Genomic DNA, 115,343 nt, shown 5'->3' with positions numbered 1-115,343 from the left:
GAGTTATGGCGATGCCCCCCTCGATGAGGCCGAAGTCGTGGTCTGTCTGGGGGGGGACGGCTTTCTGCTCGAGGTGCTGCACAAGGTCGCCGAACACGGGATACCGGCTTACGGGCTCAATTGCGGCTCTGTCGGCTTTCTTCTCAACACGGTGTCAGATGAAGATCTGGTCGCCAGGCTCACACGCGCTCAGGCGTCGGAACTGCATCCGCTACGCATGAAGGCCGTGGGGCGCGACGGCACACGCCATGAAGGTATCGCCTTCAATGACGTGTTCCTGTTCCGCCAGACGCGTCAGGCGGTCAAGATCCGCATTGAGGTCGATCAGCGCGTGCGCCTGCCGGAACTGATCTGTGACGGGGTCATCGTCGCAACGCCGGCTGGATCGACTGCCTATAACCTGTCAGCCCACGGGCCAATTGTCCCTCTGACAGCCAACCTCCTGCCTCTGACCCCCATTTCGGCCTTCCGGCCACGACGCTGGCGCGGCGCCCTTCTGCCTTCCAACGCCATTGTGCGATTCACCCTGCTCGAGCAGGAAAAACGCCCCTGCGCCGCCGTGGCTGATTTCCTCGAAGTACGCGACATTGCAGAGGTCATCGTCAGCGAAGACCGCTCGATTACGGCAACGATCCTGTTCGACCCCGACCACGGGCTTTCAGAAAGAATCATAGCGGAGCAATTCGCGGAATAAACCCGACAGCAAAGCCACACCTCCCAACAAGAAGAAGGCGCAGCCAATGAGCAGTCCAACGATACGCCCGACCCACACCCCCTATCGTGACACGCTGGTCAGTGCGGCCATGCGCCTTGCAAATGGAGAAATCACCAGCCGGGCTCTCGTCGAGCACTGCCTCGAAAAGATTGAGGCCTGTGAAAACGCCCGTGCCGCCTATACAGGCGACTTCTCAGCCGACAGGGCCAGACAATATGCCGATGCGGCCGATCGCATACGCGCCAAGGGCTATGAAGCCTCGCCCTGGACCGGATTGCCCATCTCGGTAAAGGATCTTTTCGACATACAGGGTCAGGTCACACGCGCCGGCTCGACCATTCTGTCTGATCGCCCTGCCGCTCTCAGCGATGCCGATGCCATCATCCCGCTGCGCGCAGCCGGGTTCATTCTGCTCGGCCGTACGCAGATGACCGAATTCGCCTATTCGGGTCTGGGTCTCAACCCGCATTACCCGCAGCCCTGGAACACCCTTGTGGAAGAAGGCCGCGCCATACCGGGCGGGTCGAGTTCCGGGGGCGCCGTTTCCGTCGCGACCGGCGCCGCCCTCGCCTCGATCGGTTCCGATACGGGGGGGTCATGTCGCATACCTGCCGCCATGAACGCCCTGACCGGTTTCAAACCCACGGCAGGCCATATCAGCCGCAAAGGCATGATTCCGCTCTCACCCAGCTTCGACAGTGTGGGCAGTATCGCGCAGACCGTCGATGACTGCGCCTTGCTCGATCATATCATGGCAAGACGTACCGAAAACTGGGCACCCGTCGAGGCAGCAGAAGGCCCGATCCGCCTTCTGCTGCCGACATCGTTCGTTCGCAACGATGGCGATTCCCAGGTTCTCGCGGTTTTTGAAACCGTGATGAAGCATCTCGAGGCAGGCGGTATCGAGATCGTGCGTCAGCCACTACCCATTCTTCAGGACATAGCGGACCTGAACCTGCAAGGTCAGATTGTCGCCGCAGAGGCCTATCATTATTTTCACGACGACCTGATCCATCACCCCGAAAGCTTCGACCCGCGTGTCAGCGAGCGCATCGCGACGGGAGAGAACACAACCGTCCAGACGCTACGGCAGCTCTATATCGAACGACAGAAGCTCTGCGCGCGCTTCAATGCAGATATGAGCGAGTTCGATGCCCTGATCTGTCCGACCTCTCCCATTCTCCCACCCCTGATCGATTCCTGCAGCGATGCAGCGGCTTACGGACGGCTCAACCGCCTCATCCTTCGCAACCCCTCACTGGCCAATCTGCTCGATGGCTGCTCGTTCAGTCTTCCGTTTTACTGGAAGGGTCTGGCTGCCGGGCTCATGCTGACCGCCTGCCACGGTCAAGATGCCGCCCTTGCCCGTATCGCACGTCGCTGTGAAAGACGCCTCAAGGCCTGACACCAAGGTTCCCTGCATTACCCACCCGGGGTTGAGGTCGGGACGATGCCACAGGTTCGTCACCGCAGCGTTATTTGAGCCCGCCGCTCCCCGAGGGTAGCGTGCCGGGCTCTTTCTCTCTTGCTGGTGAAGCCTGTCCGCGCACGGCATATCGGGTGGAATTTCATGACCGAGACGAACCGGGCTTTCAGCCATCTGCCCTTTCTGACTGCGGCGCTTGTTCTGTCCTACATGGCTGTCGCCATGCCGCTTGCGGTCATTCCCCCCTTCGTCACTTCCTGGCCGGGTTATGGCAACGGCATTGCGGGCATAGCTGTTGGCTGCGCCTTCGTCTCGACCATTCTTACCCGAACGCTCGCTGGCGGATTTGCCGATCGCAAGGGTGGGCGCAGCGCCATGCGTCTGGGTCTCGTTCTCTATATGGCGGCCAGTGCAATCTGCCTCACCTCGGCTCTCGATCTGCTACCGAGAGGAGCCTCTCTGGCCCTGCTGATCGCGGGGCGCCTTCTGCTCGGTGTTGGAGAGAGCTATACGCTTGTCGGCATGCATGGATGGGGCATCGGCCTGACCGGACCCAGCGGGGCTGGCAAGGTGCTCACCTGGACGGGAGCTGCGATGTATGGGGCTTTTGCCTTTGGCGGTCCGCTGGGGCTGGAAATCTACCATCTTGCAGGTTTTTCCGCACTGATGGCGGTCTGCGTCGCGCTTCCCCTGATCGGTCTGGGTATAGTCCAGCGTGTTCCTGCGGCACCGATCCTTGCAGGAGAGCGTGAATCCTTCTGGCCGGTTCTGGGCATTATCCGCCCCTACGGCACGGTCGTCGCGTTACAGGGTGTCGGGTTTGCCGTACTTGGTGCGTTTCTCTCGGTCTATTTTCTTGCCGAACACTGGCGCTATGGCAGTCTGGGCCTGACCTGTTTCGGCCTTGCCTTCGTGGCAGGACGCGTGTTCTGCGGTCATCTGCCCGAGCGTCTGGGCGGAATACACGTTGCGATGCTTTCTCTGAGCATCGAGGCGGTCGGGCAGGCCTGCATTGCTCTCGCCCCCTTTCCCGTTCTGGCGCTCGCGGGCGCGGTGCTGACAGGCGCCGGATGCTCGCTAATCTACCCCTCAATGGGCGTTGAGGTCGTCAAGCGCGTGCCAGCCTCCATACGCGCCACGGCACTTGGCGGTTTCGCGGCCTTTCAGGATCTTTCTTATGCCGTCAGCGGCCCTATAGCAGGCACCCTCTCCGACTATCTGGGCTATAAATCGATCTTCATCATGGGCACCGCCTGCGCCCTGATCGGGCTTGGCCTGGTCGTCTCAATGCGCCGCCAGCCATCGAACCTGCCCGCAAAATGACGCAGCCCCTTTGTCAGAACGCGTGCTGACGCAAGCTTGAGTGCCTAGACGCCGTGTCTGAGATGGAAAAGGGCCATGTCCATCTGCGGTGGATAGGTCAGCTCGGGGGCGCTTACCCTTGCAGGCGCCGGGGACTCTTTGACAGTCTCCGACCCCACCACCGTCATTTCGACTGCCACGGGCTCGGGAACAGTCTCGGGCACCGTCACAGAGAGGTCTACAGGAGGCAAGAAGTCCAGAAGGACGCTGAAATCCGGTTCGCTCAGCATTGAGGGTTTTTCGCCCTTCGCACGCTGCACGATCCAGCCAGCCAATGCCTTGCCCAAGGCTTCCAGAGCAGCCTCACGGGAAACGCCGGACTGACTGCGTACCAGCTCATTGAGATATGAAATATCGTTGTCGTTGATACGACGTGGCTTGGGGTCGTCGCTGGCTTTGATGATCCACCCGCCAACATGTGGCGCAACATTGAGATCCAGTGCCATCAAACCCTCCATCACGTTGAGGCAGATCGCCACTCACGCGGCTCGCCTCGCTTACCCGCCAGACATCGGAACTTCCCGTTCAGCTCCGTTTTCACGAAACGCCAGACATCCCAACCTTGCCGGGCTTACTATCCTCAAAAGACGCGGCTGCAAACCGCGGACAAGCTGATCAAATCATACGATACAATCACATCGCGACCTGCACCGGCATTCTTCATTCTACACAGGTCTTTTACGACGGATGAACGGCCCATCACCGAACGCGGAATTCACGGCTTCTTCGTGAAAAGAAGGGGAAATTCATTGTCCTTGTAACGAGGATATGAGAACTGCTCTCAGGCAGGGCCGTGCCCTCTCGCCTTTTCACAGCTGGATCATGATATTGGCATACGCACTGACAACCCCGCGCAGGTCGGTCAAACGGATCTGGCTTCTCTCCACCGTTTCCGCCCTGTGTGCAGCGCCAGCATTTTCTGCGCGAGCTACCGATGACCCGGCCAAAACTCGCAAAGCCGAGCATATTGTCGTTCGTGCCACAGAACCCGAAAAGCGCGAGGCCGAGCGTGGTGGAGGGCTCATCAAGCCTCAGCATGAAATCCGGTCAGTGAGCAGCGTCGACAGCGCCTTCATTGCCAGACAGGCACCGATTTCGACCGCCTATCAGCTTGTTTCGCTGCTTCCCGGCGCCAATGTCGCCGCCTCTGATGCGATGGGCCTCTCCCCGCAGACCACGATTTCGGTACGCGGCCTGAATACGGATTCCATAGGCTACGTGCTCGAGGGAATGCCGCTCAATGATCTCGCCTTCTATTCGGGCTATCCCAGCCAGTTCGCCGATGGTGAAAACTACCGTCAGGTTGCCCTGAGCCAAGGCGCAGCCGATCTCGACAGCCCTGTTCTCAATGCAGCGGGCGGGCTGATGAGCCTGAGTTTTCGCGACCCGGCCCGCAAGGCCGGAGGAACGGTTTCTGCGTCCTACGGCTCCTATAACAGCAATCGTGAGTTCATCAGGCTCGATACCGGACTGATCGACCAGACCGGATTGCGCGGGTTCGTCTCCTACTCGCATACCAGCGCAGAAAACTGGCGCGGCCCCGGCCATGACATGCGCCACCATATCGATTTCAAACTTGTACGCGACATTGGCGAGCGTTCCCATGCCGGGCTGGTTGGCAGCTTCAACAGCACCGTCACGAGCTATTATCCGCAGGTCTCGAAAGACCAGTTCAGGCAATATGGCGTGTCATCTGGCAATGCGCTTGCAAGCGGGTACGACCCGCAGAACCCGGATGAAGCGCAGCTCTATCAACGCCTCTGGCGCGCGCCCGAGCGCACGCTCTATATGGGCGCACCTGTCAGCCTTTCCCTGACAGATCACCTGACCTTGCGGGCCACGCCCTATGCCCAGGGGGCCTATGGCAATGTTCCGAGTGGCTCCACCCTACCTTTGAGTGGCCTCTATACAGGCACGCAGGCCCTTGCAGACACGCTCGTTCTGCCCAGCTCGCAGGACGGTCAGGCAATCGTGCGCGCCAATTACACCCAGCGCAGCACGCGCTCGGGCTTCACCTCCGAGCTGGCATGGAAGAAGGGCTGGAACGAACTGGTCTTCGGTTACTGGTTCGATTACGGCGATGATCACGAAGTGCAATCGTTCTCGCCCGTCAGTGAAAGCGGGGCTTCTGCCAATATCTGGGGTAATGGCACGGGCAATTTCGTGAGACTTGCCAATGGCAAGGTGTATCTTGCAGGCGATAATCACACGATCAGCATGACCAATGCACTGTTCATTGGCGACCGAATGAATTTTCTTGCCGATCGTCTGCTGGTCGAGCTCGGCTTCAAGGAAGTCATGGTCAGCCGCACTGGCACAAATGCTGTTCCCGGGCCGCAATATCACGTGGGCAGCAACAGCGCCGTGCCGTTGCCGCGCCTTGGCATGCGCTTTCAGATCACGCCGCAGCATCAGGTCTTTTTCAACGCTACGACCAATTTCCGGGCGCCCTCATTTACAGCGCTCTACAACGTCTATGATCCAACCAGCGGTGAAGCCACCACCAACGGCGCCAGTACTCTGCGCAACGAATATTCGATCTCGGAAGAGCTGGGTTACCGCTATACTGGCCCTCTCGTGACGGGCAGCCTGACCTTCTTCAATTACAATTTCACCAATCGTCAGATCGCCACACAAATCCAGATCAACAACACGCCGATTTCCTCCACGATCAATGCCGGTGGCCAGACCTCTCGTGGCATTGATGTCGAACTCGGCCTGAAGCCATGGCATCATTTTGCGCCCTATCTCTCAGGCGAATATCTTCACGCGACCATCGATAACGACATCGCCAGCAATGGCGATCTGCTACCAACACGAGGCAAGACCGCCGTGCGCAGCCCCAGCCTGCAGGCCTCTGCCGGGCTGACTTATGATGATGGCCATGTCTTCGGCTTTGCCTCGGTTCATTATACCGGCAGGCAATATGCGACCTTCCTCAATGACGAGCGCATCAGCGACCACACGACGGGCGATATCGCCCTTGGCTATCGCTTTGCTGATATGGCGCGCTTCAAGGCGCCGTCCCTGCGGCTCAACCTCATCAATATTACCAATGAGCATTACCTTTCAGGCATCGCAGACCCAACCCTGAATGCCCGCGATGCGACGGGTCGCTATGGCACCACCATCGCCGGGTCGTCACCCGATTATTATATCGGCGGCGGATTTTCGGCGCTGGCTACGGCCACTGCCGGGTTCTGATGTCAGAAAGCACATCACCCGGGCAGTTTGGGCTCTGGGGTAAGGAGAGCAAACGCGACTGGCCGCTTATCACGCAGGATGAAGCCGCCCATGCTCTGGCGGCTTTCGCCCTGCACGATGTCACGCCAATCGAATGGCACAGTGCCCGCCCCTTTTCGGCTGTCTCCCGTTTGGGCGATAAGGCAGGCGGCGCCTGGTTTCTCAAACGACATCACAGCGCCTTGCGTAATCGCGAGGCTCTGGCTGAAGAGCACAGGCTGATTGCCCATCTTGCCGAACAGGGAATGACGGTTGTCCGTCCCCTCACAACGGAAAATGGAACCAGTGTCTTCACTCTCGGATGCTGGAACTACGAATGCTTTCCCGCCCTGGAAGGGAGAGATCTCTATCGCGATCGCCTCTCATGGGAGCCCTATCTGTCGCGCCATCAGGCATGGGAAGCCGGGTGTGGCCTCGCTGCGTTCCACCAGGCCGCACAAAGCTATAACGCTCCGGCCAGACCTGACCGCCCCCTCATCTCATCCCTGACGCCACTGCTCGACACGCAGGCCCCCGAAATCGGCCTTGAGCGCTGGATTGCCCGCAACATACCCCTGCGAGACGCGATTGAGGCGCTTGGCGGAATGGCCTCCATACTGGTGGCGCTTCGGCCCCATTTCGAGCGTGCCAAGCCTTTTCTGGAACGCCCTGCCCTGCAATGGGGGCATGGTGACTGGCACGGCTCGAACCTGACCTGGCATGGCAAGGCAGGGCACGAAAAAACTGGCGCGGTGTTCGATTTCAGTATGGCTGACAGGACCACGCGGGGCTTTGACATTGCTGTCGCTCTCGAACGCAGCATGATCGGCTGGATGAAACCGCAGCATGCGTCGAACGACGGCCCACCGGATTTCACCAGTGAGCCGGATCAGATTACCGCGTTTCTGGACGGGTATGACAGTGTACGATCTCTCTCCCCACAAGAGCGCGGAGAGATCGCGGCCTTCCTTCCCCTCGCCCATGTAACCTTCGCCTTTTCGGAAATCTGGTACTATCACTGCCTGCTTGAGAGGCCCGATCTCGCGAAAACGACACGTGGCACCTACCTCATCGACCATGCCACATGGTTTTCAGGTGCCCATGGGCAGGATGTGCTCAGGTTGATCGCCTCCGAAGCAAAGAAGCCCTGATGATGTCGCCCCTCGAAGCTCTTGCCGTGATCATCACAATGGCGGGCATCTGGCTGACGGCACGCAGGCGTGTCATCGGCTGGCCATGCTCCCTGCTCGCCTCGCTGCTTTATCTGGTGGTCTTTGCAAAAGCCCGGCTCTATGCCGATTCCGCCCTGCAGATCGTCTTCTGCCTCTTTCTCGCCAAGGGATGGTACGACTGGCATCGTTTCAGACAGGTAGCCCCGGAAATCGCCGTACAGGCAGCCCCGCCTCTGGTGCTGCTACGTGATCTGCTGATCGGCGTCGTATGCAGTGTCGCTCTCGGTACGGCCCTGCGGCTATGGACGGGCGATGCCGCGCCGATAACGGATGCCACGCTGAGTGTCCTGAGCATTATCGGGCAAATATGGACAGCAAGGCGCTTCCTCGCCTGCTGGCTGCTCTGGACCCTGGTTGACAGCGCCTATGTCGGGCTCTTCATCCTGCGCGATCTCTGGCTGAGCGCCGGGCTCTATGCGGGTCTTGTCGCCATTGCCTGGTTCGGCTGGATGAGCTGGAAAGAATCACTGAAAAACGTCGCGGCGCGTTGAGACAAAGACCTGCACGATCAAGGTCGCAAACGAACGCGTCTTGCATCGTGCAGATCATGGCCCTACCAGCGTGTCGCCAGATCTCCCACCCGCATGAAAGGCAGAGCTCCCAGTGCAGAAGAAACGGATTTTCTATCCGCGCGCCCCGAGACAGCTTATCGGCCAGTTCATGCGCTTTGGTATCATCGGAGCCATGGGACTGGTCTGGGATATCCTTATCGTCACCCTGCTACGCCCTGAACTCGGGCTGACAGCGGCGACGCTCATTTCCTATTTCGTCTGCGCCAGCATCAACTGGATGCTGAACCAGCTCTGGACCTTCCGGAACGTCGCCCATCGCGATCATCCCATTCTGCAATGGCTCCGCTTTCTTGCGGCCAACAGCTTCGGATTCCTGCTCAATAGAGGCACGGTCTACACGCTGTGTTTCACCATTCCGTTCTGCCTGCATCACGTCGCCGTTCCGCTCGCCGCCGGTGCGCTCATGGGGCTGCTGGCCAATTTCAACCTGTCACGCAAGCTTGTTTTCCGCGCCAAAGTGCCTGAGACACCGCTGGAACTGGCAGAGATGACGGTCGATCTGAATGTCGATACGTCCGATCGCGATCTGGAATCCTGAGAGCCCGCGCGCAAAACATTCCCTTTGCGGTCTCTTTGCTCTAGTGGAGATGCCATCTTCACGCCGCAATCGGGATTTTCTGCTCGCGCCATGACCACTTCGATCCATAACACCACAACAAATGAGCTGCGCAGCGCGTTTCTGAAGTATTTCGGAGACCATGGCCACAAGATCGTTCCCTCGGCCTCGCTGGTGCCGCAGAACGACCCGACCCTGCTCTTCACCAATGCTGGCATGGTGCCGTTCAAGAACGTGTTCACCGGGCAGGAAACCCGCCCGTATTCCCGCGCCACGACCGCCCAGAAGGTCGTCCGCGCAGGCGGCAAGCATAACGATCTGGACAATGTGGGTTATACCGCCCGCCACCTGACCTTTTTCGAAATGCTCGGCAATTTCTCCTTTGGCGACTATTTCAAGGCCGAAGCGATCGAGTTCGCCTGGAACCTACTGACCAAGGGCTATGGCCTCCCCAAGGAAAAGCTGCTGGCCACGGTCTATGCCGAGGATGAGGAAGCCGCAGGTCTTTGGCGCAAGATCGCCGGCCTGCCGGAAGAAAAGATCATCCGCATTCCGACAGCCGATAATTTCTGGCGCATGGGCGATACCGGCCCCTGCGGCCCCTGCTCGGAAATCTTCTTCGATCACGGACCCGATGTCTGGGGTGGCCCTCCGGGCTCGCCGGAAGAGGACGGTGATCGTTTCGTCGAGATCTGGAATCTCGTCTTCATGCAGTATCTCGAAGGGCCTCCAGGCACGCGCGCGCCTCTGCCGCGACCCTCGATCGATACGGGCATGGGTCTCGAACGCTTTGCCGCCGTCATGCAGGGCAAGCGCGATGTCTATGACACAGACGTATTGCGCAGCCTTGTCGAGGCGACCGCCAACGCGCTCAGCACCGATCCTGATGGGTCGCTGCGCGCCAGCCATCGCGTGGTGGCCGACCATCTGCGCTCGACAGCCTTCCTGATTGCCGATGGCGTCATGCCCTCCAAGGACGGTCGCGGCTATGTGCTGCGTCGCATCATGCGCCGCGCCATGCGCCATCTGCAGCGTCTGGGCGCCACCGAGCCGGTGTTCTATCGCCTTCTCCCCGCGCTGATCCGCCAGATGGGCTCTGCCTATCCGGAATTGGTGCAGCATCAGTCGCTCATCGCCGAGACCATGAAGGGTGAGGAAGAACGCTTTACCGCCCTGCTCGAGCGCGGCATGTCGCTGCTCGAAGACGAGACGGCGCGCGTCGCCGAAGGCGGCGCCCTGCCGGGCGATGTGGCCTTCAAGCTCTATGATACATTCGGCTTCCCGCTTGACCTCACGCAGGATGCACTGCGCGAACAGGGCCGCACGGTCGACGTCGCCGGGTTCGAAGCCGCCATGGCCGAACAGCGCGCCCGCGCCCGCGCCGCCTGGGTTGGCTCAGGCGATGCCGCCGCAGAGACCATCTGGTTCGACGCCCGCGAACGTTTCGGCGCCTCGGAATTCCTTGGTTACAGCTCGGAAAAGAGCGACGCCGAGGTTCTTCTGATTGCAAAATCTGGCATCGAAAGCGACAGTGCCGCTTCGGGTGACGAGGTTGCTGTCCTGCTCAACCAGACGCCTTTCTACGGCGAAAGCGGTGGTCAGGTTGGCGATCACGGTGTGCTGGTGGGCGAAGGCGTACGTGTCGAGATTACGGACACGATGAAGCGCAATGGCGACCTGCTGGTGCATTACGGCCGTGTGGTCGAGGGCACGCTGCGCCCGGGCATGTCGGTAACGGCAGAAATCGACCATACCCGTCGTCAGGCGGTCCGTGGTCATCACTCGGCCACCCATCTGCTGCATGAGGCGCTGCGTCGCCAGCTTGGCGATCATGTCGCCCAGAAGGGCAGCCTCAATGCGCCGGAGCGCCTGCGCTTCGACGTGTCGCAGCCCCGCCCCATCACGGCAGAAGAGCTGGCACTGGTCGAGCGCGAGGTGAATGCCCGCATTCGCGAGAACAGCGCCGTCGAGACACGCATCATGACGCCCGAAACCGCCGTGGCAGAAGGCGCCATGGCACTGTTTGGCGAGAAATATGGCGATGAGGTGCGCGTAGTCTCCATGGGGCTGGGCGACGAATCGCGTGGCGCCTATTCGATCGAGCTCTGTGGCGGCACCCATGTGGGTCGCACAGGCGAGATCGGCCCCTTCCGCATTGTTTCGGAGAGCGGCGTTTCGGCTGGTGTGCGCCGTATCGAGGCGGTCTGTGGCGTCGCTGCTGACCGTCTGGCGATCGAGGCAGACGAGCGGTTGCGTCGCATGGCTGACCTGCTCAAGGCGACTGTGGCCGAGGCACCCGACCGTCTGGCCGCGCTGGTTGAGGAACGCCGCGCGCTCGAGCGTCAGGTGTCGGAGCTACAGAAGCGCCTCGCCACTGGTCAGGCCGATTCGGCCAGCGAGACCATCAATGGCATCACCTTCGTGCCGCGTGACCTTGGCGATGTGGCCCCACGCGAGCTGAAGAACGTTGCTGAAGCCATCACCAAGCAGATCGGAAGCGGCGTCGTCGCGCTGATCTCGACGGCCGAGGGCAAAGGCAGCGTTGTCGTGGCCGTCACCAAGGATCTGAATGACCGTTTCAGCGCGGTAGATCTGGTGCGTCTGGCCTCGGCCGAGATGGGCGGCAAGGGCGGCGGCGGCCGTCCCGACATGGCGCAGGCCGGTGGGCCGCAGGCCAATAGCGAGGCAGTTTTCGATTCACTCAGAAAAACGCTTTCTGCCTGAGGCTTCATGACAAAGGGTGAACCATGCCGATCCGGCATGGACACCTCATCAAATCCACGGCATCGAAGCTATCTGAGTTCCAGGTGTGGCGTAAAACTCACAGCAAGCCACATCCCTTTTTCAGATGAGGTCTCGATGAAAAGCGAAATCGAAAACAGCTTGATCACCCTGCTCAAGGGCGTGCAGCATTTCGACGACGAGGTTTACGAAGAGCACCGTGAGCTCTTCGAGAGCCTTGCCGAAGGCCAGTCGCCTTCCACCCTGTTCATCACCTGCTCCGACAGCCGTATCAACCCGAGCATGATCACCCAGACTGCTCCGGGTGACCTGTTCATCGTGCGCAATGTCGGCAATATCGTCCCTCCGCATGGCGAAATGCTCGGGGCCGTATCCTCGGCCATCGAATATGCCGTGCTGGTGCTCAAGGTGAAGCATATCGTCGTTTGCGGTCACTCCAATTGCGGTGCGATGGGTGCCCTGTGCGACCTGAATAATCCGAAATTCGATGCCATGCCGACAGTGCAGCGCTGGCTGCGCAATGCCGAAGCCGCGCGCGCCGCACTCGGACCGTTCAAGGCAGAAGATGCCGGTCCGGAGACAGTGCGCGAACTCGCACAGCAGAACGTCCTGCTCCAGCTCGCCCATCTGCGCACCCATCCTGCCGTTGTCGGTGGTCTAGCTGCAGGCGAGCTCGCCCTTCAGGGCTGGTTCTATGACATCGGCACCGGCCAGGTTGTCGTGATCGATGAACAGTCGCGCAAGGAACGCACGGTACGCGATGTTCTCGGCGATCTCGGCATCACCGTCTAAGCTTCGTTACTGCCTGTTTTTCGCCGTATGGGCTCTGTCCCATGCGGCGGAAGCGGCCCCCGTCAAGATTGCCACATGGAATCTTGACTGGCTGACGCTTCTCCCCGCGTCCGCCCCTCAACTACCAGCCAATATTCCTCATCGTGGCACCCGTGACTGGGCCGCCCTTTCGGATATTGCCCATCGCCTGAACGCCGATATCGTGGCGGTTCAGGAAGTCAGTGACGAAGCCGCACTCAGGCGGCTCTTCCCCTCACCTGACGACACGCGGCTTCTCACCACGGCGCCAATTGCCCAGAATATCGGGCTCGTCCTGCATCCGCCCTGGCGAATGGTTGCCCACGAGGAACTGCGTGACTTCGACCGCTCTCCCTCGCATGGCGGCCATGCCCTGCGCCCTGGCCTCGATGTGACCATCACCAATGGGACACAAATCCTTCGTCTGCTGGTCGTGCATCTCAAATCGGGATGCTGGGACAGGACATGGAAGGAAAATGGACATGCCTGCCCGATCCTGCGTGAACAGATCGATCTGATCGCCAACTGGATGACCGAACGCGACGATGAAGGCGAGGCCTATGCCGTTCTCGGTGATTTCAATCGGCGCCTCACCGTGCATGATCCCTATTATCTGCACATGATACAGGGCATCGACCCGGTTCTGGTGACCAGCGGATTTGCCAATCCATGCGAGGGCGGCAATTACTTTATCGATCATATCCTTCTTGGCGGTCCGGCAAGGAAATGGCTCGTCAGGGATAGTCTGCGCGTTCTTACCTACCGACCGGAAGAATCCGGTCTGACCCTGTCCGATCACTGCCCTGTTTCTGTCCGGCTGGATCTGCCCTGAACCGGCTTTTCGATAGCCTTGACGCTGCGAGATTTTGCGTGCGGCCTCGCCTGATCTAGAGTTGGTTCGGAAATTGAGGAGGCTGATGTGCGCTATCGCTCTCTCGGGCAGTCTGGCCTGATCGTGTCGGAACTTGGCCTTGGCTGCAATAATCTGGGCGGTCGTATCGACAAGGCCCAGTCCTGCCATCTCGTAGATGCCGCGCTCGATCTGGGGGTAACATTTTTCGACGTCGCCGATGTGTATGGACGTCGCGATGCCCATGCCGGAGCGTCGGAAGAAGCGCTCGGCGCCGCGCTTGCAGGCAAACGCACCAACGCTGTCATTGCGACGAAATTCGGCATGAGCATGGTTTCGGGTCCCGATCCGTCTGGCCATGCCTCCGGGGCGTCACGCCGCTACATCATGCGGGCAGTCGAAGCGAGTCTGAAGCGGCTGCGGACCGACTGGATCGACCTTTACCAGCTGCACTGCCCCGATCCGCATACGCCGCTGGAAGAGACACTCCACGCGTTCGATGATCTGACTCGCGCAGGCAAGATACGGTATGCGGGCGTCTCGAACCTGCCTGCGTGGCAGGTGGTCGATGCCTGCCATATTGCCCGACGTGACAGGTTGGCGGGGATCATCTCCTGTCAGGATGAGCTATCCCTTCTCGACCGCAAGGCACAGACCGATCTCCTGCCTGCGCTCAGACAGTTCGGTCTCGGGCTGCTTCCCTATTTCCCGCTTGCCTCGGGTATGCTCACAGGGAAATACCGAAAAGATACGCCGCCGCCTTCAGGGTCGCGTCTGGCGGCCTGGACCTATCTTCAGGACCGCTATCAAGGCGCCCCGGTATGGGAGCTGCTCGATGCACTCGCGGCCCTCGCGCAGCGCCATGAAGTCAGTCTGGTCGATCTGGCTTTCGGATGGCTGCTCCGGCACGAGGCTGTGGGCAGCATCATCGCAGGCGCTACATCGGTGGCACAGATGCAGGACAACGCCCGCTCCTGCGCGGGCAAATTCTCCGACGATCTTTTTGCTGAACTCAACGCCCTGCTTGCCGCCCATGAAGGTCAGTCATGAACCCGATCACGCAAAACTGGACCCTGACCACCCTCTCATCCGATATCGCTGTCACCTGTCACGAGCCGCCGACAGTGAGCGATCGGGTACTGGAGCAAGGCATAGAAGCCATCTGGCAGGAGACGCGGCAGAAACACCCCGGGCTGTATAACGGACGTGTTTTCTGCCTTTCGGATCTGACTGAGAACACCCTATCAGGGTTCTGGTGCGAATATCGATGGGTTCTCGCCCAGATGCGGTCTCCCGAGCTTGCCGCACAGTTGCGCCTGCGCTCACTGGCCGTAACCGCCCTGCTGATTTGCCCTGAAGGTGTCGTTTTGGGTCGTCGGAACCCTAAATCGCTCTATCTGCCCGGCTACTGGCAGGGGGTGCCCGCCGGCAGTGTCGAGGCGCGGCCCGGTGACAAAACGATTGATCTGAAAGCGCAGCTTCTCGCGGAACTGGAAGAGGAAATCGGCCTTGGCGAGGCCGTAAGCATCAGCGGGCCTTTTCTCGCCTGCGAGCACGACACCACCCATATCGTCGATCTCGGATTTGCCATCCGGACCAGTCTGGGTTTCGCCGCCATACAGACCGCCTGGCGCGCCCGCGCCAATGACGAATATGACGCGCTCGAGTGCCACCCCTGGCACGAGATCGCCCCTCTCACATCGCGCGTACTTCCCACGACGCGCGCCCTGCTGGAGCGTCTTGCCCCATGAGCGCCTACCGCCCCCTCACCGCCTCGACACTGATCGACTACCTCTCTTCCCTTGCCCCCATACAAACCCGGCTCGGCGGCAATGCGGCCGACTGGACCGCTCGCGAGGTCAGTGATGGCAATCTGAACACGGTCTTCATTGTCTCCGGCCCGGCGGGAAGCGTCTGCTGCAAGCAATCGCTGCCCTATGTCCGCGTCGACCCGGCCTGGGCCATGCCGCTTGAGCGCACCCTGTTCGAGGCACGCTGGATGCAGGCACTCAGCCCTGCTGTGGGCCATCAGATCCCGGAGCTTTATCATCTCGATGAAGGACTCTTCCTTATCGTGATGGAGAACCTTTCCACCCATCATGTCCTGCGCAATGCGCTGATCGCCGGTGTGGCGCCTGCCGGGTTTGCCGCGCGTATCGGCGAATTTGTCGGCCATGCAAGCTATGCCACCTCATGGCGGGCTCTCGCCTTCGAGGACGTCTATGCGCTGCGCGATCTGTTTTCCCGCAATCTGGCGCTGACACGCATCACCGTCGATCTGGTTCTGACCGACCCCTATCGCACCGACTGCCCTCGCAATCGGTGGATCAGCCCCGAACTCGACGATCTGGTCGAGTCACTCCAGACAGACAGCGCGCTTCACGCAGCCGTCGAGCGAATGCAGGAGCGCTTTCTCTCAAGCAGCCAGGCCCTGCTTCATGGCGATCTGCATACCGGCTCAGTTATGATTTCGGGCGATGATGTGCGCGTGATCGACGGCGAATTTGCGCTTTACGGGCCTATAGGCTTCGATCTGGGAATGTTTCTTGCCAATCTGGCGATGAACGCCTACGCCCAGCCAGAGCATGATGACTGGATGCGCGATGAAATCGCGCTGCTCTGGTCGAGTTTCCGGCGCGCCTATCTGGAGCGCTGGGAGGCAGGCGCACAGCGCGGGGATATGGCCTCACTGACCAGACCCGCCTCCTGCGCCGCCGAACGGACACGCTTCTTCCAGCAGATCCTGCATGATTGCGCCGGTTTTGCAGGGCTCGAACTGATCAGACGCACGATCGGCTTTGCACAGATCGCCGATTACGAGGCCGGATCAGACCGTGAGAGCGAAATCGAGGCGCGTCGTCGTGCCCTGCTGACAGGGCGCTCTCTCATCCAGAAAGCCTTCCAGATCGACACAATCGAGGCACTTCTCGATCAGATCTGACAGGCTATGCGCCTGCCGTCGGATCAGGCCCGGCGATAGGCGCGGTCGAACCAGACCAGACCGGAAGCTTCCTCACGGGTGAATTCCGCGCAGAGCGGTTCGACAAAGAACACACTATGGGTGCCGATTTCCTGCGTGAGGCTGATGCGGCATTCAAGTGAGACAAGCGCCCCCTCAAGCAGCGGCATACCGATCTCGCCGGTGCGCCACCGTCCGGCAGCGAAACGCGTCTCCATGTCGTAGCGCGAGCTTCCGAACAGGGTGGAAAGCGATTCCTGATCGTGGGTCAGGATATTGATGGCCAGCAAGCCGTGGCGCACCAGATGCGCATGAGTCGATGCCGTACGATTGACGCAGACCAGAAGGGTCGCCGGATCATCCGAGACACTGCATACGGCCGAGGCGGTAAAACCGTGGCGTCCGTTTTCGCCATCCGTGGTGATGATCGTGACGGCGCTGGCAAGACGCGCCATGGCATCGCGAAAAATTTCTTTCGACAAGGGGGGACGTTCAGGCATCGTCTCGGCTCCACGCTGGGTTAACAGGTCCGGTATGCGGCAATTCTCCCCCGCCGCAAGAGGCGAAAGCGCAATTTCCTGAACAGGAGCGTGGATTAGCGCCTTGCTCCCGCCACGGTTTCCTGTGATATAAACACACGATCATCGTGGATAGTTTATAAACCACGCAGTGAAAAGCTCAAACAAGGCGGGAGCGATCATGAAACGGGCGATACGCATAGGCGCTGGCGAGGCACTCGTGCTGACGGCCAACAGACTGCTCGATGGGCTGATCGTCTGGCGCGATGCCAATGGCAGCTGGCAGCGCTCCATCGCCCATGCTGCCATTCTCTCGCCCGAGGAATACGAATCGGCACTCGATGCTGCCACAAAATCGGCCCAGAACGATGGTGTCGTGGGTGTGTATGAGGTTGTGGTAAGGCCCGGTGCAATAGCCGCACCGGTCAGTGTCAGGGAGCGGATCAGGGCTTTCGGCCCGACAGTTCATCCGCAATTTGCTACGGAGTTGAACGCATGAATGCGCCAGTCGGACTCTACCAGTATCAGACGGCAGATCGTGAGTTTCTCGCCTCGCGCATTGCCGAATTCGAGGGGCAGGTTCAGCGTCGCCTCAGCGGCGATCTGACAGAAGACGAATTCAAGCCCCTGCGGCTGATGAATGGTCTCTATCTTCAGCTTCACGCCTATATGCTGCGCGTCGCCATACCCTATGGTGTGCTCGACTCGCGCCAGATGCGCAAACTCGCCCATATCGCCCGGCGCTATGACCGCGATTACGGCCATTTCACCACCAGGCAGAACATCCAGTTCAACTGGATCAAGCTCGAGGAAACGCCCGAAATCCTGCGGCAGCTCGCTGATGTCGACATGCATGCCATCCAGACCAGCGGCAATTGCATACGCAACGTGACCTGCGACCAGTTTGCCGGCGCCGCCGCAGACGAGCTGATGGACCCGCGCGTCCATGCCGAGATCCTGCGCCAGTGGTCGACGCTGCATCCCGAATTCACGTTCCTGCCGCGCAAATTCAAGATCGCCATTTCCGGCAGCCCGCATGACCGTGTGGCCGCGCGCTTTCATGATATCGGCATTCTTGCGCGCCCGGGCGAAAACGGACCGCTCTTTCGCATCTTCGTCGGGGGTGGTCTGGGACGCACACCTCTGGTGGGACATGAGCTTTTCGACTCCGTGCCGGAAGCCGACCTGCTGATGACGCTCGAAGCGGCACTGCGCGTCTACAACGCCTATGGCCGCCGCGATAACATCTACAAGGCGCGCATCAAGATTCTCGTTCAGGCGCTCGGCATCGACGGCTATCGCAAGGCTGTCGAGCATGAATTGTCGCTGATGAACCCTGAGCATTATCGCCTCGACCCCGAGACGGTCGCCGCCATCAAGGCCCGTTTCGCAGCACCTGATCTGACGGCATCCCCCGATGCCGAATCACGCCTCAAGGCAGACCGTCAGAACGACATTGCCTTTGATCGCTGGGTGCGCAGCAATACCCATCCGCATTTCGCACCGGGTCGCATTGCGGTGACGGTATCGATCAAGCCAGCCGGCGGCATTCCTGGCGATGCGACCTCAGACCAGCTCGACCGCCTTGCCGATCTGGCAGACCAGTTTTCGTTTGGCGAGCTCCGGATCACCCATCTTCAGAATGTGGTTCTGGCCCATGTGGCGCAGGATCGCCTGCTGAAGCTGTGGCAGGCACTCAACGCCATCGGGCTCGGTGACGCAAATCATGAGCTGATTGGCGATATCGTCGCCTGCCCCGGCCTTGATTACTGCGCGCTGGCCAATGCCCGGTCGATCCCGATTGCGCAGAAACTGAGCGCGCGCTTTGGCGATAATGCGCTGCAGGAAGAAATTGGCAAGCTGCGCATCAATATCTCCGGCTGCATCAATGCCTGTGGACATCATCATGTCGGGCATATCGGCCTGCTTGGGGTCGACAAGCGCGGCGAGGAATTCTTCCAGATCACGCTGGGCGGGCGCGATGACGCACTCTCCCGCACCGGCGATATTCTAGGGGCGGCTCTGCCCGAAGACGACATGGTCGATGCCATCGCCCGCATCGTCGATCGTTATCTGAGTGTGCGTGAAAAGGGTGAGCAGTTTCTCGATACGCTGACACGTCTCGGCGACGCCCCCTTCAAGGAAGCAGCCTATGAAACAGTTTGATCTCGCTCCGGCCCGGCATCCGGCCCCGGCGAGTCTCGAGATTATACCGGTTGCCGAGATGACCGAGACGACACGCGCCATTCGCCTGACACCGGAATTCGATGTCGAGACGCTTGGTACGGCGCTCGATCATCTCGACCTGATTATCGTCAGCTTCCCGATCTTCCGTGACGGGCGCGGCTTTACCCAGGCGCGTGCGTTGCGCGAGTATTATGGCTTCGCCGGTGAGATACGCGCTGAAGGCCATCTGATCCCCGATCAGGCGCAATTCCTGCGCACATGCGGTGTCGATTGTGTCCTTCTCGAAGACGACGCCGACACGACGCCCTGGTTGAAGGCGCTGTCGCTCTTTCCCGTCACCTATCAGACCCGGCTCGGGCTGCGCTGATTTCCTCAGCGCAGATCTGAACGGTGTCGATCCGGCAATGTCATGGCAAGCAGCGACGAGCTGAGGCTCTTGCCATGAATGTCGAGATTCAGGGTACGCGTGACCCCACCCTCAAGCGCATCGTGCAGAACGAATTTCAGGGCAGCCAGCGCGGGTACCTCGAAGCGCTCCACGCGTCCCTTCACCATGCTTCCGAAATGGGCCCTCACCCGCTCTGACGTCACATAAAGACGCAGAAACTCGTAATCTTCGGGCTCATAGGCGATCACCGAGATGTCGGAAATATTGCCCTTGTCGCCCGCGCGGGCATGGGCGATGTCATGCAGGATCATGGCTCAACTCTCCAGATAATCGACGACGGTACGAACAAGCTCACGCGGTATCAGGACCGAGACGATAGCCAGCACCTCATTTGCGCTTCGCCTTGCGCCACCCCCGCCTGCGGGACCATTGAGCCAGAGCGCCTCGACCTCATGCCCGACGCGCCGGGCCATGCGCATGTCGGCCGTACGACAGGCCACGCGAATGAGAACCTCCTCCGGCTCGAAAACAGGGGCGATACGCACCCCACGGCGCACTGCGTTGACGCCGATCAGCTCAAAACGGTCTTCCGTCGCTTCGACACCGGCATCGATCAGACGCTGACGCACCATTTCAAGAGCCAGTTGCGCTCTTGCGAGAGCATTCGGGCCGCAATAGCCGATCTGCCCCTCGCCGATATAGCTGTCGACATAACCGACTGAAACCTTGAAGCATTCGGGCCTTGGATGACCCTGCGCCCCGGTAACGCGAACCCTGTCCGCAGCGATCTGTTCGAACTGCACCTGACTGAAATCAGCCACGCAATCGGCTGTTGGATAATGGGCCGGATCATGCACCTCGTAGAGCGTCTGCTCTTTCAGCGTCCGCGGCGTCACCATACCTCCGCTCCCCGGCAGCTTGGTCACGATGAAACTGCCATCGGCCTCGACTTCTGCAATTGGAAAGCCGATGCGGGCCGGGTCAGGCACGTCCTTGAAACCCGGATCGGCAAAATATCCGCCGGTTGCATGGGCACTGCATTCGAGCAGATGCCCCATATGGATACCCTTGCCGATCAGATCCCAGTCTTCCGGGTCCCAGTCGAATTCGTGAATCAGAGGCGCCAGAAAGAGCGACGGGTCGGCGATACGTCCGGTCACGATCACATCGGCCCCCATGCGCAGCGCTGCCACCACAGCCTCGGAGCCGGTATAGGCATTGGCCGAGACGATTGTCGCTCCCAGTGAAGAGAGCGTCGCACTGCGTTCCATCAGCGGGTAATCGACCGCTTTGCACGCGTCCAGAACATCATCACCTGTAACGACGGCGATCTTCAGACCGCGCAAACCCAGTCGCCGTGCGACCTCGGCGATCTTTGCTCCCGCCGCTTGCGGGTTTGCCGCCCCCATATTGGTGATGATGGTAATGCCGCGCCGATGGCAAGGCGCAAGACAGGCCAGCATCCTGTCTTCCAGCCACTCATTATAGCCAAGTTCGGGATGGCTCTGCTTTTCACGCTGGGCAAGCGCGATGGTGCGCTCGGCCAGACATTCGAAAACGAGATAATGGATGTCTGCGCGCTCTGCGAGATCCTGCGCCGGCAGGATGCGATCGGATGAAAACCCCGCTCCTGCCGCGATTTTTACAATCTTTTTCATGCACCTTCTTTCCGAGGCTTGGAAACCAGCCGTCTTGATAACGGCGTTTCCTGAGGTCAACGGTCAGGGAGGCCCTTTGGCGCATTCAAACTCTGGCGAGGTACCTTTCAGAAGCGATAATTCGCCCAGCCCGCCACAAAATCGGAGCTGGTATAGCCAGCACGCGTCAGTGCCGGGCCAGCCTGAAGATGCTCATATCGCCCGGTGAAGCTCAATCGCGGTGTCCAGGTCCAGACACCCTGCACACGGGTGGCCTGCGCGACACGACGCGCATGGGTCTTTTGCGTGCCGGAAAATGCCGTGCCATTGGCACGATAGACAGCATCTGTCAGGCTTGCCCGCCAAGCAAACTGGTGCTCGACGGTCAGACGCAGACTCTCGATGGGCGAGACCGTGATATTTGGCGCCAGGGCGATCAGATTGGTCGGCGTCAGAAAGAGCTGATAGCTGTAGTAGATATTGTTACCAAAGGGAGCGAGGGCGTTGCGCAACGTTCCCTTGCCGAACGCCCCGCCACCACTGGCGTAGTCGCCATGCAGGCCGATACGCGGTGCCGTGCGCGATGACCCTAGCCGATAGGTCTGGGCGAGAAACACCTGAAATGCCTCGATGCGCCGACCGTCATAATGGCCACCCTGGTAATTCGCGACCCAGTCGACAGTCAGACGATCGACATCGCCCCACAGACGCATGCCGTAATACAGACGGTCTTCCCTCGCAGGGCCACTCCCCCATACGGCACGCCGATTGCGAAGACGCCAGACAAATGGGTCCAGAAACAGTTTGGATTTGCCCATGAAGCTTGTGGGGATCACGATCCCTGCCGTACCTCCGGAGAAGCGTATCCCCCGATCGATCACATCGTCCCGCGCGCCCCCCCGCCCGAGCAGCGTATAGTGAAAATCGAAAAAATCACCACGAAGCTTCTTGCCCCGCAGCCAGAACCGCGTGCCGTTCAGGACGAAGCGCAGCGTATTATTGTCACGCTGCGAAGTCATGAGATTGGCGCCATCCGTAAATTCCTGACGACCGTACCGCACCCCTGCATTGAGATCAGGCAACGGCGCATCAGCTTCGGCGAAATATTGCTGAAGCAGCAGTTTGTTGCGCATGCTAGCCGCAGGAACACCGATATTCGGCCCCGAGACACCGCCATGCGCAAGCTCGCCGAATGCGCGGAAATAGCGTGTGATATGCAGATCAGCACCGCCGACAAGGCGCATGATATCCTGACGCTGGGCAGGCCCTTTCTTCAGATTGGGATTGCTCGTCTGGTTCAGGCGCAGGCGCATTTCACCTGAAAAGGTCAGATAGATATTCTGCTTCTTGTTGAGTGGGATGAACTTCAGACGATCCAGAAAATCACGACGGTTCTTTGCGTCGCGCATCTTCGTCCAGTCTTCGGCCCAGCGTGAGAGATTATAACCCGATGTCGTCAGTCCATCGCCCGCTGCGGGCGCAGGATAGGTACTGACGGCGGGTTCAGCAGGCGCGCGCGTCTGCGACGCAGGATCTGGCGCAGGGTTATGCCCTTGCTGCGCGAATGCAGAAGATAGCCCGCCCCACAGGCAAAGAGCGGTCGTCGCCGCTCCGAGAAGCCGGAGGCGCGTGAAAGGCGAATAATGATTTGCCATGGGCTCAGCCCCTGTTTCTCACTCGGGAATGACAGGTGGGGCCGCTAGGCCAGAGGCGTGACCGCCAAGAGCCTGGGCCAGTTGCTTGCGATTGAGTACGCCCTCCCATCGCGCCACGACAATCGCCGCCACGGCATTGCCGATGAAGTTTGTCAGGCTGCGGCATTCGCTCATGAAGCGATCGACACCCAGAATGAGCGCGATACCGGCAACCGGTATGGTCGGCAAAATCGAGAGCGTGGCAGCCAGAGTGATGAAACCTGCCCCCGTCACACCGGCTGCGCCCTTTGATGAAAGCATCGCCATGCCAAGCAGCAGGATCTGTTGCCCGAAGCTGAGATGAATGTCGTAAGCCTGCGCGATGAAAAGCGCCGCAAGGGTCATGTAGATATTCGTACCATCGAGATTGAACGAATAGCCCATCGGAACGACCAGTCCGACAATGCTCTTGGGGCAGCCAGCCTGTTCCATCTTGGCCATGAGGCTCGGCAGCGCGCTCTCGGAGGATGACGTGCCCAGAACCAGCAGCAGCTCGGCGCGGAGATAGGCGATCAGACGTAGGATGGAGAACCCGGCCAGACGACCGACAAGGCCCAGAATGACCACAACAAAGATGATGGCAGTCAGGTAGAAGGTGACGACCAGTGTGGCGAGATCGGCAAGGCTGCTTGCGCCATATTTGCCAACAGTAAACGCCATGGCACCGAAAGCGCCGATCGGGGCCGCCTTCATCAGAATGGCGACGATACGAAACGCAACCGCCGAAATTTCTTCAAGCACGTCATAAACACGCGCGCCACGCTCGCCCATCAGGGCGAGACCGACCCCCGTCAGAATGGCGACGAACAAGGCCTGCAGGATATTGCCTGTCGTCAGCGCCGAGACAAACGTATCGGGGATGATGTTCAGCACGAACTCGGTGATGCTGCTCTCATGTGCCTTGCCGATATAGCCTGCGACACTGGCGCTGTAGTCGCCAGCAGCGCCAATCTTGGCATGAATGCCCGCCCCAGGCCGGATGACATTGGCAGTGATCAGCCCAACGATGAGAGCAAGCGTGGAAAAGAACAGGAAATAGCCAAAGGTCTTCCCTGCCACACGCGCAACAGCGCGCAGATCGCGCATGCCAGCAATCCCGGTCACGATCGTCAGGAAGATCACCGGCGGGATGATCATCTTCACCAGGCGGATGAAGCCATCACCGAACGGGTGAAGCGCCTGCCCAGTTTCGGGGGCAAAATGGCCGATCAGGGAGCCGACGACGATTGCGAACAGAACCTGAAAATAGGTATGCTTATAGAACGGCTTGCGTTTGGCCTCTGCCTGAACGGGCTCATGCCCTTCTGTGGTCGGAACGATTTTCATGTCTGGCCTCTATGTCCGATCACGCCTGAAATGCCGCGCTCAGGTTACATTATTGTAATTATTTTTGGTATAAGCAAAGACTGTCAGGACGCAAAAGCACATTTTCTTGACGACAGGCAAGCGCTCCTGATGGAAAGTAACGATAGTTCTTTCCAAAGAGCGACCAACGAAAAAGGCCCGACCAGAGGCCGGGCCTTTCAACGGGGAACCGCTTATATTTCTTTGCATGACTACTGCCATACTTAAGAGAGCGAAGCGAAAACGCCCTACCGCTCTCTCGCGGTTAAGTGCCTTCTTGCCGCGTTACGTCTCAGAGTTCGGGATGATCCGAGGCAAAGGCAGCAGCAGCGCCGAAGAGACCCGGCTGCGGATGGGTGATGATCTTGACGGGCATATCCCCCATCATGCTTTCGAACCGGCCCTTTGCGACAAAGCGCTCGGCAAAGCCCGAATGCGGCAGCTTGTCAGCGACACGCAGGCCGAGACCACCGGCAATCACGACGCCCTGTGCACGATGGGCAAGAGCGAGATCGCCAGCAACAGCGCCAAGCGACAGGAAGAAGCGCTCGAGGGCGGCAGCTGCCATCGAATCACGGCCTTCCATGGCCATTTCCCACAACGCCTTGTTGTCGCGCATGGTGATGGGCAGGCCCTGCATCTCGGCGATGATTTCGTAGAGATTGGTCAGGCCGGGGCCAGAGACGATGCGCTCAGCCGAAACACGGCGGAAACGACGGCGCAAAGCGCGCAGGATCTTGTCTTCAAACTCGTCGAGCGGGGCAAAGTCGATATGTCCGCCCTCGGTCTCGATAACGAAATACTGCCCCTTGCGACGCAGAAGACACGCAGCGCCAAGGCCCGTACCCGGCCCGACAATGGTGGTCGTCCCTTCGGTCGGCAGAGGGCGATCAGGACCACAGAGATGCTCGAGATACTGATCATCGATCTGGGCCACGGCATGACCGACCGCACCGAAGTCATTGACGAGGGTGAAATCTTCGAGATGCAGACGCTCTGCCAGCATTGCAGGCTGGATGATCCAGGGATTATTGGTCATCTTCAGCGTCTCGCCCTGAATCGGACAGGCGATGGCGATACCGGCATAACGCGGCAATTCGCGATTAATCGTTCGACCAAAGGCCTCCCAGGCGAGGGCAAGGCTCGCATGATCTGCCGTGCGGAGAGTAGTCGCCTCGCCAAGCTCGACAACACGCCCCTGATCGACCTTGGCGATCGCAAAACGCGCGTTCGTGCCTCCAATATCGACGGTGACAATATCCTGCATCACTAGCTCCATTGCGCGAGGAGATGCCTGAATACGACCCAGCCCCGGCTGACGATCAGGCGTTTCTTGCGGCAAGCAGTCGCAGGCAATCCAGCCTGCGTCAACTCCCGGCACCATGATTTCCGGTCAGAGCGCTTTCTGTTTGACGCGCGCCAGACGCAGGAGGCGATGAGCAATCGGCCGGGGCACCAGAATCGAGACCAGCTTGAGAAGGCTGAAGAGCCGGGGGAAGATCAACACGGCCTTTTTCCGTGCTGCTGCGTCTGCAATGAGGGCCGCTGCCTTTTCGGCCGTTACCAAAAAGGGCCTCGCACCATCCAGCCTGCGGCTCATCGCGGTATCAATGTAGCCGGGTTCGATCAGTGTCACGCCCACCTTGTGAGGCGCCATGGCAGCATGGAGGCAGGTAGCAAAGCGCCCAAGACCGGCTTTGGAGCTGCTATAAGCCGAGGCAAAAGGCAGATCGTGATGCGCTGCGACAGACCCTATCATCACGATACGGCCCTTCTTCCTGGGTGCCATGACCGAGGCGGCCTCGGTCGCCAGTGTGACCGGGGAAGCATAATTGATGAGCGCGGCCTCTTTCACCGCCTCAAGCGTTTCGGTCAACGCGCCCTCAGGCCGGATATCGGAAACACCGGCGTTCAGAACGAGCAGGTCGACAGGCTTGCGGGCATCATCCTGTCTGAACTGGGTAATTCCGGCATCGAGGTCATCCAGAGCAAGAACGTGACAAGTGACCGTACTACCCCGCTGACTGCAGGCTGATGCAACGGCCTCGAGACGCTGCCTGTTGCGCCCCCAGAGCGTGAGGTGGGTTCCCGTCCGGGCGTAATGAAGGGCCAGCGCCCGGCCCAGACCGCCCGACGCCCCGGTGATAAGGGCATGATCGGGTGCAAACTGTCCCTTTGCAAATCGTTCTGGACGTGACATTCAGCGCGCTTTCGTCAATTAAGGTGTGTTCCGGTCAAGCCTTGAGGTCCAACCGGCCTATCGCAATAGAGAGTTTACCTTGCCGGACGCAGCAGATTCCCGCCAGATCGTCTCCGACCACCCTGTCGCTGACCGAGTGGTCACTCCCCGCTCCGTCGCCAGGCCGCGAGAGGCTGAGCAGGACAGCATGAATCCCGCCGGGCTTCCCGCTGCTGACCCTGCGCATTCTGCTTCCGACATAACCGTAAGGCCGGTTATCTCTCGCAAGGAACTCAAGCTTTTCATCCGGCTCCCTCGCCTCCTCTATAAGGAGTGCGCGGGTTACATGCCACCGCTCGACATGGAACAGAATGATCTGCTCGATCCCAAGCGCAATGGCATCTTCCGCCATGCCTCGGTTCGTTATTTCATGGCATGGCGCAATGGCGTGGCTGTTGGCCGCATCTCTGCCGTTGTGGATGGCAAGGCGCTTGAAGCCTGGGATGAGAAAATCGGCTGGTTCGGCGCATTCGATGCCCTACCCGAAAAATCCATCGTCAACGCGCTGCTGGATGCGGCAGAGCTCTGGCTGAGTGATCAGGGCATGGCCCGTATGCGTGGCCCCGTGACCCTTGGCTATCATGGTGAATCCGGCCTGATGATCGAAGGTCAGACCGAAGCGCCGATGATTGGCACCCCCTGGCACCCGCCTGAATTGCAAAGCCTCATCGAGGCCCATGGTTTCGAGACAGGGCGTGATCTGCTCACCTTTAAGCTCGACCTCACAGACGATCTCGACGACAAGCATATCGTCCCGGGCGCGCTCAAACCCGGCCAGGGCAAGCTGGGCGATGTGACGGTGTCGCATCTCTCGAAAAAGCAGATCACGGCTCAGGGCGAGGTTCTGCGTTCACTCTATAACGATGCCTGGGCAGGCACCTATAATTTCGTGCCCCTTCAGTCTTACGAAATGACGGGGCTGATTGAACAGCTCAAGCTCGTTCTGCGTCCCGAGCACTATGTGCAGATCGACCATGCTGGCGAGCCCGCTGCCATGGCGCTGATGGTGCCCAATATCTTCGACATTGTGCGCGATATTGATGGCGCGCCAAGCCCCCTCAACTGGGCAAAGCTCGGCGTCCGTCTGCTCTCGCATCGCTTCGAATCAGCACGCGTCATCTTGCTTGGCGTGTCCCATAAGGTGCGCGGTACCTTGCTCGGGGCACTCATGCCGTCTCTCGCAATCGACGAACTGATCCGTCGTCGGGCAACGCTTCCCTACAAGTCGGTTGAACTGGGATGGATCCTCGACACCAACACGCCGATGCTGAATCTGGTCAAGCGTCTGGTGCCAGAACCAAACAAGATCCATCGTATCTACGAAAAAGAGATTGATCAGACGACGCCCTGAGAAGAAGGTCGTCTCTCGAAAAGAAAAAAGGCCGCCCCTTTCGGAGCGGCCTTTTTTAATGTTCAGAAATGCTGCCATCCCTGGCGTGACAGCTTGACCTCGCGATATGCGCCGTCGAGCAGACGCACGCCTCGACCGGGCGTGACGCGGCCAATACGCGTCACCGGGATACCCCTCGCCCTCCCCGCTTCCTCAATCAGCCCGGCTTGTGGCGAGGACGCTGTAAACAGGAGCTCATAATCATCGCCTCCGGTCAGACAGGTCTCGAACCAGGCAGGACCCGCCGCGCGGGCCTGCGCCGAGAGGGGAACGGTCTCGGCATTGATCTCAATAGCAACGCCGCTCTCATGCGCCAGATGTCCGGCATCCTGAATCAGCCCGTCAGACACATCCATGCCTGAACTGGCAAAATCCCCCAGCGGGAAGCCGACACGCGGCTGTGGCAGACGATATCGCCCCGTCAGGAACTCATCCGGGTCGGGTAGCTCGCCAAGAAGAGCCTGCAACCCGAGCGCTGCATCACCGATCGTCCCCGTCACCCAGAGATCGTCTCCTGCCACCGCGCCAGCCCGGCTGACAGATCTGCCACGCGCCACCTCGCCGAGAATGGTCAGACCGAGCACGAGCGGCCCGCGTGTACTGGTCGTATCGCCGCCCAGCAGATGCACGCCGTACCGGGCCTGATCGAGCGCAAGCCCGGTGCTGAAACTTGCAAACCACAAATCGTCAAAGGATGCAGGACGGCTGATATTGAGCAGATAGGCCTTCGGGACGGCCCCCATCGCCGCGCAGTCTGACAGGCTGACACGCAGCAATTTGCGGCTGATCGTCTCGGCCGGATCGTCCGGCAGAAAATGCACGGCCTCGACCAGCGTATCGGTCGAGAGAATGAGCTGCCTGTCTGACGGCACATCATAAAGGGCTGCATCGTTACTCAGCCCGAGCGCGCCCTCACCCGCAAGCGGCTTGAAGAAACGCTCGATGAAGTCGAACTCGCCGCCGCTCATTTCAGCCAGCGTCAGGCTCGTTCCGGGCGGCGGTCTCTTTTGGGGCGTTGCCGTTCTTGCTGATAGCGTCGAGAACGCCATTCACCAGACGGGCCTCGTCACCTGCAAAGAAACCATGGGCGACATCAAGATACTCATTGATCACGACGCGCGCCGGTGTGTCCTCACCCATCTCCCACAGAGCTGCGCGCAGCAGAGCCCGCAGCACGGGGTCAAGACGGGCAAGCGGCCAATTTGCCGGAAGCGCACCAACAAGAGCCTCGTCGATACGATCCTGAGCGAGGGTCGCGCCCTTGACGATCAGGCCGAACAGGCGAAAATCGGCATCGGGCACATAGCCCTCTTCAAAACCGTCTTCCTGGCTCGACCCCAGACGATGGCGCTGGAACTGATTGATGACCGTCTCGGCATTCTCGCCACCCTGCTCGCACTGGAACAGCGCCTGAACGGCCGCAACGCGGGCAACGGTGCGCGAACGCTTGGGCGGGTTCTTGGTCTGGGCTTGGTCGGTCATTGTCCTGTTTCCTTGTCTTTCTCACGCTCACCGGGAGCAGGCAGCAGCCCTCCCTCCTCGCCGGGACGCATATCCGTCAGGAGCTTCGAGAAAGCCTCTACTTCGCGAAAATCACGATACACACTTGCAAAGCGCACATAAGCGACACCGTCGATACTGTGCAATGCATCCATTGCCAATTCGCCGATGCGTGACGAAGAAATTTCGGCCTCGCCCGATGCTTCGAGCTGGCGAACCAGCCCGTTCACGATGCGCTCCTGCCGCTCTTCCTCGACCGGGCGCTTGCGCAGCGCGATGCGGATCGAGCGTGCCAGCTTGTCCCGATCGAAGGGAACGCGGCGCCCATCCATCTTTGTCACCACGAGTTCACGCAGCTGTACCCGTTCGATTGTCGTGAATCGCTGTGCGCAGCCGGCACAAACACGACGACGACGGATTGCCGCGCCATCATCAGTCGAACGACTATCCTTGACCTGCGTATCTTCATGGCCGCAGAACGGACAATTCATGAGAGTTTCCCCCTGATGGGCAGATGATGGCACGAACCCGGCCTGACGGACCGGGGGCAGAAAGGAGCGTATCGGTGAAAAGAGTGCAAGCTATTCTGGCAACGCTCGTGACAGTTTGCATGACGGGTGCGGCGTTTGCCCCGTCTGGAGCATGCGCACAGACGGACGATAATAGTCTTCCGGGGCAGAAAAACGCCAATCGCGACATCACGATAGATGGCTGGATACGGCGTGCCCCGCATTACCCCGGTCTGGCCGCCGCCTATTTCACAATCGTCAACAAGGGCCACGAGGCTCATCTGATCTCTGGCGTTACGTCGCCCGATTGCACCGATATCGAAGCGTTCCACAGCGAGCAGGAAGTCACGAGCCATACGGCAAGCCTGTTCTCGCATTTCACGATACCGGGTGACATGACCATGGTGTTTCCCGAAGGTGGCTATCACCTGATCTGTCGAAATTTTCCGGACACGGTCAAAATCGGTGACACTGTCCCCCTGACCTTCAAATATCTCGGCGGCTCCACCACCACGGCCAATTTCAAGCTTCACGATTAGCCTTGCGATGCCGTCTCGGCAGAAACGCTATTGTAATGGGGAATACGAGAATGCGTGCCCGCTCTCACCACCAGCCGCATTCTCTCCCCTATGAAATACCTATAAAAACGGAAAGTCCTGCCTCTGTTTTCACTATGGCCTGACGGGCGAAAACACCCCTTCTGAATAGGGGTAAAGAATTTGATAGGTCAGCTCATCCAGAACCGCTGCAGGGCAACAGCAACAATGGCGGTCATCCTTGCCGCCACGACTGCGATGCAGGAATCGGCCCATGCCGAGATCGCCCTGTTCAAGACGGCGTCCAACCCCTGGCTGCAGGGCATCAATCTCTCCGGCCTCATCGAAGGCGGCATCATGGCCAATCCGGCCCGCCCCGATAACGGCATCAATTTCGGCAATTTTCTTGGCGATCACGCCAATCAGGCGCAGCTGAACCAGATCAGCCTCACCCTCTCCAAGGCCATCGATCCGACCAAATCCGAATTTCAGGTCGGGTTCATGCTCGAGGCGCTTTACGGCTCTGACGCCCGTTATTACCACCTGCTCGGCCTGTCGAACAAAATGACGAGCGACCGGTACCAGCTTCTCCCGGCTCAGGCCCATGTCGATGTTCACGCACCGATCCTCTCAAAGGGCGGCATCGACATGCAGGCTGGCATTCTGCCAGCCCCCATGGGCGTCGAGGTGCTCGACCCGACGCTGCGTCCCTTCTACTCACTGGCCTATACGTCGCAGTATTCCGTGCCCTTCGAACATCTCGGCGCCATGTTCCACTGGCATGTCACCCCGATGCTCGATTTCAATTTCGGCGTCGATACCGGCAACCAGACCACATGGGGCCGCAATGACAACAACAATGCCGCAGCCGGGTATTTCGGATTCAACCTGAACGGCCTCGCCCATGGCAAGCTGAACATCGCCGAACTCTCCCGCGTCGGACCTGAAAACGCGGTTGCTGCCATTGGCCCGCGTGCCAATACGGCACAGCGCTGGTGGAATGACATTGCCGCCTTCTACACGGTCAATGACAAGCTGAGCCTGACGGGCGAATTCAACTTCCTGCATGATGATGGCCTGCGCGCCGAAACCTGGAGCGTCGTCACTTTTGCCGCCTACAAGATCACCCCGAGCCTGACCTTCAATTATCGCGGCGAGCTCTATCGCGATAACAGCGGCATGTTCGTCGTCAACTTCCTGACGAACCAAGCTTACATGAATGCCTTCCTTGGCGGCTATGCTCCGGTGCAGACGGCGCCAGCCACCACCTATGGTGCGCTGACGCTGGGCGTTACCTACCGGCCTGATCTGGGTCATGGCGTGCGCGTTTTCGCCCTGCGCCCCGAAATCCGCTTCGACCGCTCGCTCAACGGCACCTCGCCGTTCAACGATGGCCGCAATACAGGCATGTTCACCTTCGGTGGCGATGCCATGATCGGCTTCTGACAACAGGGGTCAGGGAGTGGCTTTGCATTTCCTGACCACCGCGCCGAAGATGTTCGGCCCACTCCAGCAAGATCCTGCACCCTAAATATCGAGTTGAGTCAGCTGCAGATCAAAATACCGACTAGCGCGACAATAAAGCACCGCAGGAGACATTTTCTGATTGAGGCGGTGCAGTTTCAGATGATGGATGGTCTGGAGCTTAAGAAGCTAGGTATCAGACAGAACGTCGATAACGGCGTCGCCGTAGCGCTTCAGCTTCGATGAGCCGACGCCCTTTATGAGGGCCAGCTCTTCAACCGTCTCGGGGTTTTCACGAGCAATCTCCGTGAGGACAGCGTCATGAAAAATGACATAAGGCGGGATTTCCTGCTCGCGCGCCTCATCACGCCGCCACTGACGCAATGCATCGAAGCGATGACGCTCCTGCTCATCCAGAGAGTCGACCAGCGTCGAGGTTGACACCCCTCTTTGAGCGCTCACCACAGGCTTTAGCGGATCGACGCGCAGACGCAGGCTCTCTTCGCCCCGTAAAAGCGGGCGGGCCGCTTCCACATCCAGGCCAAGCGCGCCGTGTTCGCCGCTCATCCTGATTGCGCCACGCGCAATCAGCTGGCGAATGACCCCGCGCCACCACTGCTCTGAATGCTCCTTGCCCACACCAAAAACCGTCAGATGCTGGTGGGCATGGCGCTCGATGGCTTCGGTCAGCTTGCCCCGCAGGACGGTTGTCAGATGTACGGCGCCAAAACGCTGGCCCGTACGATAGATCGTCGAGAGCACCTTTTGCGCGGCCTCGGTCCCGTCAAATGTCTGGGCCGGGTTTCGGCAGTTGTCACAATGACCGCAGGGCGCGGACAGAGCCTCGCCGAAACAGGCCAGAAGTGCCTGCGTTCGGCACTCGACAGTTTCTGTCAGCGCGATCATGCTCTCAAGACGCGCGTGCATGACCCGCTTCTCGGTATCGGGGGCTGTCGACTGCTCCAGCCAGTGACGCGCGCGCGCCATATCCTCGCCACCATAGAGCAGGAGCGTATCAGCAGGCTCGCCATCACGTCCGGCACGACCGATCTGCTGGTAATAGGCCTCCGGCGAGGCAGGCATGTCGAGATGAACCACGCAGCGCACATCGGGGCGGTCAATCCCCATGCCGAAGGCAACCGTCGCCACGATCACCATTGGTTCACCGCTGCGAAACCGCATAAGCGTCGCGTGCTTCTCCTGGGATGACAGGCCTGCGTGATAAGGCAAGGCATTGAAATCGCGCTCTCTGAGGCTTTTGGCCATGCGCTCGGTCCGGTTACGACTGCCGCAATAGACGATTGCCGCGTCTTCACGATGCGGCGCGAGCGCATCCTGAACCTGCTTCGTCTCAGACCCTTTTGGCAAGGCTGCCAGAAACAGATTGGGTCGATGGAAGCTCGACGTCAGCCGCTTCGCCTCGGGCATACCCAGCGCCAGCAGAATGTCGTCCTGCGTGCGTGAATCGGCGGTTGCCGTCAGGGCGATACGTGGCACACCGGGGAACACGCTCGGCAGATCGGCAAGAGCGCGATATTCGGGCCGAAATTCATGACCCCAGGCCGAGACGCAATGCGCCTCGTCGATCGCAAGTACCGAAACGGGGTTGCGTGCCAGCCAGCGCGCCGTACCGGGTGAGACAAGCCGCTCGGGAGAGATATAGAGGAGATCGATACGCCCTTCCCGCAGATCGGCGCGTGTCTGGTCGAGCCGGTCGGGAGGCAGTTCGGAATGAAGCGCCGCGGCATTGACACCAAGCTGGCGCAAGGCAGCCACCTGATCGTCCATCAACGCGATCAGCGGCGAGATGACGATGCCCATACCGTGGCGGCACAGGGCTGGCACCTGATAGCAGAGGCTTTTACCCCCGCCGGTGGGCATGATGACGAGAACGTCCTCGCCCGCCATGACTGCACTGATCACATCCTCTTGCTGTCCGCGAAAGGAGTCGAAGCCAAAGACGCGCTTGAGTACCGCATCCGGGGTTTCGTCAATGCCTGAAGCAGAGGGATCAGTGCCGGTCAAAGAGCAGAATGTATCGTGTTGTGGGAAGATCAGGGCGTCGAGGGATCGACTTCAATTGTTACCAGACGTGAGGCAACGCTTGCATCTTCGTTGTTCTTCGGCGGATGAGCAATCTGCGTGATCTGGGCACTGCCGATGCCGGCCTTCGTCAGGGCTGCGGCCACAATCTTGGCACGTTCCACAGACAGCATCTCATCGGCAGAGAGATTGCCGCGGGCGCCCGCATGACCGATCACTTCGACCGTCTTGGCATGATTGTCGCGCGCATCTGCGGCGGCCTTGTCAATAATAGCCTGTGCCGTTGGCGAAACCGTTGTCGAAGCGGGTTCGAAAAATACCGGATAGCGATCGCGATCGGCCCCGTTTGTACAGGCCGCGAGACCTGCGAGGGCGCAGACCGACAACATCACAGGCAGACGACGCATCATTATTTCCTTTTCGAATCGCCGTGACATCCACGGAGCCGTATTTCTGTCACTGCCGTGTGACACTCTTTCCGTCAAGCAGACCCACCCTGCGCCCCTCAGAGCGGAAGGGGATGCGCCTTTCCACCCTCAAGCCGCCAGGCGTGATCAAGTTTCTCTACCCCGGTCAGTCGATGGGCGATGAGAATGACCGTACGCCCCGTCATCGTGCGACCGAGCGTTTCCAGAAAGGCCCGTTCGGTTGCTGAATCGAGCCCGGTTGCGGGCTCATCAAGCACCATGACCTGCGCATCCTGCAGCAGGGTGCGCGCCAGGGCGATACGTCGGCCCTGCCCGCCAGAAAGCCTCGTACCACTCTCGCCAACCCAACTGTCCAGCCCGTCAGGCAGAGCCTGCACGGCTTCGGCAATTTCCGCCCGTTCGAGCGCATCCCACAGGCGCGCATCATCAACATTCTCACGGCCAAGCAGCAGGTTGTTGCGAATGGAATCCGCAAAAAGATGCGTCGCCTGCGACAGCCAGCCAATACGAGAACGCAGGCTCTCTGTATCAAGCGTGTCGAGCGTATGCCCTCCAAACAGGATCTGGCCGCTCTCTGGCGCCGCCACCTTGAGCAGCAAGGCAGCCAGGCTCGATTTTCCGGCTCCGGAAGGCCCGATCAACGCCACATGCTCGCCCGCATGTATCGTCATCGAGAGCCCATCCAGCACCGCCGCACGGCTGCCTCCCCAGCGGAAATGGACATCGCGCAGAACGATGTCGCCTCCCTCAGGCGCCAGACAACCAGCGGCAGCGGGTTTTTCCTGATCCGCAATCGCGACCACGCGCTGCGCCGCCTGGCTTACCTGCCCGGCGAGGACGCTGGTGCGCGCCAGAGTGGCGACAGACTCAAAGACGGTCCCCGTGAGGAAGACCAGCGCCACACCGGACAGAAAGCTCACTCCCAACCCGGCGATACCGGCAAGGGCCAATAAAATGACCGCCAGAGCCATCTGCCCACTGAGATAGGAAAATGCCCCTGCCCCTGCCATCGCCCGTTGCTGCGCGCGCTGGGCGTCATGCAAACGGGCTTCCTCACGGATGATACGCTCCGCCAGGCGGTCTTCACCGGAAAAGGCGCGCGCCTCACGCAGACCGGTTGCCAGATCGAGCGCTGCCACACGCAGCGATGATTCCGCATGGCGCATTTTGCCGCTTCGCTTCGCCGCTCGTTGCGCTGCGAGAAGCGGAACAAGCACGGCTGCAATCAGGAAAAGTCCGGCCAGCAGGACACCGAGATGCCAGTCCTGCCTGCCTGCAACAAGAGCGAGAACAGGAAGCGAAACCAGGATGCCCAGCACAGGCACGGCGATGCGCAGATAGAGATTATCGAGGAGTTCGATATCGCCCACCAGACGGTTCATCAGATCGCCAGCCCGACGAAAGCCAAGCCCAGCTGCCGCGCCTCTGGCAAGATGAGTGAAGAACCAGACACGCAAGGCGGCAAGAGCACGGAACATCGCATCATGCGCGAAGAGCCTCTCGGCGTACCGCAACACGATACGCGCCCCGCCGAAAAGGCGCAGCACCCCAAGGGCAAGGGCCGTCCCGACAGCCAGAGCCGAAACACCGAGACCCGCATTCCACATCAGCGCGAGGCTGCTCAACAATGCGAGAGCCGATAGCAGCAGACCGAAGCCCAGCCTGCCGTAGAATGGGCGCCAGATGCTCAATATGCGTCGCAGCGCGCCGCGCCTGTGGTGTAACTCGGCCTGACGGCGAGCCGTCATGCAGGGCGTTGCCTTCATGCTGTCACTCATGCGCATGGCTCCACTGATGCGGAAAGGTCAAGCTTCAGCGATTTCGTGCCGAGCGCCTTCATCGCCTGCGAATGGGCACTGAGGATCACGGTCCGCCCCTCGGAAAGACGACGCAGTGCCTCGATAATCCCGGCCTCGGTTTCCGGATCGAGATGGGCGGTGGGCTCATCGAGCAGCAGCAGCGGCGCATCCTTGAGATAGGCCCGTCCGATCGCCACACGTTGGGCCTGGCCGCCCGACAATCCGAAGCCCCCTTCACCGATGACTGTATCGAGCCCCTGGGGCAGGTCTTTCAGAAAATGGTCTATCGCTGCGGCCTCGATCGCGCGCTGCAAACGCATCTCGTCGGCATCGGGGCGGGCAAATAAAAGGTTCTCGCGCAGCGTGCCCGCGAACAGAACCGGTTTCTGACCGATCCAGGCAAGATGACGCGCAATGTCGCGACCTCGAAGCGTTGCGATATCGCGATCATTGAACCGGATGGTCCCAGCACTCGGCTTGATGAAACCAAGCAGCAACTCGATAAGGGTTGACTTGCCTGCGCCAGAGGGGCCGTCGAGCACGAGTATTTCATCAGGCGAGACCGAGAAATCGAGATCCTTGAAGACGTAAGGCGCTGTCTCATTCCAGCGATAGGAGAGTGCCTTTGCCTCGACGGTCACGACCAGAACCGGAGGCGCGAGGGCGGATTGGTCGTCCGTCCCCGGCAGGGACTCACCATTGTCGATTGCTTCCATGGCCTCAGCGGCACCCGCAGCATGGGCGCGATCCTGATAGGCCAGAGCAAGCCCCCGGAAGGGAGCAAAAAACTCCGGCACGAGGAAAAGCGCAAAGAGCGTTTCTGTAAAATGCGGCGCGGGATAGATGCTCGGCGCTGCGAAAGCATCGATATGAATGAAATGCCCCTGTGTCAGCACGATCATGATGATGGCAATCACCATGGCGATGTCGATCGCGGCTGAAGAAAGAAACGCGATACGGAGAATCTTCATCGTGCGTTTGCGCAGATCTTCAGCCGCACCCGACAACGCCTTGGCCTCGCGATCTGTCGCGTTTGACAAGACGATGGTCGCGATACCTCTGATCCTGTCAAGGAACCGCGCCTGCAAACGCACCATGGCCAGAAACTGGTTACGTGAGGCGAGAGCCGCCCCGATACCGAAAACCGCCTGGGAGACCGGAACAAGCGCGCCACAAACGGCCAGGATGAGCGCCGCGCGCGGATCGACCACAAAGACAGCCACCAGCACGAAAGCAGGAAACACCATCCAGGTCATGGAAGCGGGCAGCCAGCGGGCAAAATACCCGTCAAGCACCTCGATACGATCAACCAGCAGGGCGGCGATTTCAGCGGAGTGCTGGCGACGCAGCAGAGCAGGCCCAATGCCGATCACGGAATCCAGCACCGAGCGGCGAAGACGTTCCCGGGCGGCGATACCGGCGCGAGCGGCCAGATTTTCCTGGAAATACAGGCACAGGGCGCGACAGGCCGAGAGCACGGTAAAAGAAGCGATCAGGCCTAGCACCTGAGCTCCACGGGTCTGGAGCAGCGACCCGATGACGGAAGCCAGACACCAGGCCTGACCGATACCGATCAGCGTGTTGAGACACCCGACAGCGACTACGGGCAATGCCGCCCTTCTGGCTGGGCCGGATTGCTGCCGGACCCAGGCCCGTACCAGTTTCTTATCTACACCGCTCATGATGGGGGGATATAGGCAATCCGGGCACGAAACGGTAGAGTTCCACCAAAGAGATTGCAGAACATTAAGACAGCCTGCGGTGCTCACCGCCCGGAAAGTCGATGCCTGTGAGTGAGCTTTCCCCGACAGCCCTCAGATTGGCCTACGGAACTTTCCTGCCCCGCCCAGCGCAGTTCGTTGGACGAATGACATAGGGAGTCTTTGTTACGGCATCTGATGGCGCGCCCGGCCATGCAGGCCGTGCAGAAACGAAAAAACCCCGCCGCAATGCGACGGGGTTTCCTGCGTCCCTGAACCGTCTGAAAAGGCAGTTCAGGAAAACTGCGCCTCTTACTGGCCCGAGCTGGCCGGCATGCTGGAGGACGGCATCTTCATCGAGGGGTCCATCGGCATCGGAGCAGGTGCCGGAGCCGTTGCGCTGGCGGCAGGCGCTGCTGCCGGAGCCGTCACCGGAACCGGGGTCTGTGCCTGCTGCAGGCTGCGCGCGTTGAGGTCTTCGGTTGCTTCCGAACCCTTGGCGGCCTTGGCAGCCTTACCACCCTTCTTGTGCATTTCGCTCTTGCTGGCATGAGCCTTGTGCGGCGCGTGCTTGGCGAAAGCGGGGGTTGCAACAACGAAGGTGGCTGCCATCAGGGTAGCGCCCAGCTTGGAAAACTTCATGTCTCTTCCTTCCGATAGTCTGAAATCTGGAAGTTCCGAAAAGGCAGAGTGCCGCTAGGGAACTTTTCGATGACCACAGAACGTAACGGAAGTGGTGCGGTTGCGCTGTCTTGAAAAAACGAGAGCGTGATCAGTCTCTAATAACCGCACCGGGCTGGGAAGAGACGCCGTAAATATCGCGGGCGCGTTTTATAAAGGCCGATACCATCAGACGCACGCCTTCATTGAAGACGACACCGATCGCGTTCTGCAGCAGGCGCGACCTGAACTCGAAATCGACAAAGAAATCGACCAGACACCCACGGGCATCGGGGGTGAAGGTCCATACATTGTTCAGGTAACGGAACGGCCCTTTCTCGTAGCGCACGCGAATGCGGTTCGGGCGCTCGAGCGAAACGCGGCTGGTAAAGGTCTCGCGAAAGGGGCCAAACCCGACGGTAAGATCGGCAACCAGTTCCTGCTCGGTCCTGGATTTGACCGTGGCCTTGACGCACCACGGAAGGAATTGCGGATAGGCACCCACATCGGCCACGAGATCGAAAAGCTGTTCAGGACTGTAAGCGATCAGCCGTTGCTCGGCATGGGTGGGCATTTACTGTTTCTCCGACTGGAGCGGATCGAGCCCCAGCCTGTTTTGCCTCGCCTCTCTGAGCGCGGCGAAGTCGGAATCGGCATGATAGGAGGATCGCGTCAGCGGGCTGGCGCTCACCTGCAGGAAGCCCTTGGCACGCGCCATACGGGCATATTCGGCAAACTCATCCGGCGTCACGAATTTGGCGACGCCCGCATGTTTGGGCGTGGGCTGGAGATACTGGCCCATGGTGATAAAATCGACATCGGCAACGCGGAAATCATCCATGACCTGAGCCACTTCCATCTTCTCTTCTCCAAGCCCAAGCATGACGCCGGATTTGGTGAAGATCGAGGGATCGAGTGCCTTCACATCATCCAGCAGGCGCAGAGACTGGAAATAGCGCGCGCCTGGACGGATAGACGGATAAAGCCGGGGTACGGTTTCGATGTTGTGATTGAAAACATCGGGCCTGGCTTTGACCACCACCTCGAGCGCACCCGGCTTGCGCAGGAAATCCGGCGTCAGGATCTCGATTGTGGTGGTCGGCGAGGCTTCGCGAACACGGGCGATGGTCTGGGCGAAGTGCAGCGCCCCGCCATCGGCCAGATCATCGCGATCGACCGAGGTGATCACCACATGACGCAAGCCCAGTTTGGCAACAGCCTCTGCCACGCGCTGCGGCTCGTCACCATCCAGTGCCTTGGGCATGCCGGTAGTGACATTGCAGAACGAGCAGGCTCGGGTGCAGATCTCACCCATGATCATCATGGTCGCATGACGCTGCGACCAGCACTCACCGATATTCGGGCAAGCCGCTTCCTCACAGACCGTAACCAGCCTGTTGTCGCGCATGAGCTTGCGCGTCTCCTGATAGACTGGGCTGTTCGGCGCCTTGACCCTGATCCAGTCCGGCTTGCGCTGGATCGGATTGTCGGGCCGGTTGGCCTTCTCGGGATGACGGAGCGAGCCCGGCTTGCGGTGATCGATGGTGATACGCTGCATGGTCATGACTAGAAGTGGAGTGCTCCACCCCAGGCTGCAAGAACCGATTCATGCATCGTTTCCGAGATGGTCGGATGCGGGAACACCGTTTCCTTGAGTTCCGCCTCGGTCAGCTCGGAGGTGCGCGCAATCACGTAGCCCTGGATCATTTCCGTTACTTCGGCACCGATCATATGCGCGCCGAGCAACTCGCCGGTTTCTGCGTCGAAAATGGTCTTGGTCAGGCCATCGGGCTCACCCATGGCCAGTGCCTTGCCATTGGCCATGAACGGGAACCGACCGATCTTGAGCTTGCGGCCCGTTGCCTTTGCCTTCTCTTCCGTCAGACCGACAGACGCCACTTGCGGACGGCTATAGGTGCAACCCGGAATATTGAGCGGATGCAACGGCTCGGGGTCGTGTCCTGCGATCTTCTCGACGCAGATCACACCTTCATGGCTTGCCTTGTGGGCAAGCCATGGCGCGCCAGCCACGTCACCGATAGCCCACAGACCCGGCTCGCCGGTACGGCAGAACTCATCGACGATGATATGTGTCTTGTCGATCTTCACCTTGGTCTTTTCCAGACCGAGATCCTCGACATTGCCAACGATACCAACCGCCAGAATCACTTTATCGACAACGAGATCATGCGATCCGGATGCCGTGGTGATCTGGGTGGAGACGGTGCCGTCCTTCTTGTTCAGCGGGCCGACCTTGGCGCCCGTCAGCACCTTGATCCCCTGCTTTTCGAACGCCTTCTGCGCCATGGCGCTGATTTCGGCATCCTCGGCAATCATGATCCGGTCGGCAACTTCGGCAATGGTCACTTCCGCGCCCATATTCCGATAGAAGGAGGCGAATTCAACCCCGATCGCTCCGGAGCCGATGACCAGCAGACGCTTGGGCAATTCCTTGGGGACCATCGCCTCGCGATAGGTCCAGACCAGCTCGCCATCGGGCTCGAGCCCAGGGAAGTGGCGAGCACGGGCGCCAGTCGCCAGAATGACATCGGGAGCAGCAATGCGCGTGACTTCCGCGCCGTCCTTGCTGACCGCTACCACATGCGCATTGCCGTCACGACCTGCCAGTTTCGCACGGCCGTCGAACACCTTGACCTTGGCCTTCTTGAGAAGGCCGGAGACGCCACGTGACAGCTGACGCGATACCGCCCGCGACCGGGCGACGACCTTTTCGAGATCGAAGCTCACCTTTTCGGCGCTGAAACCGAACTCGGCGAGGTTATGCAGCTGATGGTTCAGTTCAGAAGCGCGCAGCAGTGCCTTGGTCGGGATGCAGCCCCAGTTGAGGCAGATGCCGCCCAGATGGGTGCTTTCGACAACCGCGACATTCTTGCCAAGCTGTGCGGCACGCAGGGCGGCGACATACCCGCCCGGACCGCCGCCAACGACGATCAGATCGAATTTGTCCATGGCTCAGATCACCAGACGATAGGGGTTTTGAACGATGTCACGCAGCGCGTTCAGCCATTGAGCGCCAAGCGCCCCATCGACCGCACGGTGATCGACGGAAAGCGTGGCCGTCATGACGGTCGCCACCGCAAGCTGGTCCCCACGCACAACAGCGCGCTTCTCACCCGCTGCAATAGCCAGAATACCGGCCTGAGGCGGATTGATGATGGCGGAGAACTCACGCACACCGAACATACCCATGTTCGAGATCGAGAACGTGCCACCCTGAAACTCTTCGGGTTTCAGCTTGCCATCGCGTGCACGCTTGGCCAGATCGCGCGCTTCTGCACTGATCTCACGCAAGGATTTACGATCGGCCTGACGGATGATCGGTGTGATCAGACCATCAGGGATGGAAACAGCCATCGAGATATCGATATCGGGGAAATGCAGTGTCTCGGCTTCGGTGAACTGCACGTTCAGACCAGGGCAGCCACGCAGCGCAAGCGCCACGGCCTTGATCATCATGTCGTTGACCGAGATCTTGAACTGCCCCTCGCCTTCATTCGGCGATGCGGCGTTAAGCTGGGCGCGCAGCGCAAGCAGCGCGTCGAGTTCGATATCGACAGCCACATAGAAATGCGGGACGTTCTGCTTGGACTCGCTCAGGCGACGCGCGATGACCTTGCGCATCGTGGAGTTGGCAACACGTGTCACTTCTGCCGGTGCCGATGTTGTCACTTCGGCTTTGGCGGGTGCCGCGACCTGCGCATTCTCGACATCGCGACGCAGAATACGGCCATTGGGGCCCGTACCCTTCACGCCAGACAGATCGAGCCCCTTCTTCGCAGCGATACGACGCGCGAGAGGTGACGCAAACACGCGCTTGCCCGATGATGCCGCGGCAGGCGTAGCATGCGAGGGCACAGTCGGCGCAGAGGCGGCCTCGGCAGAAGCTGGCTGGGCTGCCGTCTGCGGGGCAGGCTCGGCCTTCTTTGCAGGCGCCGCCTCAGCCTTTTCCGGCACGGCTTCGCCCTCTTCGACGAGGATGGCGATGGGCGAGTTGACCTTCACCCCTTCGGTCCCTTCCGGCACGACAATGCGGCCGAGAATGCCCTCATCGACGGCTTCTACTTCCATCGTTGCCTTGTCGGTCTCGATCTCGGCGATCAGATCGCCGGACTTCACCGTGTCGCCCTCTTTCTTCAGCCAGCGCGAGACCGTTCCTTCGGTCATGGTCGGCGAAAGCGCGGGCATCAGAATATTGATAGCCATGGTCGCAGCCCCTCAGAACAGTTTGCGAACCGCGTCCACCACCCAGTCAGGCTGCGGAAGCGCATGTTTTTCGAGATTGGCGGCATAAGGCAGCGGGATATCGAGACCGCAGACGCGCGCGGGCGGGGCATCGAGATAATCGAAGGCCTGTTCACACGCTACGGCGCAGATCTCGGCGCCGATACCGGCCACGGGCCAGCCTTCCTCGACGGAGACGATGCGGCTCGTCTTCTTCACACTGTTGACGATGGTCTCGGTGTCGAGCGGACGGATTGTACGCAGATTGATGACTTCAGCCTCAATCCCCTGCTCTGCCAGCTTGGCCGCGGCTTCAAGCGCCACACCAACCATGATCGAGAACGCGACGAGGGTCACGTCCTTGCCTTCACGCTCGATCTTCGCCTTGCCGATCGGCAGGATGAAATCCTCATCGACCGGGCAAGGGAATTTCTGCCCGTAGAGAATTTCGTTTTCGAGCACGATTACCGGGTTCGGGTCACGAATGGCGGCACGAAGCAGGCCCTTGGCATCTTCAGACGACCAGGGGGCAACCACTTTCAGGCCCGGCACATGGGCATACCAGCTTGCATAGCACTGCGAATGCTGGGCACCGACGCGCGCAGCCGCGCCATTGGGGCCGCGGAACACGATCGGACAGCCCATCTGGCCACCCGACATGTAGAGCGTCTTGGCTGCGGAGTTGATGATATGATCGATGGCCTGCATCGCGAAGTTCATAGTCATGAATTCGACAATGGGCTTGAGGCCGGTCAGCGCTGCACCAACGGCCATGCCGGTAAAGCCATGCTCGGTGATCGGCGTGTCGATGATACGCCTCTCGCCGAACTCGTCGAGCAGACCCTGGCTGACCTTGTAGGCGCCCTGATACTGGGCCACTTCCTCACCGAGCAGGAAGACATCCTCGTCACGACGCAGCTCGGCGGCCATGGCGTCACGCAGCGCTTCACGCACGGTGATGACAGAAGTCTCGCCCCATTCGCGATCCGGTGTTGCCACCAGGTCCTTCGGCTTTTCGGGCGCCTTCTCTTCAACTGCGGTCTGCGCGGCCGGAGTCTGGGCTGCTGCCGGGCCGTTTTCGAGCGCCGAAATATCCTCGCCTTCTTCGGCAATGATGGCAATCTGCGTGTTTACGGCAACGTTTTCCGAGCCTTCCGGCACCAGGATCTTCGCGAGGATGCCGCTATCGACAGCCTCGACTTCCATGGTGGCCTTGTCGGTCTCGATCTCGGCAATCACATCGCCAGAGTTGATCTTGTCACCCTGCTTTACCGTCCATTTGGAAAGCGTGCCTTCGGTCATGGTAGGCGAAAGAGCCGGCATGAGAACAGGAGCGGCCATAACTTACGCCTCCACCAGAATATCGGTCCAAAGTTCGGAGAGATCGGGCTCAGGGCTGTTCTGGGCGAAATCGGCAGCGTCATTGACAATCTGCTTCACTTCGGCGTCGATCGCCTTGAACTCTTCATCGCTGGTGCCCTTGTCGCTCAGGAGCTTGTGCAGCGCCTCGATCGGGTCACGCGTGCGGCGCATTTCCTCGACCTCCGAGCGGTCGCGATAACGCGCCGGATCGGACATCGAGTGACCGCGATAGCGATAGGTTTCCATTTCGAGCAGGAAGGGTCCCTTGCCTGCGCGGCAATGGGCGACAGCTTCCTGAGCGGCTTCATGCACGGCAAACAGGTCCATGCCATCGACCTTGCGTCCGGGAATTTTCCACGGTGCGCCGATCTGCGAGAGATCATGGGCGGCGGCGCTGGAGCGCTCGACGCTCGTGCCCATGCCGTAGCGATTGTTCTCGATCACATAGATGCAGGGCAGCTTATGCAGGGCGGCGAGATTGAAGCTCTCGTAAACCTGGCCCTGCTGGGCCGCACCCTCGCCGAAATAGGCCACGCCCACTTCATCGGTGCCGCGGTATTTATTGGCGAAGGCAAGGCCCGTACCGATGGCTACCTGGGCCCCCACGATGCCATGGCCGCCGTAGAAATTCTTCTCGCGGGAGAACATGTGCATCGAGCCGCCCTTGCCGTGCGAATAGCCGTCCTTGCGTCCGGTCAGCTCGGCCATCACGCCCCCTGGGCTCATGCCCATCATGAGCATGTGAGCGTGGTCACGATACGAGGTAACGATCTTGTCGCCCGGCTTCATGGCCAGCGACATGCCGACGATCACGGCTTCCTGCCCGATATAAAGATGGCAGAACCCGCCGATGAGCCCCATGCCGTACAGCTGTCCGGCCTTTTCCTCGAAACGGCGGAGCAACAGCATATCGCGATATGCCGTACGAACGGTCTCCAGTGGCAGGATCGGTCCGTTGTGATCCGCGAGCGGCTGAGCCGCCCCTTTATGGGCTTTGCCGGACATGCTGAGTATCTCCTGAGCCTGACTGATGCGCCATGCGCAATTCAGGGACCGGTATTTACCAGTCCCGTTGCGCAAGTCCACAACCTAAGCTGTTAATATGTGCGTTAGAGCGTCCCGAGAAGGCGGCGGGCAGCAAGGCCCGGGTCTTCTTCTCTCAGGAGACTTTCGCCAACAAGAATGCCACTTGCCCCTACCGCACCGACCCGTTTCACATCTTCGAGCGTACGAATGCCGCTCTCCGAAACAAGGATGCGATCAGGGGGTACAAGCGGTGCGAGTCTGGCCGTCGTGTCGAGATCGGTAACCAGACTGCGCAGATTGCGGTTATTGATGCCGATCAGCGAGGTATCAAGCGCCAAGGCACGGTTGAGTTCCGCCTCGTCATGCACCTCGCAGAGCACATCGAGATCGAGCCCGCGCGCCAGGGCGATCAACTCGGCTGCCTCGGCGTCGGTCAGGGCAGAGAGAATGATCAGGATGCAGTCAGCACCAATCAGACGGCTCTCATGCACCTGCCAGGGTTCAAGAATGAAATCCTTGCGCAGGATGGGCAGCGGGCAGACTTCCTTGACCGCCTTGAGATCCTCGATCGAGCCGTGGAAGCACGAGCCTTCGGTGAGAATGGACAGGCAGATCGCCCCTGCTGCCTCATAGGATTTTGCAATACCGACCGGATCGTAATCGGGCCGCAGGATACCGGCTGAAGGCGAGGCCTTCTTGATTTCCGCAATCAGGCCAACGCGCTGGTCAGCTGCCATCTGCTTGAGCGCCTGACCAAAGCCGCGCGTCGGCACATTGACCTCACGAGCACGTGCCGTGATTTCCTTGAGCGGCATGATCAGGGCGCGTTGTTCGACATCGATACGGGTTCGCGCACAGATACGGGCCAGCACGTCGGGCATGTCACGCCCGGATACGGGAAGAGCCGTGTCTTCCTGCACGATCGTACCCGGCACCTGCACATCCGGATAGCCGGAAGGCGTGTCATGAATAGGTGTGGACGATTGATCGGTCATGTTAGTCCTGACGTGTGGATCAAAGAGGATGAGCGAACCGGCTCGGCAGGTCGGTGGCTACCCTGCTGGGCATGAACGAGAGCAGAAAGCGCGAGCCCGCTATCGATGGCATTGGCTGCGATCTCGACATTCCTGCGCAGGAGAGTGGGGACGATCGTACCGTTTTCAAGAATGGTCGACCGACCGGCGACGTGAAGCGCCACAGCCGCATTCAGCAAGACGGTATCGCGATAGGCCCCCTCCTGCCCGGAGAGCATGTCGAGCAGCTTGCCGGCATTATGTGTGGGGTCGCCCCCGGCAATATCGGCAATCGGGCGGCGCGCCAGACCGGCCATATCGGGTGTGAGAACAAGTTCGAGAAAGCGCTCATCATCCCAAGCACGAATATGCGAGACACCAGCCAGCGTGATCTCGTCACTCCCGCCAAGGTCGGTCTCGCCGTGGACGGCCCAGACACGCTCGGCACCGAGAGAGGCCATGGTTTCGACCACAGGGCGCAGCCAGCGATCGTCATAGATACCGATCATCTGACGGCGCACCTGCGCCGGATTGCACAACGGCCCGATGAGATTGAAAATGGTGCGAAAGCCCAGCGTCGTGCGTACTGGCGCTGCAAAGCGCATGGCGGGGTGATGCAAAGGCGCCGCCAGAAAAGCGAGATGCCCGTCACGCAGGCGTCTTGCCTGCTCCTCAAGGTCGTCGCAGGGCGCGATGCCGAGCGCCATGAGCGTGTCAGTGGCGCCCGCCCGCGAGGAAAGGGCACGATTGCCATGTTTGGCAACCGGAACACCCAGCCCGGCGAGAACGAAAGCAACAGCTGTCGACACGTTGAGCGTCCCCAGCCCATCGCCCCCTGTACCGCAGACATCCATGGCATCTTCAGGAGCAAAAGGCAGGCTGGTCATGCATGCCCGCACGGCCCTCACGGCCCCGCTCAGTTCATCAACCGTTTCACCCCGCAGCCTGAGCGCCATCAGGATGGCGGCAAGCTGCTCGGCGGGGACGGTGCCCTGCATGATACGGGAGAAAAGGGCCTCGGTCTCTTCTTGGGTCAGCCGCCTGCCCTCGGCGAGATGACGCAGCGTCATGGTCAGGCTGCCAGCATGGGTATCCATTCAGGCCGCTTGCCTTTTCTGACGCGCTGCCCGGGCGATGTTGAGGAAATTCGCCAGCATCATCTGACCATCTTCAGATGCGATGCTTTCAGGGTGGAACTGAACCCCATGGACGGCCAGCGTGCGGTGACGCACCCCCATCACCACGCCATCTGCCGAGCGGGCATTGACGATAAGCGTGTCGGGAATCGTTTCCGGCGCAAGCGTCAGGCTGTGATAACGCGTGGCCTGGGTCGGGCTCGCAAGCCCCTGAAACACGCCAGTGCCGTCATGAAGGATCGCATCGACCTTGCCGTGCATCGGGCGTGGTGCGCGCACGACGCTCGCGCCGAATACCTGACCGATAGCCTGATGGCCAAGACAGACACCCAGAACCGGGATCGTCGGTGCCGCTGCCTCGATGAGAGCGCAGCAGATACCGGCCTCGTTGGGCGAGCATGGACCGGGCGAGATCACGATGGCCTCCGGCTTGAGGGCCAGAGCCTCTTCCACACTCAGCGCATCGTTTCGCCAGACCGCGCATGCCTCGTCAAGCGCCCCGAAATGATGGACGAGGTTGAACGTGAAACTGTCGTAGTTGTCGATCAGCAATATCATGGCATCAAGATGGCGTCGTCTCGGGTGAAGGTCAAATTCGGTTACATTCCGGCGCTGTCGCTGGCCTGCTGAACCGCGAGTTCGGCGGCACGGAAAATGGCGCGCGACTTGTGACGCGTCTCCATTTCCTCACTAGCCGGGTCGCTATCGGCAACGACACCGCATCCAGCCTGCACATACATCCGCCCCTTGTTTAGAATCGCCATACGCAGCCCGATACAGGTATCCATGTCACCATCGGCCCCGATATAACCGATGCATCCGGAATAGGGCCCACGACGGGTCACTTCCAGTTCGTCGATGATCTCCATAGCCCTAATCTTCGGGGCGCCCGTCAGGGTTCCGGCAGGAAATGCCGCAGAGAGCGCGTCAAGCGCGTCGCATTCCGGCCTGATGACACCCTGAACGGTCGATGAGATATGCATCACATGGCTGTAGCGTTCGACCACGAAGGACGACGGAACGGTCACGGAGCCCATGCGGGCGACGCGGCCCACATCGTTACGGCCCAGATCGATCAGCATCAGATGCTCGGCACGCTCCTTCTGATCGGCAAGCAACTCCGCCTCGAGACGCTCATCAGCCTCGCGGTCAACGCCACGCGGACGCGTTCCCGCCAGCGGACGCACGGTGACAGCCCCTTCGCGCAGACGCACAAGAATCTCGGGGGACGAACCCACAAGCGAGAAACCATCCATCTCGACCAGAAACAGGAACGGCGCCGGATTGACCCGACGCAGGGAGCGGTAAAGCGCCAGAGCCGGGAGCGGAAACGCCGTCTCGAAACGCTGACTGGGCACAATCTGGAAGGCATCGCCCGCAGCAATATAGTCCTGCGCCTTGCGAACCTTCGCCATGAACGCTTCCGCCGATACGGTCGAGACTGGCGCGGCGAGCTCGGTGCCTTTGGCAAGCGTACAGGCCGCATCGAGCGGCGCCTCGACCAGCGCTGCGCGGGCACGATCGAGCAGCGCCTGCGCAGCGTCGCGCGACAACCCGCCTTCTCGCATCGGCACAGCAAGATAAAGCTCGTCACGCACCGAATCGAAAACCGCAAACAGGCTTGGACGCATCATCACGCCGTCAGGCAGATGCAGATCATCCGGTGGCGCGTCAGGCAGAGCCTCCATCTGGCGCACCATGTCATAGCCGAGATAGCCGAAAACCCCGCCGATCATTGTCGGCAGACCCTCAGGCAATTCTGCCCGGCTCTCTTCAACAAGCTTACGCAGCGAAACGAGAGGCTTGTCGGCACTTTCCTCAAACACGGAACCCGGCTCGAACAGCGCAGTATTGACTGAAGCCACACCGTGAGCGCAGCGCCAGACCAGATCGGGCAGCATGGCGATAACCGAATAACGCCCTCTTGTTGCCCCGCCCTCGACGCTCTCAAAGAGCAGGCGATAGGGACGCCCCTCCCCTGATTGAGGCACGAGCGAAGAGAGCTTCATGAACGCCGAGACCGGCGTCAGCAGATCGGCAGCCTCAATGCTGTAGAGGAACTCTGCTGTCATTGCTGACCTGCCACACTGCTCATGACCTGCTGGAGCACAGGCATATTCGGCACCGGCTTGAATTCGCTCTCGAGGCTATGCACGAAAACGGTCGGAACATCGCCCTGGATCGTCTGCTCGAGCTGCCCCTGCATATTCTCACGCAATGCCTTGGTGCTCTCCGGGCTCGCGGCTTCCGTGCCGGTAACCGTAAAGACGTAGAGCGCGTCGCCGACGGCGATCATGCCGGTCTTGCCCGGTTTGGTCGCGAAAATCTCCGAAAGGAGTGCGGAAGGCAGGCCGCCATTCTGCATTCTTGAAATCGGCAGATCCTTCTGCATGGCAGCGGCGTCGGTCGTGCCTGCCACGGCCTTTTCAAGACCGCCGGATTTACGGGCGGCGAGCATGATCGTGGTCGCGCGCTCATCGGCCAGACGCATCTGCTGCGCCTTGAGCCAGTCATGACCAACCTGCTCGCGCACGCTTTCATAGGGCTTCACATGGCCGGGTTCGATCGAGTCCACGAGCACGGCAAAGCCGCTATTGGACGGACCATTGATCAGGGTCGGCTTCTCACCCTGCTTTTGCGAAAAGATGCGTGCGATGATCGCCTTGCGTGTCGCGTCGTCACCCGGCAGAGGCGCCACTTCGCCATCCTTGGTCAGACCCTGCGCATCGAGCGACCCCTGAGCGGGGACAGCCCCCAGATCGGTTGGCACCTGCTCGAGATCGGCGCTGCCTGCAATCGCATCCTGCAATGAGGCGAAACGCTGAGCGAGGAGCTGAGGCGCCTGTGAGCGGGCGACCTCATCGCGGATTTCAGCTTTCGCCTGATCGAAATCTGTCTTGTGCGGCGGCGTGATGGCTGTCACGCGAAACACGACCCAGCCCGTCGGCGTCTGGATTGGCCCGATGACCGAATTGGCAGCAGATGCAAAAGCTGCCTTTGCCAGTTCGGGGCTGGGAATGTCGATCTCGCGTGCATGCGGGAAGGCGACAGAAGCAGCAGATGGGTTGGCCTTCTGAATTGCCTCCCAGTCGGCATTCGCCTTCCAGGTGGTCGCCAGCGCCTCGGCAGCATCGCGGCTCTGAACGGTCAGAACCTCGATATCACGGGTCTCGGGCACGTTGTATTTCGCGCTCTCGAAATCATAGATCTGGCGAAGCTGTGTGTCCGGCACGGTAAGACCCCGCGCCACACTTTCTGCCGAGAGCAGAACAATCTTGGCGTGGCGATATTCGGCAGAGCGGTATTGCGCCTGGTGATTGTCGTAGAAACGACGCAACTGGGCCTCTTCAGGCGCTGTCGGAACCGTCACGCCATCGCTGTCTATGCGCAACAGATCCGTCCTGAACTGACGCGTGTTATAGGCTAGCAGCTGGTCGAGCACCGAAGCTGGTACGACCATCGTCTTGCCGAGGCCTTCCAGCAGGTCGCGCGCGCCGAGATCGTCACGCACCGAGTCGAGAAAAGGCTTTTCCTGCAACCCGAGCTGCCGGAGCTTGGTATCGAAAATCTTGCGGTCGAAACGACCATCCGTTCCCTGAAAAACCCGGTAGCCGAAGATCTCGTTCCGCACCAACGCATCGGGAACCTTCATTCCATTGCGATCAGCAAGGGCCAAAACTTCTTTCTGCGCCAGAAGACGCTGCAACACACCTTGCGCCACTTCACGGCGCATGGCGGGCGTCAGCTGAGACGGATCGGTCAGCCCCATCTGCTGGGCAACGGCTGGCAGCTGGTTGCGAATGCTCCGTTCGAGTTCTTCTGCGCTGATCCTGCGTGTTGCGACCGTCACGACACTGTCGACCTGGGCCTGATTATATTTGCCCAGCATGTCGCCCACACCCCATCCCACAAAGGCGAGAAAAATGAGGAGAGCGATGAGCCGCCCGATCCAGGAGTCGACAACAAAATGCCGCAAAGTCGAAATCATACGCGCTTGAGATCCGCAATTCGCCAGGGATTGAAGCACAGGACCATAGTAGCAGACGCCCATCTTGACCAGTCTGCGCCCCTGATCACAGGCCAACGCCTCCTTTCTGAGCTACAAGGATCACAAAAGTTGTGACACAACTGACAGGAAGATGATGCGTATTAGGGCGTTATCCCCTGTCCTGCTCACAAAGACCCGAGCTATGCAGGTCCATCGCTGGATATGGAGAGACGATCATGCGCCAGATGATTATCGGCAACTGGAAGATGCACGGCCTGCGCAAGGCGGGCACCGATCTCGCAAGCGCGATCACGACAGAAATTGGCGCAATCCTCAAGGAACGCGACGTTGTTCTGGCCCCTCCCTTTACCCTTCTCCACCACCTCTTCCCCCTGCTTAGCGAGCATGGCGTGGGGCTCGGCGCACAGGATTGCCACGCCGAAATCGAGGGTGCCTATACAGGTGATATTTCCGCCGGGATGCTGGCCGATAGTGGTGTGAGCCATGTGATCCTCGGGCATTCGGAGCGGCGTGAACACCATCACGAATATAACGCTCTCATAAGACGCAAGGTCATGCGTGCCAGGGAATTCGGCCTGTGCCCCGTTGTGTGCGTCGGTGAGAGCGGGCGCCAGAAGGAAGAAAACCTCGCTGAGGAATGGCTCGGGAAACAGATTACCGAATGCCTGCCGCCCGATTTCGACGGGATCGTCGCCTATGAGCCGATCTGGGCCATCGGTACCGGGAAGGCCGCAACGCAGCAGGACATCGAATCGCGCCTGACCTTCCTGCATGACGCGCTCGCGCGCCATCTGGAAACGGATGACAAATCGATGCGTGTCCTGTATGGCGGCTCAGTCAAGCCCGAAGATGCCGCGTCCATCCTCGCTGTTCCCGGTGTGGGGGGCGTGCTCGTCGGCGGGGCCAGCCTGTCTGCCAGATCCTTTCTCGGCATTGCACGGGCTGGACTTCCGCTGGCGTCCTGACGGCATATTTATCGTGTTTACCTGAAAGCCGGACATGACCACGCTTCTGCTCGTTCTCAATTTCTTCGTGACCATTGCTCTTATCGGCGTCATCCTCATCCAGCGGAGTGAAGGTGGCGGCCTTGGCATTGGCAGCAGCCAGGGAATGGGTTCGTTCATGACCGGTCGTGGCACGGCCAACCTGCTGACGCGCACCACGGCCGTTCTGGCTGGCGTCTTCATGGTGCTCTGCCTGCTTCTCGCCGTTCTCAACCGCGGCGCCTCGACCAATGCCGGCAGCGACATTCTGGCCCAGCCGGCGCAGGCCAGCTCCGCACCGCAGACCGCCGCACCCGCAACACCGGCAGCCCCCGCTCCGGCAACCAGCCCGGCACCCGCTCCGGCCGCGCCGACGAAGCAGTAAGGCAACAGGGCGTAAAATTTCTGCCGTCAGAAGCGCTCTGACGGCAATCTTCTCGTTCCCTATCAACGCGATCCAATGTAGGAGAGCCTTCCATGACTCGGTTCGTATTTATCACCGGTGGCGTGGTTTCCTCTCTCGGCAAGGGCATAGCTTCTGCTGCCCTTGCGGCTCTCCTCCAGGCGCGCGGCTACAAGGTCCGCATGCGCAAGCTGGACCCCTATCTCAATGTCGATCCAGGGACGATGAGCCCCTATCAGCATGGCGAAGTCTTCGTGACCGATGACGGGGCCGAGACCGATCTCGACCTCGGCCATTACGAGCGCTTTACGGGGGTTCATGCCCGCAAGGCCGATAATGCGACGACTGGCCGCATCTATTCTGAAGTGATCGCCCGTGAGCGTCGTGGCGATTATCTCGGCGCGACCGTGCAGGTCATTCCCCATATCACCGATGCCATCAAGGAAGCCGTCGTTGCCGGCACCGATGGATATGATTTCGTGCTTGTCGAGATTGGCGGCACGGTAGGCGATATCGAGAGCCTGCCCTTCCTCGAATCGATCCGTCAGCTGCGCAACGATCTGGGCCACAACCAGACCATGTGCGTGCATCTCACGCTGTTGCCCTACATCCCGGCAGCGGGCGAGCTGAAGACCAAGCCCACACAGCATTCCGTCAAGGAACTGCAGAATGTCGGCATTCAGCCGCAGATGCTCATCTGCCGTTCGGATCGCGCCATACCAACGAATGAGCGCCGCAAGATCGCGAGCTTCTGCAATGTGCGCCCCGAGGCCGTCATCGCGGCTCTCGATGTCGACACCATCTATGCTTGCCCGATTTCCTATCACAAGGAAGGCATGGACGATGAAGTGCTGCGCTATTTCGGCCTGCCCGTCGAGGGCGAGCCCGATCTGAGCCGCTGGACGAAAATCGTCGAGACACTGCGCCACCCCGACGGCGAAGTGCGCATTGCCGTTGTCGGCAAATATACTGCTCTGCTCGACAGCTACAAATCGCTCATCGAAGCCCTGCTTCATGGCGGCATTGCCAACCGGGTGAAGGTCCGCCTCGAATGGGTGGAATCCGAAACCTTCGAAAAGAACCCCGACTCCATTGCCGCGCTGGGTCGCGTCGACGGCATTCTTGTTCCGGGCGGCTTCGGCGAACGTGGATCAGAGGGCAAGATCGAAGCGGTGCGCTATGCCCGTGAAAATAGTGTTCCGTTCCTGGGCATCTGCTTCGGCATGCAGATGGCCGTCATCGAATGCGCGCGCTCACTGGCTGGTCTGGAAAAGGCTTCTTCGACCGAGTTCGGCCCGACTGACGAGCCGCTTGTCGGCCTCATGACCGAATGGGCACGCGGCAACGAAATGCTGCGGCGCCGTGAACATGGCGAGATGGGCGGCACGATGCGTCTTGGCGCCTACCCTGCCAAGCTGAAGCAGGGCTCACGCGCTGCCGAAATCTATGGCACGTCCGAAGTGCGCGAGCGTCATCGTCACCGCTATGAGGTGAACGTGCATTATCGCCAGCAGCTTGAGGCGACGGGACTCGTCTTCTCCGGCATGTCGCCAGACGACGTGCTGCCGGAAGTGGTGGAATATCCTGACCACCCCTGGTTCGTTGGCGTGCAGTATCACCCGGAATACATGTCCAAACCCTTTGCACCGCATCCGCTCTTTGCGGGCTTCATCGAAGCTGCGGTCAAGAAGGCACGCCTCGCATGACCGATATCACTCTCGGCTCGCTGACCATTGGCAATCGCCAGCCCTTCACCCTTATCGCTGGTCCCTGCCAGATCGAATCCCGGGCGCATGCGCGGGAGATGGCAGCAGGGCTTGCCGAAATTTGCGGCGGGCTCGGTATTGGCTGGATCTATAAAAGCTCGTTCGACAAGGCCAATCGCACCTCACTCAAAGCCGAGCGTGGCATCGGCCTCGCCGAAGGCCTCGACATTCTGGCTGGCATCCGCGAGGAATTCGGCTGTCCGGTTCTGACCGACGTTCATGACGCCGCACAGTGCAAGCCTGCCGCCGAAGCGGTCGACGTGCTGCAGATCCCGGCCTTTCTGTGCCGTCAGACCGATCTGCTTCTGGCTGCCGGGGAAACGGGGCGCGCGATCAATGTCAAGAAAGGGCAGTTTCTCGCGCCCTGGGACATGGCGAATGTTGCGGCCAAGATCGCCTCGACCGGCAATGACCGGATCATGCTTTGCGACCGCGGCACTAGCTTCGGTTACAATACGCTCGTAAGTGACATGCGCGGCCTGCCGATCATGGCAGAAACCGGCTATCCGGTCGTGTTCGACGCCACGCATTCCGTGCAGCAGCCGGGCGGGCTCGGTGGCTCTTCCGGTGGCCAGCGTCAGTTCGTTCCGACCCTGGCGCGGGCCGCAGCAGCCATTGGCGTTGCGGCGGTTTTCATCGAGACGCATGAAGACCCGGATAACGCGCCGAGCGACGGCCCCAACATGGTGCCGCTTGCCGGGATGCGTGGTCTTCTCTCCACCCTGCAGGCCTTCGACAAGCTTTCCAAGTCCAATGGGTTCTAAGCGACACGTCTATTCGGTCGATACCGAATGGACAGGCAATCACGGGCTGGGCACGCAGTCCTGGCATGTCTACGGCCGAAATCACGATATTTCGGCTGAGGGCAAACCCGTCATCCATGGATCGGCTGATCCCAGCTTTCATGGAGACCCCACAGGGTGGAATCCGGGCGAGTTGCTGCTTGCCTCGCTAAGCGCCTGCCACAAGCTCTGGTATCTCGGCCTTTGCGCTGGTGCCGGGATTGTCGTCACCGGCTATCGCGATTCAGCCGAGGCGGTGATGATGGAAAACCCGCAAGGCGATGGCGAATTTGAAAGCGCGACGCTGCGCCCCGTCATCACCCTTGCCAGCGGCAGTTCTATGGCACGTGCGCAGGCCCTTCACGATCAGGCCCACGCGCATTGCTTCATCGCTCGATCGGTCAATTTCCCGGTGATCTGCGAGCCGGTCTTTCAGATCGTATAAGGCTGCAACGGCGCACTCAGGCACGCGGCAAGGCAAAGCACCACAACAGCCGTCAGAAGGGCACGGAACGGGAAATACCCGGCAGGCAGCGCGCCCTTGCGATAGGCAGCGCGCTCTGCCAGCAGGACCAGAATAAACCCGATCATTTCCATCAGAATGCCGCCACGCGGTGCCCAGACTACACCTGCATAAATGGCGACCCAGCTCCACAGCGCAGGCAATACCCCGAAAAACAGGCGCCTCCGGTTGATCGGGCCCAAGCCCTGCGCAGGCATGATGGCGGGCTGTTCGAGCGCAAGGCCCCAATGCACGGCCCCAAGAAAGGAGAGAATGCAGCCTCCATAGGCAAGCATGGCTACGCCGATATGGCTGATCGGCCCGAGACTGCCCCAGAACAGAGCAGCCATGGCGAGGCATAGAAACGGTACCAGACCGGCTATGCCGAGGAAAATGACGAGCGGTGACAGGGGTCTCACGGAATATCCATCCTCATTTCACATAACGCCAGTTGACAGCGCCGGTGTCTCGACGCCTTGTGATGCCCGAAGTTCGAACGTTCAAACAGGGAGCCCCCAAATGAGCGCCATTATTGATATCATTGCCCGCGAGATTCTGGATAGCCGCGGCAACCCGACTGTAGAAGTCGAGGTCGAACTGTCCTCCGGCGCCAAGGGCCGTGCAGCCGTTCCGTCAGGCGCCTCCACCGGCGCCCACGAAGCTGTCGAGCTGCGTGACGGCGACAAGTCGCGCTACGGCGGCAAGGGCGTTCTGAAGGCTGCCGCTTTCGCTGAAGGCGAAATTCTCGATGCGCTTCAGGGCGCCGAATCGTCTGATCAGATCGCGATCGACGAAGCCATGATCGAGCTGGACGGCACGCCCAATAAGGCACGCCTCGGTGCTAACTCCATCCTCGCCGTGTCGCTCGCGACCGCCAAGGCGACTGCGCTCGAACTCGACATTCCGCTCTATCGCTATGTCGGTGGCGTCTTTGCGCACACCTTGCCCGTGCCGATGATGAACATCGTCAATGGCGGTCAGCATGCCGATAACCCCATCGACATCCAGGAATTCATGATCCAGCCGGTCGGCGCACCGACGATCATGGACGCCGTGCGTATGGGTTCGGAAATTTTCGCCCATCTCAAGAAGAACCTGCATGCAGCCGGCCACAACACCAATGTCGGCGATGAAGGCGGTTTCGCACCGGGTCTGAAATCGGCAGACGAAGCGCTTGGCTTCATCTCGAAGTCGGTTGAAGGCGCAGGTTACCGCCTTGGTGAAGACGTGACCTTCGCGCTCGATTGTGCTGCCACTGAATTCTATCGCGATGGCCGCTACAAGATGGACGGCGAAGGCCGCGACCTCGACTCATCCGGCATGATCGACTACCTGGCCGATCTCGCCGCACGCTACCCGATCGTCTCCATCGAAGACGGTCTGGCAGAAGATGACTGGGAAGGCTGGGCAGAACTGACTGCAAAGCTCGGTCACAAGCTGCAGCTCGTCGGTGACGATCTGTTCGTGACCAACACGGAGCGTCTGGTGCGTGGCATCGAGAGCAACACGGCCAATGCGCTGCTCGTGAAGGTCAACCAGATCGGCACGCTGACCGAAACGCTCCGCGCCATGGAAACCGCGCATCGCGCCGGCTATAAGTGCGTCATGAGCCATCGTTCGGGTGAAACCGAAGATTCGATCATTGCTGATCTTGCAGTCGCCACGAATTGCGGCCAGATCAAGACCGGCTCGCTGTCGCGTTCCGATCGTACGGCAAAGTACAACCAGCTTATCCGTATCGAAAACGAGCTGGCTACCGCAGCTCGTTACGCAGGCCGCTCGATCCTTCCGCGCGCCTGACTCAATGAAGGGGAGCGAATTTCGCTCCCTTTCCCAAATCCCCGATTGTAAGCGGCGCAGCCCTCAGGGTAGGGTACGTCCCAACAGCCCGCTTGCAACCGTGGAGTTTCCGTGCAGATCGTTCGTGCCATCCGCCGCGTCGTGCGCGCCGTCGTACCCCCTGCCCTGTTTCTCGGGCTGACGGCCTATTTCGGATGGAACGCCCTGCAGGGCGATCACGGTCTCAAGGCCTATCACCAGCAGCTCAAGCTTATGGATCAGGCTATTCAGGCACAGAAAGATGCTGACGACGAGCAGGCTGTCTGGAAACGCCGCATCACAAGCCTTAACGAACGCGCGCTCGATGCCGATATGTTGGATGAACGCTCGCGGGCTATGCTGAACCTCGCCCGCACCGGAGACACTGTAATTCCCTACGGCCCACACGAGAAGCTGTACTGACTTCCGTCACCAGCAGCTTTGCCCAGGAAGACCAGCGCTATCCTGACGGGCTTATCCAGAGAAGCAGGTATAAAAAAAGCGGCTCGAAAGCCGCTTTTTCCATTTATCGGTGAAGCCCGATCTTACTTGATCTTGGCTTCACGGAACGCAACATGCTTGCGGACGACGGGGTCGTACTTGCGCACTTCCATCTTGCCGGTAGCCGAACGGGCGTTCTTCTTGGTGACGTAGAAATATCCGGTCTCTGCGGTCGAGACGAGACGGATCTGAATGACGTTGGTCTTTGCCATGGGGTCCTCGCAAACTGATCTGTCGCTGCGCGCGACATGAACGGCAGCGTTTTCAAGCTGGGGCCTAAATGCGTGGATTACGCGCGCAGGTCAAGTGTTTCCGGTAAAACGGTGGATTAATTTTGATGTTCCGGGGAAAAAATCTTGAAGAGATCGAAGCAAGAACTTAATAAGAACATAGTGATTCCGGGCTGACGCGGTCTCAGGCTGCCCCGACCCTGGAGAGAGGAACCCCATGCTCACGCGCAAGCAACACCAGCTCCTGCTTTTTATCGACTCCTATCTGAAGCGGACCGGGTTTTCTCCCTCTTTCGACGAAATGAAGGAAGCGCTTGATCTACGGTCGAAATCGGGAATTCATCGACTGATCTCAGCCCTTGAGGAGCGTGGCTTTCTTCGTCGTCATCATCACCGCGCCCGCGCGCTAGAAATTGTACGCCTTCCGGTTACCGAGGCCCCGACCACATCCGTCATTCAGACCCCGGCCTCTGAGAGCGGCAGCTTCCCCCGCCTTGCCCATAGTCAGGAAAGGGCTGTTTCTACTTCCGTCGAAGCCAGCCAGACGCCCGTCGTCGGCGTGCCGCTTTATGGCCGCATTGCTGCGGGCCTTCCGATCGAGGCCTTTCGTGATTCTGGCGAGCAGATCGACATTCCGGCGGGTCAGCTGACCAATGGACAGCATTACGCGCTTCACGTCTCCGGCGATTCCATGATCGATGCCGGCATCTTGGATGGCGATACAGTGATCATCCGCCAGGGCGAGACAGCAGAAAACGGACAGATCGTTGTGGCACTGGTCGATGACCAAGAGGTCACGCTCAAGCGCCTGCGTCAGAAGGGCAAGTCAATCGCGCTTGAGCCCGCAAACACGAATTATGAGACCCAGATCTTCCCGCAGAATCGCGTGCGTATCCAGGGTGTGCTGATCGGGTTGTATCGTCAGTACAACTGAGGCGGCACGTTTCATGGCGGCAAACTGCCTTTTGACAAGCACCTAGCCTGACGAGGCGCCACGCCCCAGCAAAACCGCCAGTTGGCCGATGATATTGTTCTCGGCCATCTGGGCAACGTTGAAGCGCATAAAGCGCGACGTCTCGCCAGAGGCGCTGAAGACTGCCCCCGGGGCGAGCACAATTCCCTCTTCCAGCGCGTTTCGCGCCAGATCTGTAACATCGCAGCCAGCAGGCATTTCACACCAGAGACTGAAGCCGCCTTCAGGCATGATGACAGGTTTGATCCCGAGCGATCCGAGCTGCCCAGCCCCGTCCTTGCGCGCCTTAGCCAGACGACGATGAAGCGCCTCGATGTGACGGCGATAGGAGCCGCCAGTCAGGACGTGTTTCACGATCTCGGCTGCAACAGGACTGACACCGGCAAAGCCAGTCGCAATCAGCAGATCCCCGAGCCTCTCGATCATCTCTGAAGAGGCGGCGATGTAGCCACAGCGTAGTGAGGCCGAGAGGGTCTTCGAGAAAGAGCCGATCCGGATCACACGGTTAAGCCCGTCTAATGGGGCAAGGCTCGCAAAGGGGCGTGGCGCGAAATCGGCGAAGATGTCGTCTTCGATTATCGTGACGCCATGCGCCTTGGCCAATGAGAGTATCTCATGCGCCTTGTGCAACGTGATGGTGCAGCCCACCGGGTTCTGCAATCCGGAATTGGTCAGATAGAGCATCGGCGCTTCCTGCCTCAGTAATCTGGCAAAAGCATCAAGGTCAGGGCCATCAGCAAGGCAGGGAACCCCTATAACCCTTACGCGGTGCTCGGCCAGAAGCGCCCGAAAGTTAAAGTAGCAGGGATCATCGACCAGAACCGTATCGCCGGGGCTAAGCATCAGGCGGCAGACCAGGTCGACCGCCTGCGTGCCGGAGCTTGTCAGCAGGATCTGCTCTGGTGCCACATGCAGCTGATCTTCAGCCCAGCGTCGCGTCAGCAACTGGCGCAAGGGCAACGAGCCTCTGGCGGGCCCATAGCCGGTCAGCAATACGCCTTCCTCTCGCGATATCGCGCGAAGCGCATGGCGAAGAGCGGGTAGTGGCATCCAGGACTCTGGCAACCAGCCGCATCCGGGCTGCATGATCGAAGGATCGGCTTCAAGGGCCTGACGCGACACCCAGAACGGATCCACCGCGTGATCGCGTTTCGTGTTCGGGACGAAACGCGCGAGCGTGCCGCCCGCGACAAAATAGCCTGACCCGGGTCGCGCATGAATCATCCCCTCCGCAACGAGGCGGTCATAGGCCTCGGCGATGGTCGAAGGAGAAAAGCCATGCTGACTGGCGAGCCGACGTATCGAGGGCAAGCGCTCACCTCGCGCCAGACTGCCTGAGGCGATACGTGTGCGCACAGCGGCAATGACCGTTTCGGTCCGGTTTTTTTCGCGCATGGGAGCCTGCAAACTGTATGCCTACTGGATGCCATACAGTTTTGCCCAACTGTACTGAACTGTCCATGGTCTCTCGAGCAGGACGACAGCACACTGACCGCTCGGAACAGGGCGTAAATCGCCCGTCAGGTACAGGCGGAAAAGACCCATGAAACAATCGAGTGGCTATGTCAGTGGTATGATCGGCATAACCATCTTCAGCGGCTCACTGCCGGCAACGAGGCTTGCAGAGACTGGCTTCCCACCCCTGTTTTTGACTGCAGCACGTGCCGTCATAGCCGCCCTACTCGCCATCGCTCTTCTCACCGTATTCCGCCAGAAAAAGCCGGGGCGCGATGCATTGCTGCCTCTTGCGATCGTCGCCCTCGGCGTGGTCATCGGCTATCCCCTGCTTTCAGCCTGTGCCTTGCAATATATCGAGGCCGTGAGATCTGCGATGTGGACGGGGCTTTTGCCTCTGAGCACGGCGCTGTTTGCGGTTCTGCGCAATGGCGAACATCCCTCGCTCCGTTTCTGGATCTTCTCGCTCTGCGGCGCTGCCGCTGTGCTGTTCTACGCGCTGACCCAGACCCATGGCGGATCGCTTGTCGGCGACGGATTAATGCTGGCTTCGATCCTTGTCTGTGGGCTTGGCTATGCTGAAGGCGCCGCCTTGTCGCGCCAACTGGGTGGCTGGCAGGTGATCTCCTGGGCGCTGATCCTTGCCCTGCCGCTCATGAGCGTGCTGGCATTCGCCAACCATCCCGTCAACTGGGTTCAGATCTCGCCCTCAGCCTGGGTATCACTGTTCTATGTCGCCTTCTTTAGCATGATGCTGGGCTTTGTGTTCTGGTATCATGGCCTGGCTCAGGGCGGAATCGCCCGTATCGGGCAGTTGCAGCTCCTGCAGCCTTTCGGCGGGCTGGCACTGTCAGCGTTCGTTTTGCATGAGGTCATTCCCCCCCTGCTAGTCGGGGTTACCTGCCTCGTTCTGTTCTGTGTCTTTGGCGCGAGACGCGCCGCCTGAAAACGGAAAGGGCGTAGTCCGGCGGACGCGCCCCCTCCTCATCGGTTTCAATGAGTCGCAGACTTGTCTTTCGTCACACGCACAGTCCCGTCAGGGTCGATCTGTGTGCTGGTGCCATCACCATTGGGGATAATGATCGTGCCGCTTCGACTGGGCGAGATGTATCTATGGGCGTTATCTTCAACAGAAGACGAAAGCGACGGACGTGCTGCCCCACGTACCCCGTTGACCACGCCGTCATGCTCGCCGATGGCGAGCGATCCGCCATCGCCGAGCTGGGTTCCGCTTGCGTCCAGCCCTTTCGTCATCGAACCGAAATAACTGTTCGTGTCGGACATCGCATCGCGCAGCCCGTTGGGTGACCCTTCGACGTCGCGCAGGGTGGGCAGAGGCTGAGGCGCGCCCGGCCAGATATTACCACTCTCCGGCAGGATCGGCATGGCGATATAGGCGTGACCCTTCACTTTCTCCAGATTCTCCGACTGGCCTTCAGGCATATTCGGATTGGCTCCAGGAAGGGTCGCCGTGTCCTGAATAGATTTCCCAAAACCGGAACAGCCACTCAAAAAAAGAGGGATCGCTAAAAGAGCGGCCTTTCGCATCATTTACTCCAGAGATGTCTGCCCTGCTCTTTTAAGCGTTAAGATCGTCCAACGCCAGATACAGAACATGTATAGACCGGAATACTTGCCTGCCTGCTTCAAAGCCTTACAATTCTCTCATCTTGAGTTTGTGTCTGCGTGAAATTCGTCAGGCGAAATCCCCCAGCAGCGGAGGCTGCTCGATGAAACGGAAGCTGTCGTAGTTTGCGCATGAGCCGACTGACCTCCGGATCTACCGTCTCAGGCGTAACTCAACTGCGCCAAACCGCTCGCCCGACCTTATCGCCCGGAACTTACCACCCTTGAGCCGCGAGGTCAGAGAACGCATGAGGCTGCGTAACAACGCCATGAACACAGGCGCACCGAAGACCCAGACACATGTGACAACCCAAAGTATTGATAGCCGTTGATCGAATAAATCCTCCCAATCCGGTTGGTTGGGGATATGGGCGGCGTTTTGTGCCGGACCGACCGACACACACGATCGTCACTCAGAAAACCGGCGTTTCACAGCAACAGGCGGGCTCTTCCGCTGGCAGAATTTTGTCCTGCAGCAAATCCAATGTGTCATCTCGCTTTCCATACGCATATCCGTGCCTGCAAGCTCTCCAAAAGACGTTGAGAGACCAGAAGCGCCGAACGACTTCACCCGCCATATCCGCCGAGACGCCAATGGTCGACCTTAATTAAGGCGGGGTCTGACGCGCTCTTCCATGCACAGAGAAGGAAACGTGCTCTACTCGCTATCAGCGGGGGTATTTCCCTTTTGAACGCCACCGTCAGGCGACCATAAACTTCGAGGAGTGCGCTTCAACGACCGCCAAGGCGAGTGCCTACGCATTTGGCCCGCCAGGCAGAGCCACCTGCCTTATTAGACAGGACGTAGGTCGCCCCGCAGACCAAAATACAGGAGAAGCCACTCAATATTGCGGGTGACAGAGAGGCAAACCCCTGTGGATTCATCCACTCGGAGCATTGTCAGCAGACACATCACCACAACGCACGGCCAAGACGCAAAGGCCGACCGAACCCCTCTGTACCCTGCTCAGCAGATCAATGACTGACCTTGGCAGAAGAGCCATCGGGACGGTTCCCCATCATCCGAGACAACCCCGTCACAAGGTAGCCCCAGCCGCTCAGGACAGTCGGAATAACCGAGAACCACAGCAGGACGGCGCCCAGGGTGGAGAATGAGATGCCATCCAACCCGATCAGGCGCGGCATGGCATCGCCGGCCAGCAGACAGCCGATCGCCACCATCTGGATGCCGGTCTTCCACTTGGCTAGACGCGTCGAAGGCAGGGTCGCGCGCTGACTGGCCATAAACTCGCGCAAGCCACTGACCATGATCTCACGTATCAGAATGATGATTGCTGCAAAAAGCGCCCCGTCTACCAGACGTCCATAGCCCGCCAGGGCGAGCAGCAGGGCACCGACCAGCAGCTTGTCGGCGATGGGGTCCATCATCCGCCCCAGCTCCGACCCCTGCTTCCAGCGCCGCGCCAGCATGCCATCGAGATAGTCGGTAATGCAGGCCGCGATATACACAATGCAGGCCAGACCATCCGTAACCGGACTTGCGAAAGCAATCAGGGCAATCAGCACCGGTATCGAAGCGATACGCAGCAAGGTCAGGATATTGGGCAGATCTGTCAGCATTAATCGTTCCTGAAGCCGCTGGGGAAGCCGCCGGGGGCGTTGCAGAGCCTCGAAATGGGAATCATGCCCCATGATAGGATGGTGTTACCGCACCATCATAGTCACTCTGGCTTCATTGCGGATGAAAAAACGCATAAATCGTACGCGCGGTTTCTGAATTGATACCCGCCACCGAGATGAGTTCCTCCTCGCTCGCACCACGCACACCACGCACCGAGCCAAAGCGATTCAGGAGAGCGCGCTTCCTGACCGCACCAATTCCGGGCACGCTGTCGAGCTCGGAAGTCTTGATGGCCTTGCTCCGCCCTGCACGATGGGTCGTGATTGCAAAACGATGCGCCTCGTCGCGGAGCCGTTGCAGGTAATACAGCACCGGGTCGTTGGGCGGCAGCTGGAATGGCGTCCGTCCCTCCTGAAAGAACCACTCACGCCCTGCATCGCGATCCGGTCCCTTGGCAATGGCCACGATCGGAATATCACGGACATTGAGCTCTTCCAGCACGGCTCTGACTGCGTTGAACTGGCCGAGACCACCATCAATCAGGAGCAGATCGGGCCAGTCCTGCGGACGCTCATCCGGGGCATCGGGATCCCGCTTGCCGAATCGCCGCTCCATGACCTCTCGCATCATGCCGAAATCGTCGCCGGGCGTGACAGGGCCCTTGATGGCGAATTTGCGATAGGCGCGCTTGGTGAAGCCTTCCGGCCCTGCCACCACCATGACGCCATAAGCGTGCTGTCCCATGATATGCGAGTTGTCGTAAGTCTCGATACGCCCAGGAGGGGCCTCCAGCCCGAAGACAGATGCCACGCCGTCAAGCAGCTTGCTGACCCCGGCACTCTCTGCAAGACGGCGCTCGAGCGCCTCACGCGCATTGGTCTCGGCATGGCGCACGACATCGCGGCGTTCACCACGCTGTGGTTGCAGCAACTCGACCTTTCGGCCCCGCCTGAGACTGAGCGCCTCTGAGACCAGATCGAGCTCAGCGGGATCGCAATTGAGCAGGATCTGCGGCGGTGGCGGCTTGTCGTCGTAGAATTGCAGCAGAAACGCACTGAGAATATCAGCTGCCTGATCGTCATCCGCATGTTCGGGATAAAAGGCCCGATTGCCATTGTTGCGGCTGTTGCGAATGAAAAAGACCTGAAGACAGGTCTTTCCTGCCTGCTGCCACAAGGCAATGATGTCAGCGTCACCGATAGAAGCCGGATTGATGATGCCGGATTCCTGCATACTGGAGAAACCGCGTATCCGGTCTCGGATCGCTGCAGCCCGTTCGAATTCGAGCGCTTCGGAGGCCTTCTCCATTTCCTCGACGAGCGCCTTCTGAACATCCGTGCTCTTGCCGGAGAGAAACTGCTTTGTCTCCTCGACCAGTTCGCCGTACTCCCCCGGGGTCACGCGGTCGACACAGGGCGCCGAGCAGCGTCGGATCTGGAACAGCAGACAAGGGCGCGTACGCGTCGAAAGCACTGAATCGCTGCACGAACGCAGCAGAAAGCTGCGCTGGATGAGATTGAGCGTCTGATTGACTGCCCAGGCCGACGCAAAAGGCCCCCAATAGGTGGCATCCTTGATCGGCCTGCCACGCTGCTTGGTAATCTGCGGAAACTCATGACCCTCGGTGAGCATGATCCACGGGTAGGATTTGTCGTCCCGCAACAGGATATTGAAGCGCGGCTTCATCTTCTTGATGTAATTGGCTTCGAGAAGCAGCGCCTCGGCCTCTGTGCGTGTCGTCACAATCTCCATTGAGCATGTGAGGCTGACCATGCGGCGCAGGCGCTCCGGCAGCTGATTCAGACGCAGATAGGATGACACGCGCTTCTTGAGACTGAGGGCTTTGCCGACATAGAGCACCTCCCCCTTGGCGCCGAGCATACGATAGACGCCCGGCGACAATGGAATGGTCTTCAGCGCCTCACGAATGGCGTCTGGGCCCTGTCTGGGGCCAGTCTGGTCAGAGAGGCCCGCGCCAATATCGCCCGCTTCATTCGCTTTGTTCATGGCTGCGAGCCCGATGCCATGATGACGCCAACTTCATCCACGGAACATGTGGATAAGTCTGTGGGGGATCGCGTGACAAATTGATGACGGGCGCAGTTTGGCGCGCTTTGCGACGCTTTGCCTAATTTTTGGGCATCGAATGGTAAGGCACTGAAAAATAACAATTTTGCCAATCCGTATGGAAGAAACCGCGTCAAGACCTTGGAATCACAGGGTGTCAATACCGGAACGGGCCGGAAAGTGGACAAATTTTGCATCCCGCCACACAGAACGATCCTGTTTTGTTCGAAGTTCCGTTCAGCGTGCCTCCGCCTGCTCCAGCACGCGCAGAAAATTGCCTCCCCAGATGGCTGCAAGCTCGCTTTCAGCGAACCCCTCCCGGCGCAGCGCCTCCGTGACCGACGCAGTCTGCGATGCATCCGCCCAGCCCTCGATCTGCCCCCCACCATCAAAATCGGAAGACACGCCCACATGGGCCACGCCGATCAGATCGGCCACATAGCGCACATGACGGGCGAGATCCGCCACAGAGGCCCTGCCCTGCGCGCTGGGCTTGAGGAAAGACGACATGGCCGTGATCTGGATTACGCCTCCCGCATCACGAAGGCTGAGCAGCTGTTCGTCATCCAGATTCCGCGGGTGATCACACAGGGCGCGCGCGCAGGAATGGCTGGCGACGATCGGCCGCGACGACAGCGCAACCGCCTGCATCATGGTGGTCTTCGCTGCGTGGGAAACATCGACCACGATGCCTGTCTCGTTCATACGCGCAATAACGGCCCGCCCCAGCGGCGAGAGCCCGCCATGCAGAGCGCGATCATTGCCAAGCGCAGGAAGAGGAATCGCGGCATCGGCCAGATCGTTATGGCCATTATGGGTCAGGGTCATATATCGCACGCCATAAGCGGCCAGTCGGTCGACACGGGAGAGATCGCCCCCCAGCGCATGGCCGTTTTCGACAGCAGGCACGACTGCCACGCGCCCTGAAGCCACCGCCTCACGCACTGCCTTGACTGACGCGCAGACAGACACAGCCTCACTGCCAAGGCCATTGATCACCTCAAGCATCGCCTGAACACGCTCCCAGGCCTGCTGGCGCGGCGCGTCTTCAAGTCGGGTCTGGGGAATATAGGCGGCAAGGCAGACTGCCTTGAGGCCACCAGCACGAAGCTTGGGCAGATCGACCTGGCGTTCGGCTGAGCCGGTTTCGAAATCGTTCCGGTCGGGCCAGGGGATATCGATATGGGAGTCGAGTGTCAGAAGGCGGTCATGAATATCGCGTGTCATGATTGCTTAAATGGTCTGTTGCAACGCCCCCGCAAGGGGTATTCCTCCTCCTCCTGCCAATTTGAAAGGCCCTGTCCCATGCGACTGATGACGTGGAATATCAATTCGTTGCGGCTGAGACTGCCTTTGCTCCAGCGCCTGGCAGAAGAACAGAACCCGGACATCATCTGCCTGCAGGAAACAAAAGTGCCGGACGCTCTGTTTCCTGCCGAAGCGCTGCGTGAAATGGGCTATCCACACCAGCATTTCCTCGGGATGAAGGGCTATAACGGGGTTGCCATTCTCTCACGCCACGCCATGACCCCGCTTGAAGCCGTGCCCGACTGGTGCGGCAAAAGCGACACGCGCCATGCCGGTATTCTGTTCGAGACCAGCACAGGGCCAGTCATCCTGCATGATTTCTACGTCCCTGCCGGAGGTGACATTCCCGACCCGGCCGTGAACGACAAATTCGCTCACAAGCTGGCTTTTCTCGAGGAAGTAACCTCGTGGTTTAAAGAGAACGTGCCAGTGCGTTCGATCGTCGTCGGTGACCTGAACATCGCCCCGCTCGAACATGACGTCTGGAGCCACAAACAGCTTGCTACGGTCGTCAGTCACACCCCACCAGAGATCGAAAGGCTGCAAGCCTGGCAGGACACCGGCTTCGTGGATGCCATGCGGCTCGTCGTACCAGCGCAGGAAAAGCTCTATACGTGGTGGTCGTACCGTAATCGTGACTGGAAACTCTCCAATCGCGGCCGCCGCCTCGACCATGTCTGGCTGACACAGGATCTGGCGCCCGCCCTGAAGGGAATGGAAGTACTCCGGGACGTGCGCGACTGGGCCAGCCCGTCGGACCACGTGCCCGTAATGGTTGATCTCGATCTGACCTTCGCCTGAAACGCGCTGCGCTTCACCAGGGACCAGTAACCGGCCAACAAGGGAGCATGACGCTCCCGAACATGGTGACGCAGACAGACAACTCCACCTGAGGCCCTGATATGAAAAAACCCGGCACCTTGCGGAGCCGGGTTTTCTGTCACTCAGTCCTTGCTGGCTGCTCAGCCCATCAGGGCGTCGCTACCTTCCGGATTGAGGCGATAACCGCCCCCTTCCGTCAGAAGCAGGGAGGCATTTGCCGGATCGGGCTCAATCTTCTGGCGCAGACGATAGATATGCGTCTCAAGCGTATGCGTTGTGACGGCGGCGTTATAGCCCCAGACTTCGTTCAGCAGCACCTGACGCGCAATCGGGCGGTGCCCGGCACGATAGAGATATTTCAGGATGGCCGCTTCCTTTTCCGTCAGGCGGATACGGCGGTTCTTTGCCGGTTCCTGCAGGATCTTGGAAGAAGGACGGAACAGATACGGCCCGATCGGAAAAACAGCATCTTCACTGTTTTCGAACAGACGCAGCTGGGCACGCAGACGGGCCAGAAGCTCGGCGATACGGAACGGCTTGGCGACATAGTCGTTCGCCCCGGCATCCAGCCCTCGCACCACGTCGGCTTCGTCATCCGATCCGGTCAGGATAATAATCGGCATGCGGATACCCTGACGACGCAGCTCGGCGCAGAAATCGCGACCATCGCCATCGGGCAGGGTAACGTCGAGAAGAATGGCATCGACACGCACATCGGTAACACCGAGCTTCTCTTTCGCTTCGGCAACGGAGGCAGCCTGAATGGGCTCGAACTCACCCTCGAGCTTGAGTTGTTCGACCAGCAGTTGGCGAAGCGTATCATCATCGTCAACAATCAGGACAGGACGCGGACCAGGCATGTATAACCTTCTCTCACCATCTTTGGGGTAATACCCCTGAGCCAAGACCACACCCTTCAATAGTGAAGAAAGGGCCTTGTTTTAACCGTGAGACTTACACGGATATCGTGACAACGCCAATGCGACTGATGCCAATCCACTGATGGATACCGGCGTTTAGACGTAATTTACCCTTAAATTAATGTTCAGGCGTGAGGTTTGTGACATGCTCGTCATATTAAGACATGGTGAGGGGCGCACCGGGACACTTTTCGTCAATAATCGCCCCCTTCCGGCCCTGATTGGGGCCGGCGGGATCCGATCGGACAAGTCAGAAGGCGACCAGGCCACTCCCACAGGGTTTCTTCCGTTCCGTCAGGTTTTCTATCGCGCCGATCGTGTTGTGCGCCCTCAAACACGCCTCCGCATTGAAGCGCTCAGCCCTGATGATGGCTGGTGCGACGACCCCGATCATCACGATTACAACAGGCACATCTCATTGCCGCATGAGGGCAGGCATGAGCGACTTTGGCGCGAGGACCACTGCTACGACCTCTGTGTCGTCCTCGGCTGGAACGATGATCCGGTCATACGCAATCGGGGTTCCGCCATCTTCCTTCATCTGCCGCCCGAGAGCGGTGTCACGGAGGGCTGCATCGCGCTGGAAGAGCTCCTGCTTCGCGAGCTGATTGCCTCAGATGCAACAGGCGTAGAAGTGCGCGCCGGCTGAGTATCCGATGCCGCGACAGAATGCGCGGCATCAGGGGGTTTCAGGGCGCCTCGCCTTCCGCACCAGCTTCCACAGCAGGCTCGACGGGGGGCGCCATATAGACCAGCAGATCGCCAAGCGCAGGCGTTACGGGAAACTGGTCTTCTGCCGACCGGATGGAGATGGATTGCCCGCGCCGGATCGACAGGAAATCGAGGCGGTTCGGCACCGAGCCGAAAGAGGCAGCACTGGCCTCGTCTGCCATTGCGGTAGCGAAGCGCCAGCCTTTTTCGAAAAGCATGTCGATAAGTGTGAAGTTCCAGGACGGATCGCCGAGCAACTTGCCACGCGCATCGCGCGAGAGGCCGTGATAGAAATCGAGCCGCGCAACACCGGGGCTGATCTGGAAAACACGCTGGCGCCCCATATGAGGCGCCATGTGGGCGCAAACGAGGCCGTTATAGATGGCATCAGCCGTCGTCGAGATGAGATAATCGGCAGGGCGCTCTTCCAGCGCCTCTTCACCATATTGAGAAAGCAGCTCCGCCCGCAGGACCGGTACCCCCTGACGCATGGCCGGGATAAGCGTGTTCGACCGGTTATCAACCAGCAGAATGGGAATGCCTGAGGCGCTCAGGCATTTGGCAAAATCGATCGACCAGGAAGACGCCCCGACAATGGCCAGAGCAGGCTCATTGGAAAGCGTCAGCTTGAGCCAGCGCGCAATGGGGCGCAGAGAGAACCCGTGAAAGATCATCGTGCCGCCAATAATGGCGAAGACGGCAGGCATGATCAGATCGGCACTGTGATAGCCCGCATCGGTCATGCGATAGCCAGCAGCACCCGCCACGGCGGCGGCAACGATACCGCGCGGCGCGATCCAGGCGACAAAAAGACGCTCCTGCCATTTCAGGCCGGTGCCAATGGTCGACAGGAAAATCGCCAATGGCCGCACGCCGAACATGACAGCCGCAGTCAGCAGGCAGATCGGCAGCGAGAGATGGGCCAGCACTTCGCGATGCAGGTCAGCGGTCAACATGATGAACAGGACAGCGACCACCAGGACGACGAGCGATTCCTTCATGCGGCGCAATTCGGAAAGACCCGGCACATGCAGATTGGTCAGGGCCATGCCGAACACGGTGGCACCGACAAGCCCGGCACCCTCCATGCTCATATTGCACACGCTGAAAATGAGCAGAGCCAGCGTCAGCAGCAAAGGCGTCTTGAGCGGCTCGGGCATGAGATCGCGCACGAACAGATAGCGCACGAGATAGGCCGGAAGAATGCCTACCGCCAGAGACTCTGCGGTCGACGCCAGCAGATCGGGCAAAACCGTTGTCAGAAACACATCTGTGCCAATCGGCACACGGGTCGCCACGACCTGAAGCACCACAGCGGCCAGAATGGCGCCTATCGGATCGTTGATGATTGCTTCCCAACGCAGGAAGGCCGCCACACGCGGCTGCAGCTTGTTATGGCGCAGCAGAGGAAGCACGACAGTTGGACCGGTCACGGTGATAATGGCACCGAAAAGCGCGGCCACGCCCCATTCCATATGAGCGATATAATGGGCCGCCACCCAGCCAAGCCCCCAGGAAATGGGTAGCGCCAGCATGGTGAGACGCGTCACCCCCTCGCCGGCTTCGCGCAACTGTCGAAAGTCGAGAAGCAACCCGCCTTCGAACACGATGATCGCGACAAGAAGCGAGACGAGCGGTCGAAAGATCCAGCCCAGCGCGGCAGACGGATGCAAAATGCCAAGGCCCGGTCCGAAGATCAGGCCAAGCGCAAATAACAGAACGATGGCAGGAAGACGAAAACGCCACGCAACCCACTGCGCGCCGATGCCCGCCCCGAGGGTGAGCAGCAGCCCGATAAATATTGTCAGCGCCATAACCCTGCCCTCACCCCTGCCCGGTCAAAAAATCACGCCTGATGACGTACTCACTGCGCCTTGCGCTGAAGAACCGCGGCAAAGAAGCCATCGGTCTCATTGCGATGCGGCGTGAGCGCGAACCCACTCTGGCTGCGCAGCGGTTCGGGCAGCATGTCTCCGCCCGCTGCCACGCGCTCGAAGCGGTCATTGCGCGCGAGAAACGCAGAAACCTGCGCTTCGTTTTCTTCGTTCAGCAGCGAGCAGGTCGCATAGACCAGACGACCGCCCGGCTTCACGAGTGTCGAGGCACGATCAAGGATATCGGCCTGCTTGGTCTGCAATTCGATGACGTCCTGTTCGACCAGACGGATGCGGGCGTCAGGGTTGCGGCGCCAGGTACCGGTTCCCGAGCAGGGAGCGTCAACCAGAACGCGATCGAAGGCCCCGGCACGGCGCTTGACCCATTTATCACCGCTCACCAGCAGATGGCGCTCCACATTATGAACCCCGGCGCGACGCAGGCGCTTGACCGCCCCTTCAAGGCGCGGCGACGAGACGTCGCAGGCCACGATCTGCCCCTTGTTTTCCATCCCCATGGCAATAGCAAGCGTCTTGCCCCCTGCACCGGCACAGAAATCGACCACGCGCTCGCCCGGCTTTGCATCGAGCGCCCCGACGATGAGCTGGCTGCCCTCATCCTGAATCTCGATAATGCCCTCACGGAAGCTCTGGGTCGCCGTTACCGGCTGACGGCCCGGGAGACGCAGCCCCCAGGGTGAGAGCGGTGTGGGTGTGGCTGTGATTTGCTCATTTCGCAGCGAGCGGATCGCCTCGTCACGATGACCCTTGAGAAGATTGGCGCGCAGGTCGAGCGGCGCTGCGCCGTCGAGCGCCGCCATTTCCGTTTCCAGCTCAGGGCCGAAAGCCCGCTCCAGATAAGGATGCAGCCAGTCAGGATATTCCAGACGCACCGGCCCGGGCATATCCGGGTCGTTCAACGCCTTTCCGCCTAGAGCCGAGAGCGCCGCGTCTTCACGCGATGTCAGATGGGATTGCGCGAAACGCTCACCATTGAACAGGTTGCGCACCGTGCCGATCTCTTCGCCACCAAGCATGAGCGAGGCTGCGCAAAGCGTGCGAGGCGAAGCCCCACCCGGAATATCGCGCAAATGCCAGTGCAGACGGCGCCACTGACGCAGCACGTCCCAGATACGGGCCGAAATGACCCGTCGATCGCCGCCACCAATATAGCGGCGATCACGGAAATACGCATTGGCCGTCGCATCTGCGGGACGGCGGGGGGCAGCCTCGATGGCGCAAAGCAGATCGATGGCGGCTGAGAGTCGAGCGGCGGGAGTCATGCCCCCGCGCTTACAAGTTTTTGTCAGTCCTGGCGATAGTTAGGTGCTTCACGCGTGATGGTCACGTCGTGAACGTGGCTTTCACGCAGGCCCGCATTGGTGATGCGGCGGAAGCGCGTGCGAACCTGAAGATCAGCAATCGTGGCCGAGCCCGTATAACCCATACCAGCCTTGAGACCGCCCACGAGCTGGTGCACGACAGCCGCCATGCTGCCTTTGAACGGTACCTGACCTTCGATACCCTCGGGCACGAGCTTCAGCGAGTCTTTGACCTCGGCCTGGAAGTAGCGATCGGCCGAACCGCGCGCCATCGCGCCGAGCGAGCCCATGCCGCGATAGGCCTTGTAGGAGCGTCCCTGATGCAGGAACACCTCACCGGGGCTTTCCTCACATCCAGCGAGAAGGGACCCGATCATCACGACATCGGCGCCAGCACCAATGGCCTTGACAATATCGCCCGAAGTACGAATGCCACCATCGGCGATGCCGAAAATACCCGCTTCATGGCAGGCTGCAGAGGTTTCCATGACCGCCGAAAACTGCGGCACGCCTACGCCTGCCACCACACGCGTGGTGCAGATCGAGCCCGGTCCGATGCCGATCTTCACGCAGTCAGCGCCGACGCCCGCAAGGGCAATGGCGGCTTCGGGCGTTGCGACATTACCGGCGATGACCTGAATTCCCGGATGGCGCGCCTTGAGCGTTGCCACCGTGTCGAGCACACCACGGGAATGGCCATGGGCCGTGTCAACAATGACGATATCAACGCCAGCCGAGACAAGCGCCTCGGCGCGGGCCAGACCATCGGCACCGACACCGATCGCAGCAGCACAACGCAGGCGACCGAACTGGTCCTTGATGGCGAGCGGATGCGCTTCGGCCTTGTCCATGTCCTTGACGGTAATCAGACCCGTGCAGCGATTCTGGTCATCAACCACCAGAAGCTTCTCGATACGATGGCGATGCAGCAAATCCTGCGCCGTGGCAGCGTCGGCACCATGACGCACCGTCACGAGCTTGTCGCGTGTCATCATGTCGCGCACAGGGGTCGAGAGATCGCTGGTGAAGCGCATGTCACGATTGGTCAGAATGCCGACGAGTTCACCCGTGCCCGGCATGACGACGGGCAGACCGCTGATACCGTGCTGCGCCATGATGGCATGCACATCACGCAGGGTCTGATCAGGTCCGACCGTTACCGGATTGACGACCATGCCCGATTCGAAGCGCTTGACGCGGCGCACATGCTCGGCCTGCTCTTCAACCGAAAGATTCTTGTGAATGACGCCCATGCCGCCCTGCTGTGCCATGGCAATCGCCATCGCGTCTTCGGTCACGGTATCCATGGCCGAAGAGAGAAGCGGAATGTTGAGTTCAATAGAGCGTGTCAGACGCGTGCGCGTCGAAGCCTGGGCAGGGAGCACTTCCGAAGCCGCAGGCTCGACCAGAACGTCATCAAAGGCGAGGGCTTCACGGATGCGGTCATGCGACACGCTGCGCGACGCATAAGAACCAACACGTTCCCCAGCCATTCCGGTCGGTGTTTCATTGGTCGTGGTCATCTGCCGCTGCCTCCCCGCAAATCAATCAGGAAAGCCCGCGGCTTTCCTACCGTTGGCGCGTCCTCTTAGACCAAACCAGTCCGTGTTGAAAACAGGAGATTGCGTTACCGCCTGCAATTTCATTGATTTGCCACGCTAAAAAAGCGACAGGGCACGGTCGGCTCATGACCCGGCGTACAAACCATGAGCGACCAATGCTGAATGACTGTCTTTTCAGGCGACAGCAGGAAGAGGCGCAACCGTGAAGTCGCCCCGCAGGAATTCGCGTATGGACTGCGCTGCGCGATGAGACGCGCCGCGCCGCGGCTGAGAGCCGAAAGTTTCGTGAATCACCTGCTCCTGACGCGCACGGTACAGCACATGACGCGACTCTGCCTGAGCCAATGCAGGAAGGATATCTTCCTCACGCTCGACCACGTCGCCGAGCGTCCAGTGACGGAAATGAGGGTCGTCCCGCCAGGCAACGCCATGTGGATTGAGAAAGACACAGGGGCGCGGTCGGATCAGGAATTCATACACCTGACTGCTGACATCACCGATATAGAGCGACGCCCGGGCCGTATGGGTCATGTCGAGCAACGCAGAGGAAGCGGCATCGAGACTGACGCGCCCGCCCACGACACTTTCGAACAGACGGCGACGCCCCCCGAAATCCTTGTGGAAAATCTTGATATGCGGCGCAATCAGGAGATCGTATCGATCAAGCTGGTTCACCGCATCGACAAGCGGATGAAGAAACCTGCCATAGGATGACAGACCCTTCTTGTAATGCGGGTTGTACAGAGCAACCGGCTTTCTGGCAGCGAGTGATGGCTCCTGACAGCGCTCCTTGCTCACCGCGTCGAATTTCGGATAACCGACAATTCTGGTTTGCGCTGCCGTTGCCAACTTCTTCGCCAGAAAACTCTCGGCAATCTTGGGCCCGGAGACGAGAGAAAGGTCGAAATGACGAATGAGATGCTCATCATTCACGGCACGATCGCCAGCACCATGCTGGATCAGAATGAGCGCCGGGCGAACCAGCCCCATCTCCCGCAGAAGGCCGGCTGAATATTCCGTCGCCACCACAGCATCAAACTGCTCCAGCTGCGCCAGGTTTTCACGCATGACGACTTCACGCTCGGCGTCGAGCCGACGCAAACGCCTGAGCAGAGCCGCCTTCAGGGGGAATTTCAGAACACCGCGTTCGATCCTGCCGCCCAGATTGTTATCACGGCGGATGGTCTCCAGATGCTGGGCCGTTTCAGGGAAACTGACAAATTCGGTGACCGACACATTCGGGAATTGCGCCAGAGCCGATGAAACGGCGGCGACGTGGTAGCATTGATAAGGCTCTGCGACGTAAAGAAACGCAATCTTCATACGAGCCTTATCCTCTTCCCTCGAGTTGATATCACCCCTTTATAGGTCGAAGATTTATGACAATAAGTAACAATAAGATGCAGCGCTTGACCGCTCGACCTTCGAAGGCCGCATCCAACATAAACACCGCAAGGCGTTTTATGGTATATATAAAAATTATAGGGGAATAACTTCCCACATATCAGGAATTACCATTAAAATATTCTACCCATCATATAATTACAGGTAAACTCTTTGTCTCCCCCCCCCCGCCCCCACAACCCAAAACCCGCAATACAAAACCGCCAAGCCTCTTTTCTTGATGAAAATGTGAGTTTCATTACTTTTAAGACAGACGGTAGAACGCCACCGCATCGAAAGACGCCTGAGCAAAGTTGCTGAATGATGCGATCATTGTAACTTGATGGTTACAAGATTCTGACAGCAGCCGATCGCACGGAGTATGCAAGCCCCCCCCCTACTGCCCCAGGAAGCGCCCTGAACTGACCTCACGATATTCGGCATGGTCACCCAGAATGCCGAAGGCCTCTCTGTCGGTCCCGGTCATAAAAGCCGTGATCTCACGGTCACGCAGAAAACAGAGCAAGGCGTCGCGCCTTTCTGCGTCGAGATGATTGAGCGGTTCGTCGAGCAAGATCAAAGGCGCCCTGCCCGCTTTTCCCGCAGTCAATGCCGCATGATTCAGCATGACATGCACCAGCATGGCCTTCTGCTGACCACTACTCGATAGCGCCGCCTCTCGCCCTGTCAGCGCGTCTCGCAATGACAGATCGGCGCGATGGGCGCCGAATGACGTGCTGCCCTTCTGGGCATCCTCCACTCGCGAACGTTTCAACGCCGCCCGCAGACTGTCCTCAACCGCAAGCGCCGGCTGCGATGCCAGATCCCTCTCCACATCACAGACAAGCTGCAAACGGGCGACCGGAAAAGACGTATCATCCGTCACGGGAACCCGGTTCATCGACTCGACCAGCGCCATACGGGAGGCGGTCAGGGCGACTGCATGGCGGGCAATGCTGTCTTCAAGGCCATCGAGCCAGGTCGTCTGATCCGGTCGGGTCGCCAACAGGCGGTTACGCTGCGTCAGAGCGCGCTCGTGAGCGGCACTTTCACGCGCATGATTCGGATCAAGAGCAAGAACCAACCGGTCGAGAAACCGACGACGTCCGGAGGCCGGATCGCTGAACAGGCGGTCCATCTGTGGCGTCAGCCAGATCGTCGAGAAATGCGGGGCAATCTGGCCCTGATTACGCACGACCTCGCCATCGAGACGAAAGACGCGACGTGAGGAATTTGCAGGATCGGCACCGGTTGCCAATTCGAGTGCATCCTCGCCATCGCGTGCGAGACGGGCCATGACACCCCATGAATGCCCCTGGTGCCGCTGGATCAGCGCATTGGTGGCACCGCGCAGGCCTCGGCCAGGCGCCAGAAGCGAAAGCGCCTCAAGCAGATTGGTCTTGCCCGCCCCATTTTCGCCAGTGAGAACAGCGAGGCGGCTTTGCGGCGCCCATGCCAGACGCTCGTAATTGCGAAAATCAGTGAGGACGAGCCTGTCTATACGCAAATCAGGCCCGCCATTCCCTAAATTCAGACGCGCATCGGCATCAGCACATAAAGCGCTGTCGGCAGATTGGTATCACGCACCAGTGTGGGTGCTGCGCTATCGGCGAAGGCAAACTCGGCCTCGACGTCGATCTGGTCGGTGATATCGTTGAGATAGCGCGCCTGGAAACCAATCTCGAGCGACGGGCCGTCGTAGGAAACGCTGGTTTCATCCAGCTCTTCCTTGGCCATACCCTGATCGGGGCTGATTGCAGAAAGCGTCAGCAGGTTGGTCTGCACAGCCAGCTTGACCGGGCGCGACCGCTCCTGGCTGATCGCAGCAACGCGCGCCACAGCATCGGCGAAGGCCTGCTTGTTCACACGCAGGAAACGGTCATTGTTCTTGGGAATGACGCGCTCATATTCCGGGAAAGTGCCATCGATCAGCTTCGAGGTCAGCATCACTGCGCCGACGCGAAACTGGATACGCGTGTCGGACAGGCTCACCTGCACCGTGCCTGCCCCCTCATCGAGCAGCTTGCGCAGTTCGGCAACGGTCTTGCGCGGAATGATGACGCCCGGCATGTCGCCAGCGCCTGCCGGCAGATCGGTTTCCACACGGGCCAGACGATGACCGTCAGTCGCGACAGCGCGCAGCTTGGGGCCGTCACCATCCTTGGCAACATGGAAATAGATACCGTTCAGGTAGTAACGTGTCTCTTCGGTGGAAACGGCAAAACGTGTGCGGTCAACCAGACCACGCAGAACGGCGGCCGGGATCGAGAATTCATGCGGAAGATCACCCGCCACCATCGACGGAAAATCCTCGACGGGCAGAACATTCAGGCTTGTGGCATAGCGCCCGGCGCGCAGAGCCAGCGGCGCATCGCCACCGCCATGATCGAGCTCGACCATCGAGCCATCGGCCAGTTTGCGCACGATCTCGTAAAGCACGCTTGCCGGTGCCGTAACCGCACCATCACGCGCCCCTTCTGCCGCCACTTCCTCGACTACCGCAATTTCCATGTCGGTGGCTGTCAAGCGCAGAAGATTGCCTTCGATCGACAGCATGACGTTGGCGAGAATGGGAATGGTGTTCCGCTTCTCGGCGACGCTCTGGATATGGGCAAGGGCACGGATCAGCGTAGTGCGGTCAGCCTGAAATTTCATATGATCGTAGACCCTCGAACACCCGAATAACAAAAAATCATACTAGCAGAGCCGCCAGTAGCAGCAAAGAGATCAGCCTTCCAGCATGCGACGCAGAAGCTCGACATCCTCGGCGAAAGCGACATCACGCTCCATCAGTTCCTGCACACGCGATACGGCATGCATGACCGTCGTATGGTCACGATTGCCGAATTTACGCCCGATCTCGGGAAGGGAACGGCTGGTAAGCTGCTTAGCCAGATACATCGCCACCTGGCGCGGGCGGGCGACAGCACGCGCACGACGGGCAGAAGACATATCCGTCAGGCGGATATTCCAGTGTTCGGAAACCTTGCGCTGGATTTCCTCGATCGTCACGCGACGGTCATGCGCCTTGAGGATGTCATGCAGCACATCCTGCGTGCTTTCGAGCGTCACAGAGCGCCCGAAGAGATTGGCATGAGCAATAAGGCGATTCAGCGCCCCTTCGAGCTCGCGCACATTCGATGTGATCTTATGCGCGAGGAACTCCAGCACCTTGGCAGGAACCGCGACACCAGAGGCGAGCGCCTTGGCCTCGAGAATGGAAATACGCAACTCGAAAGTTGTTGCATGGATATCAGCCACCATGCCGCAACCCAGACGGGTGCGCAGGCGGTCTTCGAGACCAGACAGATCGGAAGGTGACTTATCGGCGCTGACCACGATCTGGCGACCGGCATCGACGAGGGCGTTGAAGGTATGAAAAAACTCTTCCTGCGTGTTGTCCTTGCCGATCAGGAACTGAAGATCGTCGATCATCAGCACGTCAACCGAACGCAGCTGCTCCTTGAACTCCATGGTCGATTGCGAGCGGATAGCCGCAATGAACCGGTACATGAACTTCTCAGCCGACATGTAGGCGACGGACACGCGACCACCGCTGGTCAGTTCGGAGCCGATGGCATGCATCAGATGCGTCTTGCCGAGCCCTACCCCACCATACAGGAAGAGCGGATTGAACCCGGGGCTAGATGGCTTTTCAGCCACACGGCGCGCACAGGCATAGGCAAACTCATTCGGCTTGCCGACAACGAAACTGTCGAAGGTAAACCGCGGATCGAGCGGCGCAGCCAGGTCATGACGTGCGTCCTGCACGCTTGCTGCCTGGGCAACAGGGGCCTCGATCTCGACCGCAGGCACGACCGCTTCCACTGCGACCGGCGCCGCCAGCGCATCACCGACGCGTTGCACCTGCAACTCTACATGATGGACAGCGCGATTTTCGTTGCGCCACAATTCCTGCAGGCGGTCGCCATATTGGCCGCGCACCCAGTCACGCAAAAAGCGCGTGGGAAGAAAAAGCGTGATTTCGTCTTCTTCGAGGGGGCCGAGCACGATCTGCTGCAACCAAGTACGATATTCGACATCGCCGACTTCGACCCTGAGACGCTCGCGCACTTTGACCCATTGCGATGCCAGAACAGGCTCTGTGCCTGTCGTGCAGGATACCGTCTCCGTCATTGCGGGAAGATCCGTATGAGACCCTTCGTCTGCCATCACTCCCCCGAGTTGCAATAAAAGAAACGACAGGAGCCGTCACGACCGCGCAAAACGCCCCGTTCGATCCCCCGGTTGAGGGCAGACAGGATAGGGCAAACGGACCGGGAGAGGCAAGCTTATCCGATCAGCCTGGAAGCGGATGACCGGCGAAAAAAAAGAACGGACATGGCGCTGTCGCCACACCCGTTCTTTCTTGTAGTCTCAGACCAGATATCCTTGGAAACCAAGGATATCCACATGCCTGATCAGGCCGAAGCCAGAGCCTTGATGCGAGCCGAAAGGCGCGACAGCTTGCGGCTAACGGTGTTGGCAGCAAGGACGCCCTTGCCAACAGCGCGCTGCATTTCCGGCTGCGCGGCGCGCAGGGCATCGTTGGCAGCGTTCTTGTCACCCGAAAGAATGGCCGTTTCGACCTTCTTCACGAAGGTGCGGACGCGGGACATACGGGAAACGTTACGCTCACGGCGACGCTCGTTCTGACGGATGCGCTTGCGCGCAGAGGCGGTGTTAGCCATTTCTACTCTTCAGCCCTGTTCTGTTCGGCTTGTTAGGTTGCCTTGCGACAACAATAAAGCATGCCAGCCAATCATCTCTAAAAGAGACGCAGAGCCAGCGGAGGGCTCGCCTTTAGTCCAGTTTGACGCTGCCAGTCAAGCGTCCTCTAAAGAAAGTGGCGGTTGAAGGCGCGGGCAGTAGAAACTGGAGCGCCCCGCCTGCACTACGCGACGAATTCCGTGACAGGCGGGATAGCCCGGGCATTCGGGGCAAGGCTCACCCTCCCGACCGTATACCTGATGCAATTCCTGAAAAGCGCCCGGTTTTCCCTCGGAATCAACATAATCGCGCAATGTCGAGCCACCAGCGCCTATCGCCTCCCTGAGCACCGCTGGCGTCACTTCGGCAATGCGCGTCACCTCATCGACAACCAGCGATGCGGCCCGCCTCTCCGGGTTGATCCGTGCACGAAAAAGAATTTCCGACACATATATATTGCCGAGCCCTGCGACGACATGCTGATCGAGCAGCATCGTCTTGATGGGCGAACGTTTGCCCATCAGCCTTGCCACGAGATAGGGGGCGTCGAATCCCGGCAAAAAAGGGTCAGCCCCGAGCTTCGCCAGAAGCGGATGCTCACGCTCACGCCCTGAATCCAGCAGCAGAAAACAGCCGAAGCGCCTCGGATCGACAAGACCGACCCGCGTACCGTCATCGAGCGTCAGGGTGACATGCTCGTGACGCAGCGGCAGATAGGCTGCCCCCTTGCGCCGAGACTGGGTGATACGGATACGCCCGCTCATGCCCAGATGAATGAGCAGCGTCGGCCCACGCATGAGCGCAATCAGCATGTATTTGCCAAGACGCGTCGCCGCGCGGATTTTCTTGCCATCCGCCCTTATCGAAAGATCATCAGGCACGGGCCAGCGCAGATCACTTCTGACCTCCGTGCTGATGATACGGCGGCCATCGAGGGCCGCCCTTAATCCGATGAGGATGGTTTCAACTTCTGGTAGCTCTGGCATCTTGGGTGCCGACACTATATCCAGAGAACCATGACCGACAACGCATCATTTCCCCGTCCCGAATCAGCCAGTGGCGAAAGGGAGGAGACTACCGATTTCGGATATCGCTCCGTTCCGAAAGCCGAGAAGAAGCCGCTGGTACGCGCCGTCTTCGACAGCGTAGCGGGCCGCTACGATGTGATGAACGATGTGATGTCGCTCGGCATCCATCGCGTCTGGAAGCGTATCTTCATCACCACCCTCGCGCCGAGGCGCGACCTCAAGCTGCTAGATCTGGCTGGTGGCACGGGCGATATCAGCTTTGGCTGGCTGAAGAACAATGGCGGTCCGGCGCTACTGACCGACATCAACGCCTCCATGCTCGAAGTCGGGCGTTCGCGCGCGGCTGCCAAGGGCTATCTGAGCAACATCGAATTCTCGGTTGTCGATGCCGAAGCGATTCCGCTGCCCGATCGCAGTGTCGATCGCGTATCCATTGCCTTTGGCCTGCGTAACTGCACCGACAAGAGTGCGGTTCTGCGTGAAGCCCGCCGCGTGCTGCGCCCAGGTGGCAAGTTCTGCTGCCTCGAATTCTCCCGCGTGCAGGTTGCAGCTCTCGCCCCGATCTACGATGCCTGGTCGTTTGGCGTTCTGCCAAAAATGGGCCAGATCATCGCAAAAGACGCCGAGAGCTATCGTTACCTCGCAGAGAGCATCCGCACCTTCCCCGAGCAGGACGTGCTGGCCGAAATGATGCGCGAGGCAGGGCTTGAAAAGGTGAGCTACCAGAATCTCTCCGGCGGGATCGCGGCGATCCATTCCGGCTGGAAGCTCTGATCTTTCATGCGCGCCCGGGTCATTCTGATCATAGGCGGTGGTATTGCCGCCTATAAATCGCTGGAACTGATCCGGCTGCTGCGCAAGCGTGACATTGCGGTCGAATGCGTGCTGACCGAATCCGCCACCCATTTCGTGACCCCGCTCTCTGTGCAGGGGCTGTCGGGCGCGCCGGTCCATACGGCACTGCTCTCTCTGGCTGAAGACAGCCAGATGGACCATATCGCGCTCTCACGCAGTGCCGATCTGCTGGTGATCTGCCCGGCAACGGCCAATCTTGTGGCGCGCATGGCCAATGGCTTTGCCGATGATCTGGCCACGACGCTTCTTCTCGCAACTGACACGCCCGTTCTGGTCGCCCCGGCGATGAATGTGCGGATGTGGCAGCACCCCGCAACACAGGAGAACCTTCGTCTCCTGCGTACACGCGGCTGCCTGTTCGTCGGTCCGGATGAGGGCGAAATGGCCTGTGGTGAATTCGGCCCTGGCCGCCTGAGCGAGCCGGAAGCCATCGCAAGCGCCATCGAAGACGCCCTGTTTCCACATAAGCCCCTCTCGGGACGGCATGTTCTGGTGACGGCAGGCCCGACCCATGAGCCTATCGACCCTGTGCGGTTCATCGCCAATCATTCTTCCGGCAAGCAGGGCTACGCCATTGCCGCTGCCTGTGCGCAGCTCGGAGCACAGGTGACGCTGGTCAGCGGCCCAACGTCCCTGCCCTGCCCTGATGGCGTCACGCGCGTCGATGTTACGACGGCGGTCGAGATGCTTGCGGCCTGCGAAGCCGCTCTGCCCGCGGACTGCGCCATCTGCGCTGCGGCTGTCGGCGACTGGCGCGTGGCGGACACGGCGAGTCAGAAGCGCAAGAAAGAAGGCGGCGCGCCTCCGAAGCTCACTCTGGTCGAAAACCCGGATATCCTTGCCACGCTCTCGCAGCCGGGTGCGCTTCGCCCATCGCTCGTCATCGGCTTTGCGGCCGAAACGGAAACGCTGGAAGCTCATGCCATCGCCAAGAAGCGACGCAAGGGCTGTGACTGGATGCTGGCCAATGATGTCGGCACCGGAACCAATGTTTTCGGTGGCGATCAGAATCGCGTTCTTTTTCTGGATGGCGATACCATCGAGCCATGGTCCGCAATGGCAAAGACGGACATCGCCAGATCTCTGGCCGCCCGTATCGCGGCCCGTTTTTCTTCTTCCCCAAGGTAAGGCTTCATGTCACCGCTTCCCGTTGAACTCGTCAGGCTTCCCCATGCAGAGGGTCTGGACCTTCCCCATTATGCCAGCAGCGGTGCAGCAGGCATGGATCTTCTCGCTGCCATCAACGAGGATGTCGTGATCAGATCGGGCGAACGCGCCCTGATCCCGACCGGGCTCAGAATCGGCCTGCCTGCGGGATATGAGTTGCAGATACGCCCGCGCTCGGGGCTCGCCCTCAAGCATGGCATCACGCTTCCCAACACGCCGGGCACAATCGATGAGGATTATCGCGGCGAGATCGGTATCATCGTGCTCAATACCGGCAAGGAGGATTTCGTGATCTCACGCGGCATGCGCATCGCCCAGGCTGTGCTCGCCCCCGTCATTCGTTTGACATGGGTTGAAGTTTCTGAACTGGATGAGACCTCACGTGGCGCTGGTGGCTTTGGCAGCACGGGTATCGCCCGCGCCTCCTGAGGCTCTCTGCCCTCTTTCATACCGTGGCCGACCGGCAGATTCTGACCGATCGATACAGGGCTTTTTGATACCAGGTTTCTGAGCCTGAACCAGCCGGTCTCGACTGGTTGCGTGCAGGCTCTGAGTGGCAGGATGCCGGGTTTTCATCTGTTTCCGTGAGGATTCAGGAACAGCCTGGCCGAAAGCCAGACACAAGGAAGGAGCACATGTCGCCATTACGGGTGCGACGCGGCACACGCGGAGCGGATCGAAAATCGGGGCTTACGGCATCGCTCGTTGGCACGCTTATCGTGGTCGCTGCTCTGGCGCTGTTCTCGCGCTTCCTGCCGTCACGGCTGACCCCTTTCCATCATGGCGGGTTGATCACGCCGCATTTCCGCTCGCTGGCAGGGTTGCAGGTGCTGCTTGGCGATTTCGGGCATACGGCTCTGCGCATGATCGGTGCGACGCTCACCGGATCGCTTCTGGGGGCAGTTCTGGCGCTGCTCGCAGCCAAGCTGCCTGTGCTGCGTGGTGCGGTCGGGACGGCTCTGGGTGGCATGCATATGGTGCCCCTGCTCTGCCTTCTGCCTTTTCTGCGCCTTCTGGGTTTCGAGGTCGCGGCCATCGGGACGACGTCCCTGTGTTTTGCCGCGCCCATTGCCACTGCGGCACTTGGAGCCTGGACACAGATACCCCGCACGCTCGAGGAGGCGACACGCGGCCTAGGGCTCACCAGCTGGCAGCGCCTTTGGCGGCTGGAGGCGCCTTTCGCCATTCCCGCAGGAGTGACCGCTCTGGCCCGCGCCATGCCTCTGGCCTGGTGCGTTCTGATTGCCACCGAAATGCTGCCGGTCAATGGCGCATTGTCATCGCGTCCGGGTCTGGGCGCCCATGCGGCGCAGGCAGCAGCCATCGGCTCGCTGTGGCAAACGGCTATCGCGGCGATCCTGATCGGTATTCTGGCCTTTCTGTATGATTCCTGCCTCGTTTTCCCTTGGCAGATCTGGGCCGATCGCTATCGACTGCACCCTCTCTTCGACGGCGCGCCCGATCCCTGGATGCTGAAATTCTGGCGACGCACGCGTCTGCTCAAGCGCGCAGGCGAAAGACTGCGCCGCGCACTGGCCTGGCTCGGCGATATGAGATGGGGGGGAACAGGTTTTCGCCCTGTCGTTCACAGCGTCTCGCCCTCACCGCTCATAGGCCTGTCTTCAGGTCTTTTTCTGCTCCTGATCGTTGTCGGCTTTTTCTATCGTCATCATGCTCTCGCCCTTGTCGATCTCGAGATCGTTGTCGAGCAGAGCCTCATTTCGGCGCTGCGCATGACAGCCGCCCTGGTGCTGGCGATCGCTCTCTGGCTGCCTCTTGGGGTATGGCTCGGCCTGTCTGCGCGTCGTGCCGCGATAGCCCGCGTCACGGCCCGGTTTCTGACGCTTTATCCAAAGAACATTCTGTTCCCCGTTCTGTGCCTCGCCCTGACGACGCTGAATTTCTCGCCGCTTGTCTGGCCGCTGATCCTTTGTTTCTTCTTCGTGCAGGGCCTGCTTCTGGCCCAGATCCTGCGCGGCATGCGCAGCTATCCTGTCGACCTCCTGCAGGCGGCCCGGAACCTGCAGATCAGGGGCTGGCTGTGGTGGAGCCGTGTGCTACTGCCCGGCCTCGCGCCTGCCCTGCTCGAAGCTGTCAGCACGGCGTCCATGACCGGATGGACAATCCTGATACTCGCCGAACGCTCGTCATGGACCCTGCAGAATCGCGACGGCAGCGGCATCGGCGCCTATGTCGCCCATGCCATCGAGACAGGCGATCTGCCGCGTGTCGTGCTGGGCGCCGCCGTGCTCACGCTCTGCATTGCCCTTGGTGAGATTCTGGTCTGGCACCCCCTGCGTGTGCAAATCCGCCGACGCATCCTCCCTCCTCAGAACTGACCATGGAGCCTGACATGCAGGAAATCCTGCTCTCGATCCGCAATTGTCTTCAGGTCTATCAGAAGCAGAGCAGCACCGACCTGCCGGTGCTTGAGGATGTGAGCTTCGACCTTCACGCGGGCGAGATCGTGGGCCTCGTCGGGCGCTCCGGCTCAGGAAAGAGTACGCTACTGCGCATTGCGTCGGGACTGATACCGCCGAGCGCAGGCGAGATCATCTGGAAAGGCGCCCCTCTCGCCGGACCGACACCCGATATCGCCATGGTGTTCCAGTCCTTCGCGCTGTTTCCCTGGCTGACCGTACAGCAGAACATCATGCTCGGCCTTGAAGCCAAACGTCTGCCACGGATCGACTGCGAAAGGCGCTGTGACGACCTGATCGACCTGATCGGACTGAACGGCTACGAGAATGCGTTGCCGAAAGAGCTTTCCGGCGCGATGCAGCAGCGTGTGGGGCTGGCACGCGCGCTGGTCATGGAGCCCGATCTGCTACTCATGGACGAGCCTTTCTCGTCGCTCGACATGCTGACGGCAGAAAACCTGCGTACGGATCTGATCGAACTCTGGTCCGAAAATCGCCTGCCTACGCGGGCGATGATGCTGGTCACGCATGACGTCGAAGAGGCCGTGCTAATGTGCGACCGCATTCTGCTGTTTTCGTCCAATCCGGGACGGGTGTCGCATGAATTGACCGTGCCTTTCCCTCATCCGCGCAACCGCGACGACGCCGAATTCAGGCAATTTGTCGATCATATCTACACGCTCATGACACGCCGCGCGCCGATCGTCTCCGAAGCCAGCCTGGAGAGCAGCGCACCAGCCCCGGCGCCGCATCCCATGGCGCTGGTGCTTCCGCCGATCCCGATCAATGTGCTTGTTGGCCTGCTCGAGACCCTGGCTGCAGCCCCGCTCAACGGGCGCGCCGACCTGCCCCATCTCGCCGAAAGATTGCAGATGGCGCTCGACGATCTCTTCCCGCTGGGAGAGTCTTTGCAGCTGCTTGAACTCGCCGAACTCGAAGACGGCGATATTCTCATGACAGAGGCAGGCATTCGCTTCGTTCAGGCCGATCAGGATGAACGCCGCGAGATCATGCGCACCGCCCTGCTTCATCACATACCGCTCATCCGCTCCATTCGCGCCGTTCTGGACGAGCGCTCGGGCCATCGCACGGGCGCGGATCGCTTCCGTGAGGAGTTGGAGGCCACGATGTCCCCCGGCTATGCCGAACAGACCCTCATGACCGCCACAAACTGGGCGCGCTATACCGAGCTTTTCGACTTCGACGAAGAAGCAGACCAGTTCATGCTGGACCGTGAGGCCGGAGGATACTGACGCTCGCCCGGCCTGATCGGATTCAGGCAAGGCAGAGATCGTCGATCATCATATCAGTCCCGTGGCGCGCAAGGGCCATGGTCGGCGCGTTGGTATTGCCGCTCGTGATATTGGGCATGATGGAGGCATCGATCACACGCAGGTTCTCAATACCGTTCACGCGCAAACGGCTATCGACCACCGCACGGTCATCGGCGCCCATACGACAGGTTCCTACAGGGTGCCACATGGTCGTTGCCACCCGTCTGACCCACTGCGCCAGTTCAGCGTCGCTCTGACGCTCGATTCCTGGCGCGACCTCGGCCGTGAGAATGCGCTGGAGCGAGGGCTGCGTCATGACGTCGCGCATATAGCGCACTGATTTGACGGCAAGGTCGAGATCTTGCGTCTCACCGAAAAAATTCGGATCGATACGTGGCATCGCACGAGGATCAAGGCTGCCGAGTGTGATGCTCCCACGGCTTTGTGGCTGAAGCACCACAAGTTCAAAGGTCACCCCCGCCTGCTTGCCTGACGGACTCAGCCCGTCCTCTGAGATAATCGGCGCGTGATAGCACTGGATGCTCGGCTCTGCTGCCGGGTCCTGCGGATCGAAATAGGACACGGTATCGATCGCATTGCTCGCAGCCGGGCCGGTTTTCGTCAGGAGATAGCGCAGACCTGTTGCCAAGGCCCCCAGTCCCTGGGCTGAACGCTGATAACCAAAACCGTCGCGGCAGAAAGCCTTCAGCGGCACGATGGGGTGGTCCGCAAGATTTTGACCGACTTCCGGTGAGTCATGGCGTATCTGCACCCCGAGCCCCGTGAGCTGGTCGGCTGCACCGATGCCTGACAGCATCAGGAGCTTTGGCGTATGGATCGCGCCCGAACTGACGACAACCTGCCCGGCGAAAAGCCTGTGACGCTTTCCCCGGCTCACATATTCCACGCCGATGGCACGGCCCTTGTCGATCAGGATGCGGGTGACAGTTGCGCTGGTGCGAAGTTCCACACGTCCGGACCGGAGTGCAGGGCGCAGGAAGGCATCGGCCGCGCTGCAGCGACGCCCATCGGCATAATTGCCCTGAACGGGGGAGACACCACGCTGGCTCTCGCCGTTGTAATCCGGATTGTAGGGCAGACCTGCTTCCTGAAAGGCTTTCAGACAGCCTGCATTCAGCGCATTGATCCCTTTGGGCAGGGAAATCCTGAGCGGACCGTCAATCCCGTGGAAACGATCATGGAACGTGTCGTTGCATTCCTGGGCCCGGAAGTGACGCAGCATGGTCTCGAAATCCCAGGACGCTCCCTCACCCGCAGCTTCCTGCCAGCGATCGAAATCCTGCTTCTGCCCTCTGACGTAGCACATGGCATTGATCGACGAGCCACCCCCGACCACACGCCCGGAGCGATAGCGTCTTGTGGTGCCGTCGAGCTGCTTCTGGAGCGCCGTATCATAGGCCCAGACATGCCAGTCCTTCTGCAGGATCTTGGCAAAGCCTGCAGGAATATGGATCAGCGGGTCGAAATCATTGAGCCCGGCTTCGAGAACGACCACAGAAGCGGTGCTGCGCTCGGCCAGGCGACCGGCCACGACACAGCCTGCCGCGCCGGCACCAATAACGATGACGTCGCAGGTTTTTGCCTGTTTCGGCATGAGACTATCCTTAGCTTGAAAAGAGGCTCCCGCCTGAGGCGCGGGAGCAGGCACTGGGTTCAGATCGGATAGGCTGGCGGTGTGTCGCGCAGCGTAACCCATTGCCACTCCGTGAATTCGTCAAGATTGGCCGGACCACCTATCGCGGCGCCATTGCCCGAAGCCCCGAAACCGCCGAAGGGATTGACCACATCGTCACCCACGGTCTGGTCGTTGATATGCAGCAGCCCTGCATGAAGCTGGTCGCCCACGCGCATGGCCCGTCCTACATCCCGGGAGAAGACGGCAGCCGACAAACCGTAATCGGTCATGTTTGCCAGGGTGATCGCTTCTTCCTCAGTGCTGAAACTAGTCACCACGGCAACCGGGCCAAAGATTTCCTCATCGAATGCGCGCATGCCGGGGCGCACGCCTGACAGGACGGTCGGCTGGTAGAAAAGCCCTTCCCCCTTGCCGCCAGCCTCCAGAACGGCCCCCTGGGCAAGCGTGTCATCAACGATCGAGCGAACATGGTCTGCCTGACGCTGATTGATCAGCGGCCCGTTGAACACCTCTTCAGAGACGGGATTACCGGTCCTGATCGCACGCGCCTTTGCGGCAAGCGCGTCGATAAATCGAGCAGCGATACTCTCATGAACGAGCACGCGCCCTGTCGCCATACAGATCTGTCCCTGATGGAGGTAGGCGCCCCAGGCCACATTGGTCGCTGCGGCGTCGATATCGGCATCGTCGAGCACGATAAGCGGGTTCTTGCCACCAAGCTCGAGCGATACCTTTTTCAGATGGCGCCCGGCCAGCTGACCGACTGCACGACCGGCCCCTGTCGAACCGGTAAACTGGATCATGGCAATATGCGGGTCGCAGCAAAGCGCTTCACCCACTTCGCCTCCGCCTGGCAGGACATGCAGCAGCCCTTTGGGGAGACCGGCCAGTTCGAACAGGCGGGCAATAACATGCCCCCCGCAGATTGCCGTGCGCGGATCGGGCTTGAGAATAACGCCATTACCAAGGGCGAGCGCAGGCGCAACGGCCCGCATGGCGAGATAAAGCGGGAAGTTGAACGGTGAAATGATCCCGATCAGCCCGCGCGGCTTGCGTCTTGCGCTGCTTCTCTGACCCGTGACGCTTGGCAGAACGAGCCCCTGCGCCTGTTCCGGCAGGGTCGCCGCCAGCCAGAGCGCCTTGACCGTCACCGCAATTTCGAAATTTGCCTTGAGCTGGGCACCACCGCCCTCACGCACCAGCCAGTGAGCTGCCTCGGCTGCATGGCTTTCAAGCAGGGCCGCCGCTTTCGCAAGCACAAGAGCGCGCTCTACAGGATCGGTTGCAGCCCAGAGCTTCTGGGCGCTGCTGGCTCGCTTGGCGGATTGCGTCACCTGATCGGGGTCTGCCAGCGCAATCTTTGCAAGAGTTGCCCCCGTGGCAGGCTCGACCACAGCGGCGGTCAGGGCGCGTGTCGCCCACTCTCCTGTAAAGAGGCATCCTTCGAGATGACCGCTTTCCAGGAATGGTGCCTTGTTTGTTTCAAGCTCGACGCTCATCACCATGTCTCCTTGTCTGGCCACGAGACATGCCGAAAAAACCCATATTCTGGGAAAGACCAGTTTGGTCGCTTTCTCAACCTTTTAGGTATAATGCCCTTTTGGCGGGGAATTCTTGCCGGCCTCAGGCCAGATCAGGGGTGTAAAGAAACCGTGATAGAGCTTCGCAAGCTGCGTTATTTCCTGACGGTCGCCGAAGAGCGCAATTTTTCCAGTGCCGCGAAACGACTGAACATGGCTCAGCCGCCCCTGAGCCGGCAGATACGCGAACTGGAAGACGAACTGGCCGTCGCTCTTCTCGACCGCAGTTCACGACCACTAAGCCTGACAGCGGCCGGTCAGCTCTTTTTCGAACAGGCGAGCCAGATCCTCAGCAGCCACGAGCGACTGAAAACGACCATGGCGGATTTCAGCCAGACGCGTCGCCCGCGTCTTTCTCTTGGTATCGTGGCATCGGCATTTCATCTGCGTCTGCCGCATCTCATCCGGCACTACCGTCACGCTGCACCAGGCATTGCGCTGTCGATCCATGAGATGAATTCAGCCGAACAGGTGGCCGCGCTAATCGATGGCCGTATCGATATCGGCCTCGACCGTACCGAGAGCAACGAACCCGAGATACGCAGCATCATTCTGAGAGAAGAACGGCTCGTACTCGCAGCCCCGGCAGATTTTGCCGGATCGCAGAGCGATTCTTTCGATCTCACCCGCCTGACCGATGAGACACTTATTCTCTATCCGCGCGATGACGGCCAGAACTACGCCCAGAAGACCATGACCCTTCTTAGGCGTCACGGTGTCATACCACCCAATCTGATCCAGGTTCAGGAAATGACGACCGCCCTGTCACTCGTCGCCGCAAGGATGGGGCTCTGCATCGTCCCTGTATCGGCCCGTGCCATTGGCCATCCGGAGATACAGTTTCTGTCGACACGCCAGAGCATTACCTGCCCGGTGACGCTCAACATGCGTGCCGAACCGCCTTCAGAAGCCATACGGGTCTTTCTGAAGGCGCTTGGCGAGCTCTATGTCGAGTGGGGTTTCGGGGCTCTTTCCCTTTAGGACGAAAAGAGCGGTAGGGGACCTGTCCAGCCTCGCAGCCAAACCGCCCCTTGGCCTCAGGCCTTGAGGCGGTCGCGATACATCTTGCGCGCCTTGGCCACTTTCGGTGCCACGACGGCGCTGCAATAAGCGGTTTCGGGGTTGCGGGCGAAGTAGTCGTGATGCTTCTCCTCCGCCTCCCAGAACACCGCGGGGCCTGCAATCTCGGTCACGATTGGATCGGGCCAGATGCCAGACGCCTCGATTTCCTGCGTCACCTCACGCGCAATGGCATCCTGCGCCGGATCGAGGGCAAAGATCACCGAGCGGTACTGTGTACCGACATCGTTACCCTGGCGGTTGAGCTGCGTGGGATCATGCGTGGTGTAGAATATGCGCAGGACATCGGCAAAGCTGATCTCCTGCGGGTCGAACACGACCTCGATCACTTCGGCGTGGCCGGTGGCACCCGAGCAGACCTGCTCGTAGCTCGGGTTTTCGCGCCGACCGCCCGCATAGCCCGGCTGAGCGGATTTGACGCCGCGCAGGCCGGTGAAGATGGCTTCAGTGCACCAGAAGCAGCCGCCCCCGATAAGGGCTTTTTCAAGATGGGTTTCGCTCATGGGGGCCTCGCTTCGTCTTGGGAATGATGGACGAACCTACTGGTTCACGACAGGAAGATAGATGCTGCTGGCCTGCGCCCCGCCGCGCGAGATCGACTGCGTCGCGGCTTTGTAATCACCGGGCTTGGCCTCGAAGATATTCGACACATAGGTCTGGGGATTACGGTCGTAAAGGGGGAACCATGACGACTGGATCTGAACCATGATGCGATGCCCGGGCCGGAAGACATGGTTCACCGCAGGCAGGGTAAATTTATATTCCTCTACCTTGTTCGCGGGGATGGCTTCCGGACGGGCGAAGTCATGACGATAACGCCCACGGAAGATATCCATCGAGACCGAAAGTTCGTATCCGCCCATCTCGGGCCGGTCGGCGGTGATGCCCGGATAGACATCGATAATCTTCACGACCCAGTCCGCATCGGTGCCGGTTGTTGCGGCAAACAGATCGGCCGTCGGCACGCCTGACACGCGCACCGGATGATCCAGAACGGGTGTCTCATAGGTCAGGACATCCGGGCGAGATTCAGCAAAGCGCTGATCGGAAACAAGCCAGGGCTTCCAGCGTGCGCCATCAGCAAAGCTGTAGGGGCGCGTCATGAACGGCACCGGATGCGCCGGGTCGGACACATAGCTGTCCGTGCCGGGCCTGGCGCGCTCAAAGCTCAGACTGTTGCCTTCTCTCAGATAGAGGCGCTCGCCCGTACCGATGCAGGTATCGCCGCAATTGCCGAGCCAGCCGCGCAGATGATCCCAGCGATTGTCACCGCTGTTGTAGATGATGGCATCGTCGAAATTGACCTTGGCGCTGCCCGGCTTGAGATACTGGTCAAAGAAAGGACGCATGACGTTGGCACGATACCAGAGCGCCGTATCGCCATTGAAATGCAGCGGACCAAGGCTCGAGCCATCATAATTGACGCCGCTATGGCGCCACGGCCCCATGACGAGAATATTCGGCACCTTGGGGTGGTCCTTGCGCAGCGCCATCCAGCTGTGAATTGCGCCCCACATGTCTTCCTGATCCCAGAGCCCCTGCTCCCAGATCGTCGGGACAGTGAGCGGGCGCTTTGCCAGCAGCTTGTCGAGCGCCTGATCCTGCCAGAGCGCATCATAGGCCGGATGCGCCTTCATGCGCTGCCACCAAGGAAACTGGTCGAGCCCTGCCTTCGTCGCAAAATCACCGGCTGAGCCTGCCTGAAGGAAATTGGTATAGTCATCGGCATCATGACGGGGGATGGCATCGCCCTCACCCTTCTGCGTCATCTGCATCGTAAAATAATCGAAGCTGCCCTGACGGAACGCGCCGTAATGATACCAGTCATCGCCCATCCAGCCATCGACCATCGGGCTTTCCGGTGCCGCAACCTTGAGCGCCGGATGCGGGTCGAGCAGCGCCATGACGACCGTCCATCCCTCATAGGATGACCCGGTCATGCCAACGCGCCCGTTGCTCTGCTTCACATTCTTGATGAGCCAGTCGATCGTGTCCCACGCATCGGTCGTGTCGTCGGTCTTGCTCGGGTTGAGCGGGCCGATCGGCGGGCGCGTCATCACATAATCGCCCTCGGAGCCATATTTGCCGCGCACATCCTGGAAGACGCGAATATAGCCGCCATCGACAAACACGCCGTCGCCCTGGGGCAGCAGGTTGCGCATTTCCGAAGCACCAGACACCCGGTCGGCACGCGCAGAAGCATGATAGGGGGTGCGCGTCAGCAGAATAGGCGCCTCATGATCCTTTGCCGTCTTCGGAATGACGATGACCGTATGCAGCTTTACCCCGTCGCGCATCGGGATCATGACATCCTGCTTGATATAGTCGCGGCCGGTCTGCGGCATCTGCACATGAGCCGGAATATCAGAGCCGCGCTGCACCATATCGGGCGTGACAGCGGGGCCGTTCGATGCCTGGGCAAAAGCCTGTGAAGCCCCCAGCAGGCAGGATGTCATCAGCAACAAAGATCGGGTCAGATTTCCACAACGCACGCAATCAATTCCTTGGTCGACTTCACGATGCGGGGATGATTGAACAGACTTCCCCTTGCGGCAAGCGATTGGCCACGTTATTTCGCACAGGGTAATAAAAATACGCCCAACGGTCGTTTGCTATTGCATTTCATGCGCAACACGCCCGCCCCTTCCAGCAGTTCCGGATCAGCCTCATGCCTGCCTATCGTTCCCGCACCACCACCCACGGCCGCAACATGGCCGGTGCCCGCGCGCTCTGGCGCGCTACGGGCATGACGGACAAGGATTTCGGCAAGCCCATTATTGCGGTTGCCAATTCCTTCACGCAGTTCGTGCCGGGCCATGTGCATCTCAAGGACATGGGCGCGCTGGTTGGTGGCGCGATTGCGGAAGCTGGCGGCATTGCCCGCGAATTCAACACCATCGCCGTGGATGACGGTATCGCCATGGGTCATGGCGGCATGCTGTACAGCCTGCCTTCACGCGAACTGATCGCTGACTCCATCGAATATATGGTCAATGCCCATTGCGCCGATGCGCTGGTCTGCATCAGCAATTGCGACAAGATCACGCCCGGCATGCTCATGGCCTCGCTGCGTCTGAACATTCCGGTCGTGTTCGTCTCTGGCGGCCCGATGGAAGCCGGCAAGCTCGATGGCCCCGGCATCAACCGCAAGCTCGATCTCGTTGACTCCATGGTCGCTGCGGCCAACCCGAAGGTTTCGGATGCTGAATCCGAAGCCATCGAGCGCTCAGCCTGCCCCACCTGCGGCTCATGCTCGGGCATGTTCACGGCAAACTCGATGAACTGCCTGACCGAGGCTCTTGGTCTCTCCCTGCCGGGTAATGGTAGCCTGCTGGCCACGCATGCCGATCGTCGCGAACTGTTCCTCGAAGCCGGTCGTCTGGTCGTTTCGCTCGCCCGCCGTTGGTATGAACAGGATGATGCGACAGCCCTGCCGCGCAGCATTGCGACCAAGGCTGCGTTCGAAAACGCCATGACGCTCGATATTGCCATGGGCGGCTCGACCAATACCGTTCTGCATCTTCTGGCGGCGGCACGCGAGGCCGGGGTTGATTTCCACATGGCTGATATCGACCGGCTGTCACGCAAGGTGCCCAATCTGTGCAAGGTCGCGCCCGCGAAGAACGACGTGCATATGGAAGACGTGCATCGTGCCGGCGGCATTCCGGCCATTCTGGCCGAACTCGATCGCTGCGGGCTGATCGATACAACGGCGCATACGGTTCATGCCCCGAGCATGAAGGACGCACTGAAGAAATGGGACGTGCTTGAAGGGGACGAGCAGGCAAAAACCCGCTTCCTCGCTGCCCCGGGCGGGGTGCGCACCACCGAGGCGTTCTCGCAGTCGAGCCGCTATTACGAGCTGGATACCGACCGCAAGAATGGCGTTCTGCGCGACCGTGCCCATGCCTTCTCGCAGGATGGTGGTCTGGCCGTGCTTTACGGCAATCTGGCCGAAGCCGGTGCCATTGTAAAAACCGCCGGTGTTGTCGACAGCCTTCTGACCTTCACGGGCCGTGCGCGCGTGTTCGAAAGCCAGGAAGCCGCCGTTTCGGGCATTCTGGCCAACGAGATTGTCGATGGTGATGTGGTGGTCATCCGCTACGAAGGCCCCAAGGGCGGGCCGGGCATGCAGGAAATGCTCTATCCGACCAGCTATCTCAAATCAAAGGGTCTGGCGGAAACCTGCGCGCTGATCACCGACGGACGGTTCTCGGGCGGCAGCTCGGGGCTCTCGATCGGGCATATCTCGCCGGAAGCTGCGGAAGGCGGTCTGATCGGCCTGATCGAGGACGGTGACCGGATCGAGATCGATATCCCGAACCGCGTGATGCGCGCTCTGGTCGACGATGCGGTTCTGGCCGAGCGCCGTGAGCGCATGGAGGCTCTGGGCGCCGATGCCTGGACGCCGGACCGTGTTCGCGAGGTTTCCCCTGCCCTGCGCGCCTATGGTCTGCTGACAACCAGCGCCGCCAACGGCGCTGTGCGTGATCTCAGCCAGATTACGCGTCGCTCCTGACAGCCCCTTGGGGCGGCTCGTGACCGAAGCGGGATGAAACTCCCATCCCGGTCATGACCGCACCCGGAACGCGTCGTCTGATCAGGACGGAGTTAGTGAGCAGGCGCGCAATGCGCGCTTGTCTCGGCATCGTGCAGGGTCACACGCTGCTTTTCTAGACTATCGAGCGTTTCCTTCACCTCGCTGTCGCTCTCGATCCCTCCTTCGGGAGTCCAGAGCGCACCCTGCATGATCCCGAAACCCGGCAACGGGTCAAAACGTACCGCCAGCCCCGGATAACCCGGCGCATTGGGCGGCAGACGTGGCTCGTGCCGTCTCTGGCTGATGCGATGGATGAGCCGTTCTTCCTTCTTGAGCATACTGACACAGGCAAGATCCTGTGCCTCGACCGGCACTGAGGATAACAGCAGCCCGGCGAGAACCAGCGCCGTCGCACCCAGTAGAAACCGCCAGCAGTTCCCCTCGGCATGATTTCGCCTGTCTGTTTTCTGCTTCAGGAAACGGTCATGTGAAAATGAACCCGAGCGCATCATCATGATCTCTGTCTCCTCAATACTGCATCTGCATGCCGAGCAGGAATGCATTTGATTGCGCCCCGCTGGCTGGCGTGTAGCGGGCAAAATCGAAGGTGAAACGCAGGTTGTGGCCGTCCATTACATAATTGGCACCAGCATCGAATTGCCTGGTCTTGGGATTGCCAGCCCCGTACAGATCCTTCGCATAGCGAAATTGCTGATAGCGCAGCAAAGGCTGGATGCGCCCCCAGCCTACACGCCAGGGAATGAGATAGGCGGTGCTGACCAGAAAGGCGGTCCCTGCATTGATCCCGCCGATATTGCCGTAATCAGCTTTGTGATTATTGAATCCCGGCGCGATATCGCGCACGCCGTCCGTATGATACTGATAATAGGCTGCTTCAAGCGTATAGACGCCATAACGGGCTTTCTGGCCGATGCGCTTTTCGAACAGACCGTCAACATTCCAGGCCTTGTAATCACCACGCTGCTGGGCTGAGCCGACACCATTGACCTGATATTGCCCGGCAAGCCCGATCGCCAGAATATCCACTTTTCCGTAATAGGTGCTGGCGGTGTAATAGGCGGGCGAAGGCTCCGGATCGAGGAAGTTATATTCGATACGCCCGGCGAACAGCGGATTATGCCCGTCGCCCGATCCGCCATCGACCCAGTTATGGCCTTTGTAAACACCGGCCATATAGCGAAAGCGGTCATGGGCCAGCTTGCCCCACACGGTCGCGCCATCATTACGGCCTGACCACATTCCCGGATATTGCGCGACCATGGGAAACGCGTAGGTGCTCAGGAAATAGGGGCCATCGAGGTTGGAGCGGTCACTGCCGGGCAGCATGCGGCCAAGCCAGAGATTGACGGCCTTCATGGGCTCGAACTGGAGTATCCCGTCGAGCACATTCCAGTTGCCGTCACGAATACGCTCCACATTGAGCGTCGCCTTGACCATATGAATGATCTGCCCGCCCATATAGACGCGCAAATCACTCGCCGCTGCAGCACTGCCACCATCAGGGGTAGAGGGATCGGCGGTCATATATTGCCCCCGCACCCCGACCCCCATGCTGAAAGACTGCTCGGGCCCGAGATTGACCGTGATTGCCGCCTGGGCCGGGCTTGCCTGCAACAACAGTCCAGCGAGTCCGCCGCAAAGAACTGCCGTCACCCGCAGGGGCGTTTGCCCCCTCATCGGGCGTTGCGCCGTCTTCGATGCCCTTGCCGTCGCCAATGTCATTATGCCCTCTCCCATGCCGATACGGGCCATCTGACCGCGAGAGAACATTACGGTTTGAGATCATTCCCAATAAATGCGTAGAATTACTTAGTGGTCTGTCTGCCACGGCTTTTCCACCGGGCTACGCTCTTCCTTGCGCAGCCCGGTAACGCGCGGGGGAACGCGACAATGAGCCGAAAACACCTTCTGAATGCCTTGCTGACACTGCCCCTCGTTCTCGCCTTGTCCTGTGGCGTGAGAGCGCAGGACAAGACGCGCCTTTCCGTGGCCGAAGAGACAGCCGATCGCTGTGTCGCAGATGCCGCGATTCTCCCCCTCCTCGGCGGCCCCGCCGATGCACCGATCATCCCGGTGACAATCGATGGTCACCCCGCCGCGATGTATGTCAGCCCCTTGTTCGGGCATATCTTCGTGCATAATGCGGGCGATATCTGGTTCAATCAGGGCATAACCCGCCCAATGACTGCTCAGGACAATGTGCAGGTCCTGAGCGAAACAACCAGAATGGACACGCTGCAGATCGGTCCGATCACGCTGCATGACCTCATCGTCGAGCGCCTTGATGGCGAAGCACACCAAAGCGTTTCGGGCCGCCCCCTTGTCGGGTTGATCGGACGCCCTCTCTTCCGGCGGCTCCTTCTGATGCTCGACGTGCCGCATGAGAAACTCGGGATCATGGTCTGGCGAAACAGCCCGGAATGCAGTTCCGGGCCATCTGGCCTTTTCACCCTCGCACCCCAGAGCCTTGCGATGGATGATCGGGCCCGGGTGATGGCGCAGATCGACGGCAGGAAAATACGTCTCACGCTCGATCCCGATCTAGGTATGAACACGCTGCCTGTCTCAGACCGGGCCAATAGCGCCACGACAGACGATCTGGCCCGCGACCCCCGTGTCGTCACCCGTTTCGGCGCGATCACACGCGGGGTACGGCATAGGTTTCGTTCTTTCCAACTGGGCGAAAAAAAACTGGGCCCAACAGAATTTCTCGTGCTGGAAAATATCAGTGAGGGCATGCTTGGCGCGAGCTTTTTTCAGCATAATGTCGTGTTGTTTGACTTTCCTGATGGCCGGTTTCTTTTTTCACCGAGCGAGCCACGCGTTTTTCAGCCCAATCTCGGATTACATTTCGACGAGACCCATCAGGGCTTTACCAGCGTACAGGAGAATCGTGCCCCCGCCGCCGCCAGGCAGGCAAAATAGGCTGTTAGACGCTTGTTTGTGACGATCTTGCTTCAGATGTCGCAAACATGTCACCCACGATTGCGCTTTGTCATGGCATGAAACCGCATCCTTTCAGAGCGAGGCATTTGTCGGCCTCCCGGGATTCGAGAGAGCCTTCATGCGTCGTGTCTTTCCCTCTGCCGCCGGATCTTCGATACGTCGTCGGGATATTCTGCTTGGCCTCGGTGCATTGATGGCGTGCGGTGCCGCCCCTGCCGTTGCGACACTGGAAAAAGAAGCCCCCGCCTGCGACGCTGGGACCAAACCGGAAGGCGGAGACCGTCAGGGGAAATTCGACGCCAAGGGCCAACCGCTGATTTGGCCGGGCAACACGATCATCTGCCCCTTCAACGCGGCAGATCCACTGGCGCAGGCCATGCTCGACATGAACAGCCTCATCGAGCGCGAATGGCGCGAGTATATCACCCCTACGCCCCCATCGAGCTATCACATGACCATTCTCGGTGGGGTCGATCCGGAGCAGCAGGCGAAGGCAAACTGGCCATCTGGCATCAATACAGCGTTGCCCATCGCAGACACCGCGTCGATCCTCCGTGATCGTCTTGCCTCAAGGCGTTTCGATATTCCCGAGACAATCGAAATGGAAATCGACGCGGACCGTTTTCATGCGCCGCTCGTGGGCGTTCCGCTCAGACCGGCCAATGCCGCCATGGCGACCGCCCTTTACGATCTGCGCCGACAACTCGCAGAGGCAATCGGTTTTCATCCCGATAACCTCATGACATTCATGTTCCATGCGACCTATGGCTACAAGATCCGCCATGTCCCGCGGGCGCAGAAGGACGTGCTGCGTCGTCAGGTGCATAACTGGCGCCGTGAGAACGCCGACAAGCTCGGCACCATCGTCATTCCGCCACCGGTCTTTTGCAGTTTCGAGACGATGTTTGCCTTCAAGCCGCTTCTGACCCTCGCGCGCCGGGCCTGAAACAGAAAAGGCCGCCCGATGAATTATCGGGCGGCCTGTCATTCTGGAAGCAGGATCTGGCCCGCAAGACTTCAGTAGGTGAAAGCGATACTCGCGAGGAAGGTACGGCCTACCGATGGCGTCGCACGGTCACTGAAGAGATTGGAATAGTTCAGACGGTTCGCCAGATTGTAGCCATTGAGCGCCAGACGCCAGCGATGGCCAACCATATGCGATACCACGGCATCCCATTCTGTCGTATGGGGCACGCGTGCCGTGTTGGCGGCATCGAGCCAGACGGAGTCACGCCAGGTCAGACCACCGCCGAAAGTCAGGTTCCAGGGCTTCTCCGGGGCAATCGTATAGGTGCTCCAGATGGTCGCCGTGTTTTTTGGGGCGTACTGGATGCGCTTGCCGATATCGGCGGCCGTCAGTGATCCCGTCGTCGTGGCATCATAATAGGCGTAAGTACCGATCAGGCTCCAGTTGCGCGTGATCTGCCCTGACAGACTCAGTTCGACACCCTGATTGCGCTGCGTGTCGCTCGACGAGGTAACACTGCCCGTCGACGGATCGGTCATGAGTGCATTGCCCTTTTCCAGCCGGAAGAGCGAGGCAGTCGCACCCAGTCGGCCGTGCAGGAATTGCTGCTTGATGCCAATTTCGTAAAGGCTGGCCTTCTCAGGCTTGAAGCCTTCGGTCGAGGTCTTGAGCGGCTCGGAGCTGTTCGTCACATAAAGGCCGAGCGGCGTAGTCGAACGCGCCCAGTTGAAATAGACCATCGTGTTGTCGCTGGGCGTATACATCAGGCTGACGGTCGGGTTGATGGTATTCTGCTGCTGCGAAAGGCGGGTATCGGCTGCTGTTGCTCCTTCGGTTGCTGCATAATGGCTGTTCCAGTGATCCCAGCGGAAGCCACCGCGAATGGAAAACCAGGGTGCAAGCCACATCTGCTCGGACAGGAAAGCCCCGACATCAGTCGCATCACCGGTTTTGTAGAGCTTGCGCCCTGCCCCGCCCGACAGATTGACCAGATCATATTGATATTGACCCAGGTTCCCGAGCAACAGCCCCGGCTGCGTGTGAGACGGGTTGATCATGCTCGTCGTATCGGTGCGCGTGCCGTTCACACCATTGAAATTATAGGCGTAATTGGTGCGGCGATCGTAGATATGCTCGACATCCCAGCCAGCAATGACCTGATGACGAATAAAGCCGGTCTTGAAATTCGCTCTGGCTGAAAAGACGTTCTGCACCGACCAGTCATTCTGCTGATAGGGCTCGGGGCCGCCAAGATGGCCGCGCCGATTGATCTGCGCTGCAGACGGATCGGTAAAGAAGAGCTTCTGGCAGGTGGCATCACACCCTGGCTGGGAGGCCGAGAAATACCGGTCATAAAGCCCGCCACGCAAATCGTCGGAAATCGTGAGATGCTGGCTGATTTCAGAATTCAGCCGTGCCGTCAGCATGTTCACATTCGACACGTCCTGATCGTAATTGGTGCCATACCAGCTGTGACGATCGAGGCCGTATTCCGTCGCCGGGCGACCGATTGTGCTGCCGGGCTTGGTGACGATCGGCACGCCATAATCGGGAATTCTGTTGTCTGACTGGTGGAAATATTCGAGCGTGAAGCTGGTCTTCTTGCCAAGTCCAAACCCAATGGAGGGCGCGAGCCCCCAGCGATGGGAGTAGATGTTGTCGCGACCGACGACATTGTTTTCATTACCCATACCGGTAATACGCACGGCGGTGGATTCGCCTATCTGCTTGTTCACATCGAGCGTGCCGCGATAATATTCGCCCGATCCGCCTGAGAACTGTGCATTATAGGTGTCACCAAGATGCGCCACCTTGGTCACGATATTGATCGCGCCGCCCGTCGTGCCATTACCGAATACTTCAGAAGACGGCCCCTTGATGACCGAGATGTGGTCGTAATCGAAGCTGTCACGCGTATAGACACCGAAATCGCGTAGGCCGTTTTCATAGATATCGTTCTGGGCGGCAAAGCCACGGATCAGGAACTGATCGCCTGCCATTCCCCCCTCGCCCTCACCAACCGATGCCGTGATGCCCGGCACGTTGCGCAGCGCCTCATCGAGTGACTTGACGTTCTGCTGCTGCATCAGGATCTGCGGCACCGCATTGACGGTCTGAGGCGTGTGCATGATGTCATCGGGCATACGGCCCAGACCGATCGGCTCATGCAGGATGTTCATCGCCGCGCCATGCACGATGAGGTGCTCATCCACCCCGTCCTGCTGCGTAGCCCGGGTCTTGTCAGCGCGTTTCTTCTTCGCCTCCTCCTGCGATTCCTCCCTGGTTTTCTTGCGATGCACGCTGCCATCTTCGCTTTGCGCCGATTGGGCGTGAGCCGCCGTGCAGGCAAGGGTCATACCGACCAGCAGGGATACAGGATGGGAAGGGCGAACCCATTTCACTGACAAAACGCAGTCTCCACGCAAAAAAAGGAATCAATTTGTGCAATTGAGAATAATTCCTATCTTTCGTGACAAAGTGCTGCAACCGGCTCGCAATCGCATCACGCCTCTTTATGTCGTTGTGTTGCTCGAATGCGACACTGCATGTCACTCGCGACGTCGACGCCGCATGTGACGCGCCTCAAAGGCTGTCTTAATGGCTTGCACGTGATGCCTGTTGTCAGGTGTTCGTTTTATGTCGATCGTTCGCACGCTCTTGATTCGGCGTCGTCACCCCGAACTGTCCGAGGCGAAGCGCCACCTGAACGAGCAGAGCATCGCGACGGGATGACTTCGAGGGCTGCAACTGGCGCTGCATTGCCAAAAGAATGTCAGAAGTCGCGTCGACCACGGCCTTGTCCCACCAGTCGAAAGCTTCTTCCTCACGTCCCATGGCGCAAAGGGCTGTCGCATAGTTATGCTGACCGCGATAATCGCCGCCCTCGGCCGAGCGCCGATACCAGTCAAGCGCCAGCGCCGGGTCCCGCGGTGTATGCCAGCCTTCCTCGATAAAGCGCGCAAGCAGATTCATCGATTTCGCATGACCGCGTTCGGCACCGCTGCGAAAAAGCGCGAGGGCGCGCGGCAGGTCGGGCTTCATGCCGATACCGCGCATGACCATGATTGCAAGATTATAGTTGCCCCACAGATCGCCGAGCCTGGCGGCTTTTTCGTATGCCTCGGCAGCAGCAGCATGATCGACCGCGCCGCCCCAGCCAAAATGATGGCACCGGCCAAGCATGTTCAGCGCCGGAGCATAGCCCGCGGAGGCGGCTATCTCATACCACTGGCGTGCACGCGCGGGATCGGGGGGCATATAGATGCTTTTGAGCAGGATATCCCCCCATCGTACCTGCTCGGCCACATGGCCTTGCTGCGCCCTTTCCCTGATCTCCCTGATCATGTCCGGCAGCTCCGGGGCTGGCTCAGGGCGTCTGCGCCGACGCTTTGGTGAAGAGGGCAGCAGGCGCAGGATACGGGTCACCATGGGCTCGACCAATCAACAGCATGAGAACGTCAGATAAAGCGGGACCCTGCCGATTTAGAGATGATGATAATGTTTCGCAACTTTGCCGTCAGACAAAAAAAGGGAGCCGTTGCAACGGCTCCCTTTTCTCTAACGATATCCTGTTTCACGCTGATCTTCCACACCGGGAAATGACCCGCCTAAGGAGGGATGCTGCGTCTCCCCTCAGGCAGCAGAAAGACGAGACAGGGCCGCCTGCAAACGGGCGCGGTCATGGGTGAAGCTGGTCAGGCGGTCGCGATTTTCTTCGACCACTTCCGGTTTGGCGCGGGCCACGAAATCGGCATTGCCGAGCTTGCGCTCAACCTTGTCGATCTCCTTGCCCAGACGATCGATTTCCTTTTCGAGGCGCTGGATTTCAGCAGCGATATCGATCAGCCCTTCGAGCGGCAGCACGAGCGTGGCTTCGTCAATCACGGTCAGGGCAGCGGTCTTTGGCGGCTCGCCCGACAAGGCCGAGACGGAGGCCACGCGCGCCATACGACCGATCACGGCAGACCAGCTTTCGGCGCGCGCCAATGTTGCGGGCGATGCATCGCGCAGAAGCACGGGCACCATCTGAGCAGGCGGGATATTCATTTCCGAGCGGATGGTACGGATTTCGCCGATCAGACGAATGACCCAGTCCATCTCGGCTGAAGCCTCGGCCGCATCACGAGGCTGCGGCGCAACGGGCCAGGCCGATTGGGCCACGCTGCCGCCAAAGCCGAAGGATTGCCACAGCTCTTCAGTCACAAAGGGAATGACCGGATGCATGATCTGCAGGATCGTGCCCAGCACATGAGCCGCAACAGCGCGGATTTCATCCTGCTCGGGCGTGTTCTCTGCAGCAAAGGCAGGCTTTGCCAGTTCGAGGAACCAGTCGCAGAATACATTCCAGACGAAGCGGTAGCAGGCACCGGCCAGCTCGTCGAAACGATAGGCATCGAGCGCCGCCTTTGCGGCCGTTACGGCTTTTGCGGTCTCGTCGAGAATCCACCGGCCAAGCACACTCTTGACCTGAGACGGGTCAAAGCCTGCGACCGGTTTGACACCATTCATCTCGCAGAAGCGCGCAGCATTCCAGATCTTGGTGATGAAGGTGCGATAATCCTCGACGCGCTTGCGACCGAACTTGATATCGCGCCCCGGCCCGGTCAGGGCACAGATCGCCATACGGGTGGCATCCGCTCCAAATTCCGCAACCAGCTCAAGCGGGTCGAGACCATTGCCCTTGCTCTTGGACATTTTCTGGCCGCGCTCGTCACGCACCAGACCATGGATCAGAACCGTGCGGAAAGGCACGTCATCCATGAAATGGAGGCCCATCATCATCATCCGGGCAACCCAGAAGAAGATGATGTCGAACCCGGTCACAAGGGTGCTGGTCGGATAGTAGCGTGCCAGTTCTGGCGTCTTGTCGGGCCAGCCAAGCGTCGTGAACGGCCAGAGCGCAGAGCTGAACCAGGTGTCCAGCACATCCTCATCACGCGTCAGGCTGACATCATCGCCATATTGGGCGCGCGCCTGCTCGAGGGCTTCTTCCTCGCTGCGGGCGACGAAGACGCTGCCCTCGGGGCCGTACCACGCCGGAATTCGATGACCCCACCAGAGCTGACGGCTGATGCACCAGGGCTGGATGTCGCGCATCCAGGCGAAATAGGTATTTTCCCATTGCTGCGGCTCGAAACGGATACGGCCGTCTTCAACCGCCTTGATGGCAGGCTGGGCCAGCGTGGCGGCATCGCAATACCACTGCTCGGTCAGGCGTGGTTCGACAATGGCACCGCCGCGCTCGGCATAGGGAACCTGCAGGGTGTGGGGCTCAATCTTCTCGATATGCTCGAGACGCTCGAGTTCCTCGACGATGCGCTTGCGAGCCTCCAGACGATCGACACCCTCGAGCGAACGCACGAAATCGATCGACGAGAGTCCGTCGACCTCACGCAGTTCATGGGCGATCTCATCCAGCCAGATCGCAGCTGCCTCATCGAGAATGCTCGGCATCGGCAAATCGTGCCGTTTGCCGACTTCGAAATCGTTGAAATCATGACCGGGGGTGATCTTGACGGCACCGCTGCCTTTTTCCGGATCGGAATAGGTGTCGGCCACGATAGGGATGCGACGCCCGGTGAGCGGCAGGACGACAAACTTGCCGATCAATGCCGTATAGCGCTCATCTTCCGGGTGTACGGCCACAGCCGTGTCGCCCAGCATGGTTTCAGGGCGCGTCGTACCGACAACGATCGTACCGCCGCCCTCGACCGGATAGCGCAGATACCACATGGACCCCTTGGTCTCGCGGTTTTCGACCTCGAGATCGGAGATGGCCGAGCGGAAAGCCGGGTCCCAGTTGACGAGGCGCTTGGCACGATAAATCAGCCCCTGCTGATGCAGCGTGACGAACACGTCACGCACGGCGCGCGACAGCCCCTCATCCATCGTGAAGCGCTCACGGTCCCAATCGGCCGAGGCCCCCAACGTGCGCAGCTGCTGGATGATCTGACCGCCAGACTGTTCTTTCCAGGCCCAGACACGCTCGAGAAATTTCTCGCGCCCCATTTCCTTGCGGCTGAGACCTTCCTTGTCGAGCACGCGCTCCACAACCATCTGGGTAGCGATACCGGCATGATCCGTACCGGGCTGCCACAGCACATTCGCGCCTTCGAGGCGCTTCCAGCGGATCAGGATATCCTGCAGCACGAAATCGAGCGCATGACCGAAATGCAGCGTGCCTGTGACATTCGGTGGCGGAAACATGATCGAATAGGCGTCGCCCGGTGCCTCGGGATGCGCGGCGAAAAGACCCGATTTCTCCCACTGGGCGTAGAGGCGGGCTTCGCATGCCGCCGGGTCAAAGGTCTTTTCGAGCATTGTCTTCCTGTCACCTGTCTGGCCCTGCCCGGCTTGCAAGCCATGCAGGGATCACTTTGCGGGCGTTGCGCCCCGAACTCGCAAAGACCATTCGACAAGCCAAACAGGCTCGTCAGACATGGTCAGTCGCAACAAGGGGCGCCCTGTTTCATGCACGAAGCGTATGACCAGATGAGCTGAAAGTTTCAAGCCAGAACGGCACCCGGCAAGTCAGCCGGAAATGTCCGCGATACACCAAGTCGAAACGGCACCCATGACGTCGCATGACCGCCCCCCCCGGATATGGGGCCAGATGAACAGGCGAGCTGATCGCCCGCCCAGTCACATGATGATCAGCGACCGGGCTGACCGACCGCATAATCGTTGATACCCCACAGCCGATCCTTGACCGCGTTATAATAGGCCTTCTCGTCATAGATCGGCACGTTGAGCTTGAGGTCGGCCGCAGTCAGCCGCCCCATGGCGAAAGCCACCGCATAGGAAGACTGCACGAGCCCGCTCAGATTCTGCACGAGCGCCGTCTGTGCAGAGAGCAGCGTCTGCTGCTGCTGCAATACCTCGAGGGTCGAGCTTGTACCGACGATTGCCTGACGCTCAACGCCATCAAGAGCCACCACGTTGGCCGCGATAGCCGCACGGTTGCTGGAAATCGAATCAGTATAGGAGTGAAGCTGCTGCCAGTTGGCTGAAGCGGCCTGCGCTGCTTTGCGACGCGCAATATCCACCGCCCTACGAGCCGCCAGATATTGCTGGCGCGCCTCACGCACCGCCGCATATTCCGAACCACCCTGATAGATCGGCACATCGAAATTGATGGTGCCGAACTTGTTGTCGGTCACCATGCGTCCATAGCCCTGGTTCTTGACGTAGGAGTAACCGAGCTGCGCAGAAATCTTTGGCAGGATGGCCGCCATCTGAACGGAGAAATTATCCTTCTGGGCGGCCTCAGTGAACAGGGCATTGATGATCGTCGGATTATTCCGCGTCGCTTCCGCTACGGCATCGCGCTCTGCCTTAACCGGGAGGGCAAGTGGCTGCGGCGCCACGAGATTGGGCGCCGGCGGCACCCCCACGACCTGCAAATAGGTTGCCTGAGCTGCGCGCAGAGTGCCCTCAGCCTGCTGGCGCGTGGCCTTGGCGGTCGCAAGGGCTGCCTGCGCCTGAGCGACGTCCGTTCTCGTGATTTCACCCTGCTGGAAACGATCCTGCGTCGCTTTCAGCTGCTCTTCGAGCACGTGTTCGTTGTTGATATTGATCTGCAAAAGCTGCTCGCCGCGTACTACGCCCAGATAGGACGATACGACGTCAGTGAAGACCTCTTGCTCGGTTTCGATCAGTTGCGCCCGCTCAGCCATGACCGTGTTGACTGCCTGATGGGTCTGCGCGGTCGTCTTGCCACCCTGGTAGATATTCTCCGTGATGGAGACCCCACCCTGGTAACCCGGCGTTTCGTAACTGCGATTATAGGCTGGAGTACCGAAACTCGACCCGGGTTGCGGCCCCTGCGCACCATACGCGTTGAGTCCCTGATAGTAAGTCAGGGCTGCCTGACCGGAAATCTTCGGGCGCCATCCGGCCAGAGCGGTGGGGACGGATTCATCGGCAGCGCGCAGCTTGGCACGTTCCTGCTGAAGCGTCGGATTCGTGAGATAAGCTGTCGCCAGGGCTTCCTGCAATGTGTGCGGAACGAATTCGGGAGAGCCTTTACCATCATAGGTTTGGGCAAGCGCAGTCGTGCTTTTGAGAAGAACGACCAGACCTACGCTCAGAGAAGTATAGACCCTGGATTGATCCCGTTTCATGGATGCCCTTTCGAGTGAGGACGGCGCCATAGTGACGCGATGACAGTCATCATCTCGTCGGTATCAGGCGTCCCGCCGCATTCCTATGCCATATTTAAGCGACCAGAGAAATTTCTTCTTATTTCTCATTCTTATCCAAGATACCCCCTTGACCCGAACGTCCGGTAAAGAGATATAGCTCTCACACCAGCCGGTCCGGTGGCAGAATGGTGATGTAGCGGACTGCAAATCCGCGTATGTGGGTTCGATTCCCGCCCGGACCTCCAATTTTCTGAAAAATCACAGAAAATCGTTACGCTCGCCGAGTTTTACAAAACTCGCGTGAGGCGTCTGACACTTGCTCAGCACATCGCGGCGTTTGCCGCCAGTCGCTCGGGTCCAGAACCTTTGGGTGAATTACCAGCCTGGGCGGGTACTCTCTGATCCGATAATCACGGCTATCCGCCGCAGCAGGGCAGCGCACTCCTTCTCGCCTGCAGATGATTTTGCCCGGGCTCCTGCCCCGGCGGGTCGGCAGATCCCGCGCCAGCATCTCGATAGCAAGCGCTGAGCAAATCGCCTGAATGAATTGAGAACCCTCAGTTCGGCGTGCAGCCCTTTGCGATAAGACCATCAGTGCAGTATCGCAAAACAAGACCGAGATGCTTAGCAATCTGGCTAAAACTCAGACCGCCCAGACCCGATGACTAGTAAGCGCTGAATACAGATTAAGTTCTGGAGAAAAAATGGCGGAGGGGATGTCCTCTATAAATATCAGGCAACACATTAATAATAATGAGTTTTATTTAAAATTAAAATTTTTATCCCACATAAAATACCCATCAAGAGTTCCTAAAGGAACGCCATACGAAATGCCTGCTAACGCCTCATAGAAGACGTTCAAGGCTAGCGAGAGAAATTAAAAAGCATACATTAGAGAGTTACTCAGTCACACGAATCCAAAGTTGGTTTTTCACGGCTTCATAAGCTTGCGTCCCCCGATAACTATTCTCGTACATTTTGACTATTTCGTTGTTCTGAAGAGCCTTTATTGTATTCCTTTCCCAATTCGTGCCCTTGAACTGATATATAACCTCTACCCCGCAACTCTCGCTGTATGATTGTTTCAAGTCGCCGGATCCACGGACCAGTGCATCCACATATACTATGGTATCAATTTTTTCATGTGTGTCTGGATCTGTCTCGAACCCAGCCCAAAAAGGGGAACCTAGCGCATTGATGACGTCATCAGAATTACGAGGATGAGGTGGCGTTGGGGCATTTTTCATTGGTCTCCCCACGTTCGTAAAGCCACATACACTTTCAGTTGCCTCAGAAACTTCAAAGTGGCCGGCGCTTGCAGATAGCGAACAAATAGTTGCAATACCGATAAAATACATTTTTTTCTTCACGAAATAATTTCTCCGACAATATTTCGACCAATTAAGTAGGCGTCGCGTGCATTAAGGATGCCTGATTTTGATTGCTCAAACCCCTTCGTAATGGCTGTAGCTCGCTGTAATTTTGTACCGTGATGATTTGTATCATTAAATGGGAGAAAATCGCCTTTATTATAGAAAGATTCCAATATATCTTCCGTTGACACATTTTCTAAAGAAGATTTTTTCCCCATATACCAGCCAGCCAAAACATCCGCATGTAATTCCATACGAACGCCGAAACGATTCACCTCATCGAAACCGAACTGTTTGCGATATTTGAACTGCAGTGTATGCCCCCATTCATGGGCCATAATGGCTGCCACAGAACCGGTTCTAGCTAACTTATTACTCGGATTGGAGCCATGAAGAAGAAATGGATCAGGTGAGTTCAGCTCACTATGAAGCAATCGAAAACCAAAACACACAGATGGGGAACGACTCCCAGGTTGGGCAAATGCATTCATCCCATCTTTATCGTTATAGAAATAAAAATGTGAGTCAGTTTCAAATTCTTTATTTAACGAATCGACCTCATCCTTAAGTGCCCCGTCCAAAATAGTAAAGCCACTTTCATTAAATATGCGTTGCTTGGTACCGGAAAGATAGGATGAATCACTTTCTTCAAATACGCACTCATCGGAAATAATTATATATCCTTCACTTTTTGATACCTGTTGAGCTTTAGCAGCCGACGGGCGATATGATGAAGCCAGAAGTGTAGCCGCAGATATGAAAAAAAAATTTCTTTTTGTAAGGTAATTTACCATTTTACAAACTCACTAATTTCTAATTTCAACGATATTCGCCTAATTTTTTGGTCCCTAATTTTGGAAGAAATTAAGGTTATGTGCAAGAGACCACCTCTATCCTTATCTTCTTAAACAGCCTTTTACGCATACATCATTATATGCATTCAATATTTGGATTAGGTCCCTCTTTTGACCTCTCGTTCCACGAGCGGACCTTCCGCTTTCCCGCTGTTTCGCCTGGCGGCTTAACGATATTAGAGCAGACAGGTAGGCAGCCGCTTACAACTCGGTCACTCGGCGGGCATATCAACTTGGCCGAGAGTAGACCGTCACACATCAGCAGGGCTCGAGATCCAGGCCAAACTCATTCGTTCTCATCTTCGCTTGATAAAACTTAACCTCGGGAAGGGTTGCGCAGACTTCTCGTAGCCTGGCTTTGTTTTCATCCGGTGTGCAGCAGCCAAAGATGACTCCGGTTAAGGAAGGCTCTGGAAATTTGAGACAGTCTGGTTTCCTCGTAATAACTCTCCACTCTTCTTCGTGTTTCCAACAAAGGTCCTTCGTTAGGATCGCCGCATTGAAAAGCTGTGCCTTATCGTAATGTTCTCTCGTCAGCATTAACTGGATCCGATTTTGTGAATACGAAACAAGATGGAATTGCCCGTTCATCCATGGCATCTGGTCACACCATTTGATTGCATCAAATTCCAAGGCCACCCCACGATGGTTACGAGCATAGTGCGACCACATCAATGTAGAAGTATAGTTGGCCGCGAGCGAAAGCACGCCGCTTGCGTGGATTTTAGACTGCATCTCCCGGAGCAAATTTTCTAATTGGGAGCTTTCGATTGGACTTAGTTCTCCAGCCGCCCCGCATGAATTGTCCGGGTAGATCAAATATCGAGCAAATCCAGGATTCACAGTACCACGCGAGGGCATTCGACAGTCAAACGGATCATTGAATTTTTTTACGATGGACAATAAAGTTCATGTTTAAGCAAGATGGACTGAAGTCGGCACCAATCCTCTTCTGTTTCGATCACTCTAAACTTGTAGAGTTTTTGCGGCAGCGGCGATGATATGAATTCCGGTTGGTCCATACAGCTATTATGCATCAAAAAATTAGCGAACAAAGGGCCAGCTTTTCATGGATTTGGCTTTACAGTGGACTGCCCCCCCTGAACTGCCTGTCTGCTCAGTGATACAGGAGCAGACAGGCGGCAGTTGCCCTCTTAAAAGGCATTATGATCTAAGTCTGTGATATATTCATCATATACTCTTCGTCTTGTGGTACCGTCGCAATGACTACATGCCGATTTCATGCATAATATGCATATTAATTGCCTGCTATCCGGTTGTTGACATATAAAATTAGTAATCAAAAAATTTTATCATTCAATATCATAATAAGAATACACTTTTGATTTTACGCTGCTGAGTTCGTTAGATGGAAATTTCCAATTTTTATCTGAAGCGAGTTCATTCAGGAAATTTGTATGAATTTTCACTTGTGTGAAAAATTCGTTCGAACGCAATTTGATGCTATCAAAAAGAACTTCGATCAAATATTCTGGGTTTGGCCGTTTTTTGGGATCAAATTCCATGCAATTTTTAACTATCTCAAATATATCTTTATAGCATACATCAAGATTAGCATTTATAGGGCACCCTGAAGTAACCCACTCACGCCATTTATTTTCTCTATTAAGATTTTTAAAAGCTTCACCCGTTCCTAGATGCCATGGAGTAAAATCTGACCCTTCTGGATGGTAGCCATTGCTAATAAGCTCAAAAAGCATAATCCCAATAGTAAAGATGTTAGTTTTTTCGGTGAGATCCGATTTATTCCATTCAGATTTATTTTTCCATTGTTCTGGGGCACAATACGGCGCCGTTCCTCGGAATATTGGATGTTCTTTAAATAAATCAACGCTGCCAAAATCCCCAATAAGTGGAGTTAGTGGTATATGTTGATTAGAGTTCAACTGATGAGTTTTATTATAATCACGAAAAAAAATGTTTTCTGGCTTTAAATCTTGATGACAAACTATATTTAGTTTTGAGAGGTGCATTAATCCGTATAATATTTGTATTATAATGGCTATTTTTTCGACATCAATTATAGTGTCATTATTAATTAACTTTGATAAATCTCCTTCCCAAAACCTAAAATATGCGACTGGTGTTCCAAGATGAAAACTGAAATTATGAGGCCAATGTACGTTAGGATGATAATAAGCCTTACTTTGCAATTGGAATTCTCTAATAAATCGTATTGCAGCTTCACTGGGAGGTATGCTTTTTTTTGATATTGGAAACTTTGCACTTACTTTTTGAGGGTTAACACCGTTTCCATTATTCATAACAACAATTGTCCCGGAAAGACCTTCCATTCTTCCCGAAACGTTTTCAGAATTAATGAAATTTGTGAGTATTTTTCCCTGATCTTCAGCTGATAACTCTTCGAATTTGCTGCGAGGAAAATTTCTCTTTGTCATATGTAGGGTCTTTCTATTTGGGATTGGCGTCAATGTACATCTATTTTGCAATAGTGAAATATATCACTTCATTTGATAAATAATTCACAATATAAAACGAGAAACTTTGTAAATGCTCATCAGTGCGTCACATTAATATAAAAATACAAGTTAATGATTAAACTCCCCGGCGATTCAATAATAAGCGGACATTCCACTTCTCTCTCCCCACAAAGCTGACAACATTCATTCATTTTTCCACCTGCCTTACTCGCTCAAACAATGCGTTGTTCAAGGCCACCTGATCTGCCCCGAAGTGGGCCTGTCGATGACAATTTGGACATAGTGCGGCCACAGAATCTGGGTGATCCAGCCCCCCGTCACTCAGTTTGTGGATATGGTGTGCTTCGAGATACGGCTGCCCTGCAGCCGTTAAAAACGGGGCAGGATTTCTACAGGCTTCACACGCTCCCGCAGCACGGCCCAGAACGTAATCCCGCACTGCTCTGCTACGTGCTCTGACATTCATTAACGCGACACGCGGGCTCGCCTCATTGGATGCGAGAGCCGCTTGGAGCGCTCGCTCTCTCAGTTCTGCTAACGGCAGATCAGTCGGAGCCTCTGCCGCAAAATCTTCAACCTCGATGGCAAGCCCGCTCTGAGGCACCAACGTAAAGACAATCGCCTGCCGTGGCTGACCGTCCATATCGGGCTGCTGCTCAGTCTGCCATCCACCACAAACATAAAGGCCTTCAAACCAAACCGGACCTCCTTTCTTGGTCTGCTGGAACAACAAGAGGTCTTTGCCGTTCTGCACATGGTCGCGGATGGCTCGATTTCCCGAGATCATGCGCATATCGCCAAGCTGGCCTTGCCCCGTATATCGGAAGCTCCCATCTGCTTCGAAAACGTCTTGGTAGCCGACATGGCCGGCACCATGCCCGGTAAAAATAAAGATCCCAGGCGCGTCAGCAGGCGTTGAGATGCCGCCCTGTTGCTGCCCACCAAACCGCGCATGAATGTCATTGCGACGGTGATAGGATCGATGGAGTTCAAACGGCCAAAGCATGGCTCAATTGGTTACATAAGATTTCAGCGGGCACAATGGCGTGCCTCACAGAGCGAGACTGGCGCCCTGAGTCTTTTCTTGCGCCTTGTGTTTCGCGTCCTGCATATCGGCTCTCCGTTCCTGAACCGAGCGAGCCGACATGCCTGCACGCTCCAGGAGCCCAAGCTGCATCTTCGAGCGGTCATCCGTGTAAAGCACGCTTTCAGCCTTGGCGCGTGAGAGGGCCACATAGAAGCTCTTTTGCTCCAAAAGATGCGTGGCCGAGCTCTCGGCGTTGGCAAACACTCGATCCGCTGTGCGCCCCTGAGCTGCAAAAGCCGTCGAGACATAAGCATGAGAGAGATGCCGGTCTCGAGCGCGCTCCAGGGTGATCGTCTCAATCCGGTTGCTTTGGAGTTTGACGCGGGCAAGGCCTTGACTTGAGTCGATCGTGATCACCTCTCCAAGCTGCCCATTTACTCGCTTTGCTGCTTTATCGTTCCGCGTAAACTGCACCCGGTCCCCCACGCGAAGCTCTAGCGCTTCTTCGCGATAGAGCTGGGCTTGTCCCGCTCCCCATTGCCTGGGATGCCAGGCGAGATCTCGTCCGCGTTCACCTTGAAGCGTGAGCACATTCTTAGCCTCATCGGCCTGGATGACTCGATAGGCTCCATGCCGAGAGACGCCTTTATCCGCGTAATCCTTGGTAAAGCGTACGATATCATCGAGTTCGTAACTCTCCGCCCGCTTGGCCTCCGCCTTGGTTAGATCCTTGGACACGAACTTCGTCGCGTTGAGAGCCTCAGCGCCAAGCTGGCCACGCTCGATCAGCTTTTTTCGAATGTCCTGGGTCAGGTTGTCACGTCCTTCACGCGATGGCTCAATGACCAGAGTTTTCTGGTGTTCCTCGGTGCTGAGAGCGGCATAGTTCTCAGCAATCTGCGCAAAACGCGCTTCGCGACCGGCAATCTCCACGACACGCCCGCCGCCGCGATCCAGGACCTCCAATGCTTTCTTGGCGTTCCCCTCCAAACTGGCCTCTACAGCCGCTTTCGTATGCGCATTGGTCTGGCGCAAGATCGTCGTCAGCTTGGCCGTTTCCATGCCTGCCTCTTGGAGCTGCTCAAAGGCCGCTCCGGCCTCAATAGAGCCAAGCTGTTTGACGTCGCCCACCAAAAGCACGCGTGCCCGATGGCTCTGCGCGGTGCTCAACAGCTTCGCCATATCTTTGGCAGAGACAAGCGACGCCTCATCGACGATCCAGAGTTGAGGCTGCGAGCTAGGGCGCCCTGGCGCCAGAAGATGCCGCGCCAAGGTATCGGCTCGACTGTCGAGCGCATCTCCCAGTACTTGCGCGGCTGAAGCGGTCGGGGCCAGGGCTGTGACGCGATAGCCTTGCAATTCCGCGCTTTTCGCCACT

Annotated in this window: 99 protein-coding genes and 1 tRNA gene (1 of these 100 running past the window's edge); 40 read left to right on the top strand and 60 right to left on the bottom strand. The window is 59.1% G+C overall.

Annotated elements, in window-relative coordinates; genetic code table 11:
* The 3 genes from IEV53_RS08685 to IEV53_RS08675 form a co-directional block, all read left to right on the top strand.
* Positions 1-694, top strand: the 3' portion of a protein-coding gene (locus IEV53_RS08685; RefSeq protein WP_188426396.1) for an NAD kinase. It extends 110 nt beyond the left edge of the window; only the last 694 of its 804 coding nucleotides appear in the window; its start codon lies off the left edge, out of view; the stop codon is at positions 692-694.
* A 46-nt stretch (positions 695-740) separates the two neighbouring features.
* Entirely contained in the window at positions 741-2,120 is a 1,380-nt protein-coding gene (locus IEV53_RS08680) for an amidase (RefSeq protein WP_188426395.1), read from the top strand.
* Between the two features lie 165 nt (positions 2,121-2,285).
* On the top strand, positions 2,286-3,464 hold the full coding sequence (locus IEV53_RS08675; RefSeq protein WP_188426394.1) for an arabinose transporter: 1,179 nt from the start codon (positions 2,286-2,288) through the stop codon (positions 3,462-3,464).
* A 44-nt stretch (positions 3,465-3,508) separates the two neighbouring features.
* On the opposite strand, the gene IEV53_RS08670 is transcribed toward IEV53_RS08675, so the two are convergent.
* The gene (locus tag IEV53_RS08670) at positions 3,509-3,949 is read right to left on the bottom strand and encodes a hypothetical protein (protein ID WP_188426393.1); all 441 of its coding nucleotides are present in this window, start codon (positions 3,947-3,949) and stop codon (positions 3,509-3,511) included.
* Positions 3,950-4,325: 376 nt separating this feature from the next.
* Here IEV53_RS08670 and IEV53_RS08665 point away from each other — a divergent pair, with 376 nt between their 5' ends.
* From IEV53_RS08665 to mtnK, 10 genes are all read left to right on the top strand, one after another.
* Positions 4,326-6,707, top strand: a complete 2,382-nt coding sequence (locus IEV53_RS08665) for a TonB-dependent receptor (protein WP_188426392.1) — start codon at positions 4,326-4,328, stop codon at positions 6,705-6,707.
* Positions 6,707-7,876: a phosphotransferase enzyme family protein gene (locus IEV53_RS08660; RefSeq protein ID WP_188426391.1), complete on the top strand. Its 1,170-nt coding sequence runs from the start codon at positions 6,707-6,709 to the stop codon at positions 7,874-7,876. Before IEV53_RS08665 ends, IEV53_RS08660 begins: the two co-directional genes overlap by 1 nt.
* Positions 7,876-8,448, top strand: coding sequence for a nicotinamide riboside transporter PnuC (gene pnuC, locus IEV53_RS08655; protein WP_188426390.1), 573 nt, complete (start codon positions 7,876-7,878; stop codon positions 8,446-8,448). The genes IEV53_RS08660 and pnuC overlap by 1 nt, the downstream gene beginning before the upstream one ends.
* 112 nt (positions 8,449-8,560) lie before the next feature.
* On the top strand, positions 8,561-9,067 hold the full coding sequence (locus tag IEV53_RS08650; RefSeq protein WP_229719782.1) for a GtrA family protein: 507 nt from the start codon (positions 8,561-8,563) through the stop codon (positions 9,065-9,067).
* Positions 9,068-9,157: 90 nt separating this feature from the next.
* Positions 9,158-11,809 (top strand): alanine--tRNA ligase, encoded by a 2,652-nt coding sequence (gene alaS / locus IEV53_RS08645; protein ID WP_188426389.1) that lies wholly within the window; start codon positions 9,158-9,160, stop codon positions 11,807-11,809.
* A gap of 135 nt (positions 11,810-11,944) precedes the next feature.
* Positions 11,945-12,619, top strand: coding sequence for a carbonic anhydrase (locus IEV53_RS08640; protein WP_188426388.1), 675 nt, complete (start codon positions 11,945-11,947; stop codon positions 12,617-12,619).
* Positions 12,588-13,469 carry an endonuclease/exonuclease/phosphatase family protein gene (locus IEV53_RS08635; protein WP_188426387.1) on the top strand — a complete coding sequence of 294 codons (882 nt, stop codon included), beginning with the start codon at positions 12,588-12,590 and terminating at the stop codon, positions 13,467-13,469. The genes IEV53_RS08640 and IEV53_RS08635 overlap by 32 nt, the downstream gene beginning before the upstream one ends.
* An 87-nt stretch (positions 13,470-13,556) precedes the next feature.
* Positions 13,557-14,537 carry an aldo/keto reductase gene (locus tag IEV53_RS08630; RefSeq protein ID WP_188426386.1) on the top strand — a complete coding sequence of 327 codons (981 nt, stop codon included), beginning with the start codon at positions 13,557-13,559 and terminating at the stop codon, positions 14,535-14,537.
* Positions 14,534-15,238, top strand: a complete 705-nt coding sequence (locus tag IEV53_RS08625; protein WP_188426385.1) for a hypothetical protein — start codon at positions 14,534-14,536, stop codon at positions 15,236-15,238. The genes IEV53_RS08630 and IEV53_RS08625 overlap by 4 nt, the downstream gene beginning before the upstream one ends.
* Positions 15,235-16,428 carry an S-methyl-5-thioribose kinase gene (gene mtnK / locus IEV53_RS08620; RefSeq protein WP_188426384.1) on the top strand — a complete coding sequence of 398 codons (1,194 nt, stop codon included), beginning with the start codon at positions 15,235-15,237 and terminating at the stop codon, positions 16,426-16,428. Before IEV53_RS08625 ends, mtnK begins: the two co-directional genes overlap by 4 nt.
* A 23-nt stretch (positions 16,429-16,451) precedes the next feature.
* Here mtnK and IEV53_RS08615 read toward each other — a convergent pair whose 3' ends face one another.
* Entirely contained in the window at positions 16,452-16,946 is a 495-nt protein-coding gene (locus IEV53_RS08615) for a flavin reductase family protein (protein WP_188426383.1), read from the bottom strand.
* Positions 16,947-17,145: 199 nt separating this feature from the next.
* Here IEV53_RS08615 and IEV53_RS08610 point away from each other — a divergent pair, with 199 nt between their 5' ends.
* The 3 genes from IEV53_RS08610 to IEV53_RS08600 are packed head-to-tail and all read left to right on the top strand — an operon-like array spanning position 17,146 to position 19,518.
* The gene (locus IEV53_RS08610) at positions 17,146-17,463 is read left to right on the top strand and encodes a DUF2849 domain-containing protein (protein ID WP_188426382.1); all 318 of its coding nucleotides are present in this window, start codon (positions 17,146-17,148) and stop codon (positions 17,461-17,463) included.
* The gene (locus tag IEV53_RS08605; protein WP_188426381.1) at positions 17,460-19,130 is read left to right on the top strand and encodes a nitrite/sulfite reductase; all 1,671 of its coding nucleotides are present in this window, start codon (positions 17,460-17,462) and stop codon (positions 19,128-19,130) included. The genes IEV53_RS08610 and IEV53_RS08605 overlap by 4 nt, the downstream gene beginning before the upstream one ends.
* Entirely contained in the window at positions 19,117-19,518 is a 402-nt protein-coding gene (locus IEV53_RS08600) for a DUF934 domain-containing protein (protein WP_188426380.1), read from the top strand. Before IEV53_RS08605 ends, IEV53_RS08600 begins: the two co-directional genes overlap by 14 nt.
* 5 nt (positions 19,519-19,523) lie before the next feature.
* On the opposite strand, the gene IEV53_RS08595 is transcribed toward IEV53_RS08600, so the two are convergent.
* The 6 genes from IEV53_RS08595 to IEV53_RS08570 form a co-directional block, all read right to left on the bottom strand.
* Positions 19,524-19,850, bottom strand: a complete 327-nt coding sequence (locus tag IEV53_RS08595; RefSeq protein WP_188426379.1) for an AtuA-related protein — start codon at positions 19,848-19,850, stop codon at positions 19,524-19,526.
* A gap of 3 nt (positions 19,851-19,853) precedes the next feature.
* Complete coding sequence (locus IEV53_RS08590) at positions 19,854-21,197, bottom strand: acyclic terpene utilization AtuA family protein (RefSeq protein WP_188426378.1); 1,344 nt, start codon at positions 21,195-21,197, stop codon at positions 19,854-19,856.
* Positions 21,198-21,304: 107 nt separating this feature from the next.
* Positions 21,305-22,831, bottom strand: a complete 1,527-nt coding sequence (locus IEV53_RS08585; protein ID WP_188426377.1) for an alginate export family protein — start codon at positions 22,829-22,831, stop codon at positions 21,305-21,307.
* An 18-nt stretch (positions 22,832-22,849) separates the two neighbouring features.
* Positions 22,850-24,196: a dicarboxylate/amino acid:cation symporter gene (locus IEV53_RS08580; RefSeq protein ID WP_188426376.1), complete on the bottom strand. Its 1,347-nt coding sequence runs from the start codon at positions 24,194-24,196 to the stop codon at positions 22,850-22,852.
* A 310-nt stretch (positions 24,197-24,506) separates the two neighbouring features.
* On the bottom strand, positions 24,507-25,481 hold the full coding sequence (glk, locus tag IEV53_RS08575; protein ID WP_188426548.1) for a glucokinase: 975 nt from the start codon (positions 25,479-25,481) through the stop codon (positions 24,507-24,509).
* Between the two features lie 126 nt (positions 25,482-25,607).
* The gene (locus IEV53_RS08570; RefSeq protein ID WP_188426375.1) at positions 25,608-26,414 is read right to left on the bottom strand and encodes an SDR family NAD(P)-dependent oxidoreductase; all 807 of its coding nucleotides are present in this window, start codon (positions 26,412-26,414) and stop codon (positions 25,608-25,610) included.
* Positions 26,415-26,739: 325 nt separating this feature from the next.
* Between IEV53_RS08570 and IEV53_RS08565 the strand changes: the two genes are divergently transcribed.
* A complete protein-coding gene (locus tag IEV53_RS08565) occupies positions 26,740-27,804 on the top strand; it encodes a hypothetical protein (protein ID WP_229719781.1) in 1,065 nt (354 codons plus the stop codon).
* Positions 27,805-27,866: 62 nt separating this feature from the next.
* Here the strand turns inward: IEV53_RS08565 and thiL are convergent, their stop codons facing one another.
* From thiL to nrdR, 3 genes are read right to left on the bottom strand one after another with little or no spacing between them, the layout of a single operon-like run.
* Positions 27,867-28,811, bottom strand: coding sequence for a thiamine-phosphate kinase (thiL, locus tag IEV53_RS08560; protein WP_188426374.1), 945 nt, complete (start codon positions 28,809-28,811; stop codon positions 27,867-27,869).
* Between the two features lies 1 nt (position 28,812).
* Entirely contained in the window at positions 28,813-29,325 is a 513-nt protein-coding gene (gene nusB, locus IEV53_RS08555) for a transcription antitermination factor NusB (protein ID WP_188426373.1), read from the bottom strand.
* The gene (gene nrdR / locus IEV53_RS08550) at positions 29,322-29,834 is read right to left on the bottom strand and encodes a transcriptional regulator NrdR (protein WP_188426372.1); all 513 of its coding nucleotides are present in this window, start codon (positions 29,832-29,834) and stop codon (positions 29,322-29,324) included. The genes nusB and nrdR overlap by 4 nt, the downstream gene beginning before the upstream one ends.
* Positions 29,835-29,908: 74 nt before the next feature.
* On the opposite strand from nrdR, the gene IEV53_RS08545 reads away from it, so the two are divergent.
* Entirely contained in the window at positions 29,909-30,391 is a 483-nt protein-coding gene (locus IEV53_RS08545; protein WP_188426371.1) for a copper chaperone PCu(A)C, read from the top strand.
* Between the two features lie 225 nt (positions 30,392-30,616).
* Positions 30,617-31,834 (top strand): outer membrane beta-barrel protein, encoded by a 1,218-nt coding sequence (locus IEV53_RS08540; RefSeq protein WP_188426370.1) that lies wholly within the window; start codon positions 30,617-30,619, stop codon positions 31,832-31,834.
* Positions 31,835-32,041: 207 nt separating this feature from the next.
* Here IEV53_RS08540 and recQ read toward each other — a convergent pair whose 3' ends face one another.
* The 16 genes from recQ to IEV53_RS08460 form a co-directional block, all read right to left on the bottom strand.
* Positions 32,042-33,877 (bottom strand): DNA helicase RecQ, encoded by a 1,836-nt coding sequence (gene recQ, locus IEV53_RS08535; RefSeq protein ID WP_229719780.1) that lies wholly within the window; start codon positions 33,875-33,877, stop codon positions 32,042-32,044.
* Positions 33,878-33,906: 29 nt separating this feature from the next.
* Positions 33,907-34,305: an OmpA family protein gene (locus IEV53_RS08530; protein WP_188426369.1), complete on the bottom strand. Its 399-nt coding sequence runs from the start codon at positions 34,303-34,305 to the stop codon at positions 33,907-33,909.
* 95 nt (positions 34,306-34,400) lie between these two features.
* On the bottom strand, positions 34,401-36,101 hold the full coding sequence (cydC, locus tag IEV53_RS08525) for a thiol reductant ABC exporter subunit CydC (RefSeq protein WP_229719779.1): 1,701 nt from the start codon (positions 36,099-36,101) through the stop codon (positions 34,401-34,403).
* Positions 36,098-37,804, bottom strand: a complete 1,707-nt coding sequence (gene cydD / locus IEV53_RS08520; RefSeq protein ID WP_188426368.1) for a thiol reductant ABC exporter subunit CydD — start codon at positions 37,802-37,804, stop codon at positions 36,098-36,100. The genes cydC and cydD overlap by 4 nt, the downstream gene beginning before the upstream one ends.
* 330 nt (positions 37,805-38,134) lie before the next feature.
* Positions 38,135-38,464, bottom strand: coding sequence for a hypothetical protein (locus IEV53_RS08515; RefSeq protein ID WP_188426367.1), 330 nt, complete (start codon positions 38,462-38,464; stop codon positions 38,135-38,137).
* A gap of 130 nt (positions 38,465-38,594) precedes the next feature.
* A complete protein-coding gene (locus tag IEV53_RS08510) occupies positions 38,595-39,056 on the bottom strand; it encodes a type II toxin-antitoxin system RatA family toxin (protein ID WP_188426366.1) in 462 nt (153 codons plus the stop codon).
* Positions 39,057-40,040, bottom strand: coding sequence for a lipoyl synthase (lipA, locus tag IEV53_RS08505; protein ID WP_371869853.1), 984 nt, complete (start codon positions 40,038-40,040; stop codon positions 39,057-39,059). It abuts the gene before it with no gap.
* An 8-nt stretch (positions 40,041-40,048) separates the two neighbouring features.
* Entirely contained in the window at positions 40,049-41,452 is a 1,404-nt protein-coding gene (gene lpdA / locus IEV53_RS08500; RefSeq protein WP_188426364.1) for a dihydrolipoyl dehydrogenase, read from the bottom strand.
* 3 nt (positions 41,453-41,455) lie between these two features.
* A complete protein-coding gene (locus IEV53_RS08495; protein ID WP_188426363.1) occupies positions 41,456-42,706 on the bottom strand; it encodes a pyruvate dehydrogenase complex dihydrolipoamide acetyltransferase in 1,251 nt (416 codons plus the stop codon).
* Between the two features lie 12 nt (positions 42,707-42,718).
* Positions 42,719-44,065, bottom strand: a complete 1,347-nt coding sequence (locus IEV53_RS08490) for a pyruvate dehydrogenase complex E1 component subunit beta (protein WP_188426362.1) — start codon at positions 44,063-44,065, stop codon at positions 42,719-42,721.
* Positions 44,066-44,068: 3 nt separating this feature from the next.
* The gene (gene pdhA / locus IEV53_RS08485) at positions 44,069-45,091 is read right to left on the bottom strand and encodes a pyruvate dehydrogenase (acetyl-transferring) E1 component subunit alpha (protein ID WP_188426361.1); all 1,023 of its coding nucleotides are present in this window, start codon (positions 45,089-45,091) and stop codon (positions 44,069-44,071) included.
* A gap of 104 nt (positions 45,092-45,195) precedes the next feature.
* Positions 45,196-46,107: an indole-3-glycerol phosphate synthase TrpC gene (gene trpC / locus IEV53_RS08480; RefSeq protein ID WP_188426360.1), complete on the bottom strand. Its 912-nt coding sequence runs from the start codon at positions 46,105-46,107 to the stop codon at positions 45,196-45,198.
* Positions 46,104-47,222 carry an anthranilate phosphoribosyltransferase gene (trpD, locus tag IEV53_RS08475; RefSeq protein WP_229719778.1) on the bottom strand — a complete coding sequence of 373 codons (1,119 nt, stop codon included), beginning with the start codon at positions 47,220-47,222 and terminating at the stop codon, positions 46,104-46,106. Before trpD ends, trpC begins: the two co-directional genes overlap by 4 nt.
* Positions 47,223-47,819 (bottom strand): anthranilate synthase component II, encoded by a 597-nt coding sequence (locus IEV53_RS08470; protein ID WP_188426359.1) that lies wholly within the window; start codon positions 47,817-47,819, stop codon positions 47,223-47,225. It abuts the gene before it with no gap.
* 41 nt (positions 47,820-47,860) lie between these two features.
* Positions 47,861-49,333, bottom strand: a complete 1,473-nt coding sequence (gene trpE / locus IEV53_RS08465) for an anthranilate synthase component I (protein WP_188426358.1) — start codon at positions 49,331-49,333, stop codon at positions 47,861-47,863.
* Positions 49,330-51,249 (bottom strand): peptidylprolyl isomerase, encoded by a 1,920-nt coding sequence (locus IEV53_RS08460; protein ID WP_188426357.1) that lies wholly within the window; start codon positions 51,247-51,249, stop codon positions 49,330-49,332. The genes trpE and IEV53_RS08460 overlap by 4 nt, the downstream gene beginning before the upstream one ends.
* Before the next feature lie 236 nt (positions 51,250-51,485).
* On the opposite strand from IEV53_RS08460, the gene tpiA reads away from it, so the two are divergent.
* The 5 genes from tpiA (at position 51,486) to IEV53_RS08435 (ending at position 55,649) form a co-directional block, all read left to right on the top strand.
* Positions 51,486-52,235: a triose-phosphate isomerase gene (tpiA, locus tag IEV53_RS08455; RefSeq protein ID WP_188426356.1), complete on the top strand. Its 750-nt coding sequence runs from the start codon at positions 51,486-51,488 to the stop codon at positions 52,233-52,235.
* Between the two features lie 34 nt (positions 52,236-52,269).
* Positions 52,270-52,638 (top strand): preprotein translocase subunit SecG, encoded by a 369-nt coding sequence (gene secG / locus IEV53_RS08450; RefSeq protein WP_188426355.1) that lies wholly within the window; start codon positions 52,270-52,272, stop codon positions 52,636-52,638.
* Positions 52,639-52,730: 92 nt separating this feature from the next.
* Positions 52,731-54,362, top strand: a complete 1,632-nt coding sequence (locus IEV53_RS08445) for a CTP synthase (RefSeq protein WP_188426354.1) — start codon at positions 52,731-52,733, stop codon at positions 54,360-54,362.
* Complete coding sequence (gene kdsA / locus IEV53_RS08440; protein WP_188426353.1) at positions 54,359-55,186, top strand: 3-deoxy-8-phosphooctulonate synthase; 828 nt, start codon at positions 54,359-54,361, stop codon at positions 55,184-55,186. The genes IEV53_RS08445 and kdsA overlap by 4 nt, the downstream gene beginning before the upstream one ends.
* Positions 55,176-55,649: an OsmC family protein gene (locus IEV53_RS08435; RefSeq protein ID WP_188426352.1), complete on the top strand. Its 474-nt coding sequence runs from the start codon at positions 55,176-55,178 to the stop codon at positions 55,647-55,649. Before kdsA ends, IEV53_RS08435 begins: the two co-directional genes overlap by 11 nt.
* Here IEV53_RS08435 and IEV53_RS08430 read toward each other — a convergent pair.
* Positions 55,637-56,125, bottom strand: coding sequence for a DUF3429 domain-containing protein (locus tag IEV53_RS08430; protein WP_188426351.1), 489 nt, complete (start codon positions 56,123-56,125; stop codon positions 55,637-55,639). The genes IEV53_RS08435 and IEV53_RS08430 overlap by 13 nt on opposite strands.
* Positions 56,126-56,225: 100 nt before the next feature.
* On the opposite strand from IEV53_RS08430, the gene eno reads away from it, so the two are divergent.
* Both eno and IEV53_RS08420 read left to right on the top strand, forming a co-directional pair.
* Positions 56,226-57,506 (top strand): phosphopyruvate hydratase, encoded by a 1,281-nt coding sequence (eno, locus tag IEV53_RS08425; protein ID WP_023977385.1) that lies wholly within the window; start codon positions 56,226-56,228, stop codon positions 57,504-57,506.
* A 111-nt stretch (positions 57,507-57,617) separates the two neighbouring features.
* Complete coding sequence (locus IEV53_RS08420) at positions 57,618-57,947, top strand: FtsB family cell division protein (RefSeq protein ID WP_188426350.1); 330 nt, start codon at positions 57,618-57,620, stop codon at positions 57,945-57,947.
* 122 nt (positions 57,948-58,069) lie between these two features.
* Here IEV53_RS08420 and rpmG read toward each other — a convergent pair whose 3' ends face one another.
* Positions 58,070-58,237 (bottom strand): 50S ribosomal protein L33, encoded by a 168-nt coding sequence (gene rpmG, locus IEV53_RS08415; protein WP_188426349.1) that lies wholly within the window; start codon positions 58,235-58,237, stop codon positions 58,070-58,072.
* Positions 58,238-58,472: 235 nt separating this feature from the next.
* Between rpmG and lexA the strand changes: the two genes are divergently transcribed.
* Positions 58,473-59,189, top strand: a complete 717-nt coding sequence (gene lexA, locus IEV53_RS08410) for a transcriptional repressor LexA (RefSeq protein WP_188426348.1) — start codon at positions 58,473-58,475, stop codon at positions 59,187-59,189.
* A 42-nt stretch (positions 59,190-59,231) separates the two neighbouring features.
* On the opposite strand, the gene IEV53_RS08405 is transcribed toward lexA, so the two are convergent.
* Complete coding sequence (locus IEV53_RS08405; RefSeq protein ID WP_188426347.1) at positions 59,232-60,623, bottom strand: aminotransferase-like domain-containing protein; 1,392 nt, start codon at positions 60,621-60,623, stop codon at positions 59,232-59,234.
* A gap of 148 nt (positions 60,624-60,771) precedes the next feature.
* Between IEV53_RS08405 and IEV53_RS08400 the strand changes: the two genes are divergently transcribed.
* Entirely contained in the window at positions 60,772-61,629 is an 858-nt protein-coding gene (locus tag IEV53_RS08400; RefSeq protein WP_188426346.1) for a DMT family transporter, read from the top strand.
* 47 nt (positions 61,630-61,676) lie between these two features.
* Here IEV53_RS08400 and IEV53_RS08395 read toward each other — a convergent pair whose 3' ends face one another.
* From IEV53_RS08395 to IEV53_RS08380, 4 genes are all read right to left on the bottom strand, one after another.
* The gene (locus IEV53_RS08395; RefSeq protein WP_306414301.1) at positions 61,677-62,126 is read right to left on the bottom strand and encodes a hypothetical protein; all 450 of its coding nucleotides are present in this window, start codon (positions 62,124-62,126) and stop codon (positions 61,677-61,679) included.
* Between the two features lie 1,158 nt (positions 62,127-63,284).
* Positions 63,285-63,890 carry a CDP-diacylglycerol--glycerol-3-phosphate 3-phosphatidyltransferase gene (gene pgsA, locus IEV53_RS08390; protein WP_188426345.1) on the bottom strand — a complete coding sequence of 202 codons (606 nt, stop codon included), beginning with the start codon at positions 63,888-63,890 and terminating at the stop codon, positions 63,285-63,287.
* Between the two features lie 112 nt (positions 63,891-64,002).
* Positions 64,003-65,898 carry an excinuclease ABC subunit UvrC gene (gene uvrC / locus IEV53_RS08385; RefSeq protein ID WP_188426344.1) on the bottom strand — a complete coding sequence of 632 codons (1,896 nt, stop codon included), beginning with the start codon at positions 65,896-65,898 and terminating at the stop codon, positions 64,003-64,005.
* A gap of 297 nt (positions 65,899-66,195) precedes the next feature.
* Positions 66,196-67,185 carry a dipeptidase gene (locus IEV53_RS08380; RefSeq protein ID WP_188426343.1) on the bottom strand — a complete coding sequence of 330 codons (990 nt, stop codon included), beginning with the start codon at positions 67,183-67,185 and terminating at the stop codon, positions 66,196-66,198.
* A gap of 78 nt (positions 67,186-67,263) precedes the next feature.
* Between IEV53_RS08380 and IEV53_RS08375 the strand changes: the two genes are divergently transcribed.
* Positions 67,264-68,067 carry an exodeoxyribonuclease III gene (locus IEV53_RS08375; RefSeq protein WP_188426342.1) on the top strand — a complete coding sequence of 268 codons (804 nt, stop codon included), beginning with the start codon at positions 67,264-67,266 and terminating at the stop codon, positions 68,065-68,067.
* A 161-nt stretch (positions 68,068-68,228) separates the two neighbouring features.
* On the opposite strand, the gene IEV53_RS08370 is transcribed toward IEV53_RS08375, so the two are convergent.
* Positions 68,229-68,948, bottom strand: coding sequence for a response regulator transcription factor (locus tag IEV53_RS08370; RefSeq protein WP_188426341.1), 720 nt, complete (start codon positions 68,946-68,948; stop codon positions 68,229-68,231).
* Positions 68,949-69,153: 205 nt separating this feature from the next.
* On the opposite strand from IEV53_RS08370, the gene IEV53_RS08365 reads away from it, so the two are divergent.
* The gene (locus IEV53_RS08365; RefSeq protein WP_188426340.1) at positions 69,154-69,657 is read left to right on the top strand and encodes a L,D-transpeptidase family protein; all 504 of its coding nucleotides are present in this window, start codon (positions 69,154-69,156) and stop codon (positions 69,655-69,657) included.
* A gap of 40 nt (positions 69,658-69,697) precedes the next feature.
* Here the strand turns inward: IEV53_RS08365 and IEV53_RS08360 are convergent, their stop codons facing one another.
* The 9 genes from IEV53_RS08360 to mutM form a co-directional block, all read right to left on the bottom strand.
* Positions 69,698-71,533 carry a cation:proton antiporter gene (locus IEV53_RS08360; protein ID WP_188426339.1) on the bottom strand — a complete coding sequence of 612 codons (1,836 nt, stop codon included), beginning with the start codon at positions 71,531-71,533 and terminating at the stop codon, positions 69,698-69,700.
* Between the two features lie 50 nt (positions 71,534-71,583).
* Positions 71,584-72,876 (bottom strand): RsmB/NOP family class I SAM-dependent RNA methyltransferase, encoded by a 1,293-nt coding sequence (locus IEV53_RS08355; RefSeq protein WP_188426338.1) that lies wholly within the window; start codon positions 72,874-72,876, stop codon positions 71,584-71,586.
* Positions 72,877-72,899: 23 nt separating this feature from the next.
* Positions 72,900-74,408 carry an IMP dehydrogenase gene (gene guaB, locus IEV53_RS08350; RefSeq protein ID WP_188426542.1) on the bottom strand — a complete coding sequence of 503 codons (1,509 nt, stop codon included), beginning with the start codon at positions 74,406-74,408 and terminating at the stop codon, positions 72,900-72,902.
* Positions 74,409-74,651: 243 nt separating this feature from the next.
* The gene (locus tag IEV53_RS08345) at positions 74,652-75,800 is read right to left on the bottom strand and encodes a hypothetical protein (RefSeq protein ID WP_188426337.1); all 1,149 of its coding nucleotides are present in this window, start codon (positions 75,798-75,800) and stop codon (positions 74,652-74,654) included.
* Between the two features lie 457 nt (positions 75,801-76,257).
* Positions 76,258-77,367: a DNA replication/repair protein RecF gene (gene recF, locus IEV53_RS08340; protein ID WP_188426336.1), complete on the bottom strand. Its 1,110-nt coding sequence runs from the start codon at positions 77,365-77,367 to the stop codon at positions 76,258-76,260.
* Between the two features lie 23 nt (positions 77,368-77,390).
* The gene (gene dnaN / locus IEV53_RS08335) at positions 77,391-78,515 is read right to left on the bottom strand and encodes a DNA polymerase III subunit beta (RefSeq protein ID WP_188426335.1); all 1,125 of its coding nucleotides are present in this window, start codon (positions 78,513-78,515) and stop codon (positions 77,391-77,393) included.
* 72 nt (positions 78,516-78,587) lie between these two features.
* Positions 78,588-79,997: a chromosomal replication initiator protein DnaA gene (gene dnaA / locus IEV53_RS08330; protein WP_188426334.1), complete on the bottom strand. Its 1,410-nt coding sequence runs from the start codon at positions 79,995-79,997 to the stop codon at positions 78,588-78,590.
* Positions 79,998-80,281: 284 nt separating this feature from the next.
* Positions 80,282-80,551 (bottom strand): 30S ribosomal protein S20, encoded by a 270-nt coding sequence (gene rpsT, locus IEV53_RS08325; RefSeq protein ID WP_025885973.1) that lies wholly within the window; start codon positions 80,549-80,551, stop codon positions 80,282-80,284.
* A 135-nt stretch (positions 80,552-80,686) separates the two neighbouring features.
* Positions 80,687-81,556, bottom strand: a complete 870-nt coding sequence (gene mutM / locus IEV53_RS08320; protein WP_188426333.1) for a bifunctional DNA-formamidopyrimidine glycosylase/DNA-(apurinic or apyrimidinic site) lyase — start codon at positions 81,554-81,556, stop codon at positions 80,687-80,689.
* Between the two features lie 30 nt (positions 81,557-81,586).
* Between mutM and IEV53_RS08315 the strand changes: the two genes are divergently transcribed.
* The 5 genes from IEV53_RS08315 (at position 81,587) to IEV53_RS08295 (ending at position 87,293) form a co-directional block, all read left to right on the top strand.
* Positions 81,587-82,372 carry a class I SAM-dependent methyltransferase gene (locus tag IEV53_RS08315; RefSeq protein WP_188426332.1) on the top strand — a complete coding sequence of 262 codons (786 nt, stop codon included), beginning with the start codon at positions 81,587-81,589 and terminating at the stop codon, positions 82,370-82,372.
* A gap of 6 nt (positions 82,373-82,378) precedes the next feature.
* Positions 82,379-83,581 (top strand): bifunctional phosphopantothenoylcysteine decarboxylase/phosphopantothenate--cysteine ligase CoaBC, encoded by a 1,203-nt coding sequence (gene coaBC, locus IEV53_RS08310; RefSeq protein ID WP_188426331.1) that lies wholly within the window; start codon positions 82,379-82,381, stop codon positions 83,579-83,581.
* 6 nt (positions 83,582-83,587) lie between these two features.
* Positions 83,588-84,049, top strand: coding sequence for a dUTP diphosphatase (gene dut / locus IEV53_RS08305; RefSeq protein WP_188426330.1), 462 nt, complete (start codon positions 83,588-83,590; stop codon positions 84,047-84,049).
* A gap of 206 nt (positions 84,050-84,255) precedes the next feature.
* Positions 84,256-85,959 (top strand): ABC transporter permease subunit, encoded by a 1,704-nt coding sequence (locus IEV53_RS08300; RefSeq protein ID WP_188426329.1) that lies wholly within the window; start codon positions 84,256-84,258, stop codon positions 85,957-85,959.
* 14 nt (positions 85,960-85,973) lie between these two features.
* Positions 85,974-87,293: an ABC transporter ATP-binding protein gene (locus IEV53_RS08295; RefSeq protein ID WP_188426328.1), complete on the top strand. Its 1,320-nt coding sequence runs from the start codon at positions 85,974-85,976 to the stop codon at positions 87,291-87,293.
* A gap of 22 nt (positions 87,294-87,315) precedes the next feature.
* On the opposite strand, the gene IEV53_RS08290 is transcribed toward IEV53_RS08295, so the two are convergent.
* Both IEV53_RS08290 and IEV53_RS08285 read right to left on the bottom strand, forming a co-directional pair.
* On the bottom strand, positions 87,316-88,929 hold the full coding sequence (locus IEV53_RS08290) for a GMC family oxidoreductase (RefSeq protein WP_188426327.1): 1,614 nt from the start codon (positions 88,927-88,929) through the stop codon (positions 87,316-87,318).
* Between the two features lie 59 nt (positions 88,930-88,988).
* A complete protein-coding gene (locus IEV53_RS08285) occupies positions 88,989-90,470 on the bottom strand; it encodes a benzaldehyde dehydrogenase (protein WP_188426326.1) in 1,482 nt (493 codons plus the stop codon).
* 153 nt (positions 90,471-90,623) lie between these two features.
* On the opposite strand from IEV53_RS08285, the gene IEV53_RS08280 reads away from it, so the two are divergent.
* On the top strand, positions 90,624-91,532 hold the full coding sequence (locus IEV53_RS08280) for a LysR family transcriptional regulator (RefSeq protein WP_188426325.1): 909 nt from the start codon (positions 90,624-90,626) through the stop codon (positions 91,530-91,532).
* 56 nt (positions 91,533-91,588) lie between these two features.
* Here the strand turns inward: IEV53_RS08280 and msrA are convergent, their stop codons facing one another.
* Both msrA and IEV53_RS08270 read right to left on the bottom strand, forming a co-directional pair.
* Entirely contained in the window at positions 91,589-92,134 is a 546-nt protein-coding gene (gene msrA, locus IEV53_RS08275; RefSeq protein ID WP_188426324.1) for a peptide-methionine (S)-S-oxide reductase MsrA, read from the bottom strand.
* A 36-nt stretch (positions 92,135-92,170) separates the two neighbouring features.
* A complete protein-coding gene (locus tag IEV53_RS08270; protein ID WP_188426323.1) occupies positions 92,171-94,087 on the bottom strand; it encodes a CocE/NonD family hydrolase in 1,917 nt (638 codons plus the stop codon).
* Between the two features lie 212 nt (positions 94,088-94,299).
* On the opposite strand from IEV53_RS08270, the gene ilvD reads away from it, so the two are divergent.
* The gene (ilvD, locus tag IEV53_RS08265; protein ID WP_188426322.1) at positions 94,300-96,150 is read left to right on the top strand and encodes a dihydroxy-acid dehydratase; all 1,851 of its coding nucleotides are present in this window, start codon (positions 94,300-94,302) and stop codon (positions 96,148-96,150) included.
* Positions 96,151-96,242: 92 nt separating this feature from the next.
* Here ilvD and IEV53_RS08260 read toward each other — a convergent pair whose 3' ends face one another.
* On the bottom strand, positions 96,243-96,686 hold the full coding sequence (locus tag IEV53_RS08260; protein ID WP_188426321.1) for a hypothetical protein: 444 nt from the start codon (positions 96,684-96,686) through the stop codon (positions 96,243-96,245).
* A gap of 13 nt (positions 96,687-96,699) precedes the next feature.
* On the bottom strand, positions 96,700-97,962 hold the full coding sequence (locus tag IEV53_RS08255) for a porin (RefSeq protein ID WP_229719777.1): 1,263 nt from the start codon (positions 97,960-97,962) through the stop codon (positions 96,700-96,702).
* 120 nt (positions 97,963-98,082) lie between these two features.
* Here IEV53_RS08255 and IEV53_RS08250 point away from each other — a divergent pair, with 120 nt between their 5' ends.
* Together IEV53_RS08250 and IEV53_RS08245 are read left to right on the top strand one after the other, a co-directional pair.
* Entirely contained in the window at positions 98,083-99,117 is a 1,035-nt protein-coding gene (locus tag IEV53_RS08250; protein ID WP_188426320.1) for a pepsin/retropepsin-like aspartic protease family protein, read from the top strand.
* Between the two features lie 139 nt (positions 99,118-99,256).
* Positions 99,257-100,084 carry a DUF1868 domain-containing protein gene (locus tag IEV53_RS08245; RefSeq protein ID WP_188426319.1) on the top strand — a complete coding sequence of 276 codons (828 nt, stop codon included), beginning with the start codon at positions 99,257-99,259 and terminating at the stop codon, positions 100,082-100,084.
* 71 nt (positions 100,085-100,155) lie between these two features.
* Here the strand turns inward: IEV53_RS08245 and IEV53_RS08240 are convergent, their stop codons facing one another.
* From IEV53_RS08240 to IEV53_RS08225, 4 genes are all read right to left on the bottom strand, one after another.
* Positions 100,156-102,462 (bottom strand): TonB-dependent receptor, encoded by a 2,307-nt coding sequence (locus IEV53_RS08240; RefSeq protein ID WP_188426540.1) that lies wholly within the window; start codon positions 102,460-102,462, stop codon positions 100,156-100,158.
* Positions 102,463-102,727: 265 nt separating this feature from the next.
* Positions 102,728-103,534, bottom strand: a complete 807-nt coding sequence (locus IEV53_RS08235) for a tetratricopeptide repeat protein (RefSeq protein ID WP_188426318.1) — start codon at positions 103,532-103,534, stop codon at positions 102,728-102,730.
* A gap of 204 nt (positions 103,535-103,738) precedes the next feature.
* The gene (locus IEV53_RS08230) at positions 103,739-106,426 is read right to left on the bottom strand and encodes a valine--tRNA ligase (protein WP_188426317.1); all 2,688 of its coding nucleotides are present in this window, start codon (positions 106,424-106,426) and stop codon (positions 103,739-103,741) included.
* A 332-nt stretch (positions 106,427-106,758) separates the two neighbouring features.
* Entirely contained in the window at positions 106,759-108,228 is a 1,470-nt protein-coding gene (locus IEV53_RS08225; RefSeq protein ID WP_188426316.1) for a TolC family outer membrane protein, read from the bottom strand.
* 192 nt (positions 108,229-108,420) lie between these two features.
* On the opposite strand from IEV53_RS08225, the gene IEV53_RS08220 reads away from it, so the two are divergent.
* Positions 108,421-108,494 (top strand) — tRNA-Cys (locus IEV53_RS08220).
* Between the two features lie 654 nt (positions 108,495-109,148).
* Here the strand turns inward: IEV53_RS08220 and IEV53_RS08215 are convergent.
* The 6 genes from IEV53_RS08215 to IEV53_RS08190 all read right to left on the bottom strand — a co-directional run.
* A complete protein-coding gene (locus tag IEV53_RS08215) occupies positions 109,149-109,619 on the bottom strand; it encodes a hypothetical protein (RefSeq protein WP_188426315.1) in 471 nt (156 codons plus the stop codon).
* Entirely contained in the window at positions 109,616-110,416 is an 801-nt protein-coding gene (locus IEV53_RS08210) for a neutral zinc metallopeptidase (RefSeq protein ID WP_188426314.1), read from the bottom strand. Before IEV53_RS08210 ends, IEV53_RS08215 begins: the two co-directional genes overlap by 4 nt.
* Positions 110,417-110,734: 318 nt before the next feature.
* Positions 110,735-111,148, bottom strand: coding sequence for a DUF2971 domain-containing protein (locus IEV53_RS14945; protein WP_371869855.1), 414 nt, complete (start codon positions 111,146-111,148; stop codon positions 110,735-110,737).
* Between the two features lie 641 nt (positions 111,149-111,789).
* Positions 111,790-112,896: a protein kinase domain-containing protein gene (locus tag IEV53_RS08200; protein WP_188426312.1), complete on the bottom strand. Its 1,107-nt coding sequence runs from the start codon at positions 112,894-112,896 to the stop codon at positions 111,790-111,792.
* 229 nt (positions 112,897-113,125) lie between these two features.
* On the bottom strand, positions 113,126-113,944 hold the full coding sequence (locus IEV53_RS08195; protein ID WP_188426311.1) for an HNH endonuclease: 819 nt from the start codon (positions 113,942-113,944) through the stop codon (positions 113,126-113,128).
* Between the two features lie 45 nt (positions 113,945-113,989).
* Positions 113,990-115,343: ATP-dependent DNA helicase (locus IEV53_RS08190; RefSeq protein ID WP_188426310.1), on the bottom strand; the 1,354-nt coding region annotated here is incomplete at its 5' end.

Source organism: Asaia siamensis, from assembly GCF_014635085.1.
In the GTDB taxonomy this organism is placed as follows: domain Bacteria; phylum Pseudomonadota; class Alphaproteobacteria; order Acetobacterales; family Acetobacteraceae; genus Asaia; species Asaia siamensis.
The sequence above is the reverse complement of the archived record's forward strand: the minus strand, read 5'-3'. Positions and strand labels throughout refer to the sequence as shown.

Coding starts and splice junctions, on each gene's coding strand:
- IEV53_RS08680 (WP_188426395.1), top strand. CDS start 741: ATGAGCAGTCCAACGATACGCCCGACCCACACCCCCTATCGTGACACG.
- IEV53_RS08675 (WP_188426394.1), top strand. CDS start 2,286: ATGACCGAGACGAACCGGGCTTTCAGCCATCTGCCCTTTCTGACTGCG.
- IEV53_RS08670 (WP_188426393.1), bottom strand. CDS start 3,949: ATGGCACTGGATCTCAATGTTGCGCCACATGTTGGCGGGTGGATCATC.
- IEV53_RS08665 (WP_188426392.1), top strand. CDS start 4,326: ATGATATTGGCATACGCACTGACAACCCCGCGCAGGTCGGTCAAACGG.
- IEV53_RS08660 (WP_188426391.1), top strand. CDS start 6,707: ATGTCAGAAAGCACATCACCCGGGCAGTTTGGGCTCTGGGGTAAGGAG.
- pnuC (WP_188426390.1), top strand. CDS start 7,876: ATGATGTCGCCCCTCGAAGCTCTTGCCGTGATCATCACAATGGCGGGC.
- alaS (WP_188426389.1), top strand. CDS start 9,158: ATGACCACTTCGATCCATAACACCACAACAAATGAGCTGCGCAGCGCG.
- IEV53_RS08640 (WP_188426388.1), top strand. CDS start 11,945: ATGAAAAGCGAAATCGAAAACAGCTTGATCACCCTGCTCAAGGGCGTG.
- IEV53_RS08635 (WP_188426387.1), top strand. CDS start 12,588: ATGTTCTCGGCGATCTCGGCATCACCGTCTAAGCTTCGTTACTGCCTG.
- IEV53_RS08625 (WP_188426385.1), top strand. CDS start 14,534: ATGAACCCGATCACGCAAAACTGGACCCTGACCACCCTCTCATCCGAT.
- mtnK (WP_188426384.1), top strand. CDS start 15,235: ATGAGCGCCTACCGCCCCCTCACCGCCTCGACACTGATCGACTACCTC.
- IEV53_RS08615 (WP_188426383.1), bottom strand. CDS start 16,946: ATGCCTGAACGTCCCCCCTTGTCGAAAGAAATTTTTCGCGATGCCATG.
- IEV53_RS08610 (WP_188426382.1), top strand. CDS start 17,146: ATGAAACGGGCGATACGCATAGGCGCTGGCGAGGCACTCGTGCTGACG.
- IEV53_RS08605 (WP_188426381.1), top strand. CDS start 17,460: ATGAATGCGCCAGTCGGACTCTACCAGTATCAGACGGCAGATCGTGAG.
- IEV53_RS08600 (WP_188426380.1), top strand. CDS start 19,117: ATGAAACAGTTTGATCTCGCTCCGGCCCGGCATCCGGCCCCGGCGAGT.
- IEV53_RS08595 (WP_188426379.1), bottom strand. CDS start 19,850: ATGATCCTGCATGACATCGCCCATGCCCGCGCGGGCGACAAGGGCAAT.
- IEV53_RS08590 (WP_188426378.1), bottom strand. CDS start 21,197: ATGAAAAAGATTGTAAAAATCGCGGCAGGAGCGGGGTTTTCATCCGAT.
- IEV53_RS08585 (WP_188426377.1), bottom strand. CDS start 22,831: ATGGCAAATCATTATTCGCCTTTCACGCGCCTCCGGCTTCTCGGAGCG.
- IEV53_RS08580 (WP_188426376.1), bottom strand. CDS start 24,196: ATGAAAATCGTTCCGACCACAGAAGGGCATGAGCCCGTTCAGGCAGAG.
- glk (WP_188426548.1), bottom strand. CDS start 25,481: ATGCAGGATATTGTCACCGTCGATATTGGAGGCACGAACGCGCGTTTT.
- IEV53_RS08570 (WP_188426375.1), bottom strand. CDS start 26,414: ATGTCACGTCCAGAACGATTTGCAAAGGGACAGTTTGCACCCGATCAT.
- IEV53_RS08565 (WP_229719781.1), top strand. CDS start 26,740: ATGCCACCGCTCGACATGGAACAGAATGATCTGCTCGATCCCAAGCGC.
- thiL (WP_188426374.1), bottom strand. CDS start 28,811: ATGAGCGGCGGCGAGTTCGACTTCATCGAGCGTTTCTTCAAGCCGCTT.
- nusB (WP_188426373.1), bottom strand. CDS start 29,325: ATGACCGACCAAGCCCAGACCAAGAACCCGCCCAAGCGTTCGCGCACC.
- nrdR (WP_188426372.1), bottom strand. CDS start 29,834: ATGAATTGTCCGTTCTGCGGCCATGAAGATACGCAGGTCAAGGATAGT.
- IEV53_RS08540 (WP_188426370.1), top strand. CDS start 30,617: ATGGCGGTCATCCTTGCCGCCACGACTGCGATGCAGGAATCGGCCCAT.
- IEV53_RS08530 (WP_188426369.1), bottom strand. CDS start 34,305: ATGATGCGTCGTCTGCCTGTGATGTTGTCGGTCTGCGCCCTCGCAGGT.
- cydC (WP_229719779.1), bottom strand. CDS start 36,101: ATGAGTGACAGCATGAAGGCAACGCCCTGCATGACGGCTCGCCGTCAG.
- cydD (WP_188426368.1), bottom strand. CDS start 37,804: ATGAGCGGTGTAGATAAGAAACTGGTACGGGCCTGGGTCCGGCAGCAA.
- IEV53_RS08515 (WP_188426367.1), bottom strand. CDS start 38,464: ATGAAGTTTTCCAAGCTGGGCGCTACCCTGATGGCAGCCACCTTCGTT.
- IEV53_RS08510 (WP_188426366.1), bottom strand. CDS start 39,056: ATGCCCACCCATGCCGAGCAACGGCTGATCGCTTACAGTCCTGAACAG.
- lipA (WP_371869853.1), bottom strand. CDS start 40,040: ATGCAGCGTATCACCATCGATCACCGCAAGCCGGGCTCGCTCCGTCAT.
- lpdA (WP_188426364.1), bottom strand. CDS start 41,452: ATGGACAAATTCGATCTGATCGTCGTTGGCGGCGGTCCGGGCGGGTAT.
- IEV53_RS08495 (WP_188426363.1), bottom strand. CDS start 42,706: ATGGCTATCAATATTCTGATGCCCGCGCTTTCGCCGACCATGACCGAA.
- IEV53_RS08490 (WP_188426362.1), bottom strand. CDS start 44,065: ATGGCCGCTCCTGTTCTCATGCCGGCTCTTTCGCCTACCATGACCGAA.
- pdhA (WP_188426361.1), bottom strand. CDS start 45,091: ATGTCCGGCAAAGCCCATAAAGGGGCGGCTCAGCCGCTCGCGGATCAC.
- trpC (WP_188426360.1), bottom strand. CDS start 46,107: ATGACCGATCAATCGTCCACACCTATTCATGACACGCCTTCCGGCTAT.
- trpD (WP_229719778.1), bottom strand. CDS start 47,222: ATGGATACCCATGCTGGCAGCCTGACCATGACGCTGCGTCATCTCGCC.
- IEV53_RS08470 (WP_188426359.1), bottom strand. CDS start 47,819: ATGATATTGCTGATCGACAACTACGACAGTTTCACGTTCAACCTCGTC.
- trpE (WP_188426358.1), bottom strand. CDS start 49,333: ATGACAGCAGAGTTCCTCTACAGCATTGAGGCTGCCGATCTGCTGACG.
- IEV53_RS08460 (WP_188426357.1), bottom strand. CDS start 51,249: ATGATTTCGACTTTGCGGCATTTTGTTGTCGACTCCTGGATCGGGCGG.
- tpiA (WP_188426356.1), top strand. CDS start 51,486: ATGCGCCAGATGATTATCGGCAACTGGAAGATGCACGGCCTGCGCAAG.
- secG (WP_188426355.1), top strand. CDS start 52,270: ATGACCACGCTTCTGCTCGTTCTCAATTTCTTCGTGACCATTGCTCTT.
- IEV53_RS08445 (WP_188426354.1), top strand. CDS start 52,731: ATGACTCGGTTCGTATTTATCACCGGTGGCGTGGTTTCCTCTCTCGGC.
- kdsA (WP_188426353.1), top strand. CDS start 54,359: ATGACCGATATCACTCTCGGCTCGCTGACCATTGGCAATCGCCAGCCC.
- IEV53_RS08435 (WP_188426352.1), top strand. CDS start 55,176: ATGGGTTCTAAGCGACACGTCTATTCGGTCGATACCGAATGGACAGGC.
- eno (WP_023977385.1), top strand. CDS start 56,226: ATGAGCGCCATTATTGATATCATTGCCCGCGAGATTCTGGATAGCCGC.
- rpmG (WP_188426349.1), bottom strand. CDS start 58,237: ATGGCAAAGACCAACGTCATTCAGATCCGTCTCGTCTCGACCGCAGAG.
- lexA (WP_188426348.1), top strand. CDS start 58,473: ATGCTCACGCGCAAGCAACACCAGCTCCTGCTTTTTATCGACTCCTAT.
- IEV53_RS08405 (WP_188426347.1), bottom strand. CDS start 60,623: ATGCGCGAAAAAAACCGGACCGAAACGGTCATTGCCGCTGTGCGCACA.
- IEV53_RS08400 (WP_188426346.1), top strand. CDS start 60,772: ATGAAACAATCGAGTGGCTATGTCAGTGGTATGATCGGCATAACCATC.
- IEV53_RS08395 (WP_306414301.1), bottom strand. CDS start 62,126: ATGCCTGAAGGCCAGTCGGAGAATCTGGAGAAAGTGAAGGGTCACGCC.
- pgsA (WP_188426345.1), bottom strand. CDS start 63,890: ATGCTGACAGATCTGCCCAATATCCTGACCTTGCTGCGTATCGCTTCG.
- uvrC (WP_188426344.1), bottom strand. CDS start 65,898: ATGAACAAAGCGAATGAAGCGGGCGATATTGGCGCGGGCCTCTCTGAC.
- IEV53_RS08380 (WP_188426343.1), bottom strand. CDS start 67,185: ATGACACGCGATATTCATGACCGCCTTCTGACACTCGACTCCCATATC.
- IEV53_RS08375 (WP_188426342.1), top strand. CDS start 67,264: ATGCGACTGATGACGTGGAATATCAATTCGTTGCGGCTGAGACTGCCT.
- IEV53_RS08370 (WP_188426341.1), bottom strand. CDS start 68,948: ATGCCTGGTCCGCGTCCTGTCCTGATTGTTGACGATGATGATACGCTT.
- IEV53_RS08365 (WP_188426340.1), top strand. CDS start 69,154: ATGCTCGTCATATTAAGACATGGTGAGGGGCGCACCGGGACACTTTTC.
- IEV53_RS08360 (WP_188426339.1), bottom strand. CDS start 71,533: ATGGCGCTGACAATATTTATCGGGCTGCTGCTCACCCTCGGGGCGGGC.
- IEV53_RS08355 (WP_188426338.1), bottom strand. CDS start 72,876: ATGACTCCCGCCGCTCGACTCTCAGCCGCCATCGATCTGCTTTGCGCC.
- guaB (WP_188426542.1), bottom strand. CDS start 74,408: ATGGCTGGGGAACGTGTTGGTTCTTATGCGTCGCGCAGCGTGTCGCAT.
- IEV53_RS08345 (WP_188426337.1), bottom strand. CDS start 75,800: ATGAAGATTGCGTTTCTTTACGTCGCAGAGCCTTATCAATGCTACCAC.
- dnaN (WP_188426335.1), bottom strand. CDS start 78,515: ATGAAATTTCAGGCTGACCGCACTACGCTGATCCGTGCCCTTGCCCAT.
- dnaA (WP_188426334.1), bottom strand. CDS start 79,997: ATGACGGAGACGGTATCCTGCACGACAGGCACAGAGCCTGTTCTGGCA.
- rpsT (WP_025885973.1), bottom strand. CDS start 80,551: ATGGCTAACACCGCCTCTGCGCGCAAGCGCATCCGTCAGAACGAGCGT.
- mutM (WP_188426333.1), bottom strand. CDS start 81,556: ATGCCAGAGCTACCAGAAGTTGAAACCATCCTCATCGGATTAAGGGCG.
- IEV53_RS08315 (WP_188426332.1), top strand. CDS start 81,587: ATGACCGACAACGCATCATTTCCCCGTCCCGAATCAGCCAGTGGCGAA.
- coaBC (WP_188426331.1), top strand. CDS start 82,379: ATGCGCGCCCGGGTCATTCTGATCATAGGCGGTGGTATTGCCGCCTAT.
- dut (WP_188426330.1), top strand. CDS start 83,588: ATGTCACCGCTTCCCGTTGAACTCGTCAGGCTTCCCCATGCAGAGGGT.
- IEV53_RS08300 (WP_188426329.1), top strand. CDS start 84,256: ATGTCGCCATTACGGGTGCGACGCGGCACACGCGGAGCGGATCGAAAA.
- IEV53_RS08295 (WP_188426328.1), top strand. CDS start 85,974: ATGCAGGAAATCCTGCTCTCGATCCGCAATTGTCTTCAGGTCTATCAG.
- IEV53_RS08290 (WP_188426327.1), bottom strand. CDS start 88,929: ATGCCGAAACAGGCAAAAACCTGCGACGTCATCGTTATTGGTGCCGGC.
- IEV53_RS08285 (WP_188426326.1), bottom strand. CDS start 90,470: ATGAGCGTCGAGCTTGAAACAAACAAGGCACCATTCCTGGAAAGCGGT.
- msrA (WP_188426324.1), bottom strand. CDS start 92,134: ATGAGCGAAACCCATCTTGAAAAAGCCCTTATCGGGGGCGGCTGCTTC.
- IEV53_RS08270 (WP_188426323.1), bottom strand. CDS start 94,087: ATGACATCCTGCCTGCTGGGGGCTTCACAGGCTTTTGCCCAGGCATCG.
- ilvD (WP_188426322.1), top strand. CDS start 94,300: ATGCCTGCCTATCGTTCCCGCACCACCACCCACGGCCGCAACATGGCC.
- IEV53_RS08260 (WP_188426321.1), bottom strand. CDS start 96,686: ATGATGATGCGCTCGGGTTCATTTTCACATGACCGTTTCCTGAAGCAG.
- IEV53_RS08255 (WP_229719777.1), bottom strand. CDS start 97,962: ATGTTCTCTCGCGGTCAGATGGCCCGTATCGGCATGGGAGAGGGCATA.
- IEV53_RS08250 (WP_188426320.1), top strand. CDS start 98,083: ATGAGCCGAAAACACCTTCTGAATGCCTTGCTGACACTGCCCCTCGTT.
- IEV53_RS08245 (WP_188426319.1), top strand. CDS start 99,257: ATGCGTCGTGTCTTTCCCTCTGCCGCCGGATCTTCGATACGTCGTCGG.
- IEV53_RS08240 (WP_188426540.1), bottom strand. CDS start 102,462: ATGACCCTTGCCTGCACGGCGGCTCACGCCCAATCGGCGCAAAGCGAA.
- IEV53_RS08235 (WP_188426318.1), bottom strand. CDS start 103,534: ATGGTGACCCGTATCCTGCGCCTGCTGCCCTCTTCACCAAAGCGTCGG.
- IEV53_RS08230 (WP_188426317.1), bottom strand. CDS start 106,426: ATGCTCGAAAAGACCTTTGACCCGGCGGCATGCGAAGCCCGCCTCTAC.
- IEV53_RS08225 (WP_188426316.1), bottom strand. CDS start 108,228: ATGAAACGGGATCAATCCAGGGTCTATACTTCTCTGAGCGTAGGTCTG.
- IEV53_RS08210 (WP_188426314.1), bottom strand. CDS start 110,416: ATGGTAAATTACCTTACAAAAAGAAATTTTTTTTTCATATCTGCGGCT.
- IEV53_RS14945 (WP_371869855.1), bottom strand. CDS start 111,148: ATGTGGTCGCACTATGCTCGTAACCATCGTGGGGTGGCCTTGGAATTT.
- IEV53_RS08200 (WP_188426312.1), bottom strand. CDS start 112,896: ATGACAAAGAGAAATTTTCCTCGCAGCAAATTCGAAGAGTTATCAGCT.
- IEV53_RS08195 (WP_188426311.1), bottom strand. CDS start 113,944: ATGCTTTGGCCGTTTGAACTCCATCGATCCTATCACCGTCGCAATGAC.